The following is a 115343-nucleotide window of genomic DNA, read 5'->3' on the forward strand; positions in this document are numbered from 1 at the left end:
AGCTCGCCGAGGAGGGCAGGGTCGTCCGGGACCGGTGCCAGTCGCAGCACGCCCCGACGCTCGCCGCGCATGCTGACCGGGAGCCAGGCGGTGCCGTCGGCGAGCACCGGCGACTGATGGTCGAAGGCGCGCCAGGCGGGGTGTCCGGGACCCGTGATGGGGTCACCCTCGGTGAGGGGCAACAGCTTCGAGAGTCGGTAGTCGACCTGGTACAGCTCCGCCTCGGTGATCCCGTACGGCTGGGCCAGAACATCCCCGATGCCGACGACGAGTCGATCGGCGGGTGTCTCGTTCAGGGCGCGTCGTGCCCGATTGACCGTTTCGCTCATCACCACTCCCTTGATCAAAGCTCGACCACCAGTGGGTTCGGAGTAGTCTCGGGCCACCATGGCCGAACTGCACGGTCCGCCGGACCCCGAGACGAGTATGGCTGCCGCATTAGACGCGGCAGCGGCTGCCCTGCTGACCGTGTGGGAGTCCGCCCGGGAGAGGACGGCCAACCGGGTCTCCGGAGCCCAGCTACGGGCTGTGATGGTGGTGGAGCAATTCGACGGGATCAACCTTCGCCGGCTCGCCTCCCGACTCGACATGCTGCTCAGCTCCGCCAGTCGGCTCTGCGACCGGCTGGTCGCCGCCGGAATGCTGGAGCGCGAGCCGGGTCGGTTCGACCGGCGGGAGATCGCCCTGCACCTCACGCCGGAGGCCCAGCGGCTGCTCGCCGAGCTGCGGGCCAACCGGCAGGCACAGCTCGCCGCCGTGCTGAACGGGATGACACCGGCGGGACGCAACGCGCTGCTGCGGGGGATGCAGGAGTTCGATGAGACCGCCCGCCGGCAGCGGGGCCAGAACGTGCAGGCGCCGGGTGGGCCGGACGGCCCGGACCGGCCGACCGGGCCGACGGACTCGGTGGAGGATCCGGACGGGCCGACCCGGGCGGTGTGGCCGGGCGTCTCGGGTGGCCCGGAGCGGACCGTCGGCGCATCCCGGGAGCAGCCCACCGGTGAGCCCCCGGTGGCCCGGACCGCCTGACGCCCCGTCGGTCACGCCGGCGCTGACGCACGCACGGCCAGCATCGCGATGTCGTCGTGGGCCTGCCCGTCCAGCCATTCGTCGACCAACTGGCGCAGCCAGTCGACCAGCGCTGCCGGAGGCAGCCCGGCCGCCGAGGCGAGCGCGGCGCTCAGCCGGGCCTCGCCGAACATCTCCACGCCGCGCGGCCCGCCGCGCGCCTCGCGATGCTCGGGCGTCGAAGCTCTCAGTGTCGTCGGCGATCGCCCGGGCCAGTGGCGGCACCGGGCACCGGGACAGGTCGACGCCCGCGGTGATCTCCGGGAGCAGCTCCGTCGCAGTGGCGTTGACCAGGGTGACCCGCCCGCCCGCGTCGGTCGTCAGCACGGCCTCGGCGAGCCCGTCGAGCAGCTCCCGGGCCAACTGAGAGTCGGCCGGCAGCGGATGGCCGGTGGGCTGTCGGGTCGTGCTCACCGCCCGACGCCGGCCCGCGTCTGACGACCTCTGCACATGCTGTTCCTGGCTCCTTGCCCGGGGATCGTTGCTGGAGGGAAAGCGTACCGAGCCCCTCCGGCGGACGCCCAGAGCGGACGGCCCGGCTCAGCCGCAGCGGGCCAGCCAGCCGGCGGGCCGGGCGACGATCCGGCGGACCACCGAGCCGGCCGCGCCCACCGCGGCGGCTTCCGCGCCGAGCGTCGCCGGCCGGACCGTGACCGGTGACCAGGCGGCGGTGAGCACCCGGCTGGCGATCTCGGCGAGCACCGGCGGGCACAGCCAGGGCGCCAGCGGTGCGTATCCGCCGCCGAGCACCACGGTGTCCAGATCCAGCAGGTTGACCACGCCGGCCACCGCGACACCGAGCGCGGTCCCGGCGTCGTGCAGCGCCCGCAGCGCGGCGGCGTCGCCCGCCTCGGCCAGCTCGGCCAGGCGCGCGGTCGCGGTGTCCGCGGGGAGCTCCGCCCGGGCCAGCCCGGCGGCGGCCACGATGGCCTCCTGCCCGGCGTACTGCTCCAGGCAGCCCCGCCCGCCGCAGCGGCACGGAAGGCCCTGCGGGTGGACCGGGAGGTGCCCGATCTCGCCGCTCCACCCGCGGACGCCACGGAACAGCGCCCCGTCCAGCACGATCCCGGCGCCGATGCCGACCTCGCCGGAGATGTGCAGGAAGCTGGCCGGGCCGGGCGGCCGGGAGTGCAGCTCGCCGAGCGCCGCGAGGTTGGCCTCGTTGTCCACCACCAGTGCCGGCATGCCGGGCACCTGCTCGGTCAGCGGGGAATGCCTGGCGAGCAGTGCGGGCACCGGCACGTCCCGCCAGCCGAGGTTCGGTGCGAGCCGGACCATCCCGGCGTCGTCCACCAGGCCGGGCACGGCGAGCGCGGCCCCGGCCAGGGTCAGGCCCTGCCGGGCGGCGTCGGCGCGGGCCTGTCCGGCCAGCTCGACCAGTCGGGCCAGGGCGTCGGCGGGGTCGACCGGGCGCAGGTCGGCCCGGTGCACGGTCCGGTGCCGGACCTGACCGGCGAGGTCCACCACGCAGACCGCCAGATAGTCGACGTTGACCTCCAGGCCGAGCCCGGCCGGCCCCTGGTCGGCCAGCACCAGACCCCGGGCCGGGCGGCCGGCGCCGGCTCGGGGCGCCGGGTCGGCCTCGCTGACCAGTTGGCCGGCGAGCAGGTCCTCGACCACCGCGGAGACGGTGGCCCGGGTCAGGCCGGTCGCCGTGGCCAAATCGGCCCGGGACGGGGGTCGGTCGGCGGCGGCGATCCGGCCGAGCACCAGGGCGAGGTTGAGCTCGCGCAGGCTGCCCTGACGGACCGCACCGGCAGGGGCGTTGGTGGGGCTCACCCCTTGACAGTGCCATACGTCGCGCAAATAATTCAATCGTTGAACAAATAGTGGACGACACCACCCCACCACCCCCGGAGGTTCCTCATGGCACCCCGTCCCACCCCCGCTGACAAGTTCTCCTTCGGGCTCTGGACCGTGGGTTGGCAGGCCCGCGATCCGTTCGGTGACGCGACCCGTCCCGAGCTGGACCCGGTCGAGGCGGTGCACCGCCTCGCCGAGCTGGGCGCGTACGGGATCACCTTCCACGACGACGACCTGGTCCCGTTCGGGGCCGACGCCGCCACCCGTGACCAGCACATCGCCCGATTCCGCAAGGCTCTCGACGAGACCGGCCTGGTGGTGCCGATGGTCACCACCAACCTCTTCAACCACCCGGTCTTCAAGGACGGCGGCTTCACCAGCAACGACCGCGACGTCCGCCGCTACGCGCTGCGCAAGGTGCTGCGCAACGTCGACCTGGCCGCCGAGCTGGGTGCCAGCACCTTCGTGATGTGGGGCGGCCGGGAGGGCTCCGAGTACGACGTCGCCAAGGACGTCCGTGCCGCGCTGGACCGCTACCGCGAGGCGGTCGACCTGCTCACCCAGTACGTCATCGACCGGGGCTACAACCTGCGCTTCGCGCTGGAGCCCAAGCCCAACGAGCCGCGTGGTGACATCCTGCTGCCCACCATCGGGCACGCACTGGCCTTCATCTCCCAGCTGGCCCACCCGGAGCTGGTCGGCCTCAACCCCGAGGTCGGGCACGAGCAGATGGCCGGGCTCAACTACGCCCACGGCATCGCCCAGGCGCTCTGGCAGGGCAAGCTGTTCCACCTTGACCTCAACGGTCAGCGCGGCATCAAGTACGACCAGGACCTGGTCTTCGGCCACGGCGACCTGCTCAACGCGTTCGCCCTGGTGGATCTGCTGGAGAACGGCGGCCCGGACGGCGGTCCGACCTACGACGGGCCCCGGCACTTCGACTACAAGCCCTCCCGGACCGAGGACATGGCCGGGGTGTGGGCGTCGGCAGCGGCCAACATGAGCACGTACCTGCTGCTCAAGGAGCGGGCCGCGGCGTTCCGCGCGGACCCCGAGGTGGCCGAGGCGCTCGCCGTCAGCAAGGTCGCCGAGCTGACCACCCCGACGCTGAACCCCGGCGAGGGGTACGACGAGCTGCGCGCCGACCGGTCCGCCTTCGAGGAGTTCGACGCCGACGCGGTGGCCGCCCGGGGCTTCGGCTTCGTCCGGCTCAACCAGCTCGCCGTCGAGCACCTGCTCGGCGCCCGCTGAGGCCCGCCATGCCGCTGGTCGCAGGCGTTGACTCGTCCACCCAGTCCTGCAAGGTGGTGATCCGGGACGCGGAGACCGGTGCCCTGCTCCGGCAGGGCCGGGCGCCGCACCCGGACGGCACCGAGGTCGACCCGGAAGCCTGGTGGCACGCGCTGGGCAGCGCCGCCGACCAGGCCGGCGGGCTGGCCGACGTGGCGGCGGTCTCGGTCGCCGGCCAGCAGCACGGCATGGTCTGCCTCGACGAGGACGGCCGAGTGGTCCGCCCGGCACTGCTGTGGAACGACACCCGCTCTGCCGACGCCGCCGCCGAGCTGGTCGAGGAGGCCGGCGGCGACGCGGTCGGGCGCCGGTTCTGGGCCGAGGCCACCGGCAGCGTGCCGGTGGCCAGCTTCACCATCACCAAGCTGCGCTGGCTGGCCCGGCACGAGCCGGAGCTGGCGGCCCGGGTGGCCGCCGTCTGCCTGCCGCACGACTGGCTGACCTGGCGGCTGGCCGGCGCGCCAGGGCTGGCCGCGTTGCGTACCGACCGGGGTGACGCCAGCGGCACGGGTTACTGGTCCCCGGCCACCGGCGGCTACCGGCTGGACCTGCTGGAGCGGGCCTTCGGCCGGCGGCTGGCGGTGCCCGAGGTGCTCGGCCCGGCCGAGCCGGCCGGCACGCTGCCGGCCGGGACGCTGGGTGGGCCGGGCGGTGCGCTGCTCGGCGCGGGCACCGGGGACAACGCCGCCGCCGCGCTCGGCGTCGGTGCCGGCCCCGGCGACGTGGTCGTCTCGATCGGCACCTCCGGCACGGTGTTCAGCGTCGCCGACGTGGCGGCGGCCGACGAGAGTGGCGCGGTGGCCGGCTTCGCCGACGCGGCCGGACGATTCCTGCCGCTGGTCTGCACGCTGAACGCCGCCCGGGTGCTGGACGCCGCCGCCGCGATGCTCGGGGTCGGCTTGGACGAGCTGGCCGAGCTGGCGCTGTCCGCGCCGGCGGGGGCGGACGGGCTGGTGATGGTTCCCTACCTGGAGGGGGAGCGGACGCCGAACCGGCCGCTGGCCACCGGCGCGGTGCACGGCCTGACCCTGCGCACCTCGACTCCCGCGCATCTGGCTCGGGCCGCCGTGGAGGGCATGCTCTGCGCGCTCGCCGACGGCCTGGACGCGCTGAGGGCTCAGGGCGCCACCGTCCGCCGGGTTATCCTGGTCGGCGGCGGGGCACGGTCGGTCGCGGTGCGCCGGATCGCGCCGCAGGTCTTCGGCTGCCCGGTGGTCGTTCCGCCGGCCGGGGAGTACGTCGCCGACGGCGCCGCCCGGCAGGCCGCCTGGGTCGCCCTGGGCGGTCCGACGCCGCCCGCCTGGGCGGTCGAGGGCACCGAGGAGTACGGCGCCGAGCCCGTCCCCGCCGTCCGTGACCAGTACGCCGCCGCTCGGGGGTTGGTCCTCGACCGCCGCTGACCGGCGGCACCCACCCGCGTGACGCACCCGTCGGCGCGGTCTGGTTGGCTGCCGGTCATGACCGTGACCAGTGACGGGCCTCGGCGGGCCAGGGGCGGCAGCCGGGCGCACCGGCTGTACAGCGTCGTGGTGTTCGTGCTGCTCGCCTCGCTGGACAACGTGGCGATCGGGCTGGTCCCGCCGCTGTACGGGCCGATCTCCGACGCGTTCGCCGTCTCGGCGCGGTTGCTCGGCCTGGTCACCGCGGTCAGCTTCCTGGTCAGCGCGGTGGCCGCGGTCGGCTGGGCCTACGTCGGCGACCGGACCAACCGCAAACCCCTGCTCATGGTGGGCACGCTGCTCTGGGCGGCGGGCACCGGAGGCAGTGCGTTCGCCGGCGACTACCTGACGTTCCTGGCCGCGCAGATGGTCGCGGCGGTCGGTCTCGGTGCGGTCGGCTCGGTGGGCTTCTCGGTGGTCACCGACCTGATCTCACCGACCCGACGAGGGCTGGTGATGAGCTTCTGGGGGCTGTCCCAGGGCGTCGGCACACTGGCCGGCACGCTGGTCGGCGGGCTGCTCGGCGCGACCGACTGGCGGCGTCCGTTCCTGGTGCTGACCGGCGTGGGCCTGGCCGCCACCATGGCCTACCTGTTCACCTACGACATCCGGCGTGGCCAGAGCGAGCCGGAGCTGGCCGAGGCACTGGAGGCCGGAGCCGAGTACGACTACCGGATCAGCCGGGCCGACCTGCCGCGAATCCTGGCCCGGCGGACCAACCGGTGGCTGATCCTGCAGGGCCTGACCGCGCAGGCCGCGTTCGGTTCGCTGGTCTGGCTGCCGGTGCTCTTCGCCGAGCGGGCCGAGGACCAGGGCTACTCGGAGTCGACAGCGGTGGTGGTGGGCAGTGTCTTCGCCACGCTGTTCCAGCTCGGCGGGGTGCTCTCCATCGTCGGTGGGCTGATCGGCGACGCGGTGCAGCGGCGTACCCCGCGGGGCCGGGCACTGGTCGCCGCGGTCGGCATCCTCGCCGCGCTGCCGTTCTACCTGGTGCTGTTCTTCGTGCCGGTGACCATCGACGTGCCGGACGGCGGCAGCACCGGCGCGGTGGTCGGCGCAGTGCTGTCCAGTGTGTTCACCGAGCCGACGGTCGGGCTGAGCCTGCTGACCGCGGTGGTGGCGCTGGCGCTGACCTCGGCAAACTCGCCGAACTGGTTCGCGCTGATCGCCGACGTCAACCCGCCCGAGCACCGGGGCACCGTGTACAGCCTGGGAAACCTGGTCAACGGGGTCGGCCGGGCGGCCGGCAACGGGCTGGTCGGGGCGGCCTTCCAGGGCCTGCGTACGGCGTTCCCGCCGCCGCTGAACTACGCCGTCGGGCTGGCCGCGTTCCAGCTCTTCTTCATTCCCACCGGCATCATGTACTGGCTCGCCTCGCGGACCTCACCGGCGGACATCGACAACGTGCACGACCTGCTGCACACCCGCGCCGACCGTCTCTGACCCGACCCCGCCCGCCGCCCCCGGCCCTCGCCGGCCCATCCCGTCGGCCCGGTCAGGAGCAGGGGTCGACGGGACGGGCCGGTCGGGTTGAGGTCAGCCGCGCAGCCAGACCGTCACGTCGGTCGGGACCGCGCCGTCGTCGTGCAGCGGCGCGCTGGCGGCCAGCAACTCGGCACCGGCCGGAACCGGCACCGGGGCGTCACCGAAGTTGGTCAGCACGGTCAGCCCGCCATTGCGGAAGGTCAGCACCTCGTCGCCGGAGGACAACCACTCCAGCGTGCCGCGACCCAGCCCGTGGGCACGGCGCAACCGCAGGGCCGTGCGGTACAGCTCGTACGTCGAGCCGGGCACGTCGCGCTGCCGGTCCAGGGCGTACTCCGCGAACAGCGGTGGCTGCGGCAGCCAGCTGGCGTCGGTCGGGCCGAAGCCGTACGACGGCGCGTCGGCCTCCCACGGGATCGGCACCCGGCAGCCGTCGCGACCACGCTGGGTGTGCCCGCTACGCAGCCAGGTCGGGTCCTGCCGGGCCTCGTCGGGCATCGTGGTGTGCTCGGGCAGCCCCAGCTCCTCGCCCTGGTAGAGGTAGGCCGAGCCGGGCAGGGCCAGCATCAGCAGGGTGGCCGCCCGGGCCCGGCGCAGGCCGAGTGCGGCGTCCGGCTGCGGGTCGCCGATCCCGATGCCGTTGGGCCGGCCGGCGCCGATCGGCAGGCCGAGCCGGGAGGCGTGCCGCACCACGTCGTGGTTGGACAGCACCCAGGTGGTCGGCGCGCCGACCGAGTCGGTCGCCTCCAGCGAGCGGGTGATCACCGCGTACTGGGCCGGTGCGGTCCAGGAGGCGAGCAGGTACTCGAAGTTGAATGCCTGGTGCATCTCGTCCGGGCGGACGTAGCGGGCCAGCCGCTCGGCCGGCTCCACCCACGCCTCGGCGACCAGCACCCGCTCGCCGGGGTAGCTGTCCAGGACCTGCCGCCACTGCCGGTAGATCTCGTGCACGCCCTCCTGGTCCCACATCGGCGGGCGCGGCTTGTCCACCTCGTTGCCGGAGAGGATCTCCTGCGGCTCCTGCCAGTCGGCCAGGTCGGCCTGCTTGACCAGGCCGTGCGCCACGTCGACGCGGAAGCCGTCGACCCCACGGTCCAGCCAGAACCGCAGCACGTCCAGGAACTCCGCGTGCACCTCGGGGTTGTCCCAGTTCAGGTCGGGCTGGCCGGTGTCGAACAGGTGCAGGTACCACTGGCCGGGCCGCCCGTCCGGGTCGACCGTGCGAGTCCAGGCCGGGCCGCCGAAGACACTCTGCCAGTCGTTCGGCGGCTGGTCGCCGGCCGGGCCGAGGCCGTCGCGGAAGATGTACCGGGCCCGCTCCCGGCTGCCGGGTGCGGTGGGCAGCGCGGCCCGGAACCAGCGGTGCGCCGAGGAGGTGTGGTTCGGCACCAGGTCGACGATCACCCGCAGACCGCGGGAGCGGGCCTCGGCGATCAGCTTGTCCGCGTCCGAGAGGGTGCCGAACAGTGGATCGACGTCCCGGTAGTCGGCCACGTCGTAGCCGGCGTCGGCCTGCGGCGACGGGTAGAACGGGGAGAGCCACACCGCGTCCACGCCCAGCTCGACCAGGTGGTCGAGGCGGGCGGTGATGCCCGGCAGGTCGCCGACCCCGTCGCCGTCCGAGTCGGCGAACGAGCGGGGGTAGATCTGGTAGATGGCGGCTTCGGTCCACCAGCCGGTGATCGGGTCGCCGGAGGGGATCTGCTGCGTCGGGTCGGTGTTCAGGGTCGTCTCCCGTGTCGAGCTGTGGGTGGACTGCCGGGCGGTGCTGCTGCCGGCCACGTCGCCGCCAGCCGCCGGCCGGCGGCGGATGGGTCCGTTCAGTGTGCCCGGGGTGGTGCGGTCGAGTCCCGGACCACCAGCCGAGTGGGCAGGATCACCGGGGTCTCGCAGCCGGCGGTCCGCTGACCGACGATCGGGCCCACGCTCCGGGCCCCGAGCGGGTCGAGCAGCATCCGGGCGGCCAGCCGGCCCTGCTCGGCGGCGGGCTGGGCGATGGTGCTGAGCCCGAGCACGCCGGCCAGGTCGTGGTCGTCGATGCCGATCACGCTGACGTCCTGCGGTACGCGCAGCCCGGCGTCGCGCAGCGCGGTCATCGCGCCCATCGCCATCTCGTCGCAGGCCGCGAAGATCGCGGTCGGCGGCTCGCCCCGGGCCAGCAGTTCGGCGGCGGCCCGGTTGCCGCCGTCGATGGTGAACGTCGACTCGACGTCCAGGCTCGGGTCGGGTCGCAGGCCGGCGGCCCGCAGCTCCGCCTGGTAGCCCCGGCGTCGGTCCAGGTGGGTGGTGAAGGCCAGTTCGTCGTCGGGGTCACCGGAGATGTGCGCGATCCGGTGGTGACCGAGGTCGAGCAGGTGCCGGGTGGCGGTCCGGGCGGCGGCCACGTCGTCGATCCGCACGCACGGCCAGTTGGGCACCCTGGTCCCCGAGCTGATGGTCACACCGGGCAGGTCCAGGGTGGCCAGCGCGGTCAGGTCGGCCGGCCGCAGCGGCGTGGCGACCAGCATGATCGCGTCCACCCGCTTGTGCAGGTTGGCGGTGCGCAGCACCCGTTGGCGGACCTGTTCCCGGCCGCCCAGGTTGTACAGCAGCAGGTCGTAGCCGGACTGGTGGAGGAACTCCTCGACCGCCTCGACGATGGTGCTGAAGAACCAGCGGGTGATCCGGGGGACCACCACCGCGACCGTGCCGGTCCGGCCGCCAGCGAGCCGGGACGCACTCGGCGAGACCTCGTAGTCGAGCTGCTCGGCGGCGGCGAGCACCCGGCGTCGGGTGGCCGCCGAGACCGTCGGCAGCCCGCGCAGTGCCCGCGAAACGGTGGCTGTGGACACTCCGGCCAGCCGGGCGACATCATCAATCTTCGTCACGGTTCCCCCGCTCCCTACCCGCACGCCCGCCGCCGCCCGAGGGGCCAGGCGGCGGCGGGCATGCGGGTCAGCCCTTGACGCTGCCGGCGAGCAGACCTCGCACGAAGTAGCGCTGGAGGGACAGGAACACGATGAGCGGTACGACGATCGAGACGAACGCGCCGGCAGTCAGCCGCTGCCACTCGTTGCCCCGGGTGCCGGCCATCTCGGCCAGCCGGACGGTGAGCGGAGCTGTCTCGTTGCCACCGCCAGCGAAGATCAGCGCGACCAGCAGGTCGTTCCAGACCCAGAGGAACTGGAAGATGCCGAACGCGGCCAGCGCCGGCATGATCAGCGGCAGCACGATGCTGCGGAAGATCTTCGGGTGGCTGGCCCCGTCTACCCGGGCCGCCTCCATCAGGTCTCCCGGCAGTTGCGAGATGAAGTTGTGCAGCAGGAAGACGGCGAACGGGAGCGCGAAGCAGGTGTGCGCGAACCACACCTGGGCGAACTTCTGTTCGTCGACCAGATCCCAGGCCGGCATCAGGGTCACGCCGCCGAGGGTGACGCCGGTGGAGAAGAACTTCAGCAGCGGCACCAGGGCCATCTGCAACGGCACGATCTGCAACGCGAAGATCGCGATGTAGAGCCAGTCCCGGCCACGGAAGTTGATCCACGCCAGCGCGTACGCGGCCAGGGCCGCGAAGGCGAGCGGGAAGAGCACCGAGGGGATGGTGATCGCCAACGAGTTGACGAAGTAGCTCGCGAGCTGCCCGGATGACGACGACCGCCCGAACAGGACCTGCTGGTAGTTCTCCAGCGTGAACTGTGGGTTGGTGAAGGCGGTCCACCAGCCGGTGGTCTTGATCTCGTCCTCCGGCCGGAGGGAGGAGATGAACAGGCCGAAGGTCGGGATGGTCCAGACCACCGCGATGACGACCGAGACAAGGGTCGCGGTACGGCTGTTCAGCCGCTTGCGGACCCGCCCGGCGGTGGTGGGCGTGGTGCCGTCGGTCTTCTGGGTGCCGGCGGCCACGGTGGGCGTTGCGGTGGTCATCTCAGCCCTCCCGCTGCTGACGGAGGTTGCGGATCTGGTAGATCACGACCGGGATGACCAGGATGAAGAGGAAGACCGCGAGTGCGGAGCCCTGCCCGTTCTGGCCGTACCGGAACGCCTGGTTGTACATCTCGCTGGCGATCACGTTGGTGTCGTAGTTGCCGTTGGTCGAGGTCCGGACGATGTCGAAGACCTTGAGCGTGGCGATCGTGAGCGTCACCACCACGACGATCAGCGCCGGCCGGATGCTCGGCATGGTGATCCGCCAGAACATCTGCCACGGACTGACGCCGTCGAGGCGGGCGGCCTCCACGATGTCACCGGGGATGGACTTGATCGCGGCGGAGAGCACCACCATGGCGAAACCGGCCTGGATCCAGACCATGATGACGATCAGCAGCAGCGTGTTCAGCGGTGATTCGAGCAGCCACTGCTTGGGCTCACCGCCGAGGCTGACCACGATCTGGTTGAGCAGACCGATCTGGTCGCCGTCGCCGCGGTAGGCGTAGACGAACTTCCAGATGATGCTGGCGCCGACGAAGGAGATCGCCATCGGCAGGAAGATCAGTGATTTGGCCACCGCCTCGAAGCGGGCCTTGTCCACCAGGACGGCGTAGATCAGGCCGAACGCGGTCGCAACCAGCGGGACCAGGACCACCCAGACCAGGGTGTTGATCAGGACCCGGATGATCGAGCCGTCGGAGAACAGCCAGCCGTAGTTGCGCAGCCCGACCCAGTTGTTGCTGCCCGCGTCCATGAAGGACAGCAGTGTGGTGCGGATGGCCGGAACGACCAACCCGACCATGAGCAGCAGCAGCGTGGGCAGCAGGAAGAAGAGCGCGAAGAGTCCCTCCCCCTGCTTGCGCCGGCGGGGGAGCGGGGTGCCGCTGACGGACGCGGCGACCAACTGCGCCTCCCGCCGCCGAGCGAACCAGGCCGGCACCACGTCGAGAAGCAGGAGCAGACCGCCCACCACCGCGACGAAAGCGATCAGCCCGTACATCAGCATGAGGAACTTCGGCTGTTCCTCCGCGAAGTCGAACTCCATCGACCCTCCCAGGTCCGGATCCGCCGGTGGGCCGGCCCGCGGGTGCGGACCGGCCCACCGTTCAGATCACTTCCAGCTGCTCTCGATGCCCTGGAGCACCGGTGCGGTGTCCTTGCCGTTGATCCACTCGACCATGCCCTTCCAGAACGTCCCCGCGCCGACCGCGGCCGGCATCAGGTCGGATCCGTCGAAGCGGAAGACGCCGCTCTTGTCCTGCAGGATCTGGACGGAGAGCTTGTCGATCGGGCTGGCGACATTGGCGATGTCCAGCTTGTTGTTCGCCGTGACCCAGTTGCCCAGCTTCGCGCGGCTGTTGACGTACTCGCTGGAGGCGAGGTAGGTCTGCACCGCCTGGACCTCGGGGCGGTCGGCGTAGGCGACGACGAACTCGCCCGCGCCCAGCACCGGCTTGCCCTTGGCGGGGTCGATGGCCGGGAAGTAGAACGCGAAGGCGTCACCGTCCTCGGCCACCTTGGTGCCCTCGGGGAACTGGTTGGCGTAGAAGGACGCCTGCCGGTGCATGGCGCACTTGCCGGTGGTGACGGGCAGGCCGGCCTCACCGAAGGCGGTGGTGCCGATGCTCTTCACGCCGCCGAAGCCGCCGTTCATGTACTTCTCGTTCTTCAGGATGGTGCCGGCCCGGTTGACCGCGTCGACGATCCGCGGGTCGTTGAACGGGATGGCGTGGGTCGTCCACTGGTCGTAGACCTCGGGGGTCTGCGTCCGCAGCAGCACGTCCTCGATCCAGTCCGTGGCCGGCCAGCCGGTGGCGTCACCGGACTCGATGCCGGCGCACCACGGCTTGACGCCGCTCGCAGCGATCGTGTCGCTGAGCTTGATCATGTCGTCCCAGCTGGTCGGGACCGCCCAGCCCTTCTCCTTGAAGAGCTTCGGCGAGTACCAGACGAAGGACTTCACGTTGGCGCCGAGTGGCACGCCGTAGAGGGTGCCGTTGACGGTGCCGTACTTCAGCCAGTCGGCCGGCAGGTTCTGCTCGGCCATCGTCTTGGTGTCGGCACCGAGGGACTTCAGCTTGCCCGCGTCGGCGAACCGCTTGACCAGACCCGGCTGGGGCACGAACGCCAGGTCGGGCGCGTTGCCGCCGTCGACCCGGACCGGGAGCTGCGCCTCGAACTCGGCGTTGCCCTCGTAGTCGATCTCGATGCCGGTGCACTCGGTGAACTGCGACCACGACCGCTCCAGCAGGTCGGCCTCGGCGTCACGGATGGACGCGTAGATGGAGACCTTCTTGCCGTCGTGGCCCTCGTACTTGTCGTATGCGGCACACTCCGCGGAGCCCGCGTTGTCGCTCTTCTTGTCGTCGCCGGTACCGCAAGCGGTGGCGCTGAGCGCCAGCCCGAGTACACCGGCGATCGCGAAGGCCTGGCGTGGTCTGGTAAAGACCGCCATGCCGTCCTCCTTTCTAGCCGGCGCGGTCGTGCTCAAAGGCCCGGCGCCGGTCCCGATGGGCGTGCACACATGTAAGCGCTTGCATCGGGTTCGGTCCAGCCCCTGTCAGACACGAGCGAGTAACAATCCGGAAACCTCCGGGCTGCCTCGTGGGCGCGCTCCCGGGCCAGATCTTCGACTCTTTCGAAGGATGACGATATCTGTCAGGCTGAGTGCTACGCATCGAAGGTTTTCGACATAGGAGGAGCTGTATGCGTAAGCGGTGGATCAGCCTGCTGGTGACGGGTCTGCTCGTCGGGGGAGTCCTGGCCCCGGCGAGCCCGGCGCTGGCCGCGCCGACCTTCAAAGTGCCGTTCCCGTGCGGCCAGTCCTGGACCGGGCAGACCCGGACGAACCACAGCCCGGCGAACGCCGTCGACTTCAACCGCACCGACGACCTCGGTGACCCGGTGGTGGCCAGCGCGCCCGGCACCGTCGACCGGGTGACCGACCTCGGCGGCACCAGCTACGGCAAGTACGTCCGAATCAACCACGGTGGCGGTTACAGCACGTACTACGCCCACCTCAACGGCTTCAACGTCTCGGTCGGGCAGACGGTCGCCTACGGAAAGGTGCTCGGCTGGGTCGGCAGCACCGGCGGCTCGACCGGCCCGCACCTGCACTACGAGCAGCGCCTCAACGGCAGCGACATCCAGGTCCGATTCAACGGCACCCTCGCGCTCTACTGGGGCAGCAGGAGCTACACCAGCGACAACGGTTGCAGCTCGGGCGCCGGTTCCGGCACGGTCGACACCAGCGGCACCCCGCTGACCGTCCGCTCCGGCCCCGGCACCGGGTACGCCTCGGTGGGGACCGTCGCCGACGGCACCCGGGTGACCATCGCCTGCCAGACCAGCGGCACCACGGTCACCGGCACCTACGGCACCAGCTCGATCTGGGACCGGATCGGCAGTGGCCGCTACATCGCCGACGCGTACGTGTACACGGGTCACGACGGCTACATCCCGAACGTGCCCCGCTGCTGACCGGGGGAACGGCCACGGTCCCCGGCGGGCGCCGCCGCCGGGGACCGGTAGGTCAGGAGTTCAGCCGCCAGATCGACAGGTTCAGTGCGGCAGCGAAGGTGACCCAGGCCCAGTAGGGCAGCGACAGCGCCGCCGCGACCTGCGAGACCCGGGCGAACAACACCACCGTGAGCCCGATGGCCAGCCACATCGCCACGATCTCGGCGAACGCCAGCCCGTACTGCCCCGCGCCGAAGAACAGCGGGGTCCAGATCGCGTTGAGCACCAGTTGGGCGGTCCACGCCCAGAGCGGCGGGGAGAAGCCGACCCGGCGCCAGACCAGCCAGCCGGCCACCGCGATCAGCGCGTAGAGCAGCGACCAGGCCGGGCCGAACAGCCACGAGGGCGGCGCCCAGCTGGGTTGCCGCAGGCTCGCGTACTCCTCGGTGGTGCCCTGCACCCCCAGCCCGCCGATCGCGGCCGCGACGAAGACGGCCGCCACGAAGCCGACCAACGTCCAGCGCGACCGTCGGTTGGAGGTTGGACGCACGTCCTGCGATCTCTTCACGGTCAAGATGTTTCCGTCTGGTCGGCGGTCAAACGCTGCACCGGCCCAGGCAGGGCTCGCGCCCAGGTTGCCGCCGCCGGTGCCCGCGCCACCGCGGTCCTGTCGAGCTGCCCCAGATCTGGACCGGTCTGCGCCGCGACCGTACTCGTGCCGATACGCCCTCGTAGGCCGAACCGCTGTGCAGCCCCCATCGTGGCCGAACCGGTGGGCGCGGATGGCGTTGCGGCGCGGTCGTGGCTGAACCGGGGGTGGGGATGGTGTTGCGGCGCGGTCGTGGCTGAACCGGGGGTGGGGGTGGTGTTGGGGCGCGGTCGTGGCCGAACCGGTCGGTGTGGGTGGCGTTGCGGCGCGGTCGGGTGTTCGCGGGTGGGCGGGGACGCCGTCGTGGCCCGACTGGTGCGCTTCACGTCGTGGCGGCCAACTGGCGCGGACCGGCTGTAACCGGTGCTGGCTCCGGCGCCCCATATCTGGGGCAGCTCGACAGGGACTGAAGGGGGCACCCGGGCGGGGGCGGCCGGGCGGGACGCCTCCGCCTGGATGCTCAGACACTCGGACAGCACAGCGGCCTCGGACAGCACAACGCTCTCGGACAGCACAACGCCGGGGTCGCCGCGGGCGGTGCTCCTGTCGGGAGGACGGAGCTCCGGTCGCGGCGACCCCGGCGGGTCCCGGTGTTACGAGATACGAACGTCAATTGAAGATGCTGACACCACCCGGGCCGACCAACAGCCCGACGACGATGAGGACGATGCCCCACAGGATCTGCCGGCGGAACAGCGCGAGAATGCCGGCGACCACGAGTACGACTGCGAGAATCCAGAGAATCAGCTCCATGACCTCTGACTACCCGACCCGCCGATCGGGGAAACCTGGTCGGTGTCAAGTTGATCGCCCACGTGGAAGACGCTGTACGCCTGCTTGATCACCGGGTGCGCGACGTTGCGTACGCGTACTCCGCCGGGGGTGGTGCCGCGCTCGGTGCCGGCGTGCGCGTGCCCGTGCAGGGCGAGCGCGGTGGGGGCCGAGTCGATCGCCTGCCCCAGCTGGTACGAGCCGAGGAACGGGTAGATCTCCAGCGGCTCGCCGGCCAGCGTGTCCGGCACCGGTGAGTAGTGGGTGAGCGCGACCAGCATGTCGCAGTCCAGCTGGCGCAGTGCGTCACCGAGCCGGTCCGCGCTGTCGTTGGTGGTTTGGACGAACGCCTTCATCTCCGGCTCGCCGAAGTCGCTCGCACACCGACCGGCGAACCCGCCGCCGAATCCCTTGACGCCGGCGATGCCGAGTCGCCCGCCCGCGCAGTCCAGTACGACGCCGCTGCCCTCCAGCACGGTGATGCCCGCGTCCTCGAGCACCTTGACCACCTGCGGCACCTGGTCACACTGGTGGTCGTGGTTGCCCAGCACGGTCACCACCGGCACGGCCAACCCGCCGAACTCCTGCGCGACGCAGCGCGCCTCGGCCTCGGTGCCGTGCCGGGTCAGATCCCCGGCCAGCAGCAGCACGTCGGCGCACTCCGGCAGCTCCTCCAGCGCGGGGCGGAACCGGCCGACCACGTCCTCGTCCAGATGCACGTCGCCCACGGCGGCGATCCGGATCACCATGGAACCTCCCTCAGGGCAGTTGCTCGATCTCCGTGGGCGCCTGAACACGGATCACCCCGATGTCGCTGGTGATCGGCACGTCCGGGAAACGCTCGGCCACCCGGCGCAGGATCTCCTCGCGCCGGTGCGGGCTCTCCACCTCGCCGTAGAGCACGAGGGCGCGTTCCCGCCGCACCACGGTGATCCCCTGTTCGGCGACGGCCGGGTCCTCGGCCAGCAGCCGGTGGATCTCCGCCTCGACGTACTCGTCCGGCGGCCCGGCGCCGCTGTCGCGATGGTGGGTCACGGTGTCCCCTCTCCTGCCTGGGTGCCGGCTTCCGGCACCACCTCCAGCCGGTCCAGCAGCACCAGGAACGCCTCGGCGTACGGCGAGTGCTGCGTCTCCTTGCGTACCCGTTCCCAGTCGATCTGCTCCCGCAGCGACCGGGCCAGCGGTAGGCCGCGGGCGAAGTCGCAGTAGTGCTGGGAGAAGGCGAGCAGCTTGTGCACCATCAGCTGGGTGGCGGACAGAACCGGCATGTGAATCGCGTCGACCGGCCGGATGACCGTGTCGCCGAACGTCTCCTCGGTCACCGGCGTCTCGATCGGCCGGTGGATCAGGTCCACCATCCGCCCGTCGTCGAAGACCTTCACCAGCCAGTCCTCTGGGGGACGCTCGGCGACGAAGCCGGCGGCCACCAGGGCCTCCAGCGACCGTTCGACGTCGGCCTCCCGGATCAGGAAGTCGACGTCGTGGTCGCTGGAGTGGCCACCGTGGGCGTAGACGGCGAAGCTGCCGCCGAGCGCGAACGGGATCTCGGACTGCTTGAGCACGGCGGCGACCTTCTTGAGGGTGTGCACCAGACTCTCGTCCCCGCGCTCAGCCATCTGGTTCTCCCGTCGGTCAGGTCGGTGGACAGGCGGTTGGATTTGAATCTCCCGTACCCGGCATTCCGGTCGGCCACACCTGGTCCGGTCGCGGGCGGGTGCCAACCGGGATGAAGCACCATAAACCTCGCCGAGTCGGAGCGCGGGTCGGATAACCTGCTGAGGGTGGCCAGATCAACGGGGATGCGACGCAGCAGGGCCCGGTTGCGCACCGTCGCCCTGATCGGCATTGACGGTTCGGGCAAGACCACCCAGGCGCACCGGCTGGCCGACGCGTTGACCGCCGCTGGCCGCCCGGCCAAGTACCGGCGCAACGCGAGCGGGCGCCGCTGGCTCGGCCGGGTCGCCCACCGGTTCGGCCGCCCCGACGCCCAGCGGCTTGTCGGGCGCGACGGCATGCTGGCGGTGGAGTCCGTGCTGCGCTGGCTCGCCATCGCAGCCGCGCTGCTCAGCTGCCTGCTCACCGGCCGGACGGCGGTGATGGACCGGTACTCGGCCTGCCAGTACGCCAGCATCCGGGCCCATGGCGGGCACCGCTGGGAGCGGCTGGCCCGGGCCGGCTACCGGTGCTTCCCGACGCCCCAGGTGACCTTCCTCCTCGCCGTCGACCCGGCCGAGGCGTACCGACGGATCGAACAGCGCGGCACCGACCACGAGACGATGGGCTGGCTGACCGCGGCCGACACCGCCTACCGCGCCCTACCCGAGTACCCGACCTTCGTGTTGGTGGACGCGGGCCGCCCGGCCGAGGAGGTGACCGAGCAGATCCAGGCGCACCTGGCGACCTGGCTGCCGCCCGACGCCCGTCCCGACCCCGCCCGTCCGTCGGCCGTCCCGCCGCCGTCCGACGTGCCGCCTGAGCCGTCCGTGCCGGAGCCGTCGGCGTCGCCGCCACCCGTCGTGACCACGTCCGCCGAGCCGGCGGCGGGGGAGCAGAGCGGTCGCTATCCCGCCGGGCCGCTGGTGGCTCAGGCCCGCCCGTAGACCGGGACGGTGGCGCCGCTGGTCGGTGCGGACTCCGCCGACGCGAGGAAGTGGATCACCGGCGCGATCTCGGCCGGGGTCACCCAGCGGGAGTGGTCGGCGTCGGGCTGCGCGGCCCGGTTCGCCGGGGTGTCGATGACGCTGGGCAGAATGGTGTTGCATCGCACATTGCGGGACCGGTACTCCACGGCGACCGCGTTGGCGAAGGCGAGCACGGCCGCCTTGGCCGTGACATAGCCGGCCGCGCCGGGAAACGGGGCGACCGCCGCGCGGGCCGAGACGCAGACCACCGCGCCGCCGCCAGCCGACACCAGGTGCGGCAGCGCGGCCTGGGTGACCAGGTAGGTCGGCCGCAGGTTGGCGGTGAGCATCCGCTCGAACTCCTCGACCGGTGTCTCGTGCACCAGCCCGCCGCTGGCGTACCCCCCGACAAGGTTGACCACCGCCCGCAGTGGCGCCGCCGGCTCACCGGCGGCGGCCTCGACCGCCCGTGCCGCGCCGGCCGGGTCGGTCAGGTCCGCGACCAGCCGGACCGGCCCGTCCGCTGCCGGCTCCGACCCGGGCCGGGCTTCCCGCTCCGGTACGACCACCCGCCAGCCGGCCGTCAAGAAGGTGGCAACGACCGCTCCGCCGAGCCCGCCCGTACCTCCGGTCACCAGCACACTGCGATCTGCCATGCGCCCACGCTAGCGGCCACTCCGGCTGCGGGCCGGCTGCGGGCCGGCTGCAAGAGCGCTCTGCCGAGAGCAGAGCGGCTTGGTGAACAGCCCACCAGCGGCGCAGCATCAGCGGATGCGGATCCTCATTCTCGGTGGCACCCGGTTCCTCGGCCGGGCACTGGCCCAGCTCGCCGTCGCGCAGGGGCACGACGTGACCTGCGCCGCCCGGGGCGTCTCCGGTACTGCCCCGGCCGAGGCCCGGTTCGTGCCGGTCGACCGGGACGACCCGGACGGCCTGGCGCCGCTCGCCAGGGAGGGCTTCGACGCGGTGGTGGACGTGACCCGCCAGGTCAGTCATGCCCGGCACGCGCTGGCCGCGCTGGCCAACCAGGTCGGCCACTGGTCGTTCGTGTCGACGGTTTCGGTGTACGCCGACAACACCACCCCCGGCCAGAACGCGGCGGACGCGCCGGTGCTGGCACCCGCCCCGCCGGACGTGGACGGGCCGGTCGGCGCGGACAACCGCTGGTACGGCGAGTGCAAGGTGAGCATCGAGCGGCTGGTCCGGGAGCGGATGGGCGAGGACCGCTCGTTCATCTGCCGGGCGGGGCTGATCGTGGGGGCGGAGGACCCGAGCGACCGCTTTCCGTACTGGGTGCGGCGGCTGTCGGCCGGTGGGGAGGTGCTCGCGCCCGGACGCCCGACCGACCGCGTGCAGTTCGTGGACGTCGCCGATCTGGCGGCCTGGCTACTGCACGCCGCCGGCACCCGCCTCACCGGCACGTACGACGGCAGCGGCCCGGCGCTGTCCCGAGCTGAACTGTTGGCCGGGGTGGCCGCCGGGCTGGAGGTCGCCGATCCGGCCCTCACCTGGGTCGACCAGGATTTTCTGCTGGCCCGGGACGTACGCGAGTGGTCGGGGGAGCGGGCACTGCCGCTGTGGGTGCGGCTGCCGGAGTGGGGCGGCCTGATGGACCGGGACGTCCGACCGGCGCTCGACGCCGGACTGGCGGTCCGGCCGCTGTCCGACACCGTTCGGGCGACCGCGACCTGGATGGCCGCACAACCAGCCGCCGTCCGGCAGGGCGGACTGGACCCGGCGGATGAGGCGGCGCTCCTGGGGGAGTGGCACGCTGTGCAGGACGGGTGATCCCGATCGACGGTACTTTTCCCATCACGGCCAGTCATGGTTGACGCTCACGCCTCATGAAAGTAAGTTTCATCCGTGGCGAAGAGTCCGAAGATTTCCGCGAGTCACGAGCCCGGTGGGCTGATCGTCCACATCAGTGGCCTGCTTCCGTCGCTGTCGCCAGCCGAACAGCGGGTGGCCCGTCTGGTCGTGTCCGACCCGGCCGCCGCCGCCCGGCGGACCATCACCGACCTCGCCACCGCGGCCGAGACATCCGAGGCGACCGTCATCCGGTTCTGCCGGTCGGTCGGCATGGACGGCTACCCGCAGCTGCGCATCCGGCTCGCCGCGGAGGCCGCGCGCCGGATCGAGCCGCCGGACGCCCGGGTGGTCGGCGGTGACATCCCGCCCGGCGCCGACCTCGCCCAGATCATCGCCACCATCGCCTTCAACGACGCACGCGCGGTGGAGGAGACTGCCGAGCAACTCGACCCGGCCGTCTGTGAGCAGGTGGTCGAGGCGATCGCCAACGCCGGCCGGATCGACATCTACGGCGCCGGGGCCAGCGGGTTCGTCGCCTCCGACTTCCAACAGAAGCTGCACCGCATCGGCCGGATCGCCTTCTACTTCCCGGACGTGCACACCGCGCTGACCTCGGCGGCCCTGCTCGGTCGCGGCGACGTGGCGATCGGCATCTCGCACACCGGCACCACCTCCGACGTGATCGAGGTGCTGGAGCAGGCCCGGACGCGAGGCGCCGCCACCGTGGCACTGACCAACTTCCCGCGCTCGCCGATCACCGACGTGGCCGACTTCGTGTTGACCACCGCCGCCCGCGAGACCACCTACCGTTCCGGCGCGACGGCCAGCCGACTGGCCCAGCTCACGGTGGTCGACTGCCTCTTCGTGGGCGTGGCCGCCCGCAACCGCTCCAGGGCGCGTAAGGCCCTTGAGGCGACGGCGGAAGCGGTCCAGTCGCACCGGGTGGGCGCCAACCGGAGGCGGGGATGACGGCCGGCGTGGAGCCCGACGAGGACACGCCAGCACGCCCCGCCCGCCCGACGGTCCGGGTGGGTGCCCCGACCGAACGGCGCAACCCGCTGAGCGTCGACCTCGACCTGATGTCGACCCGCGACGTGCTCACCGTTATCAACGAGGCCGACCGACGGGTACCGGCGGCGGTCGCCGCGGTGCTCGACGAGATCGCCGCAACGGTCGATCTGGCAGTCGCGGCGCTACGTGGCGGCCATCGGGTGCACTACTTCGGGGCCGGCACCTCCGGCCGCCTGGGTGTGCTCGATGCGGCCGAGCTGGCACCGACCTTCAACTCGCCCCGGCACTGGTTCTGCTCCCACCTCGCCGGTGGGCCGGACGCGATGTGGCGGGCCGTGGAGGACGCCGAGGACGACGAGCGGGGCGGCGCGGTCGATGCGGCCGGGTGTGTGCACGCCGGCGACCTGGTGGTCGGTCTGGCCGCCAGCGGACGCACCCCGTACGTCCTCGGGGCGCTCGCCGCGTCCCGCGCCACGGGTGCCTCGACGGTGCTGCTCTGCGCCAATCCGGAGGCGGAGGCCGCCCGGTCGGTCGACGTGTTCATTGGGGTGGACACCGGACCGGAGGTGGTCACCGGGTCGACCCGGATGAAGGCGGGCACCGCGCAGAAGTTGGTGCTCAACACGTTCTCCACCGCCGTCATGGTGCGCCTGGGACGGGTCTACTCGAACCTCATGATCGACATGGTGGCCACCAACGCGAAACTCCGTGGGCGGATGATTTCGATCCTGGTCGAGGCCACCGGCTGCTCGGAGGAGATCTCCCGTCGGGCCCTCAACGAGGCCGACGGCGATCTGAAGACCGCGCTGGTCTCGCTGGTCTCCGGTGCCGAGGTCGCCGCCGCCCGGGCCGCGCTGGCCCGCTCTGCCGACCAGGTTCGCGGCGCGCTGGCCCTGCTCGCCTCCTAGCCCCCAAACCCCGTACCGACGGATGGGAAGCGAACGGGGCTCCGGATTGTTCATCTGGCCGGGGGGTAATACCACCTCCGTAGATGAACCGACCGGTCCACCGGTGCGTATCTGGCAGTGACCAGGATCGCAGCTCGGTGGTGACCCGGGTCGCTGTGCCCCCGCGGCGGGCGGTGTTGCCATAGTTGCGGGCGTTCGGCGATTCGTCGACCCGCCAACCCGTACGTGGTGCCCAGAGGCGAGCCACCCGGCGGGTGCTGACAGCAAACGTGGACCGTGCTCTCAGCTACTACTCAGGCATTCGTGACACTTTCGACTCAGGACATGGAATCCCTGACACGTCTCATCTGTTGTGTAGGTGTCAGCACCGGTGGGCACAACAGAAGGTTACCGGGGAAGGGCTGACGGACGTGGGGACGGCAAGGAACCGGGCAACCGGCGCGAGCGAGGGGACCGTGGGCAACGTGGACAAGAACATCGGCATGCGCACCGACGAGGTTGCCGAGGAGCGCGACCTGGTCGGCGTCTACCTGCACGAGATCTCCCGGACGCCACTGCTGGACGCCGCCAAGGAGGTCGATCTCTCCAAGGCGATCGAGACCGGCCTCTACGCTGAGCACCTGCTCGGCGAGGACCGCGTCCCCGCCGGTGTCGACCGGGCTGACCTGGAGTGGCTGGTCGTCGAGGGGGAGCGCGCGAAGGACCTCTTCATCCGCGCCAACCTGCGACTGGTCGTGTCAATCGCCCGCCGTTACGTGCGCTCGGGCATGCCCATGCTGGATCTGATCCAGGAGGGCAACACCGGCCTCGTCCGGGCGGTCGAGAAGTTCGACTACGAGCGCGGCTACAAGTTCTCCACCTACGCCACCTGGTGGATCCGCCAGGCCATCAGCCGGGCGATCGCCCAGCAGGAGCGCACGGTCCGTCTTCCGGTGCACCTCGTGGAGGACGTCAACCGGATGCGCAACGTGGCCCGGCAGCTCACCCGTGAGCTGGGTGGCGACCCGGAGCCGGACCAGATCGCGGCCGCCCTCGGCGTCACCGTCGAGCGGGTCAACGAGCTACGCCGCTGGTCGCAGGACACCGTCTCGCTGGACACCCCGGTGGGCGACGACGGCGACACGAACCTCGGTGACCTGGTCGCCGACAGTGACGCGCCGTCGCCGGAGGACATCGTCCTCAGCGGCCTGGAGCGGCAGCGCATCGAGGGGCTGCTGAACCACCTCGACGACCGGTCGGCCGGCATCATGCGGGCCCGGTACGGGCTTGAGGACGGCCGCGAGCACTCGCTCACCGAGGTCGCGTCCCGGTTCTCCCTGTCCCGCGAACGGATCCGGCAGCTGGAGATCCAGGCCCTCGGCCGGCTTCGTGAGCTGGCCCGGGCAGAGGGGCTGCAGGCAGCCTGACCTGCTAGTAATGACGGCGAACGGCCGGCGTCCGATAGGGGGACGCCGGCCGTTCGCCGTATCCGGTTCCGGCTAGCGGACCCGGCCGTAGCCCTGGATGGACATCATGTTCATGCCCCGCTTGAGCACGTTGCGGCCGGCGCTCGGTGCGTCGATCACCTGGCCGCCGCCGACGTAGAGGGCGACGTGCCCGAGCCCGCTGTAGAAGACCAGATCTCCCGGGCTTAGGTCGCCCCGACCGATGTGGGCGACCGCACCCCACTGCATCCGGGTGTTGTGCGGCAGCGACTTCCCAGCCGCCCGCCAGGCCGCCGAGGTCAGCCCGGAGCAGTCGTAGCCGTTCGGCCCGTCGGCCGCCCAGACGTACGGCTTGCCCAGCGCGCCGAAGGCGTAGCGCACGGCGACGCCGGCCGCACCGGCGACGGCGGGTACGTTCGCGGCCTGGGTGGCCGCCGCCCTGGGCGCGGGTTGCTCGGTGGCCGCCCCGTACGCCTGCCGGCGCAGCTCGTACAGGTTGGCCAGGTCCTTCTCGATCTGCTTCTTGGCCGCCGAGAGTTGGCGGGCCTGCGCGGCCTGCCGGGTCAGCGTGGCGTCCAGGCGGCTCTTCTCATCGAGCAGCCGTTGCTGGGTGGCGGTGAAGCCCGAGATGCGTTCCTGCCGTTGGCGGGTCAGTTGATCGAGCGCGCCGAGCCGGTCCAGCAGCGCCGCCGAGCCGCCGGGACGCAGCAGCGCGTCCGCGGTCCGCAGACCACCGCTCTTGTACGCGGTCGTGGCCAGCTCGGCGACGTCAGCCCGGCTCTGCTCGGCCTGCTGTTCGAGCGGGCCGATGCGGGCCTGTAATCGGGCCGCTGCCGTCTTGTTGGTCTTGATCTCCTCGCGGAGCTTGTTGTATGACTCGACGACCCGCTCCAGCTCGGCCGAGGACGTCTCGATCCGGCGGGTCAGGTCAGCGGGTGACGGCTCGGCGTATGCCGCCGCCGTCGGTGCGATCAGCGCGGCCGACATGCCGACCAGCGCCACGGTGCGCAGCAGGTTTCTCAGGGATGACAAGAGCGGAAGGCTCCTCTCCCACGGCCGCCGACGGGGCTGCTGATGCCCTCGGCGACACCGGCCGGGGCCACCCGGGCGGACGGCACTGGGCCGGACCGGCCCGCCCAACCTAACCCGGGACGGATGTCGCCCGCAGTTGAAGCAGGGGCGAATGTTGGCAAAGTGGCGGGAAGTAGCGCTGCGGCAGGTGGCTTTAGCGGGGCTGCTGACGCGCGACGAGCCTTCCGGCGCGATCCCTTTCTGGGTCGATTGACGGATATACGACCTTCGTCGTTCCGGGCGTATGACGCCGGATACCAGTGCGCCATAACCGATAAAACCTGAAATGGATGCTGTTTCGCGACGATGTCCCCCGGCCTGGCGAGCTGTCGGGAGGCCGTAACTTGCCCGGTGGGCTGGCGGCGCCACAACACAATGAAGGCCGGAGCCGGGAATCCCGTCGACAGGCAGCGATGCCTCACCCGCAGGCCAGCCCGGCGAACCGCCCCGCGGGAGGAACCGTGAATCGTGAAGGCGCAAAGACGCGACCGCCGCGAACGGTGCCGGGCGCAAGGTCGACCCTGCTGTACGCGCGACCCGGCATCATCGTGACCGTCGACCGGTTCACCGTCGGCCGGACGAGTTACCGGGTCGCCGACCTGACCCATCTGCGTACCACCCGGGGCCCCCACGACCGGATCGCCGTCCGGGCCGTCGCGATCACCGCCGCCATGATCGGCGGTGTCGGGCTGCTGCTCGGCTTCACCGGCGGCCTGCAGCGGCTGACCGCCGGGGCGTACCTCATCCTCGGTGCGGTGTTCCTGCTGCCGGCGGCGCTGGCCCTGGTCGGCGACCGCTGGCGGCCACCGCCGTACGAGTTGTGGGGGTGGCACCGGGGTGCCGAGGTGCTGCTGTTCAGCGCCGACGACGAGCGGCAGTTCGGCCAGGTCACCCGGGCGCTGCTGCGCGCCCGGGAGGTGAACCGGTACGGCGGCTGGGTGGACCCGCTCGCCTCGGCCGACCCGTGGCGGCCCAGCCGCTGATCCGGCGTAAGGCAGCCGCGTTTGACGCTTGCGTCAACTTGTCCCGATAGCGCCGGACAAAGGGTGGTGAAGAGGGAATCGAAGCGGGGCCCGGCATGACTGGCGACTTTCGCCTGATATGGCTGGGTTGTGGTCCGGATGGTTAGCTTCGTACGTAGCGCCAGGTGGACCGTCGTTTGAAGGGTGGCCGCGCGGCCCAAAGATTGTCGATCTTCCATATTGCTTCCGCTGTGTCGAGTCGATTACGTTGAGCGCGCAGCGCTGGCGGATCGATCAAGACGGGGGCTCGTGCATGGTCGGCTTTGGGTGTCCTGCGTCCTTTTTTAGGTTGCTGCGACGCAGCGGCGCGTCGCTGCTTGTGGTGATCATGTCGGCGTCAGTGCTCATGGCACCGGCGGCTTCGGCCCGCTCGGCATCGGCTGCGGCCAGCGGGAGTTGCGTCGACGTCCAGCCGGACGCCGCCCGCGCGCGGATGATGCTCGCCAAGTGTGGCCGCCCTGTGGAGATCCTGGCTGAGCGGACCGAGTACGCCCAGACGTTCCTCAACACCGATGGCTCCCGGACTCTGGAGCAGAGCATCGAACCGGTCCGGGTGCGCAAATCCGGTACGTGGGTTCCGATCGACACCACGCTCAAGGCCACCCGGGAAGGCTTGACGCCCCGTGCTTCGGTGCTGCCGACGGTCTTCTCGCCGGGTGGCGACAATGCGCCGTTGGCGAGGTTGCGCGATGGTGGTCGGGAGTTGGCGGTGTCGTGGTCCGGCACCCTGCCGGCCCCGGTGCTGGAGGGGTCCTCCGCCGTTTACCGGAACGTGCTGCCGGATGTCGACCTGCGGGTGACGGCAGGTGCCCTTGGCTTCTCCGAGGTGCTGGTGGTGCGCACGAGGCAGGCGGCGGCCAATCCGAGGCTCAAGTCCCTGCGTTTCGGCTTAGCGACCAAAGGCGTGACGGTCGGCCCGACGGCCGGCGGCGGTCTGGCCGCCCGGGACACCAGCGGTCGGGATGTTTTCGCCTCACCCGCACCGCTGATGTGGGACGCCACTGTCGGCGGCGCCGAGCCGGATGTCACCACGCCGGGCGCTGCGGCCGATCCGCAACAGGCCGGCAGATCGGCCGATGCGCCGGCCGGCACCGCCGGGGTGACCCGCCGAGCGGTGATGCCGGTTAGCGTCAGCCGCGATGCGTTGACCATCGTGCCGGATCCGGCGATGCTGGCCGACCCGCGTACCAAACTGCCGATCTACATCGACCCGTCGTGGACTGGCGGCATCGCCAGTAACGCCTGGACGTCGGTATGGAGCAAGCACAAGTCCAGCTCGTTCTGGCAGGACACGACGGCTCTGCAGCGAGCGTCGACGTACGGTGCCGCCGGGGCGGGTCGTACCGAGGACTGCGATGGCTGTGCCGACCACATCATCCGGTCCCTGTTCCGGATGAACACCAGCGCCGTCAAGGGCAAGACCATCACTAAGGCGCAGTTCCGGATCGAACAGTTGCACTCCTGGACGTGCAACCCCAAGTCGAACGCGAAGCTCTGGCTCACCGGCAAGATCTCAGCTTCGACGACCTGGAACAACCAGCCCACCTGGGACAGCAGCTACACCGCGCAGACGGCGGCGAACCGCAAGCTCGGTGCCGCCCACGGTTGCCTCGGCAGCGGGACCATCGAATTCGACGTGACTCGGATGGTGGACAGAGCCGCGAAGAGCAACTGGCCCGATCTGACCGTCGGACTGCGGGCCGTCGACGAGGGCACCAAGAACCAGTGGAAGCGGTTCAAGCACTCGACGCCGAAGCTCTCGATCACCTACAACACCAAGCCCAACATTCCGTCGGACCGTAAGTCGGATGGCAAGCCCTGCGCAGTGGGCAATTCCCGGCCGTACGTGCTTACCACCACGCCGACCCTGGCCGCCAAGCAGTCAGACCCGGACTCTGCCCAGCAGTCGCTGACCACCTGGTTCTACTGGTGGCCGGCCGGCGGCTCGCGCAACGAGACCAACAAGATCTCACAGGCTTCGGGTAACCCGTCGGCGGTCTCTAAGCAGATCCCGTCAGGCAAGCTCGCCGATGGCGCGACCTACGTCTGGCAGGCACGCACCTGGGATGGCACGGACTATGGCGACTGGTCGGCGACGTGCGAGTTCACCGTTGACGCGACGCCACCGGAGAAGCCCGGCGGGCTGAGCTCCAGCACCTATACGCAGGACGGCGTTCCGCATGGTGGTGTCGGGGTACCGGGCGTCTTCGCAGTCGCGCCGCCAACGCTGAGAGCGTCTGAGGTCAAGGAGTATGCCTACACGCTGGACCTGGGCGTACTCACGGCGGCGCCGACCGTACCGGCCCGGCCAAATGACTTCGGTGCCTCGATCAGTGTCGTCCCCCTGCACGACGGGGTGAACACGCTACGGGTCTGGTCGCGGGACCACTCCGGCCGCTACTCGACGGTCCCGGCGACGTACATCTTCAGCGTGCGAGCCGGATCCGGGCCGGCGGCGACGTGGACCTTCGAGGGGACCGGCAGTACCGCCGCCGACGACTCCGGTCACGGCAACACCCTCACCTTGTCCGCCCCCGCGACGCGTACCCCCGGACGGGCCGGTGTCGGCTCGGCGCTCGCGCTGAACGGCAGCGCGTCGGCCTCCCTGACCGGATCGGTGATGACGCCCAACCCGGATACCGGGGCTGCCACGCCGGTGCGCACGGACGGAAGCTTCACGGTGACGGCCCGGGCGCGCCTCGGCACTGTGCCGACCACCGGCTACCAGGCGGTTCTCAGCGCCAACGGCACCCAGATGCACGCCTACAGCTTGGGCTACTCCGGCACCGACCAGCGGTGGCGGTTCACCATGTCCGGATCGGACACGGCGAACGCACCGCTGCACCACGTCCTGTCGAACGGGGCGGCCACGGCGGGCAAATGGACCCACCTCGCGGCGACGTATGACGGTGCCACCAAGAAGATGACGCTCTACGTCAACGGGGTGGCCCAGACCGCGACGGCAACCTTGGTCGGTGGCTTCAACGCCACCGGCTCGGTCACCATCGGCAAGCGCAGGTGGAACGGCGCCGAGGACAGCTTCTTCACCGGTGCTGTCGATGACGTCCGCGTCTACAACCTGATCGAAACACCTGCCAAACTGGCCGAGCTGGCGCTGCCGTTGCAGCCTGCGATCTCGTTCCCTAACGGCACAGAGATGACTGCCGGTGGGCAGCTCCAGGTCACTTTCAGCGCCGGCGGCGACACCAACGTCACCAAGTTCCGGTACAGCGTCGGCGACACCAGCTTGTCCAACACGGTGAACGTGACCGCCGCGGGCGGGGCCTTCACCGTGACAATCAACGTGGGAACCACGGTAGGCGAACGCCCGATCTACGCGGTCGCCATGGACGACGGTGGTCGGACCGGCAGCATCGCCCAGGCGACGTTCACGGTCAAGGTGACCGCTCTCGTCTACGGCACCGTCATCGACGCCCGGACCTACCTTCCGGCAGCCTATGCCGTTGTCCGGCTCGAGCCCGGTGGGGTGCAGACCACTGCCGGTCCCGACGGATCATTCAGCTTGTCGGGCTTCGCGCCGGGGGTCTACACCCTCACCGGATCCGTTGGCGGGCGCTGCGGATCGTCCGACACCCAAGGTCCGTTCGAGATCGACGGCCAAGGGCTAGGCGTCGACCTGTACCTGGCACTGCACAGCGACAACGAGGGACACACGTGCAGCACGTCGGCCAAGCCGTTCGCGGCGGCCGAGACGGTGCTCGGGTTGACCGGTGACGACGCGGTCAACGAGGTTCCGCTGCCCTTCACGTTCCCCTTCTACGGCCACGCGTACCGCAGCGCCTGGGTCGACACCAACGGGGTCGTCTCCTTCACCGACCCGGGCGCCTCTCACCCCTACGCCGGGGTTACCCTGCCCGCGCCGACCGAGCCGAACGGCCTGGTCGCCCCGTTCTGGGACGACCTGGTCGTCGATTCCACGGCGAGCGTTCGCACGGGCACCGTGGGAACGGGCATGAACGAGCAATTCGTTATCGAGTGGCGAAACGTGCACCGGAAGGCGTCGCCCGCGCAGCGGCTCTCCTTCCAGGTGCTGCTGACCGCCGACGGCACCGTGACCACGAACTACGACCAGCTCGACAACGACGCTGAGCGCGGTGCCAACGCGGTGGTGGGCATGGAAGCCCCCAGCGGTGACGACGGGCTCGTCTATTCGGCCTCGACTCCGGCGCTGGCCACTGGCCAAGCCGTCACCTTCGCCCTACCGGAGACCGCTGAGCCGCTGGCCAAGTACAACCTTTCCGGTGCCTTACTAGATCCGGCCGGTGCGCCGGTGGCCGGTGCCATCGTCGCCCTCGACCCGAGCGGGCTGACCACCACCACCGACGCGGACGGAGCATGGAGCTTCACCGACCTGGTGGCTGACAGCTACACCATCTCGTCGGCACAGCACAACCGGTGCGGGCCTTCGGCCGAAAGTCAGGTCGACCTGACCGAGGACACTGTTCGCACTCTGCAGCTCACGGTCGACTACGGCTCACTCGGCTATGCCTGCACCGTCGGCGCCTCCGGTTACGTGACCGCGGACACGGTCCTGGCGCGGGACACCTGGGGCAATACGAAGGTGACCCTGCCGTTTCCCTTCGTTCTGCACGGAAAGACGTACACCACCGGTTGGGTGAACGAAAACGGATTGATCAGCTTTGACGAGGTTGCCCCGATCACCGTTCTCAACGAGGACATGCCATCGAGGGATGCCCCCAACGCGCTGGTGGCTCCGTTCTGGGACGAGCAACTGGCTTCCTCCCCCGACTCGGTCCGCACCAGGACCATCGGTACCGCGCCGAACCGGGCGTTCGTGATCGAGTGGTCCAATGTGACGTTATGGACCCTCACTTCTACTTACAGCCTGAGCTTCGAGGCGATGCTGCACGAGGATGGGAGAATCGGGTTCCACTACGGCACCCTGACCAGCTTGCCCCAGAAGGGCTCCGGTGCCACGATCGGCATTGAGAGCGCCACCGGAGAGGTTGCAAAGCTCTACTCCTTCATGGAACCGGCCGCGATCAGCAATGGATCCATCACCTTCACGCCAGCGCCCCCTGGGACGATCAGTGGCACCCTGACCATGACCGGAACCGGGGAGCCGGTGGCCGGCGCGACGGTCACGCTTGACCCGGGAGCACGCACCACGGTCACCGGGGCAGACGGTGGATACCAGTTCACCAACGTCCCGGTCGGCGAACACGCGGTCGCCGCAGTCGGCGCTGACAACCGGTGCGTAGGCCAGTACGCCCGGCAATTCGTCAATCACCCCGGCGGCGCTCAGGATCTCGACCTGTCGCTGATGGTCAATGGTGACGAGTTCGGTTACACCTGCGAGGCGGGACCAATCAGCTTCATCCCAGGTGACGTGGTAGAGACCTGGCGCGGTGACGACAAGGTGTGGCAGAAAAACCCGCCGTTCCCGATCACGCTCTACGGCGAGACGCACACGACGGCCTGGATCAGCTCCAACGGCCTGATCAGCTTCAGCAGCCTCGCGGACATCGAAACCGACAAGCCGACGCCGACACCGCTGCCGTACGACGAGGCGGGCGGGGCGATCGACAACGCTGTGTACGCGTTCTTTGACGACTGGGGCGTCGACGCATCGAGCGCGATCGCCACCAAGCTCAGCGGCAGCGCGCCGAATCGCCAGTGGGTGGTCGAGTGGCGGAACGTCTACCGCTACGGCGACAAGACGCACCGGGCGTCCTTCGAGGTCGTCTTCAGCGAGAACGGCGAGATAGCACTGGCCTACGCCGACATCGACCCGACCGACGACCGGGAGCGGGGCGGCACGGCGACGATCGGCATCGAGAACGCCGCCGGCAACCTCGCCTACCAGTACCTGCACCGGGAGGCGCGGTTGGCGAGCGGCCAGGGCGTGACCTTCCGGCCCAGCCCGATGGGGTCCGGCTCGCTGACTGGCACGGTCAGCTGCCAGGGAGCACCGGCGGCCGGAGTTGCGGTGGCGGTCGCTGGCCAGAGTGCTACCACCTCGGCTACGGGTACCTACCGGATCACAAACGTTCCCGGTGGCTCGTACGCGGTGATCGCTACCAGCGCGACCGGCACCTGCAACGGATCCGCGGTGCAGCAGGTTACGGTCGGTGTCGGCACGGAACGGACGGTCGACTTCGCGGTGGGAGCCACCCCGGCCGGCGTTGGCTACACCATCGCCGAGCAGCCAGTGACTTACACCCCTGCGGACGGCACCGTCCTGTCGCTCTCCGGTGACGACCGGGACACTCGGGTCGATCTGCCCTTCCCGGTCACCCTGTACGGTCAGCAGGTCAGCTTGGCCTGGGTGGACACCAATGGCCTGATGAGCTTCGCCAGGCCGGACGACCCGTCCCCGTCCCCGTACCCGATCCCATCGGCGGGCAGCCCAGCCAGCGGCGTCTACCCGTTCTGGCACGACTGGGTTGTCGATGCCTCGGCCAGTGTCCGGACCGCGGTGCGCGGTACGGCACCAAACCGCCAGTTCGTCGTGGAGTGGCGCAACGTCTACTCGTACGAGGACCCCAACACCCGAGTCACCTTCCAGGTGATCTTCGACGAGTCCGGGGGCTTCAGCTTCGCCTACGCCGATCTCGATGGCACGTTCCTGGAGCGCGGCGGCGCTGCCACGATCGGCATCGAGGGTGCCGACGGTACCGCCGCGCTCCAGTACACCCACCGGCAACCGGTGCTCCGCGCCGGTCTCGGCCTTCGAATTAGTCCGTCAACGTTCTGAATCCAACGATGCAGGCCCCGGACTGGATGCCTCGGTCCGGGGCCAGCAAATCAGATTTCGCTAGAGCACCTCGCAGGTAAGCACCTGTCCACCCTTGATCCACACGAATCCCGGAGGTTGCCCGGTGACGTCGCCATACCCCACTTCGACAGGCGCGCGTGGAACGGCGCGCCACCGCGCGGTGGGACGCTCGGCCGCCGCGGCCACCGTCACTGTCGTGCTTCTGGGTGGGATGCTGACCGTCCCCGCTCAGGCGGCCGTCCCGACCAGCGGGTATTCCAAGCCCTCGGCGAAGCCCGTCCCGACGGTTCCCGTGAATGCGGTCAAGACCAACCAGATACCCGAGATCAAGCGCCTTCCATCGGCCAGCGACAGGCCAGCTCCGAATTGGCCGTCGGCCGGGAGCGAGGTAGTCGATCTAACCGACACGCGGGGCCTCGACCAAGCTAAGCAAGCCGGGTCACTGCCGGTCCGAATCAAGGCGTCCGCTGCCACAGCTAAGGGTCAGGCGCCTTCTCCAGGGCGGGTGCGGGTCGAGGTTCTCGACCGCGCCGCAACTGTGCGGGCGCAGGTACAGGGGGTGCTGTTGCGGGCTGAGCGCACAGATGGCATCGCCTCTGCAGGTCCGACGGACGTCACAGTTGATTACCGACCCTTTGAGAATGCGTACGGTGCGGACTGGGCCAGCAGGCTCCGTCTGGTAGCCGTGCCGTCATGCGCCCTGACTGCTCCACACAAGAGCGAGTGCGCTCCGACCCCGTTGCCATCCAGGAACGACCTGGCGGCGCGATCCGTCTCCGCCACCGTCCCGGTGGGCCCGACCGCAACGCTATTCGCCGTCTCTGCAGCCTCGTCCGGCCCGACCGGCGACTACGCAGCAACCTCGCTTCAATCGTCCTCGACCTGGTCGGCCGGCGGCAACACCGGGGCGTTCACCTGGTCATACCCCATGCGAACGCCACCACCGCCGGGTGGAACGGCGCCTGTCGTGGCCTTGAGCTACTCCTCCCAGTCGGTGGATGGACGGCATGCCGCGACCAACAACCAACCCTCGTGGGTCGGTGAGGGCTTCGAGACGGTCGCGGGCGGGTTCATCGAGCGACGTTACCGGCCCTGCGCGCGCGACATGGACGACGACGGTCGAAACAACACTCGCAAGACCGGGGACCTGTGCTGGGAAACAGACAACGCGACGTTGTCGCTCAACGGAAACTCGGGCGAGCTGATCTACAACGCCGCCGAGGACAAGTGGCATTTGCGCAACGACGACGGCTCCCGCATCACCCGTCAGAAGGGGGCTGACAACGACGACGACGACGGCGAACACTGGGTTCTCACCACGACCGATGGCGTGCAGTACTGGTTTGGGCGCAATCATCTACCTGGTTGGGTGACCGGCAAGCCAGAGACGAACTCGACCTGGACGGCTCCCGTCTTTGGCAACGACTCGAACGAGCCCTGCCAGGCCACGGCATTTGCTGACTCTGACTGTATGCAGGCGTGGCGGTGGAACCTCGACTACGTCGTCGACCCATCCGGCAACTCCATCTCTTACTGGTACAAGAAGGAAGCCAACAAGTACAGCCGCAACCTGGATCCGGACGACGATGCCGGATACGACCGTGGTGGATGGCTCGACCGAATCGACTATGGCACCCGGCAGTCTGGCGGGGTGGACTCCGTTTTGACCACCGCCGCCCCCTACCGGATCGACTTCGCCGAAGGTGATCGTTGCCTGGACTCCTGCACGGTGCATGACGGCGTGCACTGGCCGGACACTCCCTGGGAGTCGGAATGCACCGGCTCCTCCTGCGGCGACAAGTACACGCCAACGTTCTGGTCGACGAAGCGCTTGCTCAGCGTGACCACACAGGTGCGCAGTGGCGGCAGCTACAACAACGTTGAGCAGTGGAACTTCACCCACCGGTTTCCCGATCCTGGCGACACCACCCGAGCCGGACTGTGGCTGGACAAGATTTCGCATCGCGGGCTCGTAGGCACCACCACCACCGTCCCCGACATCGAGTTCACCGAGGTCCAGCTCGCCAACCGTGTGGACACGGAAGACTTCGCCGCCGCGATGAACTGGTTGCGAATCACCAGGATCCGTAACGAGACAGGCGGAACGACCAGTATCAACTATTCGAAACAGGACTGCTCCGCGACCGGCCCCAAGCCCACACCACACGCCAACGCGAGTCGCTGCTACCCCGTTATCTGGGAGCCGGAGGGTTACTCGAACCCGGTCACCGACTGGTTCAACAAGTACGTCGTCGAGACAATCTACGAGAACGACAACACCGGCGGGGTTCCGCCTCAGGGAAGTCCTCGGATCGTCTACAAGTACGACTACCTCGATGGCGCGGCCTGGCATTACAGCGACGACGACGGCCTCATCGACAAGAAGTACAAGACCTGGTCCGACTACCGCGGCTACGGCCGGGTCAGCGTCACCGTGGGCGACCCGGGCGAGCAGACCTACACCGAGACCCGTTACTTCCGTGGCCTGTACGGGGACCGAGCATCAACGACTGCTGGCGATCTCCGGACCACGAAGGTTGACGGCATCAACGACGAAGACTGGTTCGCCGGCATGACCCGAGAGACCACGGTCTTCAACAGACCGGGTGGGCCGGTGGTCTCCAGGGAAGAGAGCGTCCCCTGGTCGTCCTCCGCGACCGCCTCCCGAAAGATCAACGGCGACACGGTGACCTCCCGCTTCACTCGAGTGGGTACGGTTCAAAAATTCAGCTCGCTTGACGCGGGCCGCGGCGAACGCTCCACGACGACGACCACCAGCTACGACGAATACGGGATGGCCGTCAGGATCGAGGATTCCGGCCGGGACGGCGTCGCCGGCGACGAGCGCTGCACCAAGAACGACTACACACCACGGAACACCGGAAAATGGCTGGTAGACCGGGTTCACCGGGTACAGCAGTACGCCGTGGCTTGCGGGGCAGCGGACGACACCGCCGAACTCGCCGATGCCGACGTCATGACCGAGGTGCGGACCTTCTACGACAACGCCACTGGCTTCGAGACCGCACCCACCCGGGGCTTGGTCACCCGAACCGAGGAGATGTCCGCCTGGAACGGCGGCCAGCCGACTTTCGCGGTGAAGGGGCGGGCCGCCTATGACGCCCACGGCCGAGCGACATCGGTGTGGGACCCGATGAACTTCGAAACGAAGACCTCCTTCACGCCGGTGACCGGCGGTCCTGTCACCGCAACGAAGGTCACCAACCCGATGCTGCACGAGACGAGCACCACTCTCGCCCCCGCCTGGGGACTGGCCACCGCGGTCGTCGATCCCAACCTCAAACGCACAGACCTGGCCTACGACGGGCTCGGTCGTCTAGTCGCAGTCTGGCTTCCCGGCAGAGACAGCACCAAGGTCACCGCGAACGTGACCTTTGAGTACCAGCTGAACACCGCCGCGGCGACTGCGGTCACGACCTCTCGCTTGAACGCCGCCGGCAGCTACATCAAGACCTATGAGCTGTACGACGGGCTGCTCCGAACCAGGCAGACGCAGGCGACGTCCCCCTCCGGTGGACGGGTGCTGACGGACACCTTCTACGACACGGTCGGACGCGAGATCAAGACGTTCAGTCCGTATCACGTGACAGGTGCGGCGGGAACGTCCCTAGATACCGCGACGGAACGTCAGTTCGTGCCCTCCCAGCAGCGGAAGCAGTATGACGGAGCCGGCCGGATCACCGCCACGATCTTCCAGCCGTATGACGTCGAACGGTGGCGCAACTCGACCTACTACGCCGGAGACCGGATCGACACCACGCCACCGGCCGGAGGCACTGCCACCTCAGCCGTCGTTGACGTCCAGGGCCGCACCAGCGAACTCAGGCAGTACCACGGGGCGATCCCGACCCCTGCCGCCGCGGGCAGCTGGGACGCGCTCTCGTACCGCTTCAATCGCAAGGGCCAACTGGACAGCGTCACCGACGCTGACAACAACCAGTGGACCTACGCCTACGACATCCGCGGACGGCAGATTGAGACGACCGACCCCGACAAGGGCAAGGTGAACTCCACCTACGACAACTCGGGTCGCGTGACCACCACAGATGCGGGCGGCAAGAAGCTCGCATACCAATACGACTCGCTCAACCGCAAAGTGGGGGTGTACGAGAACCAACTCAGCGGCACCCAGCGTGCCCAGTGGAGATACGACACCCTTGCCAAGGGCAAGCTGACGCAATCGACGCGCATGGTCGGGACGGCCACTTACCAAACAATTGTCATGGGCTACACCGACACGTACCAGCCGACCGGTACGCAGGTGATCATCCCTGCCTCCGAGACCGGGCTAGCGGGTACCTACAACTTCGACAACACCTGGAACGCAGCCGATGGTTCGCTGGCCTCTTCCAGCCTGCCGTCCACGAACAGTGATCTTCCAGCGGAGACACTGTTCTACGCGTACGACGCTTTGGGTCTGCCGACGACCCTGAAGACCCTGTACGGGAATTTGAGCAGCTCGTATGTCACCCGTACCGACTACAACGCCCTGGGCCTCGTAGATCAGATCGAGCTGTACGCCGGTGCTGGCGGCCGGGTGAAGCAGGCGTTCACGCGCGAATTGGAGACCGGCCGGCTGACCGGTATCCGCACCGATCGTGACTCCTCGAGCCCCAACATCCTCGCCGACGTGAGCTACGCGTTCGACCCGTCGGGCAATATCACCATGATCAAGGATGTCGCCCCGGACCCCGTTGACGACACCCAGTGCTTCACCTACGATCAACTTCGGCGCCTCCGGCACGCCTGGACACCCGAGTCTGGTGTCTGCGGCACCCCGGATGCTGATCATTTGGCTGGCCCTGCCCCCTACTGGCATGAGTGGACCTACGACAAGGTCGGCAACCGCCGCGAACAGATCGTGCACACCGCCTCCGGGGCCTCGACAACCACCTACAACTACCCCGCACCCGGGACCGCTCAGGCGCATACGCTCACGTCCACGAGTGGGGCTGTCAACGGTGCCTACACCTATGACGAGGTTGGCAACACCAAGACTCGACCCAGCGCGACCGGTACCCAGAGGCTGACCTGGGACTCCGAAGGACACCTCGAAACCAGCACGGACGACAGCGGCGAGACCCGCTACATCTACGACGCTGAAGGCAACCGACTGATCCGGCGGGATCCGACGGGCAGGACGCTCTATCTGCCCGGTCAGGAAATCCGGTACACCACCGCGACCAAGGCAACCACCTGCACCCGCTACTACAGCTACGGCGGCGCCCTGGTCGCCTCCCGGACCGCCACCGCCCTGACCTGGCTCACCTCAGACCCGCAGGGCACTGCTCAGGTAGCGGTCACCGCGATCAGCCAGGGAACCACGGTTCGCAGGCAGTTCCCGTTCGGCGCGCCGCGCGGTGACGACGCTCCCTGGGCGAACGACAAGGGCTTCGTCGGTGGTACCCGCGACAACACCGGCCTGACTCACCTTGGTGCCCGCGAGTACGATCCGCAGCTCGGCCGGTTCATCTCCGTCGACCCGATCATGGATCTCACGGATCCGCAGCAGATCCACGGCTACACCTACGCAAACAACAGCCCGATCACCCTCTCCGACCCCGACGGCCTCGACCCTGGGGGAGGCCAGGCCTGCGACAACGGTCTCTGCACCCCGAACTCCACCTGGGGACAGACCGGCGGCGGGTCAAGCGGCACTGGATCAGGATCAGGAAACGGATCTGGATCGAACGGCGGCGGCTCCGGGAACGGGGGCGGTTCCAGTGGCAGCACCGCCACTGCCGACCGCGACATAAGGGAAAGGGCGGAGCGCAACAAGCAGCTGTTCGTGCAGACGTTCAACGACGACAACTCGTTCTGCCAAGCGCCCGGCTACAAGTCGCGCTGCGACGAAGCCCGTAACGCGGTTGCGGGTGGTTACGACCCGTACAACGCCTGGGTCGAGCTCGTGTGCGGTAACGGGTGGGGCAACACCATCTGCATGAACGAGCTCGGCTACAAATGGAATTGCGGGGCTACGGCCTGCCCCGACGTGCTCACCCATGGCGGCGAGATCCTTGCCGGGGTGACCGGGGGCGTCGAGGTAATGGGTGGTAGGGGAGCGCTCGGTGGCTTCCGCTCAGCCGCTACCGACTCCGCTATTCTCGCGCGGCTGAGCAAGCTGGCAGGTCAGAATGCTGGCGGAAAACTCGAGGCAGCCAACTCTCTCGGTTACCGACTCGCAAACGGGTTCTGCAGTTTTAGCGGAGACACCCGTGTCTTGATGGCTGACGGCACGACCAAACCAATCAGCGAGATAGAACTTGGTGACGAAGTCCTGGCGACCGATCCGGAGACCGGCGAGGAGGGTCCCCGAGAGGTCACCCGCCTCTGGGTGCATGACGACGATGTCGTGGCGCTGGCTGTCAATGACGGAGTCCTCACCACCACCGAGGATCATCCGTTTTGGAATGAGACCGACCGTGAATGGCAGCGGGTTGACGCCCTCGATCCAGGCGACGCGCTTCTTTCCGCCGGCGGCCGTCACCTCGCGGTTGACGAGATGATCGATCTTGCCGAACGGCAGACCGTCTATAACCTTACTGTCGCGGCCATCCACACGTACTATGTGATGGCCGGTGCGACGCCGGTCCTGGTGCATAACGCGTCGTGTGGTCCGCTAACTGCGGCGCAGCAGACAGACATTGCCAAGTACCTCGGCTACAACAAACTCCGGGGTAACTATGGGAAGGCCAATGTGTTCGAGATCAAGAAGCCTGGACCGGGCCAGCCGCGGTACATCAGCCGTGATATCGATCAGCACAATGGCGGTGTTTTCAAGGGTGCAAACAAGATTGAAGACCTTTGGTCAAAGAGCAAACGGACTGGCACCTATGACGTCGATATTGTTGATGGTGAGGTACGTGGACTTCGGTGGATCGGTGAATGACGAATGAAAGATCGCCGTTGGTATCGTGTCACTCGTAGCATGGCTGACCCGGAAAACTTCGTCGGGGCGCTGGCGCGGGCGTTTCCTATGCTTTCCACGGAGGTCTTCGCCATTCGAAGCCCTGAGGTTCGCGTTCTCGGAGGACCATGGACGGCCAACACGTTTCATGACGGCAGCACTGTTCGCGGAAATGACACGTTGCGGCTTGTGGGCGATTTGCTGAAGGACCCCAGATTCTGGTGTGAACTGGAGTCGGACGGTCTTGAGGTCCATGTATCAGAAGACGCTGTCTACCTAGGGACTTCGCCAAATAGGGCGTCGGTGATGACGGCTCAAGCGGACCTTGACGTTGCTGTTGTCCCAGACTCTCCATACTCGCAGGACGACGTTGACGCCGTACGCTACAGGCCCGCTACCGCCGACTTCTGGGGTGATCTCGACGCTCTCCTCCAGAGCCGTGGTTCTCTGTTGCTGGTCAGCCAGTGGGCGGGCGGTCTCGGTGGAGAACAATGGTATCTTCTTCAAAGTTCGACTGATGTTCTGGCGGCCAGAGCTGGTGTCGTACCACGGTCGATCATTGCAGCCTTTGAACCGGAGCGCTATATCAGGATTGACGACAGCAGCCCTGTTGAAGTAGAAGGCTTCGTCGGGTCAGAAGCCGTCTACGGAAATCTGCGTTGGTTAACTCCTGATAGTGGTTCTAGGCTCGATGCATCCGTCGTGAATGACGAACTAGATCTTCGCGAGAAATGTAAGATACCGAAGGTAGGCGCCGTACTTTTCTGTTGGCCGGAAACGGATATGAGTGGATGCATTACCGCAGCTTGCCCGGACGTCGATGGGGTAGTGCGTACGTTGTTCAGGTTTGAGTAGCCGGTCGCCCACCGCTTTCGTTCTGTGCGTAAGTGTGCGCTGGTGCGCGTGGCGATTGATGTCAGGGCCGCTATCGCCAACTCCGCATACATCCCAATAGGGATTGTGGATCTAACGGTGTTTCCGGCCTGACCCGCTAGGCGTTGTGCCTGGTGAGGGGGGTGCCGTGACGACGCGACACTGAACGACGGGACCGGACGGAAGAAGCGGCCTGAGCTGTCGGCGGAGGCGAAGGCCGCGGCCGAGCTGGTCCGGGCGGCCAAGGAACAGGGGTTGTCGCTGACCGGCCCGGACGGGCTGCTGAAGCAGTTGACCAAGTCGGTCCTGGAGGCCGCGTTGAACGAGGAGATGACCGAGCAGCTCGGTTACGAAAAGCACGACACGCCGGGTCGGGCTCGGGCAACATCCGCAACGGAGCCCGGTTGAAGACGGTGCTGTCTGACGCGTTGGGGCCAGTGCAGATCGATGTGCCGCGGGATCGGGCCGGCACCTTCGAGCCGCAGATCGTGCGCAAGCGGCAGAGGCAGCGGCAGCTGTCGGGGTCGACGAGGTGGTGTTGTCGTTGTATGCCAAGGGGTTAACGACCGGGGAGATCAGCGCGCACTTCGCCGAGATCTACGGGGCGTCGGTGTCGAAGGAGACGATCCCCCGGATCACCGACAAGGTGATCGAGGAGATGACCGACTGGTCGCACCGTCCGTTGGACGAGATCTACGGGGCCGTGTTCATCGACGCCGTCGTGGTCAAGGTGAGGGATGGGTAGGTCGCGAACCGGCCGTTCTACGCCGCGATTGGGGTCACCATGGAGGGGGAGAAGGACATCCCCGGGTTGTGGGCCGGCTCCGGTGGTGAGGGCGCGAAGTTCTGGATGAGCGTGCTGACCGACCTGTGTAACCGGGGCGTCAGAGACGTGTTCTTCCTCGTCTGCGGCGGTCTCAAAGGCCGACCCGAGGTGGTCACGAACGTGTGGCCACGCACGGTGCTGCAGACCTGCATCATCCATCTGATCCGCAACACGTTCCGCCTGACGTCTCGCAACTACTGGGATGCGCTCAAACACGACATCAAGCCGATCTACACCGCCGTCAACCTGCAGGCGGCCCGGGCGGCGTTCGACGACCTGGCCGACAAGTGGGGCGACCGGTATCGCTGGAGTGCGCGAAGGTTCGTCAACGTCAGCCTGCATTGCCGTCACGGTTGCCGTCAACGAGAGCAGGAATTCGATGTGTATCGATAGAAGGGTATCGGGGTCGGCTCGGGCTCTTCGAGCTGTGGCGTTCCATGCAGTGAAGCGGCGATTACCGGAATGCTCGACCAGGCTTGGTGAGGGGTCGTCGCGGCCTGACCCTGCATCGGGTTTGGCATCTCGATGCGGGTTCGGCGTCGCTCGGCGTGCGCGCGGGGGCCGGAACGGCTGTAGCGCGTGGGCGCGGCCCGGCGTCAGCCGGGCCGTTCTTGATCCTGTAGAGCAGTTTTGAGCCAGCCGGATCTTGGCCCGGCTAGCTCATTGCTTGGGTTCCCGGAGGCCGCCGTGTGGCAGGTCGAAGGCGTCAGGGTGGACGCAGTTAGCCCGACTTCAGTGCCGGCTCCGGGGTGCGCTCTGCCGGGCGGTCGAGCCAGCCGCTGACCCGGCGCTCGGCGTAGAACGAGACGAACGGCACGGTGCCGGCCAGCATCACCAGAAGCATCCGCTTCAGCGGCCACTCGGCCCGACGGCTCAGGTCGAACGCGGCCAGCAGGTAGACCATGTAGAGGAAGCCGTGCGCCTGCCCCACCGTCTCGACCACGACCGGATTGTCGAACGCGTACTTCAGCGGCATGCCGATCACGACCAGCAGGATCAGTGCCACGCCCACGATCCAGGCGATCACGCGGTACCGGGTAAGGGCTGCGCCCACCTTCGTCCGTCCTTCCGAGCCCGGCTCAGCCGGGATAGTCACCGGGTCGAGCGCCCGGGTTGGCGTTCAACCATGACAGGTAGTGGTTGTAGGCGGCCAGGTCCGAGTCGTCGACGGCCTCGCCGCCGGCCGGCACCCGGGACACCCGCACCGGTCGGCGTACCGCCGGTCGGGACCCGGCGGTGACGGTCGGCTCAGGTTCGGCGGCCGGGTCAACCGGCGGCGCGTCGGCCGCTGCGGCGGCCCGGTGGGCCAGCCGCACCTCGCGCCACCAGACGTAGACCACGAAGCCGGCGAAGATCGGCCACTCGACCGCGTACCCCCAGCTGATGCTGTTGCCGGCGGTGGCCCGGCTGATCTGCCACCAGCCCAGCCCGAGGAAGCCCACGACCAGCACGACCATGGCCACGTGACGCGCGATCCACGCCGGGGTCCAGAGCCACCTCATGGCATCGAGGGTACCGGGCACGCTGCCGCTCTCCGACACCGTGTCGTAGTTGTCGCACGGCGGGGGATGGTTTGGCATTACCCGGTGTGGGCATCCGTCTAGACGCCAGCCCAAACGAGACCAGGGGGGCGATGATGACCGGATCGGTACGCGAGGACGGCTTTCCGTCCAGCGGTAACAGGGATATAAGCCCGGAGCAGCGGGTGCCCGAGTGGGGCGGTGACCACCTCGCCGACCCGACGGGCGACGGCCCGGATCCCGACGGCGACCTGCTCGGCGTCGACCCGACGGAGCTGACCGACGAGGATCTGATCCGCGAGATGCACAGCCTGCACCGCACCCGGCTGGACACCCTCCGACACGCGGCGGACTCCGCGCTCGCCAACCACCTGCGGCGTACGGCGGAGCTCGAAACCGAGTACCTGGCCCGCCACCCAGGCCGGGAGATCGACCCGAGCCGCCTGCGGGGCGTGTGATGCCGGCGCGTGCGGTGCGCGGCATGTCCGCGCCACCCGAGGTGGTCTTCAACACGGCCACCGACCCCGCCCGCGCGTCGGCGTGGTTGCCGGAGCCGCTGCGCGGCGACGGCAGCCCCGCAGCGGAGATCAGTGGGGAGGAACTGCGGGCCCGCTGGGGCGACGGCGACGACGCCGACTGGTCCGCCGAGATCCGGGTGGAGCCGGCGGACTCCGGCGGCGCCCGGATCCAGCTCGACCTGGTTGACAGGTCGGGCGGGCCGGAGCCGGACCAGCTGGCCGACGAGGCGCTGAGCAACCTGATCCGCGAGGTCGCCGACAACCTCCAGGCCGGCTGAGACCTCCGCCGGCCCGAACCCGGCCGGCGCCCCGGCAGCGGGCCTGCGATCCCCGACCAGCCGCGCGGGACGGCCAAGCCCGCACCACCACGACACGCGAGGAGACCGGGTGACCCCCACTGGCCTGCGACAGAAGGCGGCGCGACTGCGCCGGGCGTACGCGCCGCACGAGCACCGCCCGCTCGGCGGCTACCTGGTGGCGATGGGCACCTATGCCGGGGTCACCGGGGCGCTCGCCGGCCTGGTGAAGGCGACCGGGCGGCCGGTGCCCGAGCGTCCCGCCCCGGCCGACGTGGTGCTGCTCTCCATCGCCACGCACAAGCTCAGCCGGCTGCTGTCCAAGGACGCGGTGACCAGCCCGCTGCGGGCGCCGTTCACCCGGTACGACGGTCCGATCGGCAGCGGCGAGGTGATGGAGCAGGTCCGCGACTCGGGCAGCTCGACCCGGCACGCCATCGGGGAGCTGCTGAGCTGCCCGTTCTGCCTGGCGGTCTGGGTCGCCACCGGGCTGACCGGGGGCCTGGTGCTCGCGCCCCGGCTGACCCGGTTGGTGGCCACCGCGCTGACCGCGGTCGCCGCGTCCGACTTCCTCCAGATGGCGTACGCGACGGCGCAGCAGGCCGCCGAGGGCGGGCACGACGACGACTGATCCGTGACGAGCGCAGCGGGGGCCGGCGGTTGCCGGCCCCCGCTGTCGTGCGCGTCAGCGCTGCATGCCGGACCAGCCGTGCGGCGACTCCGGCTCCCGTTCGTCCTCGTCGGCCCCGGTGATGATGTCCCGGTCCACCGCCGTCTTGTCATGTTCGTTGGCGAAGTCCGGTTCGGGCGTGGTGTCCCTGCCCTTCGGCGGTTGGGCCAGCGCCGCCACCTTCTCGTCGTGGTCCTCGTGGTGCGTCATGTCGGTGTCCCTCCAGAGGTCGTCGGCGCGCTCGGGGTCGGGGTGCGAGGTGGCGGGCGCGCTCACCCGACGGAGCCGCCCAGCAGGTCGCTGACCTCGTCCACCGCGTACTCGCCCTCGGGCAGCGAGTCGATCCGGGCCAGCAGGTCCGGCGGGAGCTCGGCGGCCACCGCCCGGCGGTAGATCTCCGCCTGGGTGACCCGCTCCTGACCCCGGTAGATGTCGTCGAGCAGGTCGTCGAGGGCCTGGGTGTCCGGCTCGCCGGCCACGGATGCGTCGTCGGTCACGCCGATCAGCTACCCGGGCCGTAATCGGTCAAACGTCGCGCCGGGTGGCCCCGCGCTTGGCCGTGGCGGGCATACGACAGCGCCGCCCCCGGCCGGTGGGCCGGGGGCGGCGCTGGTGTCGGTGTGCAGGTCGCCTCTCGGCGAGTGGCACTACGCGGCTCCAGCCGGACGGTATTCCGCGAAGGCTATTTAGGTGAGGCCCGGGGACACTGGACACACCGACACCCCAGTCAACGAGCGGACCCCCACCGCTGTTCCGCCCTTTCCTGTGGTCGCCGTCACAGCGACCGGCAGGTCAGGCCGGGGTCGGCAGGGTGGCCCGCCGGGCCCGGACGGCGGTGGCCAGGTGATCGAGCACCTCGGCGGTGTCGTCCCAGCCGAGGCAGGCGTCGGTGACCGAGCGGCCGTACTCCAGCTCCCGGGTCGGGTCGAGGTCCTGGCGGCCGGGCAGCAGGAACGACTCCAGCATCACGCCGGTGATCCCTCGCTGGCCGGCGGCCAGTTGGGCGGCCACATCGGCGGCGACCAGCGGCTGGTTGCGGTGGTCCTTGCCGCTGTTGGCGTGGCTGGCGTCGATCACCAGCCGCTCCGGCAGGCCGGCGGCGCGGAGCAGGTCGAGCGCGCCGGCCACCGACTCCGCGTCGTAGTTGGGCCGGCCACCCCCGCCGCGCAGCACCAGGTGCCCGTCCGTGTTACCCCGGGTGTGCATGATCGCCGGGGTGCCGGAGAAGTCGATGCCGGGGAAGACGTGCGGGACTCCGGCGGCGCGGATCGCGTCCACGGCGGTGCCGATGCTGCCGTCCGGGCGGTTCTTCATGCCGATCGGCATGGAGAGGCCGGAGGCGAGCTGCCGGTGCACCTGGCTCTCCACCGTGCGCGCTCCGATCGCGCCCCAGGCCACCGTGTCCGCGATGTACTGCGGGGTGATCGGGTCGAGGAACTCGCAGCCCACCGGCAGGCCGAGGCGCAGCACGTCGAGCAGCAGTGCCCGTGCCCGCCGCAGGCCGGTGTTGACGTCCCCGCTGCCGTCCAGCCCCGGGTCGTTGATCAGGCCTTTCCAGCCCACCGTGGACCGTGGCTTCTCGAAGTAGACCCGCATGACGATCAGCAGGTCGTCGGCGACCCGGTCGGCGGCGACGCGCAGCCGCTGGGCGTAGTCGAGGGCGGCAACCGGGTCGTGCACCGAGCAGGGGCCGACCACCACCAGCAGGCGGTCGTCCTCGCGGTCCAGCACGCGACCCACCGCGCGTCGGCCGGTCAGCACGGCCGAGGCGAGCGGGGCGTCCAGGGGCAGCTCGTGGTGCAGCAGTGCAGGCGTGGTCAGCGGCACGACACGGTCGATCCGCTGATCGCTGACCCGATCGGTCTCCGGGGTCGTCACGGTGGGAATCCTTCCGCCGACCGTGCCCGGGGCCGGTGCCCGGGACGAGCCGGCTGCTCGTACGCAAAAGGGCAGGAACGATAGCTCCTGCCCAGCCGGCTCGGTCCGTGGTGACGTCAGATCATGGTGAAGTCACCGGCGTGCGAGCCGGCTGCCTAAACCATCGATACGAACGCGTCACGGGCCCAGCGTACCCGACCGGGCCGTGAAGCTGAGCGGGTCGTCCCAGAAGGCTGGACGATCACCGCGTGGCAGGGCCGAGGCGGGGGTAACAGGGGTGCCATGACAGACGAGCAGAGCGATCAGGACCGGGTCGAGTCCCGGGCGCACCTCCTACCCGAGGAGGCGGCGGTTGGCAGCGACGACGCGGAGGCGCAGGCGGAGGCCATCCTCACCGAGTCGGATATTCGCGAGGCGGACCAGAACGCGGCCCCGGACACGGTGCTGGAGCACCGCACCTCGGATCAGACGGTGGTCGCCGTCGAGCCGCCGGACTGATCGGCCGCCACGGCCCAGGCGGACGCGACCGCGAGCACCAGGCGCGGCGCGTCCGCGCCGAGCCGCGGTGGCGCGGTCGGCTCGCCGACCCACCTCGCGTCACCTTTCCGCCCGCGAGATCGGATAGCGTCGTGCCATGCCCGACAGCGGTTACCCCTGGCCCATCGAGACGTCCCGACTGGATAACGGCCTGCGCGTGGTGGTGAGCGAGGACCGCACCGCGCCGGCCGTGGCCGTCAACCTCTGGTACGACGTCGGCTCCCGGCACGAGCCGGAAGGGCAGACCGGCTTCGCCCACCTCTTCGAGCACCTGATGTTCGAGGGCTCGGTGAACGTGGCGAAGACCGAGCACATGAAGCTGATCCAGGGCTCGGGCGGCTCGCTCAACGCCACCACCAACCCGGACCGGACCAACTACTTCGAGACGGTCCCGGCCGAGCACCTGGAGCTGGCGCTCTGGTTGGAGGCCGACCGGATGGGCGGCCTGGTCCCCGCGCTCACCCAGGAAACCCTGGACAACCAGCGCGACGTGGTAAAGAACGAGCGCCGGCAGCGCTACGAGAACGTCCCGTACGGTGACGCGTGGCTGCGGCTGTTGCCGCTGCTCTACCCGCCGGGGCACCCGTACCACCACTCGACGATCGGCTCGATGGCCGACCTGAACGCCGCCGACCTCGCCACCTTCCAGGCGTTCCACGAGACGTACTACGCGCCCAACAACGCGGTGCTCACCGTGGTCGGCGACGCCGCGGCCGCCGAGGTGTTCGCGCTGGCCGGCAAGTACTTCGGCGCGCTGCCCGCCCGCGACGACATCCCGCCGGCCCCGGACGGCCGGAGCGTCCCGGCGACCGGGCGACCCGCCGCCGAGACGGTGACCACCGACGTGCCGGCCCCCCGGGTGTACGTGGCGCACCGCGGCTACCCGTTCGGCAGCCCGGGGTACGACGTGCTCACGGTGCTCGCCACCGTGCTCGGCAGCGGCCGGGGCAGCCGCCTCTACCAGCGGCTCGCCGACGGTGAGCGGATCGCCCAGCCGGACCTGGTCGGGGCGTACGGCGTGGACCTCGCGCACGCCCCGGCGCCGCTGATCGCCACCGCCACCGCCCGCCCCGGTGTGAGCGCCGAGCGGCTGGCCGAAGGGCTGGCCGAGGTCGTCGACGAACTGGCCACCGTGCCGGTCACCACCGCCGAGCTGGACCGGGCCAAGGCGTTGCTGAGCACCGCGTGGTGGCGGCAGATGTCGACGGTGGACGGCCGCGCCGACACGCTCGGCCGGTACGCCACCCAGTTCGGTGACCCGGCCCGGGCCGCCGACCGGCTGCCCAGCTGGCTCGCGGTGACCGCCGAGCAGATCGCCGAGGCCGCCGCCGAAGTGCTGGACGCCGCCAACCGGGTGACCCTGACCTACCTGCCCGAGGAGACTCCATGACGCTGATCGCCGTCCGTCCCGGCCCGGGTGCCGCTCGCCCGTACCGGTTCCCGCCGGTGGTCCGCCGCGCCGTGGCCGGCGGTCAGGTGGTCGCCGCGCACCTGCCCGGGCAGAACCTCGCCGTCGCGCTGCTGCTGCTCGACGCCGGCGCCGGCCGAGAACCGACCGGCAAGGAAGGGCTGGGCGGGGTGCTGGCCAAGGCGCTGGAGGAGGGCACCGCGCAGCGGGACGCCACCGCGTTCGCGCTGGCCATCGAGGCGCTCGGCACCGAGCTGGTGACCGGGCTGGACTGGGACTCGTTCCAGGTCAGCGTCCAGGTGCCGGTGGACCGGCTGACCGCCGCGGTGCAGCTGCTCGCCGAGGCCGTCCGGACGCCCCGCCTGGACCCGGCCGATGTCAGCCGGGTCCGTGACGACGAGGCGACCGCGCTGCGGATGGACTGGGCCAACCCCGGCCCGCGCGCCGACGCCGCGCTGCGCGCGGACCTGTTCGGCGCGGAGAACCGCTGGGGACGCCCGATGTACGGCGACCCGGAGTCGGTGGCCGGGCTGGACGTGGAGGACGTGACGGTCTTCCACTCCGAGTGGTTCCTGCGGCCGGGCACCCTGATCGTCGCTGGTGACCTGGACCGGATCGACCTGGACGCGCTGGCCGCCGCGGCGTTCGCCGGCACCGGTGGGGGCGCGGCCGACCGGGGCGGCCCGATCGACGTGCCGATGCACAGCGGTCGGCGGATCATCCTGGTGGACCGCCCCGGCTCGGTGCAGTCCACGCTGCGGCTCGGCCACCCGTCGCCGTACCGGGCGCACCCCGACCACGTGCCGATGACGCTCGCCGGCACGGTGCTCGGCGGGGCGTTCACCTCCCGGCTCAACCACCTGATCCGCGAGGTGCGCGGCTACACGTACGGCATTCGGGGCGACTTCGCCTCGTCGCGGCGGTTCGGCCGGTTCGCGGTCAGCTCCGGCGTGCAGACCGCAGTGACCACGCCGGCCCTGGTCGAGGCGGTCGGCGAGATCACCCGTACCCAGGTCGCCGGGGTGACCGAGGACGAGCTGGCGGTGGCCCGTTCCTGGCGGGCCGGTCAGCTCTCGGTCGAGTTGCAGAGCCCTCGGGCGATCGCCTCCGCGCTGACCACGCTGGTGGTCCACGACCTGCCGGACGACTACCACGCACGGCTGCGCGAGGCGCTGCTCGCCGCCGACGTGGACCAGGTCTCCGCGGCGGCGGCCACCCACCTGCACCCGGACGCGCTGACCCTGGTCGTCGAGGGCGACGCCGCCATCATCCGCGACGAGCTAACCGCCGCCAACCTCGGCGAACTGATCACCCACCCCTGATTCCGCGTTGATCATGGGGTTGACGGGGAGTTCGATCACCGAACACCCCGCCAACCCCATGATCACCGGAGCGGGCGGGGGAGGGCCGGGGGTCCGGGGGTCCGGGGGTCGGGTTGGGGTTGCAGTGTGATGCGGGACCCGGGGGGTGGGAAAGGGCTCCCGGTTGTGGGGGCGGGCTGGGTAGCCTCGCGGGCATGAGGATCGGCATTGTGGGGGCCACTGGCCAGGTCGGTGGCGTGATGCGGCAGGTGCTGGCGCAACGGGAGTTCCCGGCGGAGCAGGTGCGGTTGTTCGCCTCGGCGCGGTCTGCCGGGCGGACGCTGCCCTGGCGCGACGGCGAGGTGACCGTCGAGGACGCCGCGACCGCGGACTACTCCGGTCTGGACATCGTGCTCTTCTCGGCCGGTAAGGGGACGGCCCGGGAGTTGGCCCCCAGAGTCGCCGAGGCCGGTGCCGTGGTGATCGACAACTCCTCGGCGTTCCGGATGGACCCGCTGGTGCCGCTGGTGGTCGCAGAGGTCAACCCGCACGCCGTCACCGAGCGCCCCAAGGGCATCATCGCCAACCCCAACTGCACCACGATGGCCGCGATGCCGGTGCTGCGTCCACTGCACGCCGAGGCCGGCCTGGTCGGCCTGGTCGTCTCGACGTACCAGGCGGTCTCCGGCGCCGGGCTGGCCGGCGTCGCCGAGCTGGACGAGCAGGTCCGCAAGGTCGCCGAGCACGCCGCCGCGCTCGCCTTCGACGGATCGGCCGTGGAGTTCCCTGCGCCGCGCTCGTTCGCCGAACCGATCGCCTTCAACGTGCTCCCGCTGGCCGGCTCGATCGTCGACGACGGCTCGTTCGAGACCGACGAGGAGCAGAAGCTGCGCAACGAGAGCCGCAAGATCCTGGAGATCCCCGACCTGAAGGTCTCCGGCACCTGCGTCCGGGTGCCGGTCTTCACCGGCCACTCGCTCCAGATCAACGCCCGGTTCGCCCGGCCGCTCACCCCACAGCGTGCCCACGAACTGCTCGCCGACGCGCCGGGGGTGGCGCTGACCGACGTCCCGACGCCGTTGCAGGCGGCCGGGCAGGACCCGAGCTACGTGGGGCGGATCCGCGCGGACGAGACCGTCGAGTACGGGCTGGCCCTGTTCTGCTCCAACGACAACCTGCGCAAGGGCGCCGCGCTCAACGCGGTGCAGATCGCCGAGCTGGTCGCCGCCGAGCGTCGCTGACCGTCGCCGTCACCCGAGGCCCCCGTCGGCAACCGGCGGGGGCCTCGGCTCGTTCCAGGGGATGTCGCCGGTCGGCCATCGGGCGCGGCGGGCAGCCGGTCGTGCTTGGATGGACGAAGCTGACCGTGCCACCTGGAGGAAGCCGTGCCGGACGACCGCACCCAGCAGGCGTTGACCGACCTGATCGCCGGCCGCTCGATGGGCGTGCTGGCGACGCTCAAGCGGGACGGGCGGCCACAGTTGTCCACAGTGGTCTATTCGTTCGACCGGGAGGCGGGGCTGATCCGGGTCTCGGTCACCGACGGCCGCGCCAAGACCGCCAATCTCCGCCGGGACCCGCGGGCCAGCTTCCACGTCGGCAGCGAGGACGGCTGGGCGTACGCGGTGGTCGAGGGGCACGCCGAGCTGACCGCCCCGGCCAGCGAGCCCGGCGACGAGACCGTCGAGGAGTTGGTGGCGGTCTACCGGTCGCTGCGCGGCGAACACCCGGACTGGGACGAATACCGCGAAGCCATGGTCGCCGAGCGGCGGCTGGTGCTGCGCCTGCCCGTGGAGCGGATCTACGGCGCGCCGCCCCGAGGCTGACGCTCGCCCGTCGTCCTACGGTCGGCCGGCCACCCCGCGTTACCCCGCCCCGGGCGGCGGGTAGACGGGCCGTGCCGACACCGAGAGGGGAGCACCATGACAACGGTCGGAGAGTTCATGACGACCCGGTTGGTGACGATGGACGGCAACGACACGCTCATCGCAGCCGCGCAGGAGATGCGCGACAGCGCGATTGGTGATGTGGTGGTGACCGACGGCGACAGTGTGGTCGGCATCGTCACGGACCGGGACATCACGGTCCGGGGTGTCGCCGAGAACATGGACCCGGGCTCGACCCGGTTGAACCAGGTCACCACCCGAGATGTGGTGACCGTGAGCCAGTACGACGACGCGGTGGCCGCCGCGGACCTGATGCGCACCTACGCCGTACGCCGGCTGCCGGTGATCGACGACGGGCGCCTGGTCGGCCTGGTCTCGATGGGCGACCTCGCGGTCGAGCGCGAACCACAGTCGGTGCTGGCAGACATCAGCGCCGACGATCCGAACAACTGACCGTCCGCTGCGGGCGCGCCGGCTCTCCCCGCACGGGAGGGCCGGCGCTGCGCCGTTCCGGGCCGTCAGGTCGACTCGACCTGGACCCGCACGTCGGTGGCGGCGCGAGCGGCGGCCACCGTCGCGGCCTCGGCGTCGACCTCCCGTCGGACCCGGGCCGACAACGCCGACCACGGGCTGACCGTCAGCTCCAGCCGCCCCTTTCCGGCCTGCCGCGCCCGCCAGGTGCCGACCACCTCGCCGTCCACCAGCAGAGCACCGGGATTGCCGATCGCCCGCCACAGCTGCTGCTGGTGCTCCCGCTCCGGCACCAGCAGGTCACGGTCGCGGCCGGCGAGGAAGGGGTCGCCCGGCGGCAGCAGCCGCACCAGCCGTGACGCGGGAGCGCCGGTCAACGCGTCGAGCGCGTCGGCCGGCAGCCAGGCGGCCCGGCCGTCGACCCGTACCTCGGCCAGGCCCGCCGGCCAGACCCGGCGCAGCTCCGTCGCGGTGGAGCCCAGGAAGCCGGCCGCGTCGGCGGGGGTGGCCGGGCCGAGCAGCCGCAGGTAGGTCGTGATCAGCTCGGCCGTGTGCGCCGCCTCGGCGGGTGGGCCGGGCCAGTCGGGCAGCGGGGCGAGCCGGGCGGCCCGCCCAACGACCACCAGGCGCACCCCGCCGGCGAGCCCGACCTGCTGGAACACCGCCCCGGAGATGTGCCGCGCCTGGCACGTCCGGCAGTCGTAGGTCAACTCCGCGGGCACCCGGTCGGAGACCGCCCGGCTGACCACGCCGCGTTCCAACTCGGTGGTGACCACCGCCTGGAACGCCTCGGCGGTGGCCCGGAACGCGGCCAGCCCGAGCCGGGCGCCCGCGCCGATCTGCCCGGGGATCCGCCGGGTGGCGTCGGCGTCACTGAGCGGCCAGATGGCCGCGGCCAGCGTCGGCAGCTCGGCACGCCGGTGCAGATGCGGGGCGCCCCGCATCGACCAGACCAGCTCCAGCCGGTCGTCCGGCTCGGTTGCGCCGCGCGCCGCCAGCGCCTGCCGGGCCGAGCCGTAGGGCGTGTCCTGCACGCCGAGGGCCAGCACCGCCAGGTCGCCCGGACGCCGGCCGCCGGAGCGGTCGAGCTGCTGGGCCCCGACCCGGTAGGCGAGCACCTGCCGGCGGTCGACCTCTGGCGTCTGCACCGTCATCTGCCCCTCCGTCCCGGACGTCCCGTCGCGCCCACCCCGGTGCCCGGCACGCTACCCGGCCCGTCCGACACCGCCCGGCGGCTCACCCGATCCGGGCGAGGTTGACCGGAGGACCGGCGGGGACCCGTGCGGGGACGTGCGAAGCCGGCCGCGCGTGCGACGCGAGCACGCCGGGTGGGATCCCGGCCCGGCCAACTGGGGAGGAGTGGACCCGATGGTGGACGCGACCACGAGGTTCTTCGAGGACCTGGACCGGCGGGGGTACGAACCCCTGCTGGCGAAGGCATCCGGGACACTGCGCATCGACCTGCAGGAGGGGGCGCAGACCAGGCACTGGCTGCTGCGGATCGACCACGGCCGGGTGGACGTGAGCCAGGAGGACCGGGAGGCCGACACGGTCCTCGGGACCAGCCCGGCGCTCTTCGAGGACATCGCCGCGGGCCGCGAGCACGGACTGGCCGCACTGTTCCGGGGGGACATGACGGTGCTGGGTGACGCCCGGCTGGTGGTGCAGGTGGAGCGGGTCTTCCCGGGTTCCCCGGACGCCCGCGGGCCGCGCCGGCGCTTCGCGGGGGAGGTGCACTGATGGGCCAGAGCAACACGGTCCGGATCCTCGACGGCAACACGTTCGTGGTCTGCGAGGACACCGGTGACATCGAGGCGACGCCGAGCGAGCCGACCGGGCTGTTCTCCATCGACACCCGGTTTCTGTCCACCTGGGTGCTGACCGTGAACGGCGAGCGGCTCAACTCGCTCTCCTTCGACGACCTCCAGTACTTCGAGTCGCGCTTCTTCCTGGTGCCGGGGATGGCCACGCACTACATCGACGCCAAGTTGTCGATCATCCGGGAGCGTGCGGTCGGCGGGAGCTTCCGCGAGCAGCTCACCATCCTCAACCACGACGAGAAGCCGGTGGACCTGGAAATCCGAATGGACGCGGCGTCGGACTTCGCCGACCTGTTCCAGGTCAAGGACGAGATCCTGAACAAGAAGGGCGAGATCTACACCGAGGTCGAGGCGGACCGGCTGCGGTTGGGCTACCGCCGGGGCAACTTCAAACGGGAGACGGTCATCTCCTCGTCGGTGGCGGCCCGCTACGACAGCACGGGATTCGTGTACACCGTCCACCTGGAGCCCAATGAGCAGTGGGAAGCGGCGATCGACGTCCAGACCAACGCGGTCGGGCCCGGCGGCCGGGACCTGCGCTTCGGACTTCGGGTGCACGGCAACGAACGGCTCGCCCTCCAGCACGACCTGGAGAAGTGGATCGCGGACGCCCCCAAGGTCAACAGTGAGCACGGCCGGGTATCCAGCACGTACCAGCGCAGCCTGATCGACCTGGCGGCGCTGCGCTTCTCGCCGCTGTCGCTCGGCGGCGCCACCCTGCCGGCCGCCGGCCTGCCCTGGTTCATGACGATGTTCGGCCGGGACAGCATTCTCACCTGCCTGCAGACGCTGCCGTTCACCCCGCAACTGTCGAAGACCACGCTGCGCGTCCTGGCCTCCCTGCAGGGCAGCCGGTTCGACGACTTCCGGGACGAGGACCCCGGTCGGATCCTGCACGAGATGCGCTACGGCGAGACCGCCGCGTTCGAGGAGCAGCCGCACTCGCCGTACTACGGCTCGGTGGACGCCACACCGCTGTTCGTCGTGCTGCTCGACGAGTACGAGCGGTGGACCGGTGACGTGGCGCTGGTCAAGGAGTTGGAGCAGGAGTCCCGGGCGGCGCTGCGGTGGATCGACAACTACGCCGACCTGGTCGGCAACGGCTACATCTGGTACGAGCGGCGCAACACCGACACCGGCCTGGAGAACCAGTGCTGGAAGGACTCCTGGGACTCGATCTCCTACCGGGACGGCACGCTGCCGCCGTTCCCCCGGGCCACCTGCGAGGTGCAGGGGTACGCGTACGACGCGAAGATCCGGGCGGCCCGGATGGCCCGGCTGTTCTGGGGTGACCCGGAGTTCGCCGACCAGTTGGAGCGGGAGGCGGCAGAGCTGAAGGTGCGGTTCAACCGGGACTGGTGGGTGGACGACGGCGAGTACTTCGCCCTGGCCCTGGACCCGGACGGCCGCCAGTGCGACACCCTCAGCTCCAACATCGGCCACCTGCTGTGGAGCGGGATCGTCGATCCGGAGCGGGCCGAGAAGATCGCGCAGCACCTGGTGGGGCCGCGGCTCTTCACCGGGTGGGGGGTGCGGACGCTGGCCGAGGGGGAGGTCCGGTACAACCCGATCGGCTACCACAACGGCACGATCTGGCCGTTCGACAACTCCTTCATCGCCTGGGGCCTGCGCCGGTACGGCTTCGCCGAGGAGGCCGCCGCCATCGCCAGCGGCATCCTGGACGCCGCCACCTACTTCGACGGCCGGTTGCCGGAGGCGTTCGGCGGCTACCCGCGGGAGCTGACCAAGTTCCCGGTGGAGTATCCGACGGCGTGCAGCCCGCAGGCCTGGTCGACCGGTACGCCGCTGCTGCTGCTGCGCACCATGCTCGGCTTGGAGCCGCACGAGGGGCACCTCGCGGTCGAACCACGGCTGCCGGTGGGGATGGGCCGGATCGAGGTGCTGGACATTCCGGGCCGCTGGGGTCGGGTGGACGCGTTCGCCCGGGGCCGGCTGGACCTCCACAACCTCGCCGACTGACCCGACCGGCCGGCCGAGCCGGTGAACCGGCGGCGACGCGCAGCCCGGCGTCGCCGCCCGGTCTCCACCCAGGCGATCCACAGACGGGCAGGGTAGATTCTGCGAATGCCGGAGCTCGTGTACCCGCCCGTTATCGCCGCCGCCAAGACGATGTTCCGGGTCCTCGACCTGAAGATCACGATCGAGGGCGCCCATCACGTACCCCGCACCGGCGGGGCAGTGCTGGCCAGCAACCACGTCAGCTACCTCGACTTCATCTTCGCCGGCCTGGGTGCACACGCGTCGCACCGGCTGGTCCGGTTCATGGCCAAGCAGTCGGTCTTCGGGCACCGGATCGGCGGTCCGTTGATGCGCGGGATGAAGCACATCCCGGTGGACCGGCAGGCTGGCGCGGCCTCGTTCCGCACGGCCGTGGACGCGCTCAAGCGCGGCGAGGTGGTGGGCGTCTTCCCCGAGGCGACGATCAGCCGGTCGTTCACCGTCAAGGAGCTCAAGAGCGGCACGGTCCGGATGGCCCGCTCGGCGAAGGTGCCGGTGCTGCCGGTCGCGGTGTGGGGCACCCAGCGGCTCTGGACGAAGGGTCGCCCACGCACCCTCACCCGCCGGCACACCCCGATCACCATCCTGATCGGCGAGCCGATCGACCCGGCGGACTTTCCGGACGTGAACGTGCTGTCCGCAGAGTTGACCACCAGGCTCAGCGCGCTCGTCGACCGGGCGCAGCGGGAGTACCCGGACTCGCCGGCCGGCCCGGACGACACCTGGTGGCAGCCGGCGCACCTGGGCGGCAGCGCACCGACACTGGAGGAGGCCGCCGCCCTGGACGCCGCTGGTGAGCACCGCGCCCCCAGCGTGTGACCTGGCGGGGGTGACCGGATCGTTCCGCAACCGGGCATGATGGTGTCTGCCATCGCGGCCGCCATCCGGCCAGGATCAGAGACATGAGCAGAGCAGCACTCGTCGTTGTCGACGTCCAGGAGTCCTTCCGCCAGCGCCCGATCTGGGCGTACGGCTCCAACCCCGACCTGGTCCGGCAGGTCGACCGGCTGGTCGCCGCCGCCCGCCAGCGCGGCGACCTGGTGGTCTGGGTCCTGCACTCCGAGCCCGGCACGGGCGGGGTGTTCGACCCGGCCCTCGGGCACGTGCGGCTGATCGACGGTCTGGTCCCGGCCGAGGGTGAACCGACGCTGGTCAAGACCGCGCACAACGCGTTCAGCACCACCAACCTCCAGCAACTGCTCACCCTGGCCGGCATCCACGACCTCACCGTCTGCGGCATCCGGACCGAGCAGTGCGTCGAGACCACCACCCGGGTCGGCGCGGACCTCGGCTACCGGATGACGTTCGTCACCGACGCCACGCTGACCTTCCCCACCCCGCACCGGGACCTGCCGGAGACCGCCACCGTCGAGGAGATCCTCGCCGACCCGCGCACGCTCTCGGCCGACGAGATGGTCACCCGCACCGAGTACGCGCTGGCCGGCCGCTTCGCGACCATCCGCACGGTGGACGAGTTGACGGGTGCGACCCTGACCGGCGTACGGGGCTGACCAGGTGACCCGGGTCGTCTTCCTGCTGGTCCCGCAGCTGCACCTGCTGGACCTCGCCGGGCCGGCCCAGGTCTTCTCCAGCGCCGCCGACCTCGGGTACGACTACCGACTGCACTACGTCGCCGAGCGGGAGCAGGTGCCCAGCGTGCAGGGCGTACCCCTGGTCGCCGAGACCCGATGGCCCGAGCTGACCCCGGACGACCTGGTGCTGGTACCCGGTTGGCGACCGTCGGCGCACGGCCCGCAGGGACCGGTGTCGGCGACCGACCTGCGGCGGCTCGCCGAGCACCACGCGGCCGGAGGCACGGTGGCCAGCGTCTGCGCCGGTGCGTACGCCCTCGGTCGGGCCGGGTTGCTCGACGGCCGGCGCTGCACCACCCACCACGAGGTGCAGGACGACCTGGCCCGCCGGTACCCGGCGGCCCGGGTGGCCCGCGACGTGCTGTACGTGGTCGACGACCGGGTGGTCACCTCGGCCGGCATCGCCAGCGGCATCGACGTGGCGCTGCATCTGGTGGCCACCCGGCACGGCCCGGCGACCGCCGCCCGGATCGCCCGCACGCTGGTCGTCTACGCCCGGCGCAACGGGCACGAGCCGCAGGCCAGCGCGATGATGCGGCATCGCTCGCACCTGTCCGACGCGGTGCACCGGGTGCAGGACCTGATCGACGGCCGGTACGCCGAGCCGCTGCCGCTCGCCGACCTGGCCGCTGCCGGCGGAGTGGCGGAACGGACGCTGACCCGGCTGTTCCGCGCGACCACCGGGCTCACCCCGCTCGGCTACCAGCAGTTGCTACGGGTGGAACGCGCCGAGCACCTGATCGGGCACGGCGCGACGGTGGAGGCTGCCGCGCGGACGGTCGGCTTCACCGACGCCCGGATGCTGCGCCGCCTGCGAGCCCGCTCCACGAGGTCGGCTCCGGCACCGAACGGTAGTAGTCGTCCCGGGACCGGAACTCCACTGGCAGCGAGCCCGGCAGGGTGACCCGGGTGTTTCCGGCGAGCCACCCGGAACCGGCCCGCAGCAGCAGCACGTCCCGCTCCTGCGCGGAGAGGTCGACCAGTTGCGGGTGGATGAGCCGGAACGTGGCCACCGCCCGACGGACCTGCCGGGCCAGCGCGATGACCTCTACGGTCGACCCGCCGAGGGCCAGCGCCGGCTGCTGAATGGTGCGCAGTGCGTCGCAGACGATCAGCAGCTGCGCCACGCCGTCCGGGTCGGCCGGGGGCAGCTCCAACCGGGACGGCCACTGCCAGCGGATCTGACCGCTCATCAGGCCGGTCAGCCGACCCGCCGGCCGAAGGCCGGACGTGTCGTCGGCGACCAGGGAAAACTGCGAGCCGCTGCTCACCCAGCACATCCGCTGGTCGGTGACGGTCACCGACACCAGCCCGGGCAGCCGCCAGCCACGCTGCGACTCCGTCGGCCCGAGCAGGTAACCCGCGACCAGCAGCCGGTACCGGCCGAGCACCCGCTCGCCGGGCACCGGGCGCAGGTCGTAGCGGCGATCGAGGGTCGGCCTGACATCGTCGTCCGGCGCATCGAACCGGTGGGGGCCGATGAAGAACGGGGACGCGTCGGCGTGCATCGTCACGACCTCCCGGTCAGCTGGCTGTGGTGTGAAGCCTGGTGGATCAGCGAGCCGCTGTCATGACGCCCGTTAGGGGGTCGGCCGGTCGTGCGTCGCCTGTGACCGGTAGATGCCGATCTCCTCCGGGCGGACTAGGCCGTCCTCGATCGCCCGGGCGAGCAGCGCCGCCTTTGTGGCGGCCGGCCGCCCCGCCCGGGTGTACTTGATCCGCGCACGGTCGACATACTGCTTGACCGTGTGCTCGCTGATCCGCATCCGGCGAGCCACCGACGCCTTGGACATCGACTGGAACCAGAGCAGCAGCGCTTCGCGCTCCTTGTCGGACAGCATCGGCCGGTCCGGTCGCGGGTCGCCGACCATCGCGCCAGCCAGCGCCGGCGGCACGTACGCGCGGTCGCTCGCCGCGGCCAGCACGGTCGCCACACAGTGCTCCCGGCCCTCGTGCTTGGCCAGGAACGCCACCGCTCCGGCGTCCAACGCGGCGAGCATCGTCTCCGGGTCGGTGTGCTCCGAGTAGACCACCACCCGCCGCCCGGTGGCGCTCAGCTCGGCCAGCTTGTCCAGCACCATCCGACCGTGCAGGCGGAGGTCGAGCAGGACCACGTCGGCGTCCGGCGCCGCCCGCAGCACCTCGTCCGGGTCGTCGCCGGTGGCCAGCACGGTCAGCCTCGGCTCGGTGGCGAGCCAGGCGCGCACCCCGTCGACCACCACCGGGTGGTCGTCGACGATCGCCACCCCGACCGGCCGGTCGCCGGTCACTTCCGCCACCGGGTCTGCGCCCATCTGATATCCCCGTCCCGCTCGTAGAGGTGCTGTACCGGCCCGTCGTCGTGCTCCCCGAGCGGCGGGCCGGCCGCCGCAGGCCCCTCCCGGTCCGGCGTGACCAGGCTGATCACCACCTCGTCAGGACCGGAAACCACGGTCAGTCGGGCCCAGCCCCGCGCGTCGGCGAGGACGCCGGTGAGCGGGTCGGCCAGCCGGCGGCGGATCTCCACCGGCAGCGCCGGCGGACTGCCGATGGTGACCAGATCGATCGGCAGTCCGTTACGTTCGGCCAGGTCGGCGGCGGCCCGCAGCTCGTGCAGCAGCGGATCGGGCACGTCGTCGGATTCGGCGATGAGGCGGCGCAGCCGGGCCGCGGCCAGCATGCAGCGGCGCTGCACCTCCGGGTCGTCCGGATCGGCCTGCCCGGCGGCCAGGTCCCCGAGCACCCGCCCGGCCGCCGCGCCGACCAGGGCGAGGCGGTCGCGGCGTTCCCGAAGGGCCCGCTCGGCGGCGTCCCGCTCCGCAGCCATCGCGTGACCGGCGGCTGCGGTGGCTGCCCGGTCCCGGGCCAGGCCGACGATCGCCGCGCTGCCCATGAACACCGCCACCGGCAGCGAGAAGGTGCCGTAGACGTACATCACGTAGCGGGCCAGGTCGGCCGTGTCAGGGCCGTGCCAGAGCACGGCGGCCAACGCGATCAACGCGTGCGTGGCGAGCAGCGCGAGCAGCCCGGTGACCCGCCGGCCCCACATCGCCAGCAGGAAGAACCAGCCGAGCGTGCTCCACACCCAGTTGCCGGCGGTGAACAGCTGCCGTTCGCCGGCCGCGGCGAAGACCGCCGCGTCGACGGCGACCAGCAGCGCGGCGAGTGGCCATGGCGGCAGCTGCGCGCCGCGCAGCAGCCGTACCCCGGCCACCGCGCCGGCCACGGCGACCAGCGCCCAGCCGCCGAGCAGCACCGCCGGCGCGGCGAACTCCGTGCGGGCGCCCAGCACCGCCGGCAGCCCGATGGCGGCGTGCCAGGCCAGCGCGATGGCGACGGCGGCGATCCGGGCACCCCGGTCGGAGGCGTGTGCCACCGCCGCCGGCGCGGCGAGCACCATCGTCGGCGCCGGGTTTCTGGGCCCCGGAACGCTGGTCAGGCCGGGCTGGAGCGCCGGCCCCGGGGCGCGGAGGGTTGCCTCCGGTGCTCCAGGGCGCTCCGCCGGGGCACCGAGATCAGCCGACACCGGGCCACTCCAGCCGGATCACGGTGCCCGCGCCGGGCGCCGAGCGCACCTCGGCCCGCCCACCGATCGCCGCCATCCGGCCACGGACCGACTCGCGCAGCCCGTACCGGTGCGGTGGGACGCTGGCCGGGTCGAAGCCGGGGCCGTCGTCGGCCACCTCGACCACGACGGCGACCGCGTCTCGGGTCAACCGCAGCGTGGCCCGTGCGCCCGGCGCGTGCCGGACCACGTTGGACAGCGCGGCGTAGGCGCTGTCGGTGATCGCGTCGGCCACGCTGGCGGGCACCGCGCACGACGCCAGCTCCAGGCTCACCCGCAGCTCCGGCAGCCGGTCGGGCACCGTCCGCAGCCGCCCGTCCAGCGGCACCGGACCGTCGCCCGGCACCGGGCCGCCGTCGGTCAGCGCGACGAGGGCACGCAGGTCAGCGGCACACCGTTCGCTGAACACGGCCGACCGCCCGGGCACCGCGCCGAGCCCCACCATGGTCAGCGTGCCGAGCACCGTGTCGTGCAGGTCGCGGTTCTGCCGGCGTTCGGCCTCCCGGGCGGCCCGGGCGACCAACGCGTCCCGGGTCAGCCGCTGGTGCTCGGCGAACGCCTGGTCCGCCCGCCCGATCCGGCGGCGCATCACGGCCGTCATCATCGCCGTGCAGGCGGTCTGCACCAGCAGGGTGGCCGCGTGCGCCCGGGCCTCGGTGGGATTGCCGGCCCCCTGCGCCCCCGCCGCGTACGCGGCGGTGACCAGCAGCCCGGCCGGGATGGACCAGCGTGCCGGGGCGGTGGCCTGCGTGTTGATCACTGTGGTGCTGGCCAGCACCGCGATCCAGCTGCCCTCGCCGGGCAGCACCCCGGGCGCCACCAGGCGGGGGATGAGCAGGCAGGCCACCGCGGTGACCGCGACGTCACCGGCGACCAGGGCCGGGGTGATCCCGTGGCGCAGGGCGCGGGCGGCGTACCAGACGGACCAGCCGGTCAGTGCGGCCACGCCGGGCAGCAGCAGGGCCGGCTCGACCGGCGGGGTACGCACCGACAGCGCCACCACCGCGCCGACCAGCCCGCAGGTCAGCCGCAGCAGCGCCGGCAACGTGGTGAAGATGAGGCCGAACGCGCCGCCGGCCGGATTGTCCAGCGCGGGCGGCGGCGCGGTCGGAGTGGCAACGGCCGGCATCGGGAGGTGTCCTTCCGACAACGACCCGGTCCGGGTCCGCGCGGCAGAGATCGACATCGGAGAATAACATGACCGGTGACAGTCGATCACCCCCCATGCGCGGAGTGTCGCCGACGCGTCACCCTGTGCTGCGAGGCTGGAGCAGGTCCCACCGGTTGCCGTACAGGTCGGCGAAGACCGCGACCGAGCCGTACGCCTCGTGCCGCGGCTCCTCCAGGAACCGCACCCCGGCCGCGACCATCCGGGCATGGTCCCGGGCGAAGTCCTCGGTGTACAGGAACAGGCCGACGCGGCCGCCGGTCTGGTCGCCGATCCGGGCCTGCTGCTCCGCACTGCTCGGCCGGGCCAGCAGCAGCGCCGCCTCCCGGGCGCCCGGCGGGCGGACCACCACCCAGCGGGAGCCGTCCGGGCGGGCGGTGTCCTCCACCAACTCGAAGCCGAGGCCGCCGACGTAGAAGTCGATCGCCTCGTCGTACTCCCGTACCAGCAGCGCGACCAGTCCCAGATGTGCCATCCGGTCATCATGCCGGCGGTCGCGCCGGCCCCGGCCGGCAGTGTCCTCCCGCTCGGCGGGGTCGCGCAGCCGGTCAGCCGAGCGAAGCCGATCCTGGTCGACCGGACGCGTCACGCTCGACCGTTGGCCCCTGCTTTGTGGCACGATTTCGCAGGTGACCAGCAAACCCGACGCGGCGCAGCGCCTGAGCGACCTGGCGCGGCTGCGCCGTGTCCGCGACCGGATCGACCGGGAGTACGCACAGCCGCTGGACGTCGAGGCGCTCGCCCGCGGCGCGCACATGTCCGCCGGGCACCTCAGCCGCGAGTTCCGGCTCGCCTACGGCGAGTCGCCGTACAGCTATCTCATGACGCGGCGTATCGAGCGTGCGATGGCAATGTTGCGCCGTGGCGACCTCAGCGTCACCGAAGTCTGTTTCGCGGTCGGCTGCTCGTCACTGGGCACCTTCAGCACCCGCTTCACCGAGTTGGTCGGTGTGCCGCCCAGCACCTACCGGCGCGAGGCGGCGGCCGCGACGGCGGGGATGCCGTCCTGCGTGGCGAAACAGGTGACCAGACCGGTCAGGAATCGAGAAGCGCCGGCTCCCGGGCCGCGCCTAGCGTGACCGTCATGCAGATCACCATTCACTCGAGCTTCCTCCCGCACACCGACCCGGACGCCTCGCTGGCCTTCTACCGCGACACCCTCGGCTTCGAGGTTCGGAACGACGTCGGATACGAGGGGATGCGCTGGATCACCGTCGGCCCCGCCGACCAGCCCGACACGTCCATCGTCCTGCACCCGCCGACCGCCAGCCCCGGCATCACTGACGACGAGCGGCGCACCATCCTTGAGCTGATGGCCAAGGGCAGCTACTTCGGCGTCAACCTGGCCACCGCCGACCTCGACGCCACCTTCGCCAAGCTGGAGGCCAGCGACGCCGAGGTCGTCCAGGAGCCGACCGAGCAGCCGTACGGCGTCCGCGACTGCGCCTTCCGCGACCCCGCGGGCAACATGGTCCGCATCCAGGAACTGCGCTAGACCGACCGCCCGGCAGGAGTGGGTGACCGGTCGGTCCGACGCCCCTGCCGGCTGAGCCAGCGGACGCCGACGGAGACCGTGACGGCGGTCCCGCCCAACAGATGGAGACACGATGAGCAAGGCCACGGGGAAGGCCACGCAGTCGCCTGAGCTGCACGCTGCCGACCGCCACGATCTGATCCGCGTGCAGGGCGCCCGCGTGAACAACCTCAAGGACGTCAGCGTCGAGCTCCCGAAGCGCCGGTTGACGGTGTTCACCGGCGTCTCCGGCTCCGGCAAGAGCTCGCTGGTGTTCGGCACGATCGCCGCGGAGTCACAGCGGATGATCAACGAGACGTACAGCGCCTTCGTGCAGGGCTTCATGCCGACGCTGGCGCGGCCCGAGGTCGACGTGCTCGACGGGCTGACGACCGCGATCATCGTCGACCAGCAGCGGATGGGTGGCGACGCCCGGTCCACGGTCGGCACCGCCACCGACGCCAACGCGATGCTGCGCATCCTCTTCAGCCGGCTCGGGCAGCCGCACGTCGGCTCGCCCCAGGCCTTCTCCTTCAACGTCGCCTCGATCAGCGGGGCGGGTGCGGTCACCCTGGAGCGCGCCGGAAAGACCGTCAAGGAACGTCGCGAATTCAGCATCACCGGCGGTATGTGTCCGCGCTGCGAGGGCCGGGGCAACGTCTCCGACATCGACCTCACCCAGCTCTACGACGACTCCAAGTCGATCGCCGAGGGCGCGTTCACCATCCCGGGCTGGAAGTCGGACAGCTTCTGGACGGTGCGGACCTACGCCGAGTCGGGACTCCTCGACCCGAACAAGCCGATCCGCACGTTCACCAAGAAGGAGATGCACGACTTCCTGTACCGGGAGCCGACCAAGGTGAAGGTCGAGGGCGTGAACCTCACCTACGAGGGTCTGATCCCGAAGATCCAGAAGTCGTTCCTGTCCAAGGACGTCGACACGCTGCAGCCGCACATCCGCGCCTTCGTGGAGCGGGCGGTGACGTTCACCTCCTGCCCCGAGTGCGGCGGCAGCCGGCTCAGCGAGGCGGCTCGGTCGTCGAAGATCGACGGGGTCAACATCGCCGACGCGTGCGCCATGCAGATCAGCGACCTCGCCAAGTGGGTACGCGGTCTGGACAAGCCATCCGTCGCGCCCCTGCTGGCGAAGCTGCAACACACGCTCGACTCGTTCGTGGAGATCGGGCTGGGCTATCTCAGCCTCGACCGGTCGTCCGGGACCCTGTCGGGCGGCGAGGCCCAGCGGACCAAGATGATCCGCCACCTCGGGTCGTCGCTCACCGACGTCACCTACGTGTTCGACGAGCCGACGATCGGGCTGCACCCGCACGACATCCAGCGGATGAACGACCTGCTGCTGCGGCTGCGGGACAAGGGCAACACGGTGCTGGTCGTGGAGCACAAGCCGGAGGCGATCGCGATCGCCGACCACGTCGTCGACCTCGGCCCGGGCGCCGGCACCGAGGGCGGTGAGGTGGTGTTCGAGGGCACCGTCGAGGGGCTGCGGACCAGTGGCACCCGCACCGGGCAGCACCTGGACGACCGCGCCTCCCTGAAGTCGTCGGTGCGGACGCCGTCGGGGGCACTGGAGGTACGCGGCGCCAGCACCCACAACCTGCAGGACGTCAACGTCGACATCCCGCTCGGCGTCCTGGTCGTCCTCACCGGGGTGGCGGGCTCGGGCAAGAGTTCGCTGATCCACGGCTCGGTGTCGGGCCGGGACGGGGTGGTGTCGGTCGACCAGGCGGCGATCAAGGGCTCGCGGCGCAGCAACCCGGCGACGTACACCGGGCTGTTGGACCCGATCCGCAAGGCGTTCGCGAAGGCCAACGGTGTGAAGCCCGCGCTGTTCAGCGCCAACTCCGAGGGGGCCTGCCCCGCCTGCAACGGTGCCGGCGTCATCTACACCGATCTGGGGATCATGGCCGGCGTCGCCACCCTCTGCGAGGAGTGCGAGGGAAAGCGGTTCCAGGCATCGGTGCTGGAGTACCACCTCGGCGGCCGTGACATCAGCGAGGTGCTGGCGATGTCGGTGACCGAGGCCGAGAAGTTCTTCGGCTCCGGCGACGCGCACACGCCGGCCGCGCACGCCATCCTCGACCGGCTCGCCGACGTCGGGCTCGGCTACCTCAGCCTCGGCCAGCCGCTCACCACGCTGTCCGGCGGCGAGCGGCAGCGGCTCAAGCTGGCCACTCGGATGGCCGAGAAGGGCGGCGTCTACATCCTCGACGAGCCGACCACCGGTCTCCACCTCGCCGACGTCGAGCAGTTGCTCGGCCTGCTCGACCGGCTCGTCGACTCCGGCAAGTCGGTCATCGTCGTCGAGCACCACCAGGCGGTCATGGCGCACGCCGACTGGATCATCGACCTTGGCCCCGGCGCTGGACACGACGGCGGCCGGGTCGTCTTCGAGGGCACACCCGCCGACCTCGTCGCCGCCCGCTCCACCCTCACCGGCGAGCACCTCGCGGCCTACGTCGGCACCTGAGGGAACCGGGGGCGGTGACCGCCCGTCCCATTGCCTGGTGGAAAGGTGGTGAGCCGGGTGCGATCGGGCGGGACGGTACTGGCGGTGGCGCTGCTCGCCGTGGCGCTGGTCGGCTGTGCGGGCCGGAGCGCCGGGCCGGGGGTGGTGGAGGATCCCGGCCCGGCCCGGATCGTCGAGAAGTGGACCTCGTGCGCCGAGGCGGCCCCGCAGTCCGGTGAGCTGCCGGCGCCGGGCGGCGACGACCCGGCGATCGGGCGGATCGACCCGGCGTTCACCCCGGTCACCGCCGTGCTGTGCGGCCGAGAGGTCCGGCCACGCCCCGGCGGCGGTCGGGAGCAGGTGGCCACCGAACGGCGGGCCGAGGAGATCGGTCCGCTGATCGCCGCCCTGCGTCTCCCCGACCAGCAGGCGGACGGGGAGATCGCCTGCACCCTCGACATGGTCATCCCGCCTTGGTTGGCACTACTGGACGAGCGGGGCCGCTGGCTGCGGCCGTACCTGCCGGTGAACGAATGCCGCAAGCCTCGTCCCGAGGTACTGGCGGCCCTGGACGCGCTGCGACTGACCACGGTGGACACCCGTACCGTCGGGGAGGTCGAATCCGCGGCGGCGGAGGCCGCCGGCTGCGAGCAGCGGTGGGCGGACATGGTGTGGGTGGAGACGACGATCGGACGGCCCCGGCCGCCCGCACCGGCGGTCCCGGACGCGGAGCCGCTGCGCTTCTGCGTCTACCAGGTGCCCGCGTCGCAGCAGGGCGGCGGCAAACCGGCCGGTGACTTCGCGTACGGCGGGCCGCTGCCGCCCGACCGGCAGGCCGCCGTACTCGGCAAACTGGCCGCCGCTCGGCCGGCGACCGAGTGCGCCACCCCGGCGTCCCGCTTCGCCGTGCTGCGCCCGCTCGACGGCACCGGCGGACCCGATCGGTACGTGGAACTCGACGGCTGCCTGCGCTTCCTGGTCGTGGCACCGACCGGTGGGTCGCAGCTCGGGCAGGGCGACGTCGCGCTGGCCGAGCTGCTGGGGCGCCGCTGAGCCACCCCCGGTTCGCTCTTTCCGCGATCCCGCCCAGAGCGCCGTGGTGGTCTGCTGCACTGGGTGTCGGGGAGCGCGCCGGGCGGTGAGGAGCAACCATGGGACGGTTGACCTGGTCAACCTATGTCGCCCCGGCCAAGCCGGTCGTGTCGACGAACCTGCCGCCGGGCGAGAGCCGCGAGCTGTGGTCGCCCACCAGCTCGACGCTGATCTACGGCGATCACGACGCCGTCCTGGTCGACGCGTTACTGACCGTCGACGAGGGCCGGGCCCTGGCCGACTGGGTCGGGGCGAACGGCAGGAACCTCACGACGATCTACATCACGCACGGCCACGGCGACCACTTCTTCGGCGCGGCAGCCGTGCTGGAGCGCTTTCCTCAGGCGCGGATGGTGGCACCTCGCGGCGTGGTCGAGAAGATGCGCGTTCAGCTCGGGGAGCAGTGGCTCGACGGTGTCTGGCGCAAGGGTTTCCCCGACCAGCTCGCCGAGCATCCACCGATGGCGGAGCCGTTGGCCGATAACACGATCGATCTTGAGGGCGAGCAGTTGGTCGCCGTCGAGGCGGGCCACACCGACACCGACAGGACGACCGTGCTGCACGTACCGTCGCTCGGTCTCGTCGTCGCAGGCGACGTGGTCTACAACGACGTCCACCTGTACCTCGCCGAGGCGGGCAACGACGGCATTCAGAGCTGGTACGCGGCCCTCAAGATGGTCAACTCGTTGCGGCCGTGCGTGGTGATCGCCGGGCACAAACGTGACGGCGCGGACGACGATCTGACCACCGTCGAGGAGACCCGCCGCTACCTGGAGGAGGTCGAGGCCGCCGCGCAGCGTACGGGAAGTGCCGAGGAACTGTACGCGGCGATCATCGAGCGCTACCCGGACCGGATCAACCGTGCCGTGGCCTGGAAATCCGCCCAGGCGCTCAAGAGCTGACGAACCCGGCTCAGTTGACCGGCAACACCGCCGGGCCGCCGCCGGCGATGGACCGGGTGAGCTTGGGACCACCGGACCAGAAGTAGCAGCGCACCCCCCGGTCACCGCGCGCCCACAGCTCAGGCGAGGGGAAGCGGTACGAGGTGCCGGTGCGATAGCGCAGCTTGGCATCGACGGGCACCTTGGCGTAGCGGGCAACCGCGGTGCGGCAGGCCGAGTGCACCGAGTCCTCGTCCCGGCCGGCGTCCTCGTAGGAGCGGTCCGGGGCGGTCCAGATGCCGACGAACTCGTACTGGTGCGCGGTGGTGCAGCCCGCCGGGCGAAGTCGACCCCACTCATCCTCGTTCATGCAGCCGTACGTCAGCGGCGAGCGGCTACCCACCACGTTGCGCAGCGTGCCAGCCCGGTGGATCGCCCGTTCGCCGTCGCCGTTGGCGCCGTCCACCTCGTCCAGCTCGAAGATGTCGCACCGGTACCAGCGGCTGCCGCCCGTCCAACCGGCCGGTGAGGTGGGCGCGACCTGCACCGACAGTCGGGCCGTGCGCCAGTCGCCACCGACGAACTCCTTGGCCCGGGTGTCACAGTCGGTGAAGACGGCGCGCATGGCCGCCGACTCCACCTTGGGCGGGGCGGTCCGCGCCGCCAGGGCGCCGGTGAAGGTGCCGACGTGGAACGTCTCCACCAGGTGGGTCTTCGCGCAGTCCACCGGCGCGTAGCTGGCGAGGTACGCGGTCGGTTCGGGGATCACGTGGCACTCGCCGGCCTTCGGGCTGAACTGCTGCGCCTGGGCCATCGGCTTCCAGTCGTCGGACAGGTCACCGTCCGTGCCGGCCGGCGTGCCGCAGCCCGCCAGCGTCATCGTGATGAGCGCAGCCGTGACCGCTGCCCTGGTGTGGCGTCGCAAGTGTTTCTCCCCGTGGCCCCGTGCCGACGCGCGCAGCATATGGCACCGGTGGAAGGGCCTGACACCGCAATGTCAGCTTGTCGGCCTCTCCACGACATAGGTGCCGCGCTGCGGGAGCGTCACGACCAGACCGCGTTCGCGCAACAGCGCCACTGCCGCCCGGACGGTCCCGCGGCTGACGCCGTATTCCTGCCGTAGCTGGGTTTCGCTCGGCAGTGGCTGGCGTGGCTTGAGCTTGCCAACCTCGATGCGCTTCCCCAGGAGATCCGCGAGCTGTACGTACAGCGGCGTCGGCGACATCGAGTCGATCATGAGTCAAACGATATGGACGACTTGAACGGGCTGATCGTCGGGTACGTCCTGGACGTCCTGTACGAGTTGGACTACGGTCGGTGTGTATCGGAACCGGCGGGCGGGAGGCTCGGTGCGTCGCGTCACCTACGACGACTACATGTTTGCCACTGCGCTGACGCTCACTCGGCGGCACCGACCCGTGTGGAGTTGGACGTGTTGGCGGCGGGTCTGCCGGTGCGGCTCGGAGCTGCCCTGCCGTACCCGGCACCGCCTTCCGATCAGCCGGGGCCACTGGCCGTCGTGAGCGTTCCTGCCACGGGCGACGTCGTACTCATCGGTGCCGCCGCCAGCGTCCAGTTCGCCGGCGACCGTGCCCTCCGGCTCCGCATCTCCGCGGTGAACCTGGGTCCGACCTACCACGGTTGGATCTGGCTGACCGGCTACGTCCTCGACAAGCGCGGGCAGGCGGTCGACCGGCGTGAGATCTACGTGCAGGAGGCAGGCGTCGAGATCCTCAGCGCCGACGCCATTCCGGCGAGGCGCGCCTTGGGTGAAAGTCAGAGGTGCGGGCTACGGTCCCGGCATGGCAGCCAGCATTGACCTGACGCTTGACTCCACGGACGCCCAGGTGCTCGCGGCGTTCTGGAAGACGGCCCTGGGCTATGTCGACGAGCCGCCGCCCGCTCCCTTCGCCACGCGGGAGGAGTGGCTCGCGCAGTTCGACCTACCGGAGGACGATCTCCCGGAGCACGCTGCATGGCTGTGCGATCCCGATGGCGTCGGCCCCCGCCTCTCCATCCTCAACGTCCCCGAACCCAAGACGGCGAAGAACCGGCTGCACATCGACATCCGGGTGCCGGGCCACGGCAACCCCGACGAGCAGTGGGCACGGATCAGGGCAGAGTCGCAGCGCCTGGTGAAGGCAGGTGGGAGAGTCCTGGAGGAAGTCGACGAGCACCACGTGGTGATGGCCGACCCGGAGGGCAACGAGTTCTGCGTGGCCGCAACCTCAGCCTGAAAAAGCCGCAGCCCATCGGCGGGGTCTGGGTAGTGTCGGCCGCGTGGCTGACGCAGTCGTGATTCCCGGCCGTACGTTCGGATCAGGTGCGCCCCTGCTGATGTACGCGGGGGATGTCGCCGAGTCGCGCGGCGCGACGGTGCACCGGCACGAATGGTCCCAGCAGCCGCCGAGGCCGGACGAGCCGGAGATCGAAGGCTGGGTACGCGGTGAAATCGCCCCGCTGATCGACACTGTCGGCGGTGGCCCACTGCTGATCGCCAAGTCGCTCGGCACCAACGCGGCGGCGGTCGCCGCCGAGCGATCCCTCCCCGCGGTGTGGCTCACGCCGGTGCTCACCCTGCCGTGGGTGGTTGACGGGTTAGCCCGCGCGACCGCACCCTTCCTCCTTGTCGGTGGCACGGCCGACAAGCTGTGGAACGGTGACGCCGCCCGCCGGCTGTCACCCCATGTGCTGGAGGTGCCCGGAGCGGACCACGGGATGTACGTACCGGGTCCGCTGACGGAGTCGATCGCGGTGCTCAGCCGAGTCGTGGTCGCCGTGGGGGATTTCCTCGACGAGATCGGCTGGCCGAGCTGAGCCCAGCTCGGGCCGGGGCCGTCGCTATTTCCACTTGTCGTCCTTGAACCGGACGACCAACACGAGTAGGACGGTTCCGATCGCGGCGAAGAACAGTCCACCCGGAATCGTGGTCCACGACATCAGGAACGACAGCGAGCCGGAAGTGTGCCCGTTCTCCGCAACGAACTTCTCCGGGTCGGTCGGGTCGACCCAGACGGCCATCCTCGGTCCGGGAGTCTTGTGGCAGCCGGTTACACCGGCGCAGGGGATCCAGGTGCTGTACTGCCTCGACTCGTACAGGTAGGAGACCTCGATCCGGTCGATACCGCTGCCCCGACCGCCACCCCCGGCCCGGTCGGAGACATACGCGGTCACCGGTACGCCGTCAGACCGCAACCGATCCGCCTCCGAGGACACGTGCCAGCGGTAGGCCAGGGCACCGCCGGCCAGACCCAGGCCCGCCAGCAGGATGATCAGCCCCATTAGCAGCACCTTCCTGCGTGGACGAATGCCACTGGCAGGCGGTGCGAGCGAAACGCGCCGTTGCTTCTTCACCGGCTCACCCTCCCTGGAGGGGCACAAACCTATTGCCCGGCTGGGGATCGGACCATCGTCGAACTGGTCAGCCCGTGCGGCGTTTCAGTTGCGGGCGTACCTCGGTTGCGATTACAGGGCCCGGCAAAGCGCGATAACCGGCCTGCGCGTGCACCCGCCCACTGGCACTACTCCGCACTCACCTGACGACTATGCCGGGGCCCTGCCCAGGTCACACAGACGAATCTACGCGGCTTCGCAACAGGATTCGCGCCTCAGCAACGCCATCGGTGAGGTCGACCTTGGCGCCTAACCCATGCATGATGCGCAGAGCCCGTGCGTTGCCCGGTTCGATCCAGGCTGCCAGAGCCTGAATACTCAGAGAGCTTGCGATGGAGGCGAGGTGGTTGACTACCGCCGTTCCGATACCGAGGTTCTGCCAACGGTCTTCAATTAGTAGTGCTATCTCGGCCTCGGAATCCGGCAGATGCATCAGACTGGCGAAGCCTATGACACGCCCACGATCATTGTTCGCCCTGAGCAACACGGTCGAACCTCGTTCCGGATCGGTCAGCCTCCTCCATTCGGCGGGTCGGAGGCCATCGCGCGGGCCGTGATAACGGGCTCGCCGGGCTTCTCGCGAGCAGCGCTTGTGCAGGTCGTTGACGGCTGCCAAGTCGCAAAGACGGGCGGTTTGAACAAGTACCTGCACGTCCCACCGCCTGGCGATTCTCAGTGATCCTTCCGCCGCACATAAACTTGCAGCCAACTTGCCTCCCCCATTGTGGTCACGCATTCGGTGAAGCAGGGGCATCGGCATCGGCGGCCGGTCACTGAAGCTCTCCAGGCTGACCCAGCCTGCACGAATGCTGCCTTCGATGCTGACACCGGTGCGGCCATCGCTTCACCAATCCGATCAGTTGCGTGCCCACTAGCCCCAACGGATAGCTGTGCTCCTGGTTCAGTCGAACGTTCCCCGCTGAGTCCAAGCCCGGCAAAATCGTCAGGTGATGCCGATTAGTGCCAGTGGTGGGTGCACGCGCAGATCGGTGATTGCGTAGACAGTCTCGGTGGTGAGCCTTCTCCACTTCGGACGATCAACAAGGCGTAGGAACCTCGATGACTATCTGAACGGTCATGCCCACCTGCTACCACCAGCACGGGCACGTCTACACCAACCACATCAAGCCGGGCACCCCACGACTTCGCCGGGCATTGGTTGCGACTATGTGCGGCATGCGGGATCTCTCCGATCGTGTCGACTTGTATCTTATCTGCGGCACCCGCGCAACGGGCAGTTCAGAACAGTTCAGAACTGCTCAGAACTGCTCGGGTTGTTGGAGTCCACGGCTGTCGCCGGTCATCCGCAGGCGTACTTCCGCTCACCTGATGAACCACTGTGGGTCGACCGCTGGCAGATCCGCCGCACCGCCGAGGGTGGGCTCAACTACGCGGACTACGTGCGGACTGCGCTGGCCTCCGGCCGGGCAGACAACGGCGTGTTCGGCGCGAAGCTCATGTGGGGCACGTTGGACGAGGTGGTCGACAAGCTCGCGCGGGTCTACCCGGATCTTGCCGGCAACGACATCGCCCTGCTGAACAAGGCATTCGGCCGTACCCGCTTCGTCTTCGTGCGACGGGATGACGTACTGGCGCAAGCGGTGTCCTGGCTGCGCGCCGAGCAGACGGCCACGTGGTTCATCGGCGGCAACGGAGAAATCGGCGGCGACGCCGGCAACGGGCAGGCACCCCGCTTCGACGCGGACGGCATCACGCACCTCATCGAAACGATCAAAGAGCACAACGCGGCCTGGGAGTCGTGGTTCGCCTCGTGGGGGATCGAACCGCACGTCGTGCGTTACGAGGAACTCGACACGGACATGGTCGCCACCACGCACCGCGTTCTCGATTTCCCGGGCTCACCCTGCCGGCGGGGTGCACCATCGTGGCCCGCCATCAGCGCCAGGCCGACGAACTCGTGGCGGCGGCGCTCAAGAAGCGGGGCAGTAGGCCGATCGTTGTAGACGGGATCGGCTACCGCTGGTTCGTCCGCCGGAAGCCGACGTACAGCCAGGGCTTGACCTGGTCGCCGCTGAGCTTTGCTGTTGAGCGGGCGGACCCACCTGGCTGCGCCACCCTCATCGTCCGGCTGGCGTCCCCTCATCCTGACAACTGGATGAATGCTCCAGCCTCGCCGGTGCTGCCTTCCGCGGTCGCCAGCGCCATACGGCAAGCTCTTGACCGTGGCTGGCAGCCGGATCATCCCGGATCGCCGTTCATGCTGAACCTCGGTGACGAGGACCAACTCCCGTAGCTGGCGACGGTCTAGAGGTCGCACCGACTGTCAGCTTGGGGAATTGTCGATCTCCGGCCGTCTACTGGGTTGGCGGCCTGGTCCCGGCGGTCTCTCGTGGCCTCGGCCGGCCCTGCTGTCCTGGCCCAATGGCACGCCTCAGACTCCTGCCTGTGGGCCATGGATCGATAGGATCATGAAGCATGACCTCGGCAGATGAACTGCCTCTCCTTGAGGCGCTCCTCGATGCGTTCGACCGGCTATTCGACCGACAGACCACCGTGGTCGACGTGCATGCGCTGCTCTACGCCACGGCCAGGGCTCTGGCCGACTCGGCCTTCGGTAAGGACGTGGCAGCCGCCGAGTCGGCACTGGAGGAGATCATGAGATCAGATCGAGGGCCGGCTGAGGCTGTTGAGCAGGCAATCGACGCGGTGGACCCACTGAGGCGCCGCATCGCCGACCGGTTGTAGCTCGGACACATCGAGCGGACCTGGCACAAGATCCGGCTGCGGCCGACCTCGACTGGCTGCGCCTGCACGACCTGCGCCATGCCTGCGCCACGTTTCTGCTCGTCTCGGGGGGCCTCGCCGCAAACGGTGATGAAGGTGCTTGGCACAGCCAGATCGGGCTGACCATGAACACCTACGCCCATGTCCTGCCGGAGATCGAGCGGGCCGCCGTGGACGAGGCCGTGAGGCACCTCTTCGGCTGACTTGTCGGTACGAATGACTGTACGGGGGCCGTGGTTGATCGACCGGACCGGGACGCAGCGGCCACTGACGTGGGGTAAGGAATGTGCGCCCGGCAGGATTCGAACCTGCGGCCTTGGGATCAGAGAAGGGTTGCGGATTGCTGTCCAGGCTGTTGCAGCCGTGGTCAGGACGTCTGTTGTCGTCGGGCATCGCCGGCGTGAGGGGGTGGTCTTGGCTGTACGAATGGCTGTAGCCCCACCGACAGTCGACGCCTACGGTTCACGATCATGGAAGCCTCGATCGCAGGCGTTCTCTTCTACGGCCTGAGCCCGCCTTCTACATCCCGTTGCAGAGGCACCATTGCGCCAGTCAGTCATCGAGGCGCCATTCCGTCCCGGACGTGGAGGGCCAATGCCGCCGCACGAGGCGCAGCGACCGTTCATCGCGCTCGGCGCGATGCCGATGAGGGTGTTGCTGCAGGCGTATTCAGCGGCGGTGCGGCGCGGAGCGAGCAGCGTCGGCACCCTCGACCTGTTGTGCCGGGTGGCGCTTTACGCCAAGTCGGTCCCGCCGTGGCTGCTTGCGGGCTCAAACGGTGCGAACCTCATGCGGATGGTTGCTGATCCGCGCCGGATCCCAGCCGGGCGAACAGTCAGCGAACTGTTGTCCGAGTCGGTCAGCGAGTTCGACCAGGAGGTGCAAGCGATTCTGCGCGAGGTCGAGTGGAGAATCAACCGCCGGCCGGACAGGCGGCGCAGAAAGCCTGACGTGCAGGACACGCGCCCTCGCCCATCGTGGACGAATGGCGTTCGTACGGCCCTGGCCGGCGCGCTGCATGCCGCGCGCGACAACCGTGTACCGTTCGCCAACCTGTCTCATCTCGTGCTCGGCATGCTGCAGCTGCGCGGCTGCGACGGGACCCACTATGTATTCCCCTCTGAGTACGCGCGGCTGTCGGCCATTGACCGGTTGGGCGCCGAGCCGACGATGTGCAGGACCGACGAGCCCTATCCGGACCTCGACGACGAAAGGTTGGCGCTCTGGCCAGGCTCTGGGTCGCTGCTCGACCGACTCGCGGGACGGTTCTTCGCGCGCGCATCTCGACTCAGCCGCCTCGGCCCGATCCTGGTCGGAGTCGAGTTCGAGGCGAAACGCCAGGCAATCCGGCTCGACCATGACGTGATCGGCCCACTGCACATCCTGCTCGCGGTGCTCACACATGACGCCTCGCTCGAAGCGGCCCGAGTCCGGGTGCCCGCCCATCACTCCAGCCGCAACCGAGGTTCGGCCGTCCTGCGCATCCACGGTGTCGATGCCGACCGCCTGCGCCTGCTGGCCGCACGGCGCGGCGGGCCCGAGGAGCCGCCGGCCGAGGTGCTCACCAAGCAACTGAGCAGTCAGCGCCCAGGCGACCCGTTCACGGGCACCGACGTCGTCACCGCGATGGCACGAGCCATGGAGATCTCGCTTGCCTACCGGCACCCCGACACGGGTACCAGTCACCTCTTGCTTGCGCTGATCGAGGACGATGCCGGCGACGGCAGCGCTATTCTGCGTGACCTCAGCGTCGACCCGACGGCGCTACGAGCGCGCGTCGAGCAAGACCTTCGTGCCGCACCCGCCGCCTGGTAACCGCCGGCCGGCCAACAACCAGCCGTCGTTTCGTGAACGACACCGCCGAGGGACTACGGAAGGTTGACCAACTCAATACGGACTTCGGCGGCCGTAGTGATCGCTTCGACCGGGAGCGGAAAGCCGCTGACCTGGGGGTGATGCTGGTGCGCCCGGCAGGATTCGAACCTGCGGCCTTGGGATTAGAAGTCCCCTGCTCTATCCGCTGAGCTACGGGCGCGTGGCGTGGATGTCGCGCCAAGAGGGTACCGCCGCCCCGCCGGCCGGCGGGGAAAAGGGTGCCCGCGTCCACGTTGCCGAGCAGGGTCTCACGGAGGACGGGTGGCCGGCATCCGGGTTCCCACGGACCGACCAGCCGCTGGACCGTACCCTCGGCTGGTGCTGCTGGACTCCGAGGCCGAGAACGACGTCGCCTACGAGCTGTGCCAGATCGTCGGCCGCGCCATCCTGCCGTACCGGTCGTCGGACGACACCGATCATCGCTTCGGCACCGCGTTCTTTTTCCAGGGCACCGACGACCCGGTGGGGGAGTCGCTGCTGACGGCCGCCGACCTCGTCGGTACCCCGGGTGGGGAGTTGGGTCTGCGGCCGAGCGTGACCGAGCCGGCCGGGGTCGCCCCGGCCGCCGTCGTGGAGGGCGAGATCAGGCCCGGTTGGGCACGCTTCCCGAGCGACGGCGTCGCGGTGCTGCCGACCGGCGGGTTGCACCGGTACGCCGGCGACGGTGGCTGGTCGTGGCGGGTCCAACCGGTGCCCGCCGGGATCGCCGCCGGGCCCGAGGTGGTCGCCCGCCTCGGCGCCGACGCGAGCTCCGCCTTCGTGCTGGCCCACGGGGTACGCGAGGACGGGTCGCGGCCCCTGGAGGTGGCGATCGAGCGGGTGGTCCGCGACGGCGACACCGTGCGCATCACCACGGAGCTTCCACCGGGGTACGTCGGGGCGCCGGTCTTCGTCGTGCAGGCCGACGCCACCGGGGAGGTGTCGCTGTACTGCCTGGGCCTGGTGCTGCCCGGCGTCGGTGGTCACCCGGTGGCGACCTTCGACCGGATCCGGACCGTCCTCCCGCCCACGCCGGGCGACGCCTGAGGCGCGACCCGCGCCGACTCGCCGGCGGATGAGGCCGCCGCCAGCGAGCCGTTGCCCGGCTGGGTCAGCCGACGGCCGTCGCCGCACCTGCCGGATCGGACGCCGGACGCCGAGTTTCCGGCAGCAAGGCTCCGTCCCCGGTCGACGTGGTGTCGGGCGAGGCGGTGTCCGTTGGGGCGGCGCCGGGCGAAGCATCGTCGGTCAAGACGGTGTCAGCCGGGCCTGCAGGGGCGGTGGGGCCTGCGGCAAGGAACGCCTCGGCCCACCGGCCGACCTCGTCGAAGACCTTTCGGCGTACGGCGGGGCCGGAGAGCGTGAGGTCGTGCAGCCCGCCGTCGAAGCGGGCCAGGGTGACGTGGCGGCCGAGGCGGGGCGCGTACCGGACCATGTGCTCGACATCCAGCACGGCGTCGGCCAGGGTCGCGTTGTCGTGCCATTTGGTGCCCCGGAACGAGCGGGTCGAGCAGGCCATCAGCACCGGCACCTGGATGTCCAGCCCGGCGCGCAGTCGGCGTTGGCCGGTGCGGATCGCGTTCAGCCAGCCGGCCCGGACCGGGAACCCGCCCAGCGGCTTCCACGCCAGGTCATAGGTCCACTCGCCGCGGTGGTCGGCGTGGAGACTCTCGCCGTACACCTTGCCCAGCCCGAGCGGCAGGATGCGGTGCGGCGCCCTGCGGCCCAGCCGGGAGGCGGCGGCCGCGAGGGGTCGGCGCACCGCCCAGGGGGCGTTCAGGTCGAAGAAGGGGCTGTTGAGCACCAGGCCGTCGACGGTGCCGGCGTCGCGGCGGGCGTCCGCCCAGAGCGAGATGATCAGGCCGCCGGTGGAGTGGCCCATCGCCAGCAGGGTGTCGTGCCCGTCGTCCTTGCGGATGATCTCGGCGGCGGCGTCCAGCTCGGGGAAGTAGTCGCTGATGTCCTGGCAGAAGTTCGGGGTCTGGTGCGGGAGCAGGCTGCGACCGTACTTGCGCAGGTCCAGGGCGTAGAAGTCCCAGCCCCGCTCGGCGAAGAAGTCGGCCAGGTGGGTCTGGAAGAAGTAGTCGACGAAGCCGTGCACGTAGAGCACGGCCCGCCCGGTGGGGCGCTCGGCCCGCCGCCGGACCAGGGTCGCGACGACCGGTCCCTCGTCGTCGGTACCCAGGTCGATCGTCTGCCGCTCGTACGGCGGCCCCAACACGTCCGGTTCCACGTTTGCGACGCTACGCCGGCAACCTACTGAGCGGTAGCCCCGCGCCCCGCGTGCACCTCTCCGCCCCGCGATCTTGCACTTGTTGCTTCCGTGCGGAAGGCGCGAGACGTGCAAGATCGCGGGGCGGGGGGAGGTTAGGCCGTTTCCGCGTCGACGCGGCTCGGGTCGGCGGCCGGTAGGGCCTCCGGCTCCTCGGCGGGGTCGACCTGGCCCTGCGGCTGGCTGACGTCGCGCAGGTGCTTGTTGTGCCGGGGCTCCTGCCGGGTCTTGGCGTCGTTGAGTCGCCGACGCAGGTCGTCACGGACGTCGTTGAGCGCGGCGTGCAGGTCCTCCTCGGCGGACGTGGTGACGATCTTCTGGCGGCCGGCGACCCAGCACTCCAGCGTGACCTTCTGCCCCCGGACGTCCCGGTCCTTCACCGACACCTCCAGCTCGGTGGCGTCGGCGTGGAAGCTGGCCAGCCGGGCGTCGAGGGTGGCGAACTGCTCGGCGATCCAGGTGCGGTCGCCCTGCGAGAACCCGGTGCCAACCCGCAGGCATTCCGCCACGGTGGCCGGGTTCGCCACGGCGCTCATCGCCGCGCCTCGGAAGCGGTTGCGGAGCCGATGGTGGTGATCATCATGGCGCTGACCTCTCGTCGACGTGGAGCTGTCGGTGGTGCCTTGATCAAGTCCATACCCAGTTCGGCCGGACCCGGAACCGCCGTCCGCCGCCCGAGTGGGTTGGCCGTACCACACCGGGCCGTGATCAGGGCGTTGTCCACAGGTGGCTTCGTCATCCACAGGCCGGGGTGGGGGTGCTGGCGACGGCGGTCCAGACCGCTCAGGCTCGTGCCGAGTCGACTCGCGCTGGCAGGCCCCCGATCCCCTGGAGGGACGATGTTCGACACCTACGTAACAATTGTCGGTAATATTCTGACAACGCCCGAGTGGCGGCGTACCACCCAGAGCAACACCCTGGTGGCCAACTTCAAGGTCGCCTCCACCGCCCGCCGGCTGGACCGGGACACCGGCCGGTGGGTTGACGGCAACTCGCTGCGGGTCCGCGTCAACTGTTGGCGCAAGCTCGCCGAAGGGGTCGCGGCCTCGGTGATGGTCGGTGACCCGGTGGTGGTCTGCGGCCGGCTCTACACCCGCGACTGGACCGATGACGCCGGTAACCACCGCACGGTCTACGAGCTGGAGGCGGTCGCCGTCGGCCACGACCTGTCCCGGGGCCGGGCGCGGTTCCTGCGCAACCGGCCGAGCACGACCACCAGCACTGTCGAGGACGCGGACGCGGAGAGCCGCGTGCACGGCGAGCCCACCGAGCCGGTACCGGCCGGGCAGGCGCCCGTCCTGCCCGACGACCGTCCGCTGGACGACGACTTCGAGCTGTCCGACTTCGGCGCGCCGCACACCAGCCCGTTCGCCGACACCAGCCCGTTCGCCGATGCCGGCCCGGTCGACCACGGCGCTCCCGTCGGCGGCGGCGGCGTGCAGGGCGGGGCCGACGACGACGAACTGGCCCTCCCGCCCAGAACGGACGACGACGACCTGGACGACGAGCGGGATGACGAGTTGGGCCCGGTGCCGGACGAGGTGGAGCCCGCGCCGTCCGGCCGGGGCCGGCGTGGCCGGGGGCGGCTCCCGCAGCCGGCGTGACCTTCGGCTCGACCGTCCCAGCCTGTCGTTGACGGTGGCCGGGACGGGGTCCATCCCGGGCTGTCGCGGACGGTGGCTGGGACGGGGTCCATTCCGGGCTGTCCCGGACGGTGGCCGGGATGCGGTTCCACCGGTGCGAGAGAGCCGCGTCGGTGGGCTAGTGGTTCGCAGGCACGTCACGACGGGGGCGGGGTGGCGACGCGACCGGCGTCGTCACCCCGCGTGACCGCAAGGGCGGGGCCTCGTCCGCGTCGGCCGGGGCGGTTCACGGGCGTGCTGGGCCGGCTCGTGGGCGCGGCGGCCCGCATTGGGGGCGCGCCTGCCGATGGGCTCGTGGAATGCGGCGGGCCGGGTTGGTTCACGGGGTGCTCGTCTAGGCTGGCCGGCCGGAGGTGGTGCGCGTGCGACGGACAGCGCCGGTGGCGAACGCGGTGGGGCTGCTGGCCGGGTACGCGCTGGACAGGCTGCTCGGCGACCCACGCCGGTGGCACCCGGTGGCCGGCTTCGGGCAGGCCGCCGGTGCGCTGGAGCGTCGCCTCTACCGGCCGGACCGGACGGCCGGTGCGGCGTTCACCGCGCTGGCGGTGGGCGGGCCGGTGCTGCTCGGTGCGATCGCCGCGGCAGCCACCCGGAATCGGCCGGTCACCCGGGCAGTGCTCGTCGCTGCCGGCACCTGGACCGTGCTGGGCGGTCGCACGCTACGACAGGAGGCCACCGTCATGGGGCAGACGCTGCGTGACGGCGACCTGCCCGCCGCCCGGGGACGCCTCGGTAACCTCTGCGGCCGGGACCCGTCGACCCTCGGTGAGTCGGAGCTGGCCCGGGCCACCGTCGAGTCGGTGGCGGAGAACACCTCCGACGCGGTGGTCGCCCCGCTGGTCTGGGGTGCGGTTGCCGGCCTGCCCGGGCTGCTGGGCTACCGCGCGGCGAACACCCTCGACGCGATGGTCGGGCACCGGTCGGCGCGCTACGCCCGGTTCGGCACCCCGGCAGCTCGCCTGGACGACGTGCTCAACCTGGTGCCGTCCCGGCTGACCGGGCTGCTCACCATCGCCGTCTCGCCGGTCGCGAACGGCAACCGGGAGCAGGCCTGGCGCGTGTGGCAGCGTGACCGCAACGATCACCCGAGCCCCAACGCCGGTCAGTGCGAGGCGGCGATGGCCGGCGCTCTCGGCGTCCGCCTCGGCGGCCGCAACGTCTACTTCGGACGCTCCGAGGTGCGCCCGTTCCTGGGTGACGGCCCCCGCCCCGAGGCGCGCCACCTGAAGCGGGCCGCCCAGATCTCCGGCGCCGTCGGCCTGGCCGCCCTCGGGCTGGCCGCCGCGTACCCGCTGACCGTTGGGCGCCTGGCCGGCGCCATCGGTCGACGCGGCCTGGTTGCCGCCCTTGGCCGGCGCGGGCCGGTTGACGCCCTTGGCCGGCGCGGGCCGGTTGACGGCGTTGGCCGGCGTGGCTCGGGCGGCGGCGGTGGGCGCGGGCTGTTCGCCGCCATTGGTGGGCACGGATCGGGCGGTGCCGGTGCGCGGCCGCGCGGTTGGCGAGCCGTCGCGGCGAGGCAGGGGAGCGGGCGGTGAGCGGCGGGCTGCTGGTTGCCGGCACCACCTCCGACGCCGGCAAGAGCGTCCTCACCGCCGGCATCTGCCGCTGGCTGCACCGGCAGGGCGTGAAGGTGGCGCCGTTCAAGGCACAGAACATGTCGAACAACTCGGCGGTGGTGGTCGGGCCGGACGGGCGCGGCGGCGAGATCGGCCGGGCCCAGGCCATGCAGGCAGCCGCCTGCGGGCTCGCCCCGGACCTGCGGTTCAACCCAGTGCTGCTCAAGCCGGGCAGCGACCTGGCCAGCCAGGTGGTGCTGCTCGGCGAGGCGGTCGACACGATCACGGCCGGCACCTTCCGGCAGCTGCGTCCCCGGCTGGCGGAGACCGCGTACGCGGCGCTGGCCGAGTTGCGTGCCGCGTACGACGTGGTGATCTGTGAGGGTGCCGGCAGCCCCGCGGAGATCAACCTGCGGGCCGGTGACTACGTCAACATGGGGCTGGCCCGGCACGCCAACCTGCCCACCATCGTGGTCGGCGACATCGACCGGGGCGGCGTGTTCGCCTCGATGTTCGGCACCGTGGCCCTGCTCGACCCTGCCGACCAGGCGCTGATCGCCGGCTTCGTGATCAACAAGTTCCGGGGTGACCTCGGCCTGCTCCAGCCGGGGCTGGAGATGCTGCGGCAGGTGACCGGCCGCCCCACGTACGGGGTGCTGCCCTGGGCGCTCGACCTGTGGCTTGACGCCGAGGATTCGCTCGCCTACGGGCGGGTGCTCGGTCGACCGGCCGCCCCGCACGGGACCGAGTGGCTGGACGTTGCCGTCGTCCGGCTGCCCAGGATCAGCAACGCCACCGACGTGGAGGCGCTGGCCACCGAGCCGGGCGTCCGGGTACGCCTCACCGTCGAACCGGCCGAGCTGGCCGCCGCTGACCTGGTTGTCCTGCCCGGTTCCAAGTCGACCGTGGCGGACCTCGCCTGGCTCCGCGAGACCGGCCTCGCCGACGCGATCGCCACCCATGCGGCGGCCGGCAAGCCGCTGCTCGGCATCTGCGGTGGCTTCCAGATGCTCGGCCGGGCGATCCACGACACGGTGGAGAGCCGCCAGGGCAGCGTCCCGGGCCTCGGCCTGCTGCCCATCGAGATCACCTTCGACCCGCGCAAGACCGTCCGGCAGTCGGTGGGCACCGCCGGCGACGACCTGCCGGTGCGCGGCTACGAGATCCACCACGGGTACGTCTCCCACGCCGACCCCGCCCTGACCCCGCTACTGACCGTGGCCGACGGCACCGGCGAGGGTGCGGTGCTCGGCGCCCTGCACGGCACGCACTGGCACGGCACGTTCGAATCCGACGGGTTCCGCCGCCGATTCCTCACCGAGGCGGCCCGGCTGGCCGGACGCACCGGATTCCGGGTCGCTCCGGACAGCAGTTTCGCCGCCGCCCGGGAACGCTCGCTCGACCTGCTCGGTGACCTGGTTGAGGAGTACCTGGACACCGACGCCCTCTGGCGCCTCATCGAGACCGGGGCACCCCCCGGCCTCCCCTTCATCCCACCCGGGCCGCCACCGGCCTGAACCGGGCCGGGCGTGCCTTGGCCTGACCGGGCGGGGCGTGCCTTGGCCTGACCGGGCCGGGCGTGCCTTGGCCTGCTGGTTGGGCGGTCTGGAGGGCCGCCGACGGCGACAGCAACGTCAGTGGCGGATGTCGGCCGGGCGGTCGGTGGTGGGAAGGCCGGCGGCGAGCCACGCGTCGACGCCACCGATCATGTCGGTGGCCCGGCGCAGCCCGAGGGTCTGCAGGCTGGCGGCAGCCAGGCTGGAGCTGTAACCCTGCCGGCACACCAGCACGATCTCCCGGTCGTAGGCGGTGGCCTCCGGGATGCGCCAGGCGCTGGCCGGATCGAGCCGCCACTCCAGCACCGTCCGGTCGATGACGACCGCCCCGGGCAGGTCGCCCTGCTCGCGGCGCTGCATCTCGGTACGGGTGTCGACCAGCAGCGCGCCGCCGCGGACCGCCTCGACGGTCTGCTGCGGAGTCAGTCGGTGCAGCCCGGCGCGGGCCTGTTCGAGCAGGGCGTCGATGCCGGGGCTCATCACGTCTCGGAGCACCACCCGATCATGCCGATTCGGGTGCCACCCCGGGCGGCGAACGGTCGCGGCGTCACCCGTCGCCGCCCCAATTCCCCCGGACGTGACGGTGCCCGGCCATGGCCGTCAGCCGGACGTGTCAGGCCGGCCCACGCTGGCCGCTGATTCCGCGTGATCGACTCGGTTTCCCCGACATCGCGGTATCCCTCACGGCGGATACCGCGATGTCAGCGATCTGGAGTCGATCACCCTGACCTGCGGCGGCGGCGGCATACTTCGGTCGTGTACGAACTCGCCAGCCGAGGCCCGCTCGTCGACGGCATCCACCATCCCGCCCTGAGGCGGCCGGAACACGCGAGGCCGCGCTGACCTCCGAAACCGGCCGGCCGGCACCAGGCCACGAGGCCGGGGACGTCGGAGGAATGGCCGATGGGGCCGGGGACGTCGGGGGAATGGCTGATGGGGCCGGGGACGTCGAGGGAATGGCTGATGGGGCCGAGGACATCGAGGAGGCATCGGGCCACTTGACCGGCAGGTCGGCCGTGGTGGTCGTCGAGGCGTACGCCGAGTTGGCCCGCCGGGTGCTCGCGAGCCCGGCGCGGTTGGGGCGGACCCGGTTGGTGGCGGTCGACGGGCCGAGCGGCGCGGGCAAGAGCCGGTTCGCCGCGCACCTCGCGGACGCCCTGGCGGTGCTGGCCGGTGGTGATCGGCCGCCGGTGGTGCACACCGACGACCTGCTGGACGGCTGGGACGACCAGCTCACCTTCTGGCCGCGCCTGGACGAGCAGGTGCTGGCCCCGCTGCGCGCCGGGAGGCCCGGTGCCTACCGGCGCTACAGCTGGGTCCGGCGCTGCTTCCTGCCCCGCCCGGTCCCGGTGCCGGCCGCACCGGTGCTGGTCCTGGAAGGGGTCAGCGCCGCGCGCGCCCTCGTCCGGCCGGAGCTGACCCTGGCCGTCTTCGTGACCGCGCCCGCGCCGTTGCGGCTGGCTCGCGCGGTCGCCCGGGACGGGCCGGAGATCCTGCCCGAGCTGCGCCGCTGGCACGCCGGGGAGCGGGCGCACTTCGAGGCCGACGACACGGTCACCCGGGTCGACCTGGTGGTCGACGGTGCGCCGAGGCTGCCGCACGACGCTGAGCGGTACTACGTGCGCACCCGTTGACCCGAGTGGGGCATGGACGCCGGCCACCGGCTGGGGCACGATGCGGGAAAGGTCGGGCACGGCGAACGGGGAGCCAGATGTCGGCAACGGACACGCCCGCACGGCGTCGGATCACCCTGACCGGCATCAGCTCACGGGCCTGGGAGCATCCGGCCGACCGCGGCGCCCTGGTCGCGTTGCGGGAGCTGCGCGGGTTCGACGACGTGCTGCGGGCGTTCTTCGGCATGTGGAACGAACGCGGCTTCCGGCTCTCCGTGCTGGCCTCCGGCATCCGGGTCGACCACCGGCAGTACCCGGCGGTGTGGCAGCGCTACACGGAGGCCGCCGCGGCGCTCGACGTGGCGGAGCTGCCCGAGCTGTACGTGACCCAGTCGCCCTGGCTGGGGGCCGAGGCGGTCGGCCTGGACCGGCCGTTCATCGTGCTCAACTCCGCCTGCGTCCAGCAGTTCGACGAGGACGAGCTGCGCTGTCTGCTCGGCCACGAGTTGGGGCACGTCGGCAGCGGGCACGCGGTCTACAAGACGATGCTGATGATCCTCACCCGGTGGGCGGCCAACCTGAGTTGGTTGCCGGTCGGCGCGTTCGCGCTGCGGGCGATCATCGCGGCGATGCTGGAGTGGTGGCGCAAGGCGGAGCTGTCCGCCGACCGGGCTGGTCTGCTCGCCGGGCAGGACCCGGCCGCCGCGCTGCGGCTGCTGATGAAGCTCGCCGGCGGCGGTGACCTGTCCCAGATCGACACCACCGCCTTCCTGGAACAGGCCGCCGAATACTCCGGTGGCGGCGACCTGCGGGACAGCCTGCACAAGATCCGGATGACGGCCTGGAGCACCCATCCGGCGCCGGTGGCACGGGCCGCCCAGTTGCGGCAGTGGATCGACTCCGGGGCGTACGGGCGGGTGCTGGCCGGGGACTACCCGCGCCGCGACGACGACGGCTCGACCAACGTCTCGGAGGAGATCAAGGCGGCTGCCGAGTCGTACCGGGAGGAGTTCAGCCGGTCCACCGACCCGCTGGTCGGGTTGCTGCGTCGGCTCGGTGACGGCGCCAGCGACGTCGGCGAGTGGGTGGGCGGCACCGCCGGTCGGGCCCGCTCCTGGATGGATGCCGCCACCGAGGCCGCCGGCCGCGCGCAGCGCGCCGGTCGGGCCGCGCCGGGCGCTCCGGCGGGTGCCGGCTCGCCGGGTGGCGGTGAGGGTACGGGCTCGGCCGGCACGTCGGGGTAAGGCCGGCATACGATGCCGGTCATGACCACACCGATCATGTCCGAGTCCGAGGTGCGGGCCGCCGTCGAGCGGGAGATGCCCGGTGTCCGGGCCGACCTGGAACGCCTCGTCCGTATCCCCGGCATCGCCTTCGAGGGCTTCGACCACTCGCACGTGGAGCGCTCCGCCGAGGCGGTCGCCGAGCTGCTGCGCGGCTGTGGCCTGGACGTCAACATCGTGCGTTCCGGCGGGCAGCCCGCAGTGATCGGCCGTCGGGCCGCCCCGCCCGGCGCGCCCACCGTGCTGCTCTACGCCCACCACGACGTGCAGCCGGTCGGCGACCGGTCGCTGTGGGAGTCCGACCCGTTCGAGCCGGTGGAGCGGGACGGCCGGCTCTACGGGCGGGGCGCGGCCGACGACAAGGCCGGCATCATGGCGCACATCGCGGCGCTGCGCGCGTACGGGGACGCACTGCCGGTCGGCGTGGTGCTCTTCATCGAGGGCGAGGAGGAGTACGGCTCCGACTCGCTGGAGCGGCTGCTGGCCGAGCACCGCGACGAGATCGCCTCGGACGTCATCGTGATCGCCGACTCCGGCAACTGGGACATCGGCGTACCGGCGTTGACCACCTCGCTGCGCGGCATCGTCAACTGCTTCGTCGAGGTCCGCACGCTGGACCACGCGGTGCACAGCGGTATGTTCGGCGGTGCCGTCCCGGACGCGCTCACCGCGCTGGTCCGGCTGCTGGCCACCCTGCACGACGACGCTGGTGACGTGGCGGTGGACGGGCTGGTGGGCCGCGAGGGCGCCGTCGTCGACTACCCCGAGGACCGGGTTCGGGCCGAGGCCGGGCTGGCCGAGGGCGTGCAGTTCATCGGCACCGGCCGGATCACCGACCGGCTCTGGACCAAGCCCGCGCTGGCGGTGCTCGGCATCGACGCCCCGTCGACCGGCGAGGCACCGAACGCCCTGGTCCCGTCGGCGAAGGCGAAGCTGAGCATCCGGCTCGCTCCGGGCGACGAACCCAAGCGGGCGTACGCGGCGGTGCGCGCGCACCTGGAGAAGCACGCGCCGTGGGGTGCCCAGGTGACGGTCAGCTTCGAGCACGACGGCGACCCGTGCGTGATCGACGCGTCCGGGCCGATGTTCGACGCCGCCCGCTCGGCGTTCCGGACCGCCTGGGACGGCACCGATCCGGTGGACATGGGCGTCGGCGGCTCGATCCCGTTCATCGCCACCTTCCAGGAGATGTTCCCGAAGGCCGCGATCCTGGTGACCGGTGTGGAGGACCCGCACGCCCGCGCGCACGGGCCGAACGAGAGCCTGCACCTCGGAGAATTCGCCCGGGTCTGCCTCGCCGAGGCGCTGCTGCTGGGCAAGGTGGCCGCAGCGGGCACGAACGGGAGCTAGGTGTCGGAACCGTAACTTCCGGTCTGATCTGGGAGTTTGCGGTGTGTCGGGCGCGGGGCTGTTATAGCCTTTCGAACATGAGTACGAACGAGGTGATGGCCCGGTTGGGGGCCGCCGTCAGCGCGCTGGGGGACGTCGACGTCTCCGCGTGGTCCGAGGACACGCTCAACGAACAGCTCGGTGAGCTCTCCGCCGCCCTGGTCGCCCTCGACTCGGTGCTCTCCCGGGTCGCCGGCGAGGTCCGCGCCCGGGGGCTGCGCATCGAGGAACCCGTCTCCGCCTGATCCGCCACCCAGCAGGGTGGCGGCACCCTGCCGACACCGCCCGGGCACGGCAATGCCCGGGCGGTGTCGGAGGTGGCTGGCAGGATGAGGTCCGTGCGGTTCATCGACCTGGCGGCCACCTCCGCCGCCGTGGGCGCCACCAGCGGCCGGCGGGCCAAGGTGGAGCTGCTCGCTGACGCGCTGCGTCGGCTCGACGCGGCCGAGGTGGAGCCCGGCGCCGGCTATCTCGCCGGTGAGCTGCGCCAGCGACAGACCGGGGTGGGCTACGCGAGCCTGCGTGACCTGCCACCGCCGGCCGCCGAGCCGACGTTGACCGTGGCCGCCGTCGACGCGGCCATCGAGCAGATCGCCGCCGTGCAGGGCGCGGGCTCGCAGGCCCGGCGCCGGGCGCTGCTCGGCGCCCTCTTCGCGGCGGCGACCGCCGACGAGCAACGGCTGCTCACCAATCTGTTCAGCGGCGAGCTGCGCCAGGGCGCCCAGGCTGGGCTGCTCGCCGACGCGGTGGCCCGGGCCGCCGAGGTGCCGGTCGCGGTGGTCCGTCGGGCCCTGCTGCTCGCCGGTGACCTGCGCGCGGTGGCGGTCGCCGCGCTGGCCGGGGGCGCCGCCGAGCTGGCCGGGTTCGGCCTGCGGGTCGGCCGGCCGCTGGCGCCGATGCTCGCCCAGAGTGCCCCCTCGGTCGACGAGGCGTTGGCCGCGACCGGCACGCCGGCCGTGGTCGACGTGAAGCTCGACGGCATCCGCATCCAGGTGCACCGCTCCGGCAGCGACATCGCCGTCTTCACCCGCAGCCTCGACGAGATCACCTCCCGGGTGCCCGAGGTGGTCGCCGCCGTCCGTGCCCTGCCCGGTCGAGAGTTGGTGCTCGACGGCGAGGCGATCGGCCTGGACGAGACCGGCCGCCCGCTGCCGTTCCAGCAGACCTCCAGCCGGGCCGCCCGGCGCACCACGCCCAGCATCACCGGGCGCACACCGGTCGCTCCGGCGGTGCTCGCGGCCGCCGCCAGCACCGGCCAGGCCGTGCTGACTCCGTACTTCTTCGACCTGCTGCACCTCGACGGTGACGATCTGATCGACCTGCCCGGCCGGGAGCGGTGGGCCGCGCTCGCCGGCGCGGTCGACGCGTCGCTGCTGGTCGGCCGGCTGGAGGTCGACGGTCCGGAGCAGGCCGGGGCCGCGTTCGCCGCCGCCCTCGACGCCGGCCAGGAGGGCGTCGTGGTCAAGGCGCCGGACGCCCCGTACGACGCAGGCCGGCGCGGCGCGGCCTGGGTCAAGGTCAAGCCCCGGCACACCCTCGACCTGGTGGTGCTCGCCGTGGAGTGGGGCAACGGCCGACGGCAGGGCTGGCTGTCCAACCTGCATCTCGGCGCCCGCGACCCGCGTACCGGTGACTTCGTGATGCTCGGCAAGACGTTCAAGGGGCTCACCGACGAGCTGCTGCGCTGGCAGACCGAACGCTTCCTCGACCTCGCCGTCGAGCGCGGCGACTGGGTGGTCCGGGTCCGTCCCGAGCAGGTGGTGGAGATCGCCTTCGACGGGGTGCAGACGAGTTCGCGCTATCCGGGCGGCATGGCGCTCCGGTTCGCCCGGGTGGTGCGGTATCGCGACGACAAGTCCGCCGCCGAGGCGGACACCATCGACGCCGTCCGCGCCATCCACGCCGGCCGGGCCACCGGCTGACCGGCGGTCAGGCGGAGGGGCTCGGCGTCGGCGTCGGCTCGGCGGCCCGGTCCAGCGGGGCCGGGGTGATGCCGGCGGCGCGGCGGGCCTCCCGGCGGGCCACCCAGCCGTAACCGAACAGGGACATCACGGCGAAGAGCCACCACTGCACGACGTAGCCGAGGTTCTGCCAGTTGTTGGCGTGCCCGACCGGCACCGCCTTGAACATGGGGTCGGCGGCCGGGGTCTGCTCGTCCAGCAGCACGTAACCGCCGTACACCGGGTAGGGCAGCTCGCGGGCCAGCCGCGTCACGCCGACCCGTCGGGTCTCCAGCCGACCGTCGCGCCGGTCCACAGCGCCGGCGCCGCTCTCGGTCTCGTGCACCCGGCCGACCACCGTCACGTCGCCGGTCGGTGCGGCGGGCACCTGCGGCTGGGCGTTCGCCCCACCCGGCGCCGGCGGGATCCAACCACGGTCCACGAGTAGCGCGGTGCCGTCGGCGAGCACCAGCGGGGTGAGCACCTCGAAGCCGACCCGGCTGTCCACCGTCCGGCCGCGGACCAGGACGGTGTTCGTCGGGTCGTACCGGCCGGTGGCGGTGATCCGGGTCCAGACCCTGTCCTCGGCGGGGGCCGGGCCGGCCGTTCCCGCACCGCCGGTGGGGGCGCGCAGCGCGTCGGTCAGCGGCACCGGGGCCATCCGCAGGCCGGCGTCGATCCGCTCGTTGATCTCGGTGCGCCCTTGGTAGCGGTCCATCTGCCAGTTGCCGAGCAGCACCATGACCGCTGCGGCGACCAGGGTCAGCGCGAACGCGCCCAGCCAACGTGGGCTCAGCAGGAACCGGTACACGGCACCGAGGCTACCCGTATGACCGGGGCCACTGACCTCGGCCGGGTCGGAACGGTCGAGCCGGCCCCGGTTGGCGGTGCTCGCGCGTCGGGCCGGGCGGGTATCGTCACGCGGACGGACCGGCCCCCCGGTCGGCCGTCGCGCGAATCCGCCGCCCCCGCGAGGAGTCGATGATGACCGTCGTGCCGCGTCTGGTGCTCAGCGCGCCGTCCTCCGGGCACGGCAAGAACGCGCTGGCGATCGGGCTGCTCGCCGCCCTGGCCGAGCGGGGTGTCGACGTCGCCGGGTTCAAGCTCGGCCCGGACCACGTCGACGCCGCCTATCTCGGCCTCGCCGCCGGTCGGCCCGGTCGGGTGATCGATCCCCGGTTGGTCGGCGTCGATCGGCTCGCCCCGCTGGTCGCGCACGGCGCCGCGGGCGCCGGGCTCGCCGTGGTGCAGGGCAGCATGGGGCTGTACGACTCGGTCGGTGGCCGCCCGGAGCAGGAGTCCACGGCCGCCGCGGCCGCCGCGCTGCGCAGCCCGGTGGTGCTGGTGGTCGACGTGGCCGCGATGGGGCAGTCGGTTGCCGCCTTGGTGCACGGTTTCCGCTCGTACGACGAGCAGCTCTGGCTCGGCGGGGTGATCCTCAACCGGGTGGCGTCCTCGCGGCACGAGGGCATGCTGCGCGAGGCGCTGGACGACGTGGGCGTGCCGGTCTACGGCGCACTGCGCAGGCAGGACCTGCCGGCGGTGCTGCCGTCGCGTCGGCACGGTGTGGCGCCGGTCGTCGACGGGTCCGCCGATGCCGCTCGCGCGGTCCGCCGGCTGGGCGAGGCGGTCGCCGCCACGGTCGACCTGGAACGGCTGCTCGGGCTGGCCCGCTCCGCCCCGCCGCTGCCCGCCGAGGCATGGTCACCGGAGGAGGCGCTCGGTTCGGTGCCGGTCCTGGCGGACCGCCCGCTGGTGGCGCTGGCCGGTGGGCCGGGCGGCAGCTTCAGCCACCCGGAGACCGCCGAGCTGCTGCGGGCCGCCGGCGCCGAGGTGGTCACGATCGATCCGCTGCGCGACGAGGCGCTGCCGGCCGGCACCCGTGCGCTGGTCGTCGGCGGCGGGCTGCCCGAGGCGTACGCCGAGCAGTTGTCGGCCAACCGGCGGCTCTGCATCGCCGTGGCCGAGTTGGCGCGTACCGGGCGTCCGGTGGTCGCCGAGGGCGCCGGTCTGCTCTGGCTGGCCCGGGAGATGGACGGGCTGCCGATGTGCGGGGTGCTGGACGCGGTCGGTGTCAGCCGGGACGGCCTGGTGGCTGGCTACCGGCAGGCGACCGCCCAGACCGACAGCGTGGTCGCCGCGACCGGCACGATCCTGATCGGGCACAAGGAGCATCGCGCGGTGCTCACCCCGCGTGCCGGTCAGCGGCCGGCGTGGAGCTGGGACGGTGGCGCGCCGGAGGGCTTCGTCTGGCGCAACGTGCACGCCTCCCAGCTCGCCCTGCACTGGGCCGCCCACCCGGCGACCGCCGCCCGGCTGGTCGCCGCAGCGGCGACCGACCCGGCGACCGAGGGCGTGCCCGCGCAGCCCGGCGGGGTGCCGGCGTGATCGGTCAGGTGGCGGTGCGCCGCTTCCCGGCGTTGACCGTCTCCACCCCGCGCACCGAGGTGCGGCGGCTCACCGCTGCGGATGCGTCGGCGGCCGGGGAGATCTTCGCCGACAAGCTGACCCGGCGCTGGCTGCCGCTGGCCGACGACTCCGGCCCGATCGACGGGCACGCCTGGTGCACCGATCTGGCCCGGCAGCGCCGCGACAGTGGCGAGGGGGACCACTACGCGGTGCTGCGTCGTGAGGATGACCAGGTGGTGGGCTCGCTGTGGACGCGGCGCACCGACTGGGGCGCACGGCTCACCGAGGTCTCCTACGCGATGGCCCCGCACGCGCGCGGCTTCGGCCTGGCCGCCGAGGCGGTGGACGCGGTGGCCATCGCGTTGATCCTGGAGCACGACTTCCAGCGGGTCGAGCTGCGGGTGGCTCCCGGCAACCTGGCCTCCCGCCGGGTCGCCGAGAAGGCCGGCTTCAGCTATGAAGGGTTGCTGCGCAACGCCGGTTTCGTCCGCGGCGGCCGGGTCGATCTTGAGCTGTGGTCGTTCGTGGCGGCCGACCTGCGCTGACCCTTCCTGGGCCGGTCACCCGACGATGGCGTCCGACGGTGGGGTGAACTGGCGGGTGGGTTGGCCCTTCAGGCCGTCGCGCAGGGTCTCCGCGACCGCCGCGATCGGGATCTGGGACTGCCCGTCACCCACCGCGTTGAACGGGTTGTCCGGGTCGGAGATGAAGCTGGCCGCGGCCAACTCCGGGGTGTAGGCGACGAACCAGGCGGACCGCGTGCTGTCGGTGGTACCGGTCTTACCGGCCACCGGGCGGCCGACCGTACCCCGGACGCTGTCGGCGGTGGACCAGCCGCCGCAGCCTCCGCGCGCCGGGGTGTCCCCGGTCGGGCAGCGGGCGGCGTCGGTGGCCGCCCGGGCGGCGTCCGCGCTGACCACCTGCCGGCAGCGCGGCTTGGCCACCTCACGGTGGAGGCCGCCGGGGGTGACGGACGTGGCCGGCGTGCCGTCCCGGTTCATGATCGCCGACACCGGGATCGCCTCGCAGTAGCGGCCGTCGGCCGCGACGGCGGCGTAGGCGTTCGCCATCTCCAGTGGGGTGGCGTCGGAGACGCCCAGCGTGAACGCGCCCCACTTCTTCACCTTCGTCGGGGACGCCTGTTCCCGGTCGACGTCGGTGCGCCAGCGCAACCCGAGTTGTTCGGCCAGCCGCACCGCCCGGTCCGCGCCGACCCTCTCCTCCAGCCACACGAAGTACGTGTTGACCGACTTGCCGAAGCCGGACCACATGGTCTGCTGCCCGGTCATGGCGCCGCTGGCGTTGGACGGCGCCCAGCCGTCGTAGACCGCTGACTTGTACCGGTACGGCGCGTTGAACGAGGTGGAGAGCGTCATCCCGGAGTCCAGGGCGGCCAGCATCGGGAACATCTTGAACGTCGATCCGGCCTGGTAGCCCGGCAGGTCACCGCCGCCGAGCAGTGGCGCCACCGTGTTCGGGTAGTTGGCCTTCACCTTCGGCCCGGCCTCGGGGTTGGAGCTCTGTGGGTTCTCGCTGAGGTCGAGCGAGTACGTCCGGTTCACCGCCATCGCCTTCACCCGCCCGGTGCCCGGCTCGGCGACCACGATGCCGTTGGCGAACGGGCTGCCGGTGCCCTCCTTGGCGCCGACGTTCTTCTCGGCCGCCTCCTGGATCTTCGGATCGATGCTGAGCACGATCCGGTAGCCGCCCCGGCGCAGCTTGTCCATCCGTTCCAGCCGGTTCTCCCCGAACGCGGGCTGCGCACTCCACCAGTTCTTCAGGTAGTCGCAGGCGAAGCCCCAGCTGTTGTACTTGTCCGGCACCGCCGCGCAGTCGTTCGGCGGGTTGGTCAGCTTCAGCCGGATCGGCTCGGACTTCGCGGCGGCGGCCGAGTCGGGGGAGAGGTAGCCGAGTTGGCTCATCCGGTCCAGCACGTAGTTGCGCCGCCCGGTGGCCTCCTTCTGGTCGGAGTCGGCCGGGTCGTACTCCGACGGCGACTTGACCAGCCCGGCCAGGGTGGCCGCCTCGACCGGGGTGAGGTCCTTGGGGGTCTTGGAGAAGAAGATCTCGCTGGCCGCGTAGATGCCGTACGCCCGGTGCCCGAAGTACGCCGAGTTCAGGTAGCGCTCCATGATCTGTTCCTTGCTCATCTCCTTCTCCAGGTCCAGCGCCATCCGCATCTCCTTGACCTTGCGCAGGCTGGTCTGCTGGGTGGCTTCCTGGACCTCCTTGGGCGTGGTCGCGCTGTCCCGCAGGGCCATCCGGACGTACTGCATGGTCAGCGTCGAGGCGCCCTGCGAGACCCCGTTGGAGCGGGCGTTGGAGACGAAGGCTCGGGCCACGCCCTTCGGGTCGACGCCGTGGTGCTGGTAGAAGCGGGAGTCCTCGGCCGCGACGATCGCCTGCTGGATGTTCGGCGACATGTCCGACAGCTTGGTGTACTGCCGGTACTCCTCGTAGAACATGGTCAGCACGGTCTTGCCGTCCGGGGCGTAGAGGTACGAGGTCTCGGCGGGCAGGGCGGTGGTCAGCAGCTTGGTCTTGTGCTCCACGGCGTGCGCGGTGGCCTTCGCGCCGAGCCCGGTGAGGGCGACCAGCGGGTACGCGGCGGCGGCGATCACGATGCCGGCGATCAGCCCGGCGCGGAGTAGAGGAACGAGTCGACCAGCGGCAGCAAGGGGTCGGTTGCTCACATGGCCAAGTTATGACATTTCCGATTCGAACATGAGAAGAACTCATAAACCGCCGGGTGGTGATGCGGCTTACGTCGAGATCGGCTGTCCCACCGGCCGCCTTCCCGGCAGGATCGCGGACATGTGTGATCAGCCGAGCGTGCTGGCACCGGCCGCCGGGGCCGGGGCCAGGGCTGCCCCCGAGCCGGACCTGGCGCACCACGGCGACGCGGAGGCGAGCGCCGGTCTGGTCGACCTCGCCGTCAACGTCCGCCGGGCACCGCTACCGGACTGGCTGGCCGGCCCGATCGCCGCCACCCTCACCGACCTGGCCCGCTATCCGGACCCGGCGTCGGCCCGTGCGGCGGTCGCCGCCCGGCACCGGCGTCACCCGGACGAGGTACTGCTCACCGCCGGCGCTGCCGAGGGGTTCGTGCTGATCGCCCAGGCGCTGCGCGGCATCCGCCGCCCGGTGGTGGTGCACCCCCAGTTCACCGAGCCGGAGGCGGCGCTGCGGGCCGCCGGCCACCCGGTCGAGCGGGTGCTGCTGGACCCCGCCGAGGACTTCCGGCTCGACCCGGACCGGGTGCCCGCCGATTCCGACCTGGTGATGATCGGCAACCCGACGAACCCCACCTCGGTGCTGCACCCGGCGCGGACCCTGGCCGCGCTGGCCCGCCCGGGCCGGGTACTGGTGGTCGACGAGGCGTTCGCCGACACCACCGCCGTCCCCGGGCGGCCCGGCGAGCCGGAGTCGCTGGCCGAGCGGCGTGATCTGCCCGGGCTGCTCGTGCTGCGCAGCCTCACCAAGACCTGGGGCCTGGCCGGCCTGCGGATCGGCTACCTGCTCGGCGCGCCGGAGCTGCTGTCCCGGCTGGCCGCCGTCCAGCCGCTCTGGGCCGTCTCCACCCCCGCGCTGGCCGCCGCGTCGGCCTGCGCCACCCCCGTCGCGGTCCAGGCCGAACGCGTGATCGCCGCCGAGCTCGCCGCCGACCGCGACCACCTGGTCGCCCGCCTGGCCGACCTGCCCGGGGTACGCGTCGTCGGCCGCCCGGCCAGCGCGTTCGTGCTGCTGCATTTGCCGGGCGCGACCCGGGTCCGGGAGGCTCTGCGCGATCGGGGTTGGGCGGTACGCCGGGGCGACACCTTCCCCGGCCTCGGCCCAGACTGGCTGCGGGTGGCCGTGCGCGACCGATCCACCACCGACGCGTTCGTCGCGGTGCTGCGCGAGACCATGGAGGCATGATGCTGGAGACCACGATCGCGGCGATCCGGCCGCTGGACGAGTCGGCCATGGCCGACGCCCGCGAGCTGCACGGCCGGCTGACCAAGCCGGCGGGGTCGCTGGGCGCGCTGGAGGACCTGTCGGTACGCCTCGCCGGCCTCGCCGCGGCCTGCCCGCCACCGGTGCCCGAGCCGGCCGCGGTGGCGATCTTCGCCGGTGACCACGGAGTGCACGCTCAGGGGGTGACCCCGTGGCCGCAGGAGGTCACCGGGCAGATGATCGGCAACTTCCTGGCCGGCGGGGCCGTGGTCAACGCGTTCGCCCGGCAGGCCGGTGCCTCGGTCACCGTGGTCGACGTCGGCGTGGCCACCCCGCTACCCGCCCAGCCCGCCGCTGAGGCGTCCGGCCCGGCCATCCTCGACCCGTCCGTGCCCCGGTTCGTCAGCGCGACCGTGCGCCGGGGCACCCGGGACCTCGCGGTGACCGCCGCGCTCACCCGGGACGAGGCGCGGGCGGCGGTGCAGACCGGCATCCGGATCGCCGACGAGCTGATCGACGCCGGGGCCGGCATCCTGCTCACCGGGGACATGGGCATCGGCAACACCACCCCGGCCGCCACGCTGATCGCCGCGTTCACCGGTGCCGACCCGCTCGACGCCACCGGCCGGGGCACCGGGGTCGACGACCCGACGTACGCCCGCAAGGTGGCGGTGGTGCGGGCCGCGCTGGCCCGGCACGCCCCCGACCCGGCCGACCCGCTGGGCGTGCTGGCCGCCGTTGGCGGGCTGGAGCACGCCGCGCTGGCCGGGCTGATCCTGGGCGCTGCGGCCCGCCGCACGCCGGTGCTGCTGGACGGCGTGATCGCGGTCTCCGCCGCGCTCGCCGCCGCGGCGTTCGCCCCGGACGCGGTCGGCGCCATGGTCGCCGGCCACCGCTCGACCGAGCCGGGCGCGACGGTGGCGCTGCGCCACCTCGGCCTCGACCCGCTGATCGACCTGGGCCTGCGCCTCGGGGAGGGCACCGGCGCGCTGCTGGCGCTGCCGGTGGTCACCGGCGCGGTCCGGGTGCTGCACGAGGTGGCCACCTTCGACTCGGCCGGCGTGGCTGAGAAGTGAGCGAGCGCAGCGGGCGAGCCATCCGGCGCGACAGCGCGGCCGCGACGTGAGCACCAACCCGTACCCTCTCGGCCTGCGGCTGGACGGGCGGCGGGTGGTCGTGGTGGGCGGTGGTGCGGTCGCCACCCGACGGGTGCCGGCGTTGCTGGACGCCGGTGCGGACGTGCTGCTGGTGGCACCGGAGCTGACCCCGGCGCTGCGTGCGCGGGCGGACGCGGGCCGGCTGCGCTGGCTGCCGCGCCGGTTCGCGCCCGACGACCTGGACGGGGCGTGGCTGGTCCAGGTGGCGATCGACGACCCGATCGCGGCGGAGTCGGTGAGCGTCGCCGCCGCCGAGCGGCGGATCTTCTGCGTCCGGGCCGACGACCGCACCGCCGCCACGGCCTGGACCCCAGCGGTGACCCGGCACGGGCCGGTCACCGTCGCGGTGCTCGGCGGCGGCGACCCGCGCCGCGCGATGACCGTCCGCGACGCCATCCGCGACCTCCTCGGTGCGAGCAAGGGCGCCCTGTCGACGCCTGCGGTGGAGCAGGGGTCTCTTGCTGCGGCAGTCGGCGGGCGGGTGGCTCTGGTCGGGGCGGGGCCGGGTGACCCGGAGCTGATCACCGTGCGGGGCTGGCGGCTGCTCACCGAGGCGGACGTGGTGGTCGCCGACCGGCTGGTGCCCGGGCTGCTCCTGGACGAGCTGCGCCCCGACGTGGAGCTGGTGGACGCCTCGAAGATCCCGTACGGCCCGTCCCGCGCCCAGGAGGAGATCAACCGGATCCTGGTGGACCGGGCACTGGCCGGCGCGCTGGTGGTCCGGCTCAAGGGCGGTGACCCGTACGTCTTCGGCCGGGGCGGCGAGGAACTGCTGGCCTGCACGGCGGCCGGTGTTCCGGTGACCGTGGTCCCCGGGGTCACCAGCTCGATCGCCGCCCCGGCCGCGGCCGGCATCCCGGTCACCCACCGGGCGGTGGCGCACGAGTTCACCGTGGTCTCCGGGCACCTAGCGCCCGACTCGCCGGCCTCGCTGGTGCGCTGGGAGGCGCTCGCCGGGCTACGCGGCACCCTGGTGATCCTGATGGGGCTGAAGAACCTCGGCGCCATCACGGCGACCCTGATCGCGCACGGCCGGTCGCCGCAGACACCGGCCGCCGTCGTCCAGGAAGCCACCACGGGCGCCCAGCGGGCGCTGCGGTCCACCCTCGGCGCGGTGGCCGCCGACGTGCTGGCGGCCGATCTGCGCCCGCCCGCGGTCGTCGTGGTGGGCGACGTGGTGCACGCGCTGGACGCCTGACGGCAGCGGGCCGGAGACGACGTCTCCGGCCCGCTGCGGGTGTCAGATCACTGCTTGAGCATGTTGTCCAGCAGCAGGGCACAGCGGATCAGACCGAGGTGGCTGTACGCCTGCGGGTGGTTGCCCAGCCCGCGCTCGGCGAGCGGGTCGTACTGCTCGGGGAGCAGGCCGGTCGGGCCGGCGGTGAGCACCATCTGCGCGAACAGCTCCTCGGCGTCGGTGCGGCGGCCGGTGCGCAGGTACGCCTCGATCAGCCACGCCGTGCAGATGTGGAAGCCGCCCTCGCGGCCGGGCAGGCCGTCGTCCCAGTGGTAGCGGTAGACGACCGGGCCGCTGCGCAGGTCCGCCTCGATCCGGAGCACGGTGGACAGGAAGCGCGGGTCATCGCCCGGAAGCAGGCCCGAGAGCCCGATCCAGAGCGACGAGGCGTCCATGTCCTCGTCGCCGTACGCGACGCTGTACGCCTCGACCTCCTCGTGCCAGCCGTGCTCCAGCACGTTGGCGCCGATCCGGTCGCGCAGCTCCACCCACTGGGGGCGGTCCTCGCCGCCGTGCTGGCGCATCACGTGCAGGGCCCGGTCGACGGTCATCCAGCACATCACCTTGGAGAAGATGTGGTGCCGGGGTGGCAGCCGGGCCTCCCAGATGCCGTGGTCGGGCTCGTGCCAACGGCGGCGAACCGCCTCGACCATGTTGTCCAGTACCCGCCACTCGTCGTCGCGGACCGAGCCGCGGGCGTCGGCGACGGCCGCGATCAGGTCGGCGATCGGGCCGAAGACGTCCAGCTGGAGCTGGTGGTTGGCGAGGTTGCCGACCCGGACGGGCCGGGAGCCGGCGTACCCGGGCAGGGTGTCGATGACCGCCTCGGCGCCCAGCTCGTAGCCGTCGATGGTGTAGAGCGGGTGCAGCCGCTCCGGGTGCCCGCCGGTGCGCTCGATGCAGCCGTCCACCCAGCGCAGAAAGCCCTCGGCCTCTTCGAGGGAACCCAGGTCGACCAGCGCGCGGGCGGTCAGTGCGGCGTCGCGGAGCCAGCAGTAGCGGTAGTCCCAGTTGCGGACGCCGCCCAGTTCCTCCGGGAGCGAGGTGGTGGCCGCGGCCAGGATCGAGCCGGTGGCCTCGTGGCAGAGCCCGCGCAGGGTGAGCGCGCTGCGGGTGACCAGGTCGCGGGAGGTGGACGGCAGCTTCAGCGAGGCGACCCAGTCCTTCCACGGCTGCTCGGCCGCGGCCTGCCGGTCGTGGATCGGCACCCGGTGGTGCTCCAGGCTGTGCGTGCCGAAGCGCAGCTCCAGCAGGACCTGCCCGCCGGCGGCGGAGAGGTCGACGACCGCCTTGGCGGTCTGGTAGCCGCCGTCGTTGCTGACTTGCCACTCCACACCGGGGGAGTAGAGCGCGACCGGCTCGTTGGAGCCGAGCACCAGCAGGCCGTCGCCGAGCGGCTGCATCTGCACGGCGACCTGACCGAACTCGGGTCGTGGCGCGAACTCCAGCCGGGCCCGGCCGCTGCCGGTGAGCACCCGGATCAGGGTCGAGTCGCCGGTGACCACCGCCGGGCCGTCCGGGGTGGTCTCCCGGGCCGGCTTGTCCAGCCAGTCGGTGACGGTGAGGCCGGACCACCGGGTCTCCACGGTCATCGTGCCGGAGCGGTAGCGCTGGCCCAGCGGGATGCCCCCGCGTTCCGGTGCGACGCTGAAGTGACCGGCCGGGCTGCCGCCAACCAGGTCGGCGAAGATCGCCGCCGAATCCGGCTTGGGGTGGCAGAGCCAGCTGACCTTGGCCTCGGGGGTGAGCAGCGCGACGGTGCGGCCGTTGGACAGCATCGAGTGCCGCTCGATCGGCACCGCCCGCTCACCGAAGAGCCAGTGCCGCCGGGTCTCCAGTAGCAGCCCGAGTGCGCGGGCCGCCTCGAGCGGATCGGCCACCCGGTAGTCGGCCTGGGTGTCCCCTGGGCCGATCTTGATGCCGAGGTCCGGCCCGTGCAGGTTGCCGAACGCGTTCTCGTCGGTCACGTCGTCGCCGATGAAGAGCACGGCGCTGGCCGAAAGCTGGGTCCGCAGCTGGTCGACCGCAGTGCCCTTGTGGGTGGCCACCACGGAGAGTTCGAAAACCTCCTTGCCCTGGGTGACCGTGACGCCGTCCCAGGTGGCCGGGCCGTTGCGGACCGCCTCGATGGCCGCGGCGGCGATCTGCGGGTCTACCCCACGGGTGTGCACCGCGACGCTGGCCGGCTTGCGTTCCAAGCGGATGCCGGGGTGTTCGGCGGCGATCTCGCGCAGCGCGTCCCGCACCCGGGTGCGCACCGCGACCAGCTCGGGGGAGAGCCGCTCGACGAAGCCGATGTCGAACTCGGAGCCGTGGCTGCCGACGAGGTGCACCTCGCTGGGCAGTCGGGAGAGCGCGGCCAGGTCGCGCAGCGCCCGGCCGGAGACCACCGCCACGGTGGTCTGCGGCAGCGCGGCGAGCGCGCGGACCGCGGCCACCGACTCGGGCAGCGGTACGGCCGTGCTCGGGTCCTCCACGATCGGCGCCAGTGTGCCGTCGTAGTCGCAGGCGATCAGGAGCTGGGGGACCCGGGCGATCCGGCCGATGGCGGAGCGCAGCTCGGGGTCCATCACCCCGGTGGCGATCGCCGCTCCGTCGTTGACGGACGTGTTCACGCGGCCTCCGCCTCGGAGACTCCAAGCTCGGAGAGGAAAGACTTGGCCCAGTGCCCCACGTCGTGGGTGCGCAGGTGACGTTGCATTGTCCGCATCCGGCGGCGCGCCTCGGTTTTCTCCACGTGCACGGCCCGGAGCAGGGCGTCCTTGACCGCGTCCGGGTCGTGCGGGTTACACAAAAAGGCCTGGCGCAGCTCGGTGGCGGCGCCGGCGAATTCACTGAGCACGAGCGCGCCACCCTGGTCGGCGCGCGATGCGACGTACTCCTTGGCCACCAGATTCATTCCGTCTCGCAGCGGGGTCACCATCATCACGTCGGCAGCGACGTACATCGCGGCCAGTTCACTGCGACTGTACGACTGATGCAGGTAGTGCACCGCAGGCACGCCGACCCTGCCGAATTCCCCATTAATCCGACCAACTTCGCGCTCCACCTTGACCCGAAGTGCCTGGTAGTGCTCGACGCGCTCCCGGCTTGGCGTGGCCACCTGCACCATAACCGCGTCCGGAACTGTCAACTTTCCGTCAGCCAGTAGCTCGCGGAAGGCCTTGAGGCGCAATTCGATGCCCTTGGTGTAATCCAGCCGGTCCACGCCCAGGATTATCGTCTTCGGATCGCCCAGTTCGGCGCGGATCTGCTTCGCCCGGGCCTGGATCGCCGGGTCGGCGGCCATCCGCTCCATCTCCTGGGTGTCGATCGAGATGGGGAAGGCGCCCGCCTTCACCTGCCGCCCGTCGACCTGGATCATCTGCCCCTCGTAGCGCAGCCCGAGCAGGTGCCGGGCCAGCCGGACGAAGTTCTGCGCGGCCAGCCGCTGCTGGAAGCCGACCAGGTCGGCGCCGAGCAGGCCGCGCAGGATCTCGGTACGGAACGGCATCTGCATGAACAGCTCGATCGGCGGGAACGGGATGTGCAGGAAGAAGCCGATCCGCAGGTCCGGCCGCAGCTCCCGGAGCATCGCCGGGACCAACTGGAGCTGGTAGTCCTGCACCCAGACCGTCGCGCCCTCGGCCGCCACGTCCGCGGCGGCCTCGGCGAACCGCGCGTTGACCAGGCGGTACGCCTCCCGCCAGCGACGCTTGTAGGCCGGTGTCTCCACCGCGTCGTGATAGAGCGGCCAGATCGTCGCGTTGGACTGGCCCTCGTAGTACCGCTCCAGCTCCTCGGCGCTCAGCGGCACCGGGTGCAGTCGGATCCCCTCAAGGTCGAACGGCTCCGGGGCGGCGCCGGTCCCGCCGGCCCAGCCGACCCAGGTCCCCTGGTGTTCGGCGAGCACGGGATGCAGCGCGGTGACCAGCCCGCCGGGGCTGCGTCGCCACTGCCGCCCTTCGGGGGTGCTCACCTCGTCGACCGGCAGGCGGTTCGCCACTACGACAAAGGAGCTACGGACGGTCACGATCGGCCACCTCCGGGTACTGACGGGTCCACCGCGATGAGCGTACTGAGCGTAGCTGCGGCGTCTGGTGCCCCGTGCCTGAGTTCCCTACCCGCCCCGCAGGGGCTGAATCTGGATGGTGATCTTGTCAACAACATGGGTCCTCCGACGGCACGACGTACTCCTGGGGCGGGGTGATGTGGGCGAAGCGGGCCGAACCTGTCAGGATTGACGATGGCGTGCGCGCGGCCGGCCCCCGGCCGGTGCCGCGGGCGGAGGTCGCAGCCCGCGCCGCGCCGCCCATCATGCGACAGCAACCGACGGAGGTAGCCCGCACCGTGGCCCAGTACATCTACGTCCTGGAAAAGGCGCGCAAGGCGCACGGCGACAAGGTCGTGCTCGACAATGTGACGCTGAGCTTCCTGCCGGGGGCCAAGATCGGTGTGGTCGGCCCGAACGGCGCCGGTAAGTCCAGCCTCCTCAAGATCATGGCAGGGCTGGACAGGCCGAGCAACGGCGAGGCCCGGCTGATGCCCGGCTACACCGTCGGCATGCTCGCCCAGGAGCCCCCGCTCAACGACGCCAAGACCGTGCTCGGCAACGTCGAGGAGGCGGTCGCCGAGACCAAGGCCAAGCTGGAGCGGTTCAACAAGATCGCCGAGCAGATGGCCACCGACTACTCCGACGAGCTGATGGAGGAGATGGGCAAGCTCCAGGAGGAGCTGGACCACGCCGACGCGTGGGACATCGACTCCAAGCTCGAACTGGCCATGGACGCGCTGCGCTGCCCGCCGCCGGACGCCGACGTGACCCAGCTCTCCGGTGGTGAGCGCCGCCGGGTCGCGCTCTGCAAGCTGCTGCTGGAGGCGCCCGACCTTCTGTTGCTCGACGAGCCGACGAACCACCTCGACGCGGAGAGCGTCTCCTGGCTGGAGCAGCACCTGGCCAAGTACGCCGGCACCGTCATGGCGATCACGCACGACCGGTACTTCCTGGACAAGGTGGCCGGCTGGATCCTGGAGCTGGACCGCGGCCGGGCGATCGGCTACGAGGGCAACTACTCCACCTACCTGGAGAAGAAGGCCGCCCGGCTGGCCGTCGAGGGCCGCCGCGACGCCAAGATGAAGAAGCGCCTCACCGAGGAGCTGGAGTGGGTCCGCTCCAACGCCAAGGCCCGGCAGACCAAGTCCAAGGCCCGCCTGGACCGGTACGACGAGATGGCCACCGAGGCGGAGAAGACCCGCAAGCTGGACTTCGAGGAGATCCAGATCCCGCCGGGCCCGCGCCTGGGCAGCACGGTGATCGAGGCGCAGAGCCTGAGCAAGGGCTTCGGCGACCGGCTGTTGATCGACAACCTGTCGTTCTCGCTGCCGCGTAACGGCATCGTCGGCATCATCGGGCCCAACGGCGTCGGCAAGACCACGCTGTTCAAGACCATCGTCGGGCTGGAGCAGCCGACCGACGGCTCGGTCCGGGTCGGCGAAACCGTCTCCCTGTCGTACGTCGACCAGAACCGCCAGGGCCTCGACGGCGACAAGACCGTCTGGGAGGTCGTCTCCGACGGTCTGGACTACCTGATGGTGGGCAAGGTCGAGATGCCGTCCCGGGCGTACATCGCCGCGTTCGGCTTCAAGGGGCCGGACCAGCAGAAGCCGACCAAGGTGCTCTCCGGCGGCGAGCGCAACCGGCTCAACCTGGCGCTGACGCTGAAGATCGGCGGCAACGTCATCCTGCTCGACGAGCCGACCAACGACCTGGACGTGGAGACCCTCTCCAGCCTGGAGAACGCGCTGCTGGAGTTCCCCGGCTGCGCCGTGGTCATCTCGCACGACCGGATGTTCCTGGACCGGGTGTCCACGCACATCCTGGCGTGGGAGGGCGACGACCAGGACCCGGCCAAGTGGTTCTGGTTCGAGGGCAACTTCGAGGCGTACGAGAAGAACAAGATCGACCGCCTCGGCGCGGAGGCCGCCCGGCCACACCGGGTGACCTACCGCAAGCTGACCCGCGACTGACCGGGCCGACAAGGTGTCTGACCGGTTCGTCTACCACTGCACACTGCGCTGGTCCGACCTGGACGCGTACGGCCACGTCAACAACTCGCGCTTCCTCACCCTGTACGAGGAGGCGCGGGTGGCGTTGATGTTCGCTGGCGGCCGGGCCTGGGGGGTCGGCTCGTTCGCCGACGGGGTGGTGATCCGCCGGCACGAGGTGGACTACCTGCGCCCGGTCGACTACGCGCTGGGCCGGGCCACCGCAGAGGCCGCGCCCACCGTCCGGATCGAGCTGTGGGTGGAGGAGATCCGGGCCTCCCGGTTCACCGTCGCCTACGAGTTGTACGACGGCGAGGTGCTGGCCAGCCGGGCCCGCTCGGTGCTGGTGCCGTTCGACCTGACCCGCCAGGTGCCCCGGCGGATCACCGCAGAGGAGCGGGATTTCCTGCTCACCTACGCTCCGCAGGGCGGCGCGGCGTGACTCGGCCGGGGTGGACGGGGTGACGGCGACGGCGGCCGGACACGGCGTCACCGGGGTGGCCGACGCGGGTGCCTTCCTGGCCCGGCTGGTCCGGCTGGATCCGGGCGCGCCGGTCCGGCTGCGGCCGGCCGGCGCCGCCGGTCGGGTCGCCCTCTGGGCACGGCTGCCGTGGCAGGTGCTGGTGGTCCGGACGGTCGCGGGCGGCCCGGCCGACGGCACCCCCGAGGACGTCACGGTGGCCGCCGCGGAGTTGCTGGCGGAGCTGGAGCGCGGCGGCGCGGCATTGCCGGCGCGTCGGGACGCGCAGTGGCGGTGGCCGCTGCCGCCGGCCCGCAGCCGGCCGGTGGAGGCGCTGCCCGCCGCCGAGCTGCGGCGGATCGCGGACGCGGCGGCGGGCACCCTGCGTACGGCGAGCGAGCACGGCGTGGCCGGCCGCGCGGTGGGTCAGCGGATGCTGCGCGACGCGCTGCTCGACCACGTGGCCGTGCTGGTCAGTCCGGACGGTCCGCCCGGCCCGCCGGTGGAGGTGCCGCAGCGACTGGTTCAGGGGCTGGTCCGGATGGGCTTCCTCGGGCCGGTTGACGGCCCGGCCGGTGCCCCTGCCGAGGCTGCCGTCCAGGTGCGGGTGGCCGGCCGTTGGGTTGGCCTGGTGGGACCATACGGAGCGGCCTGGTTGCAGAAGGCCACCGATCTCGCCGTGACGCCCCTGGCTACTCGTCCGAACGGATGACCCCTACTCATTCTTCTAGTCTGGGGCGGTCGTTGGGGGGGTGCTTCAACTCGGCTGTCCGGGTACCGTCCATCCTCGGATCCAACGCACCGTAGGCGACTGGATCCGCTGGGGAGTGAGGTGCGCGAGCGATGCCGTGGTGGTCATGGCGCCCCGGTCCCGCCGACGGCGGCGATCCGGAAACCCGAAGCGGGATCACAGTGGAGAGCGCGGTCCGGGTCGGACCGCCCAACCCTCGCCAGCCGGGGGACGACTGCCCGTCCAACGAGCGGCCCGTGCTGACCGAGATGCCGGCCACCATCGAGCCGGTGAGCCTGCGCCGGGTCTGTGACGCACTCGACCTGCTCGACGTGCGATATTTGGCCGACGGTGACGGCAACCTGCTGGCCATGTGGGAGCGGCACGCCGTGCTGGTCACCCTGGAGGGGCCGGAGGACGAGATCCTGGTGATGCGGGCACGTCCGCACGCCACAGTGCCGCCGGACTGGGCCGACCGTGCGTACCGGGTGGTCAACGAGTGGAACCACACCCGTCGGTTCTGCAAGGCGTACATCGGCGACCCGACCGAGCGCGGGCAGCTACCGATCTACGCCGAGCTTCAGGTGCCGCTCGGCGCCGGCACCCACGACGCGCTGCTGGTCGAGATGCTCGACTGCGGCGCCGCAGTGGCCACCAGCTTCGTGGACTGGCTGCACGACGAGGGCGCGCTGCTCTGACCCTGCCGCGACCCGGGTGCCCGGGCCGGGCCGTCAGGCGCGGTCAGGCCGGGTCCTCCGTGGCGTTGATCATGAAGTGCGCCGCCCGCTCCAGGTAGTCCCAGAGTGTGCTGGCGACCTCCGGCTCCAGGTCGAGCCGGTCCACGGCGCGGCGCATGTGCCGCAGCCAGGCGTCCCGCTCGGCCACGCCGATCCGGAACGGGGCGTGCCGCATCCGCAGCCGCGGGTGCCCCCGCTGGGCGGAGTACGTGTTCGGCCCGCCCCAGTACTGCATCAGGAACAGCGTCATCCGGTCCGCCGCCGGGGCCAGGTCGTCCGGGTACATCGGCCGCAGCAGGGGATCGGTGGCGACGCCGGCGTAGAACTCGTCCACCAGCTTGCGGAAGGTGGGCTCGCCGCCGACCGCCTCGAAGAGGGTCGTCGACGCACCAGGACGGTCGGAGTCACCTGCGGGAGTCACCGTTCCATCCTGCCAGGCGTGCTCAGTGCCGGCCCGACCCGGACGCCGTGCGTCGGGTCACGCCGGGCCCGCGTTCGTGTCAGGGCCGTTCGTGTCAGGGCCGCTCGTGTCGGATCAGCTCAGCTGACCGCGTGCCGACGGCGGTCGTCACCGGCTCGCGGCTCGGGGGGCCCTGCCGGGGTGCCGCCGGGCGTCGGGTTGGCCGGCGACCCGGCGTTGGCCGCGGAGGCCGTCGCGATGGCGCCGTCCACCGTCTGCTGGTCCGGCCAGCGCAGCGACGCCACCACCATCAGCACCACGCCGGCCGCGCTCCACACGCCGACCACCAGCGGAATGGAGAACCGCTCGGCGAGCAGGCCGGTGACGAGCACCGCCATGCCCTGGATGACCTGCACGCCGGTGGCCATCACACCGAAGGCGCGGGCCCGGAACTCGCCGGGCAGCGCCTGGACGAACAGCCCGTTGGCCATCGGCAGCATGCCGGCGACCGCGAACCCGCAGAGAGCCGCGAGCAGCGCCACCACGATCGGCGGTGGGTCGAACAGTGCCGGCACCAGCGCCAGCGGGGCGAACACCGCCAGCGGTCGCATCAGGGCCAACCGACGGGCCGGGCCGAACAGTCGGCTCACCAGCAGCCCGCCGAGGATGAACCCGAGCGGGTTGGCCATCATGATCACCGCCTGAGCCAGGCCGGCGTCCAGGTCGCCGTTGTCGTCCCGGTTGGCCCAGCCGGCGGCCAACCCCTCGGGGACGATCGAGAAGAGCATCGCGCTGAACACCAACACCGCGATGGCCCGCAGCACCGGGGTGCCGAAGACGATCTGGAACCCCTGGCCGGTCTCCCGGAGCAGGTGGCTGCGCTGCGCGGTGGTCATCATCGGGGCCCGGTCGCGGACGCCGAGACGGACCAGCAGCGCCGAGACGGCGAAGGTGACCGCGTTGATCAGCAGCGCGAGGGCCGGGTCGATCGCGGCCACGGCGGCGCCGAGCAGGTAGCCGACGACCTGGGCGGCCTGCCCCACGCTGCTGTTCAGCGACAACCCGACCACCAGCCGGTCCCCGGCCAGGATCTGCGGCATCAGCGCGGATTTCGCCGCCTGGCTCGGCGGGTTGGCCAGCGTGGCGGCGAAGATGAGCACCAGGACGGCTTGGACAGGCAGGTCCGGGAGGGCGATGAGCAGCATCAGCGCCGTCCGGATCACGTCACACGCCACCATCACCCGTCGGTACGGGTACCGCTCGGCCAGTGCGGCGAGCACGGGGCCGCCGAGCAGCCAGGGCAGGTAGCTGACGGCGAACGCGGCGGCGGAGAGTGCGACGGACTTGGTCTGCTGGTAGACGAGCAGGGTGACCGCGGCCTTCGCGACATAGTCGCCGACCCAGGAGAGCGCGCCGGCCGCGAAGACGGCCCGGAACTCGCGTTGGGCGAACACCTCGCGGAATGTCGCCGGGCCTTCCGCGGAAGGTCGCTCGTCGGGCACCGTCGCCTCCATCGGCTCCCGGGACGGCCGCTCGTGACAGCCGGGGCCGGAAACACTCGTCAGATCTACGGATCAGCGAGGATGTGGATCACGCTCCGGCGGGAACGCGTGCTCCGGATTCTGCCCGATCGTCTGACAACTAGCTAGGGCGAACGGTTCGTTCGTCGCATCCCCGACTGAACGAACGGACGATACCTGAGGGGCCGGGCGGCTCGCGACCCCTCGATGGCCGGACAGCGTCGTCCGGGTCAGGTCGGGCCGCCCTGACCTGTCTCGCCGTCGGCCAGCGGCCGGATCGGGACGCCGGGATAGCTGCGGGAGGCGGCGATCTGGGCGGTGATCCCCGAGTTCTCCAGTGCCTCCGCCAGCCGCCGGCGCAACTCCCGGCCCACCGCGAACTGCCCGTCGGCAGTCGTCTTGACCACCGTCCGGATCACCGCCCCCTCCACCGTCATCTGCTCGACGCCCAGCACCTCCGGCGCCTCCACGATCTCCGGCGACAGCTCCGGGTCCACCGCCATCGAGGCTGCCGCGGTCCGCAGCACGGCCGTGGCCTCCTCGGTGCCGCTGAAGCCGATCGGCAGGTCCACCACGACCAGTGCCCAGCCCTGGCTCTTGTTGCCCACCCGGACGACCTCGCCGTTGCGGATGTACCAGAGCACGCCCCGCCCGTCGCGCACGGTGGTGACACGTAGCCCGACCGACTCCACCACACCGGTCGCCTCGCCGAGGTCGACGTTGTCGCCCACGCCGTACTGGTCCTCGATCAGCATGAACAGACCGGCTATCAGGTCCTTGACCAGGCTCTGCGCGCCGAAGCCCAGCGCGACGCCGGCGATCCCGGCGCTGGCGAGCAGCGGGGCCAGGTCGAAACTGAACTCGCGCAGGATCATCAGCAGCGCGATGCCGAAGACGAACGCGGTGGTGAGGCTGCGCAGCACCGAGCCGATCGCCTCGGCCCGTTGCCGACGTCGCTCCGGCACGAACTCCGTCGGGTCGACCGCAGCGGTGGGCACCCGCTCGCGCAGCGGCCGCAGCATCGTCGGCACCGCACCGTTGGTGGTGGTCCGGACCAGCCGGTTGATCGTCCGGTGCACCGCCCAGCGGGCGATCATCGCCACCGCCACGATCACCAGCACCCGCAGTGGCTTGAGCAGGATCCAGTAGCTGCCCTCGGCGAACCAGGCCGACTTGGTCAGGTCGTACAGCCATTCGCAGGAGGTGCTGCCCTGACAGTCCGGCGGGGCGGCGGTGGACAGGGCAAGCGGTATCAGGCTGGCGGCACTCACCCTGTCTTCGTACCGCAACGAGCCGGCGAGCCCGTCGCCGACCCACCGGCCGGGTGACCTGCCGCCGAGGGCGGGGTCGGACCGGGGCGAACCGGCCATCGTGACAGGTGCGGGAAAGAGCTTCATGTCGGACCCCGGATTAGTACGTGCAATCCGGGGTCCGATCAGGGACTATTGGCGCAACGGACGTCGGTGAGCGGACCGGCGTCGACCGTGTGGGCCGTCGTGCCCGGCCCCGGTCGGCGGCGGTACCGCAGCAGCCGCTGAACCGGGAGGGTGAGCGCGATGCCTGACATACGACCCACGGTGGGCTCCGGCGCGCTGGTCCTCAACGCCACCTACGAGCCGCTGTGTGTCGTGTCGGTGCGCCGAGCCGCCATCCTCGTCCTCTCCGCAAAGGCTGTCTGCGTCGCCGACGGTGACGGCATCCTGCACAGCGCCCGGGACGCCCTCCCGGTGCCGTCGGTGGTCCGGTTGACCCGCTTCGTCCGGGTGCCCTACCGCACCCACGTCGGGCTGTCCCGGCGGGCGATCTTCGCCCGGGACGGGTGGCGGTGCGCCTACTGCCGAGGCCCGGCCGAGACCATCGACCACGTCTTTCCGCGCAGCCGGGGTGGCCGGCACGCCTGGGAGAACGTGGTCGCCGCGTGCGCCCGGTGCAACCACACCAAGGGTGACAAGACCCCGGCCGAGCTGGGCTGGCGGCTGCACGCGCTGCCGGCCGCACCGAAGGGCACCGCCTGGCGGGTGCTCGGGCACCGCGCCCCCGATCCGCGCTGGGCCGACTGGCTCGACCTGCGTGAGCCCGAAGCGGCCGCCTGATCCTGGTCCCGCAGACCCCGACCTCACGCAGAACGAGCCTTCACCAGCGACGCGAAGACCACCACGTTGTCCGCGTAGCCGGTCTCGCCCCCGACCCATCGGCCGCCGCAGGTGATCAGCCGCAGGCTCGGGCGGCTGAAGTCGCCGTACACCTCGTCCACCGGCAGTTGCGCCTTGTCGAACCGCTCCACCGAGTCCACCTCGAAGACCGCCACGCTCCGGTCGGAGCGGGTGACCTCGATCTGATCGCCGGAACTCAGGTCCCGCAGCTTGTGGAAGACGGCCGGTCCGCTGGTGGTGTCCACGTGTCCGACGATCACCGCCGGGCCGTACTGCCCGGGCGTGGGTCCCTGGTCGTACCAGCCGGCCTCCTGGGCGCGGGCCGCGTCCGGCACGGCGATGGTGCCGTCCGGTGCGATGCCCACGCCGTGCACCGGAGCCTGCAGGTCCAGCGTGTGGATGGCGAGACCCACCGGGCGGCTGGCCGGCAGCACCGGGAACTTCTTCGGCGGAGGCCGCAGGCCGGCGGTGATCCGGTCCGGCAACAGGCTGACCCCGGTCACCTGCTCGATGCCGAGCATCGCCACGATCAACACCATCAGCGCGGCGACGGCCAGTACCGGCACTCCCGGGTTGGTAGTGAACCGACGTCGGAGCAGCGGCGAGCCGGCCGGGCGGCTCGGCGGCAACGGGCGGGCGGCCGGATCGGTGGTGGCGACGCTGGCCGACACGGCCTGCCCGGCGACCCTGCGCAGCCGGCCGGAGGCCCGGGCGACCAGCCGGCCGGAGGCGCGCAGCGCCGCCCCGGACCGGGCCCGGGCACCGCGGTCCGGCCGCGCACGCGCGGAGGATCGGGTCATGGCGTGTCCTGCTCAGGAGCCCGCCCCGGTACGCCGCCGGCCGCCGGCCATGCCGAGCGCGACGGCGGTGGCCACCAGCGCCACGCCGCCGAGCACCAGCAGCGATCCGGTGCCCCGGCCGCCAGCGGTGCCGCCGCCCCCGGTCGCCGGCCCCTTGCTGGGCGAGGCCATGTTCAGCACGGTCAGAGTGGTCGTGGCCGTCTGACCGTTGTCGCAGCGCAGGTCGACCGGGTACTCGCCGGGCTGCTTGTCGCCCGGGATGGTGACCGACCCGGTCAGGAAACCCCTGTCCGGTCTGAGCATCAGTTGCCCGAACGCGTCGGACTGCACGGTGGCCTGGCGATTGTTGTCGTTGTCGCAGCTCGCCCGGACCTGGACCCGGCCTCCGGCCTGGACGCTGCTGGGCGTCACCTCGACGAAGGTGTTCTCACCGGCACTCGCCGGTGAGACCGACAACAGGACGAATGCCCCGACCAGCCCCATCAGTGTCAGGGCGGCCGAGAGTGCGCGGTTGATCGTGCGAAGACCCTGCATGATTTCCCCCTACCGGCGACAACCGCCGGAACCCTCCCCTGGGCACACGCGCTGTTTTCCCGCTGGCCGGGGGGCAAACCCGCAGGCGGGCAGGGTGGGGTCGGTCAGCGGCGGCGGGGCGTGGTGCCGCCGGAGGGGAGCGGCGTGATCGGCTGCCAGCCCAGCGGGGAGGACAGGACCATCGTGCTCGACGGCTGGCCGTACGGGGCGAGCCGGTCGATGACCGCCTCGAACTCGCCGATCGAGCCGGCCGCCACCTTGAGCATGCTGCACGCGTCCCCGGTGATCCGGTGGATCTCCAGGATCTCCGGCCAGCCGGCCACCGCCGGGTCGTGCAGGATGCACCGCGCGCCGTAGCAGGACATCCGGATGAGCGCGACCACGGTGCGGCCGGCCCGGGTCAGGTCGACCTGGGCGTGGTAGCCGGTGATCACCCCGGCCTCCTCGAGCCGACGGACCCGCTCGGCCACGGCGGGTGGCGAGAGGTGGACCCGCCGGGACAACTCGCTGAAGGACAGGCGGGCGTCAGCCTGCAACTCGCGCAGCAGCGCCCAGTCCATGTCGTCCACGCTCAGACCTTACTTTCGTGAACCGGATTCGCCCAGATGCCTTTGGCTTGCCGGCTGAGCGCGGGAAGCGCCGTTGATCCGGCATTCCGCAGGCCATCCGACCGCGAGATCATGACGTCGACCAGTCCGGGGGAGGGAGACGAATGGTGGATCAGACGGAGCGGCGGGCGCCGAACCGCGCCGCCACGGTGCGACCGGTGACCCCACGGCAGCGGGCCGCCCGCGCCGCACGCAACGGCGGCGAGCCGACGTTGGAGTTCGCCGAGCTGGTGCCCTACGACGCGTACGTGCAGGCCAGCGCCCTGCACCAGTTGCAGCATCCGCTCAGCAGCGACCCGGGCGAGATGTCCTTCCTGATGGTCAGCCAGATCATGGAGCTGTACTTCGGGCTGACCTGCCACGAGCTGCGGGAGACCCAGCGGCTGCTGCGCGACGACCGGGTCTGGGACGCGCTGGCCCCGCTGCGCCGCGCCGCGCTGCACCTGGAGGGCCTCAATGCCGCCTGGCAGGGCCTGCGCTGGATGACCCCGGCCGACTTCAACCGGTTCCGCAACCTGCTCGGCGAGGGCTCCGGCTTCCAGTCGGCGATGTACCGGCACCTGGAATTCCTGCTCGGGCTGCGCGACCCGGCGCTGATCCGGCCGTTCCGCCGGCAGGCCGAGGTGCACGCCGCGCTGACCGCGGCGCTGGCCGCCCCGAGCCTCTGGGACGACGTGCTCGCGCTGCTCGCCCGGCGCGGCTTCGACCTCCCCGCCGACCTGCTGAACCGGGACGTGGCGGTCGAGCACGACCCGCAGCCGTCGGTCGAGGCGGCCTGGGTACGGATCTACGCCGACACCGGGCCGGACAACCACCTGCGGCTGCTCGGCGAGGCGCTGAGCGGGGTCGCCGAGGAGTTCGGCGACTGGCGGTGGAACCACGTCAAGGCGGTGCAGCGGACAATGGGCGCCAAGGTAGGCAGCGGCGGTTCCGCCGGACTGGCGTGGTTGCAGCGCAGCATGGCCCGGGTGGTCTTCCCGGAGCTGTGGTCGGCCCGCACCGCGATGTGACCGGAGAGCGAGACACCCCTGTGCACACCCCTGAAACCGAGCCTCTGGGCCTCGCCGCTGGCGAAGCGCAGGCCCGCCGCCTCGACGAGGCCGATCCGGGCCACCGGCACCTGTTCCACGTCCCGCCGGCGGACGGCGGCAGCCACCCCGAGTCGGCGTACCTCGCCGGCAACTCGCTCGGCCTGCAACCCCGGGCCACCCGCGACGAACTCCTCGCGGACCTGGACTCCTGGCAGCGGCTCGGCGTCGAGGGGCACCTGGAGGCGGAGCGCGCCTGGCTGCCGTACCACGAGTTGTTGACGGCGCCGGCCGCCCGACTGGTCGGCGCCCGGCCCGCGGAGACCGTCGTGATGAACTCCCTCACGGTCAACCTGCACCTGCTGATGGTCAGCTTCTACCGCCCGGCCGGCGCCCGCACCCGCATCGTCATCGAGGATTCCGCGTTCCCCTCGGACAGCTACGCGGTGCGCAGCCAGGCCCGGTTCCATGGCCTGGACCCGGACGACACCGTGGTCCGGTTGCGTCCGCGTCCCGGCGAGGATGCCCTGCGCACCGAGGACGTGACCGGCTATCTGGCCGCCGAGGGCGACCGGGTGGCGTTGGTGCTGCTCGGCGGGGTCAACTACCTCACCGGCGAGTTGCTCGACATCCCGGCGATCACCGCCGCCGGCCGGGCGGCCGGTGCCGTGGTCGGCTGGGACCTGGCGCACGCGGTCGGCAACGTGCCGCTGGCCCTGCACGACTGGGACGTCGACTTCGCCGCCTGGTGCTCCTACAAGTACCTGAACTCCGGGCCGGGCGCGCTGGCCGGCGTCTTCGTGCACGAGCGGCATCTCGGCGACCCCGACCTGCCCCGCTTCGAGGGCTGGTGGAGCACCGCGGCGGCCACCCGGTTCGAGATGACGCCGGTGTCCCGGCCACCGGCCACAGTGGAGGCCTGGCAGATCTCCAACCCGCCGATCTTCGCGATGGGCCCGGTGCGTACCTCGCTGGAGCTGTTCGACGCGGTCGGCATGCCGGCGCTGCGCGCGCGCAGCCTGCGGCTCACCGGCTGGCTGGAGCGGCTGCTCGACGAGGTCACCGCCGATCGCCCGCTGCGCGTGGTCACCCCGCGCGACCCGGCCCGGCGGGGCTGTCAGCTCTCGGTGCGGATCGGCGCCGGCAACGCCGCCGAGCTGACCAAGCGGCTGCGGCACGAACACGGCGTGATCGCCGACGCCCGCGAACCGGACGTCGTCCGGTTCGCCCCGGTGCCGCTCTACTCCACGTACCACGACTGTTGGCGAGCCGCCGCCGCGCTCGCCGCGACGGTAGGGCAGGTGTCCCGATGACCGCCCGGCGTGACGAGATCGCGATCATCGGTGCCGGGTTGGCCGGCTGCCTGGCCGCCTGCTTCCTGGCCAGGCGCGGTTACCCGGTGGCCCTCTACGAGCGCCGGCCCGACCCGCGCGCCGGCACGGCCGAGCGGGGCCGCTCGATCAACCTGGCGCTCTCCGAGCGCGGCCTGGACGCCCTGCGCCGGATCGGCCTGGCCGAGCAGGTGATGGCCGACGCGCTGCCGATGCGCGGCCGGATGATCCACCCGGTGGACGGGGAGCCGCAGTTCCAGTCGTACAGCGCGGCCGGCGACCGGGCGATCAACTCGATCAGCCGGGGCGCACTGAACAACGCCCTCCTGGACGCGGCAGCCGCGCTGCCCGGGGTACGGATCGTCTTCGACCACCGGCTGGTCGGGCTCGACCCGACCGACGGCGGCCTGAGCTTCGACACCCCGCAGGGTCCGGTCAGTGCCAAGGCGTCGGTGGTGCTGGGCGCCGACGGCGCCGGTTCCGCCGTGCGTGGCCAGTTGCTGGCACACGGGCTGCTGCGCGAGAGCGTGGACTTCCTCGACTACGGCTACAAGGAGCTGACGATCCCGCCGCTGGGCGGGGACTTCGCGCTGGACCCGGACGCGCTGCACATCTGGCCGCGCGGCACCTCGATGATGATCGCGCTGCCGAACCCGGACCGCTCCTTCACCTGCACGCTGTTCTGGCCCAACCAGGGTGCCGGGAGCTTCGCCTCGCTGGACAGCCCGGCGGCCATCGAGCGGCACTTCGTCCAGCACTACCCGGACGTGGTCCCGCTGGCGGCGAACCTGGTGGACGACTACCAGCACAACCCGGTGGGCGTGCTCGGCACGGTCCGCTGCACCCCCTGGCAGGTCAACGGGACTGTCGGCCTGCTCGGCGACGCGGCGCACGCCATCGTGCCCTTCTACGGCCAGGGCGCCAACTGTGCCTTCGAGGACGTGGTGGAGCTGGACCGCTGTCTGGACGAGTGCGCCGACGACTGGTTGGCGGCGTTGCCGCTGTTCCAGCGGCGGCGGCAGGAGAACGCCGAGGCCATCGCGAGGATGGCGCTGACCAACTTCGTGGAGATGCGGGACAAGGTCGCCTCCCCGGTCTTCCAGCTCGGCCGCCGGGTGGAGCACGCGCTGGAACGGGCCCTGCCCGGCCGGTACGTTTCCCAGTACGAGTTGGTGTCCTTCTCCACCACCCCGTACGCCGAGGTTCGCCGCCGGGTCCGCCGACAGCACCGGGTGCTCGGCGCGTTCGCCGGCGGCGCCGCGCTGCTGCTGGTCGGCGCGATCGGCGCCGCGCTCAGCCGAGGGAGGCGCGCATGACCGGCAACTGGGATC

The 115343-nt window shown here is 71.1% G+C and carries 102 protein-coding genes, 1 tRNA gene and 3 pseudogenes (1 of these 106 running past the window's edge); 62 read left to right on the plus strand and 44 right to left on the minus strand.

Going from position 1 to position 115343, the window contains the following annotated elements; genetic code table 11:
- Positions 1-329: the 5' end (the start) of a PP2C family protein-serine/threonine phosphatase gene (locus OG990_RS35430; protein ID WP_406078463.1), read on the minus strand. The gene continues 802 nt to the left of window position 1, outside the view; the window shows 329 of its 1131 coding nt (coding positions 1-329); it begins with the start codon at positions 327-329; its stop codon lies off the left edge, out of view.
- A gap of 58 nt (positions 330-387) precedes the next feature.
- On the opposite strand from OG990_RS35430, the gene OG990_RS35435 reads away from it, so the two are divergent.
- Positions 388-1029: a MarR family winged helix-turn-helix transcriptional regulator gene (locus tag OG990_RS35435; RefSeq protein ID WP_406078464.1), complete on the plus strand. Its 642-nt coding sequence runs from the start codon at positions 388-390 to the stop codon at positions 1027-1029.
- Between the two features lie 11 nt (positions 1030-1040).
- On the opposite strand, the gene OG990_RS35440 is transcribed toward OG990_RS35435, so the two are convergent.
- Both OG990_RS35440 and OG990_RS35445 read right to left on the minus strand, forming a co-directional pair.
- Complete coding sequence (locus OG990_RS35440) at positions 1041-1349, minus strand: SpoIIE family protein phosphatase (RefSeq protein WP_406081977.1); 309 nt, start codon at positions 1347-1349, stop codon at positions 1041-1043.
- Between the two features lie 259 nt (positions 1350-1608).
- Entirely contained in the window at positions 1609-2847 is a 1239-nt protein-coding gene (locus OG990_RS35445; protein WP_406078465.1) for an ROK family protein, read from the minus strand.
- 87 nt (positions 2848-2934) lie between these two features.
- Here OG990_RS35445 and xylA point away from each other — a divergent pair, with 87 nt between their 5' ends.
- The 3 genes from xylA to OG990_RS35460 are packed head-to-tail and all read left to right on the plus strand — an operon-like array spanning position 2935 to position 7043.
- Positions 2935-4122: a xylose isomerase gene (gene xylA, locus OG990_RS35450; RefSeq protein ID WP_406078466.1), complete on the plus strand. Its 1188-nt coding sequence runs from the start codon at positions 2935-2937 to the stop codon at positions 4120-4122.
- A gap of 8 nt (positions 4123-4130) precedes the next feature.
- Positions 4131-5561: a xylulokinase gene (gene xylB, locus OG990_RS35455; protein ID WP_406078467.1), complete on the plus strand. Its 1431-nt coding sequence runs from the start codon at positions 4131-4133 to the stop codon at positions 5559-5561.
- Between the two features lie 57 nt (positions 5562-5618).
- Positions 5619-7043: an MFS transporter gene (locus OG990_RS35460; protein ID WP_406078468.1), complete on the plus strand. Its 1425-nt coding sequence runs from the start codon at positions 5619-5621 to the stop codon at positions 7041-7043.
- A 93-nt stretch (positions 7044-7136) separates the two neighbouring features.
- Here OG990_RS35460 and OG990_RS35465 read toward each other — a convergent pair whose 3' ends face one another.
- The 5 genes from OG990_RS35465 to OG990_RS35485 all read right to left on the minus strand — a co-directional run bounded on the left by OG990_RS35465 (position 7137) and on the right by OG990_RS35485 (position 13446).
- On the minus strand, positions 7137-8810 hold the full coding sequence (locus OG990_RS35465; RefSeq protein WP_406081978.1) for a glycoside hydrolase family 13 protein: 1674 nt from the start codon (positions 8808-8810) through the stop codon (positions 7137-7139).
- Between the two features lie 95 nt (positions 8811-8905).
- The gene (locus OG990_RS35470; protein ID WP_328419713.1) at positions 8906-9952 is read right to left on the minus strand and encodes a LacI family DNA-binding transcriptional regulator; all 1047 of its coding nucleotides are present in this window, start codon (positions 9950-9952) and stop codon (positions 8906-8908) included.
- 67 nt (positions 9953-10019) lie between these two features.
- Positions 10020-10988 (minus strand): carbohydrate ABC transporter permease, encoded by a 969-nt coding sequence (locus OG990_RS35475; RefSeq protein ID WP_355609339.1) that lies wholly within the window; start codon positions 10986-10988, stop codon positions 10020-10022.
- A 1-nt stretch (position 10989) separates the two neighbouring features.
- A complete protein-coding gene (locus OG990_RS35480; RefSeq protein WP_355609336.1) occupies positions 10990-12036 on the minus strand; it encodes a sugar ABC transporter permease in 1047 nt (348 codons plus the stop codon).
- Positions 12037-12102: 66 nt separating this feature from the next.
- Positions 12103-13446, minus strand: a complete 1344-nt coding sequence (locus tag OG990_RS35485; protein ID WP_355609333.1) for an ABC transporter substrate-binding protein — start codon at positions 13444-13446, stop codon at positions 12103-12105.
- Between the two features lie 251 nt (positions 13447-13697).
- On the opposite strand from OG990_RS35485, the gene OG990_RS35490 reads away from it, so the two are divergent.
- Positions 13698-14471, plus strand: a complete 774-nt coding sequence (locus OG990_RS35490; protein WP_328419705.1) for a peptidoglycan DD-metalloendopeptidase family protein — start codon at positions 13698-13700, stop codon at positions 14469-14471.
- 52 nt (positions 14472-14523) lie between these two features.
- Here OG990_RS35490 and OG990_RS35495 read toward each other — a convergent pair whose 3' ends face one another.
- The 5 genes from OG990_RS35495 to OG990_RS35515 form a co-directional block, all read right to left on the minus strand.
- Positions 14524-15018 carry a TspO/MBR family protein gene (locus OG990_RS35495; protein WP_406078469.1) on the minus strand — a complete coding sequence of 165 codons (495 nt, stop codon included), beginning with the start codon at positions 15016-15018 and terminating at the stop codon, positions 14524-14526.
- Between the two features lie 690 nt (positions 15019-15708).
- The gene (locus OG990_RS35500; protein WP_007464364.1) at positions 15709-15852 is read right to left on the minus strand and encodes a GPGG-motif small membrane protein; all 144 of its coding nucleotides are present in this window, start codon (positions 15850-15852) and stop codon (positions 15709-15711) included.
- Positions 15843-16619 (minus strand): metallophosphoesterase, encoded by a 777-nt coding sequence (locus tag OG990_RS35505; RefSeq protein ID WP_406078470.1) that lies wholly within the window; start codon positions 16617-16619, stop codon positions 15843-15845. Before OG990_RS35505 ends, OG990_RS35500 begins: the two co-directional genes overlap by 10 nt.
- A 10-nt stretch (positions 16620-16629) precedes the next feature.
- Positions 16630-16905 carry a hypothetical protein gene (locus OG990_RS35510; RefSeq protein WP_328419699.1) on the minus strand — a complete coding sequence of 92 codons (276 nt, stop codon included), beginning with the start codon at positions 16903-16905 and terminating at the stop codon, positions 16630-16632.
- Positions 16902-17528: a nucleotidyltransferase family protein gene (locus OG990_RS35515; RefSeq protein WP_406081979.1), complete on the minus strand. Its 627-nt coding sequence runs from the start codon at positions 17526-17528 to the stop codon at positions 16902-16904. Before OG990_RS35515 ends, OG990_RS35510 begins: the two co-directional genes overlap by 4 nt.
- A 141-nt stretch (positions 17529-17669) precedes the next feature.
- Here OG990_RS35515 and OG990_RS35520 point away from each other — a divergent pair, with 141 nt between their 5' ends.
- Complete coding sequence (locus OG990_RS35520; RefSeq protein ID WP_328426053.1) at positions 17670-18470, plus strand: dTMP kinase; 801 nt, start codon at positions 17670-17672, stop codon at positions 18468-18470.
- Here the strand turns inward: OG990_RS35520 and OG990_RS35525 are convergent.
- A complete protein-coding gene (locus tag OG990_RS35525) occupies positions 18455-19147 on the minus strand; it encodes an SDR family NAD(P)-dependent oxidoreductase (protein WP_406078471.1) in 693 nt (230 codons plus the stop codon). The genes OG990_RS35520 and OG990_RS35525 overlap by 16 nt on opposite strands.
- A gap of 115 nt (positions 19148-19262) precedes the next feature.
- On the opposite strand from OG990_RS35525, the gene OG990_RS35530 reads away from it, so the two are divergent.
- The 4 genes from OG990_RS35530 to OG990_RS35545 all read left to right on the plus strand — a co-directional run bounded on the left by OG990_RS35530 (position 19263) and on the right by OG990_RS35545 (position 23625).
- On the plus strand, positions 19263-20279 hold the full coding sequence (locus OG990_RS35530) for an NAD-dependent epimerase/dehydratase family protein (RefSeq protein ID WP_406078472.1): 1017 nt from the start codon (positions 19263-19265) through the stop codon (positions 20277-20279).
- A gap of 75 nt (positions 20280-20354) precedes the next feature.
- Positions 20355-21269 carry a MurR/RpiR family transcriptional regulator gene (locus tag OG990_RS35535; RefSeq protein WP_252419657.1) on the plus strand — a complete coding sequence of 305 codons (915 nt, stop codon included), beginning with the start codon at positions 20355-20357 and terminating at the stop codon, positions 21267-21269.
- On the plus strand, positions 21266-22219 hold the full coding sequence (gene murQ / locus OG990_RS35540; protein ID WP_328419691.1) for an N-acetylmuramic acid 6-phosphate etherase: 954 nt from the start codon (positions 21266-21268) through the stop codon (positions 22217-22219). Before OG990_RS35535 ends, murQ begins: the two co-directional genes overlap by 4 nt.
- Positions 22220-22674: 455 nt before the next feature.
- On the plus strand, positions 22675-23625 hold the full coding sequence (locus OG990_RS35545; protein ID WP_328419689.1) for a sigma-70 family RNA polymerase sigma factor: 951 nt from the start codon (positions 22675-22677) through the stop codon (positions 23623-23625).
- A 72-nt stretch (positions 23626-23697) separates the two neighbouring features.
- On the opposite strand, the gene OG990_RS35550 is transcribed toward OG990_RS35545, so the two are convergent.
- Positions 23698-24675: an NlpC/P60 family protein gene (locus OG990_RS35550; protein WP_406078473.1), complete on the minus strand. Its 978-nt coding sequence runs from the start codon at positions 24673-24675 to the stop codon at positions 23698-23700.
- Positions 24676-25214: 539 nt separating this feature from the next.
- On the opposite strand from OG990_RS35550, the gene OG990_RS35555 reads away from it, so the two are divergent.
- The 5 genes and pseudogenes from OG990_RS35555 to OG990_RS35575 all read left to right on the plus strand — a co-directional run.
- Positions 25215-25697, plus strand: a complete 483-nt coding sequence (locus OG990_RS35555; protein ID WP_328419685.1) for a DUF6232 family protein — start codon at positions 25215-25217, stop codon at positions 25695-25697.
- Between the two features lie 328 nt (positions 25698-26025).
- Positions 26026-32475: a carboxypeptidase regulatory-like domain-containing protein gene (locus tag OG990_RS35560; RefSeq protein ID WP_406078475.1), complete on the plus strand. Its 6450-nt coding sequence runs from the start codon at positions 26026-26028 to the stop codon at positions 32473-32475.
- Between the two features lie 988 nt (positions 32476-33463).
- Complete coding sequence (locus OG990_RS35565) at positions 33464-39406, plus strand: polymorphic toxin-type HINT domain-containing protein (protein ID WP_406078476.1); 5943 nt, start codon at positions 33464-33466, stop codon at positions 39404-39406.
- A gap of 39 nt (positions 39407-39445) precedes the next feature.
- Positions 39446-40279 (plus strand): hypothetical protein, encoded by an 834-nt coding sequence (locus tag OG990_RS35570; protein ID WP_406078477.1) that lies wholly within the window; start codon positions 39446-39448, stop codon positions 40277-40279.
- Positions 40280-40459: 180 nt separating this feature from the next.
- A pseudogene (locus OG990_RS35575) lies at positions 40460-41453 on the plus strand (IS256 family transposase); the annotation flags it as partial.
- A 391-nt stretch (positions 41454-41844) separates the two neighbouring features.
- Here the strand turns inward: OG990_RS35575 and OG990_RS35580 are convergent.
- Positions 41845-42177, minus strand: a complete 333-nt coding sequence (locus tag OG990_RS35580; protein ID WP_406078478.1) for a DUF3817 domain-containing protein — start codon at positions 42175-42177, stop codon at positions 41845-41847.
- Between the two features lie 25 nt (positions 42178-42202).
- A complete protein-coding gene (locus OG990_RS35585) occupies positions 42203-42625 on the minus strand; it encodes a hypothetical protein (protein WP_328419677.1) in 423 nt (140 codons plus the stop codon).
- 131 nt (positions 42626-42756) lie between these two features.
- Between OG990_RS35585 and OG990_RS35590 the strand changes: the two genes are divergently transcribed.
- From OG990_RS35590 to OG990_RS35600, 3 genes are all read left to right on the plus strand, one after another.
- The gene (locus OG990_RS35590; RefSeq protein ID WP_406078479.1) at positions 42757-43101 is read left to right on the plus strand and encodes a DUF6158 family protein; all 345 of its coding nucleotides are present in this window, start codon (positions 42757-42759) and stop codon (positions 43099-43101) included.
- On the plus strand, positions 43101-43439 hold the full coding sequence (locus tag OG990_RS35595) for an SRPBCC family protein (RefSeq protein ID WP_355609301.1): 339 nt from the start codon (positions 43101-43103) through the stop codon (positions 43437-43439). The genes OG990_RS35590 and OG990_RS35595 overlap by 1 nt, the downstream gene beginning before the upstream one ends.
- Positions 43440-43548: 109 nt before the next feature.
- Positions 43549-44088 (plus strand): DUF1360 domain-containing protein, encoded by a 540-nt coding sequence (locus tag OG990_RS35600; RefSeq protein WP_406078480.1) that lies wholly within the window; start codon positions 43549-43551, stop codon positions 44086-44088.
- A 54-nt stretch (positions 44089-44142) separates the two neighbouring features.
- Here OG990_RS35600 and OG990_RS35605 read toward each other — a convergent pair whose 3' ends face one another.
- The 3 genes from OG990_RS35605 to OG990_RS35615 form a co-directional block, all read right to left on the minus strand.
- A complete protein-coding gene (locus tag OG990_RS35605) occupies positions 44143-44337 on the minus strand; it encodes a hypothetical protein (RefSeq protein ID WP_328426051.1) in 195 nt (64 codons plus the stop codon).
- A 62-nt stretch (positions 44338-44399) separates the two neighbouring features.
- Positions 44400-44633, minus strand: a complete 234-nt coding sequence (locus OG990_RS35610) for a hypothetical protein (protein WP_386988444.1) — start codon at positions 44631-44633, stop codon at positions 44400-44402.
- A gap of 286 nt (positions 44634-44919) precedes the next feature.
- Entirely contained in the window at positions 44920-46014 is a 1095-nt protein-coding gene (locus OG990_RS35615; protein WP_328426049.1) for a 3-deoxy-7-phosphoheptulonate synthase, read from the minus strand.
- Positions 46015-46287: 273 nt separating this feature from the next.
- Here OG990_RS35615 and OG990_RS35620 point away from each other — a divergent pair, with 273 nt between their 5' ends.
- From OG990_RS35620 to OG990_RS35645, 6 genes are all read left to right on the plus strand, one after another.
- A complete protein-coding gene (locus tag OG990_RS35620; protein ID WP_386987021.1) occupies positions 46288-46503 on the plus strand; it encodes a hypothetical protein in 216 nt (71 codons plus the stop codon).
- A 136-nt stretch (positions 46504-46639) separates the two neighbouring features.
- Positions 46640-47932, plus strand: a complete 1293-nt coding sequence (locus tag OG990_RS35625) for a M16 family metallopeptidase (RefSeq protein WP_406078481.1) — start codon at positions 46640-46642, stop codon at positions 47930-47932.
- Positions 47929-49272 carry a M16 family metallopeptidase gene (locus OG990_RS35630; protein WP_406078482.1) on the plus strand — a complete coding sequence of 448 codons (1344 nt, stop codon included), beginning with the start codon at positions 47929-47931 and terminating at the stop codon, positions 49270-49272. Before OG990_RS35625 ends, OG990_RS35630 begins: the two co-directional genes overlap by 4 nt.
- Before the next feature lie 194 nt (positions 49273-49466).
- Positions 49467-50492, plus strand: a complete 1026-nt coding sequence (locus OG990_RS35635) for an aspartate-semialdehyde dehydrogenase (protein WP_406078483.1) — start codon at positions 49467-49469, stop codon at positions 50490-50492.
- A gap of 144 nt (positions 50493-50636) precedes the next feature.
- Positions 50637-51077: a PPOX class F420-dependent oxidoreductase gene (locus tag OG990_RS35640; protein WP_328419659.1), complete on the plus strand. Its 441-nt coding sequence runs from the start codon at positions 50637-50639 to the stop codon at positions 51075-51077.
- Positions 51078-51173: 96 nt separating this feature from the next.
- Positions 51174-51590, plus strand: a complete 417-nt coding sequence (locus OG990_RS35645) for a CBS domain-containing protein (RefSeq protein ID WP_328419657.1) — start codon at positions 51174-51176, stop codon at positions 51588-51590.
- 65 nt (positions 51591-51655) lie between these two features.
- Here OG990_RS35645 and OG990_RS35650 read toward each other — a convergent pair whose 3' ends face one another.
- Positions 51656-52762 (minus strand): DNA glycosylase AlkZ-like family protein, encoded by a 1107-nt coding sequence (locus OG990_RS35650; RefSeq protein ID WP_406078484.1) that lies wholly within the window; start codon positions 52760-52762, stop codon positions 51656-51658.
- Between the two features lie 214 nt (positions 52763-52976).
- Here OG990_RS35650 and OG990_RS35655 point away from each other — a divergent pair, with 214 nt between their 5' ends.
- The 5 genes from OG990_RS35655 to OG990_RS35675 all read left to right on the plus strand — a co-directional run bounded on the left by OG990_RS35655 (position 52977) and on the right by OG990_RS35675 (position 57943).
- The gene (locus OG990_RS35655) at positions 52977-53348 is read left to right on the plus strand and encodes an SCP2 sterol-binding domain-containing protein (RefSeq protein ID WP_355609452.1); all 372 of its coding nucleotides are present in this window, start codon (positions 52977-52979) and stop codon (positions 53346-53348) included.
- The gene (locus OG990_RS35660) at positions 53348-55408 is read left to right on the plus strand and encodes a glycogen debranching N-terminal domain-containing protein (protein WP_328419653.1); all 2061 of its coding nucleotides are present in this window, start codon (positions 53348-53350) and stop codon (positions 55406-55408) included. The genes OG990_RS35655 and OG990_RS35660 overlap by 1 nt, the downstream gene beginning before the upstream one ends.
- A gap of 105 nt (positions 55409-55513) precedes the next feature.
- Entirely contained in the window at positions 55514-56266 is a 753-nt protein-coding gene (locus tag OG990_RS35665) for a lysophospholipid acyltransferase family protein (protein ID WP_328419651.1), read from the plus strand.
- 83 nt (positions 56267-56349) lie between these two features.
- A complete protein-coding gene (locus OG990_RS35670) occupies positions 56350-56958 on the plus strand; it encodes an isochorismatase family protein (protein WP_386987003.1) in 609 nt (202 codons plus the stop codon).
- 4 nt (positions 56959-56962) lie between these two features.
- Positions 56963-57943 (plus strand): DJ-1/PfpI family protein, encoded by a 981-nt coding sequence (locus OG990_RS35675; RefSeq protein WP_355609271.1) that lies wholly within the window; start codon positions 56963-56965, stop codon positions 57941-57943.
- On the opposite strand, the gene OG990_RS35680 is transcribed toward OG990_RS35675, so the two are convergent.
- The 5 genes from OG990_RS35680 to OG990_RS35700 form a co-directional block, all read right to left on the minus strand.
- On the minus strand, positions 57825-58547 hold the full coding sequence (locus OG990_RS35680; RefSeq protein WP_406078485.1) for a hypothetical protein: 723 nt from the start codon (positions 58545-58547) through the stop codon (positions 57825-57827). The two genes, OG990_RS35675 and OG990_RS35680, sit on opposite strands and share 119 nt — an antisense overlap.
- A gap of 72 nt (positions 58548-58619) precedes the next feature.
- A complete protein-coding gene (locus tag OG990_RS35685) occupies positions 58620-59333 on the minus strand; it encodes a response regulator transcription factor (RefSeq protein WP_355609268.1) in 714 nt (237 codons plus the stop codon).
- Complete coding sequence (locus tag OG990_RS35690; protein WP_406081981.1) at positions 59306-60418, minus strand: hypothetical protein; 1113 nt, start codon at positions 60416-60418, stop codon at positions 59306-59308. Before OG990_RS35690 ends, OG990_RS35685 begins: the two co-directional genes overlap by 28 nt.
- A gap of 115 nt (positions 60419-60533) precedes the next feature.
- A complete protein-coding gene (locus OG990_RS35695) occupies positions 60534-61712 on the minus strand; it encodes a sensor histidine kinase (RefSeq protein ID WP_406078486.1) in 1179 nt (392 codons plus the stop codon).
- Positions 61713-61830: 118 nt separating this feature from the next.
- Complete coding sequence (locus OG990_RS35700) at positions 61831-62226, minus strand: VOC family protein (protein WP_406078487.1); 396 nt, start codon at positions 62224-62226, stop codon at positions 61831-61833.
- Between the two features lie 154 nt (positions 62227-62380).
- On the opposite strand from OG990_RS35700, the gene OG990_RS35705 reads away from it, so the two are divergent.
- The 5 genes from OG990_RS35705 (at position 62381) to OG990_RS35725 (ending at position 67725) form a co-directional block, all read left to right on the plus strand.
- Positions 62381-62830 carry a helix-turn-helix transcriptional regulator gene (locus OG990_RS35705; RefSeq protein ID WP_328419637.1) on the plus strand — a complete coding sequence of 150 codons (450 nt, stop codon included), beginning with the start codon at positions 62381-62383 and terminating at the stop codon, positions 62828-62830.
- A gap of 5 nt (positions 62831-62835) precedes the next feature.
- Positions 62836-63246, plus strand: a complete 411-nt coding sequence (locus tag OG990_RS35710) for a VOC family protein (RefSeq protein WP_328419636.1) — start codon at positions 62836-62838, stop codon at positions 63244-63246.
- Between the two features lie 112 nt (positions 63247-63358).
- Positions 63359-65752 (plus strand): ATP-binding cassette domain-containing protein, encoded by a 2394-nt coding sequence (locus OG990_RS35715; RefSeq protein ID WP_386986985.1) that lies wholly within the window; start codon positions 63359-63361, stop codon positions 65750-65752.
- A gap of 48 nt (positions 65753-65800) precedes the next feature.
- Positions 65801-66784: a hypothetical protein gene (locus tag OG990_RS35720; RefSeq protein WP_406078488.1), complete on the plus strand. Its 984-nt coding sequence runs from the start codon at positions 65801-65803 to the stop codon at positions 66782-66784.
- A gap of 98 nt (positions 66785-66882) precedes the next feature.
- The gene (locus OG990_RS35725; protein WP_406078489.1) at positions 66883-67725 is read left to right on the plus strand and encodes an MBL fold metallo-hydrolase; all 843 of its coding nucleotides are present in this window, start codon (positions 66883-66885) and stop codon (positions 67723-67725) included.
- A 10-nt stretch (positions 67726-67735) separates the two neighbouring features.
- Here the strand turns inward: OG990_RS35725 and OG990_RS35730 are convergent, their stop codons facing one another.
- Together OG990_RS35730 and OG990_RS35735 are read right to left on the minus strand one after the other, a co-directional pair.
- Positions 67736-68584, minus strand: a complete 849-nt coding sequence (locus tag OG990_RS35730; RefSeq protein ID WP_406078491.1) for a septum formation family protein — start codon at positions 68582-68584, stop codon at positions 67736-67738.
- Positions 68585-68701: 117 nt separating this feature from the next.
- Positions 68702-68941, minus strand: coding sequence for a GntR family transcriptional regulator (locus tag OG990_RS35735; RefSeq protein WP_406078492.1), 240 nt, complete (start codon positions 68939-68941; stop codon positions 68702-68704).
- A gap of 282 nt (positions 68942-69223) precedes the next feature.
- Between OG990_RS35735 and OG990_RS35740 the strand changes: the two genes are divergently transcribed.
- From OG990_RS35740 to OG990_RS35750, 3 genes are read left to right on the plus strand one after another with little or no spacing between them, the layout of a single operon-like run.
- Positions 69224-69523 (plus strand): hypothetical protein, encoded by a 300-nt coding sequence (locus tag OG990_RS35740; RefSeq protein ID WP_406078493.1) that lies wholly within the window; start codon positions 69224-69226, stop codon positions 69521-69523.
- A complete protein-coding gene (locus OG990_RS35745; RefSeq protein WP_406078494.1) occupies positions 69507-69941 on the plus strand; it encodes a VOC family protein in 435 nt (144 codons plus the stop codon). The genes OG990_RS35740 and OG990_RS35745 overlap by 17 nt, the downstream gene beginning before the upstream one ends.
- 43 nt (positions 69942-69984) lie before the next feature.
- Positions 69985-70521 carry an alpha/beta hydrolase gene (locus OG990_RS35750; RefSeq protein ID WP_406078495.1) on the plus strand — a complete coding sequence of 179 codons (537 nt, stop codon included), beginning with the start codon at positions 69985-69987 and terminating at the stop codon, positions 70519-70521.
- 24 nt (positions 70522-70545) lie between these two features.
- Here the strand turns inward: OG990_RS35750 and OG990_RS35755 are convergent, their stop codons facing one another.
- Positions 70546-70986 carry a DUF3592 domain-containing protein gene (locus OG990_RS35755; RefSeq protein WP_406078496.1) on the minus strand — a complete coding sequence of 147 codons (441 nt, stop codon included), beginning with the start codon at positions 70984-70986 and terminating at the stop codon, positions 70546-70548.
- A 283-nt stretch (positions 70987-71269) separates the two neighbouring features.
- Positions 71270-71749, minus strand: a complete 480-nt coding sequence (locus OG990_RS35760; RefSeq protein ID WP_406078497.1) for a GNAT family N-acetyltransferase — start codon at positions 71747-71749, stop codon at positions 71270-71272.
- Positions 71750-72266: 517 nt separating this feature from the next.
- On the opposite strand from OG990_RS35760, the gene OG990_RS35765 reads away from it, so the two are divergent.
- The 3 genes from OG990_RS35765 (at position 72267) to OG990_RS35775 (ending at position 75657) form a co-directional block, all read left to right on the plus strand.
- Positions 72267-73061, plus strand: coding sequence for a Stf0 family sulfotransferase (locus tag OG990_RS35765; protein ID WP_406078499.1), 795 nt, complete (start codon positions 72267-72269; stop codon positions 73059-73061).
- Between the two features lie 472 nt (positions 73062-73533).
- Positions 73534-73803, plus strand: a complete 270-nt coding sequence (locus tag OG990_RS35770) for a hypothetical protein (protein ID WP_386986962.1) — start codon at positions 73534-73536, stop codon at positions 73801-73803.
- Positions 73804-74436: 633 nt separating this feature from the next.
- Positions 74437-75657 (plus strand): Clp protease N-terminal domain-containing protein, encoded by a 1221-nt coding sequence (locus OG990_RS35775; RefSeq protein WP_406078500.1) that lies wholly within the window; start codon positions 74437-74439, stop codon positions 75655-75657.
- A 144-nt stretch (positions 75658-75801) separates the two neighbouring features.
- Here the strand turns inward: OG990_RS35775 and OG990_RS35780 are convergent.
- A tRNA-Arg gene (locus OG990_RS35780) sits at positions 75802-75877 on the minus strand.
- A gap of 158 nt (positions 75878-76035) precedes the next feature.
- Here OG990_RS35780 and OG990_RS35785 point away from each other — a divergent pair.
- Positions 76036-76743 (plus strand): hypothetical protein, encoded by a 708-nt coding sequence (locus OG990_RS35785; RefSeq protein ID WP_406078502.1) that lies wholly within the window; start codon positions 76036-76038, stop codon positions 76741-76743.
- A 199-nt stretch (positions 76744-76942) separates the two neighbouring features.
- On the opposite strand, the pseudogene OG990_RS35790 reads toward OG990_RS35785, so the two are convergent.
- Both OG990_RS35790 and OG990_RS35795 read right to left on the minus strand, forming a co-directional pair.
- A pseudogene (locus OG990_RS35790) lies at positions 76943-77929 on the minus strand (alpha/beta hydrolase); the annotation flags it as partial.
- A gap of 134 nt (positions 77930-78063) precedes the next feature.
- Entirely contained in the window at positions 78064-78504 is a 441-nt protein-coding gene (locus tag OG990_RS35795; protein ID WP_406078503.1) for an HPF/RaiA family ribosome-associated protein, read from the minus strand.
- A 303-nt stretch (positions 78505-78807) separates the two neighbouring features.
- Here OG990_RS35795 and ssb point away from each other — a divergent pair, with 303 nt between their 5' ends.
- The 3 genes and pseudogenes from ssb (at position 78808) to OG990_RS35810 (ending at position 82684) form a co-directional block, all read left to right on the plus strand.
- The gene (gene ssb, locus OG990_RS35800; RefSeq protein ID WP_406078504.1) at positions 78808-79572 is read left to right on the plus strand and encodes a single-stranded DNA-binding protein; all 765 of its coding nucleotides are present in this window, start codon (positions 78808-78810) and stop codon (positions 79570-79572) included.
- A 419-nt stretch (positions 79573-79991) separates the two neighbouring features.
- Positions 79992-80966: pseudogene (locus tag OG990_RS35805) on the plus strand (cobalamin biosynthesis protein); the annotation flags it as partial.
- Between the two features lie 176 nt (positions 80967-81142).
- Positions 81143-82684, plus strand: a complete 1542-nt coding sequence (locus OG990_RS35810) for a cobyric acid synthase (RefSeq protein WP_406078505.1) — start codon at positions 81143-81145, stop codon at positions 82682-82684.
- 117 nt (positions 82685-82801) lie between these two features.
- On the opposite strand, the gene OG990_RS35815 is transcribed toward OG990_RS35810, so the two are convergent.
- Positions 82802-83203, minus strand: coding sequence for a rhodanese-like domain-containing protein (locus tag OG990_RS35815; protein ID WP_328426043.1), 402 nt, complete (start codon positions 83201-83203; stop codon positions 82802-82804).
- A 476-nt stretch (positions 83204-83679) separates the two neighbouring features.
- Here OG990_RS35815 and OG990_RS35820 point away from each other — a divergent pair, with 476 nt between their 5' ends.
- The 5 genes from OG990_RS35820 (at position 83680) to OG990_RS35840 (ending at position 88930) form a co-directional block, all read left to right on the plus strand.
- The gene (locus OG990_RS35820; RefSeq protein WP_406078506.1) at positions 83680-84357 is read left to right on the plus strand and encodes a uridine kinase; all 678 of its coding nucleotides are present in this window, start codon (positions 83680-83682) and stop codon (positions 84355-84357) included.
- Positions 84358-84434: 77 nt separating this feature from the next.
- Positions 84435-85580: a M48 family metallopeptidase gene (locus tag OG990_RS35825; RefSeq protein WP_406078507.1), complete on the plus strand. Its 1146-nt coding sequence runs from the start codon at positions 84435-84437 to the stop codon at positions 85578-85580.
- 36 nt (positions 85581-85616) lie between these two features.
- On the plus strand, positions 85617-86969 hold the full coding sequence (locus OG990_RS35830; RefSeq protein ID WP_386988434.1) for a dipeptidase: 1353 nt from the start codon (positions 85617-85619) through the stop codon (positions 86967-86969).
- Positions 86970-87046: 77 nt separating this feature from the next.
- The gene (locus OG990_RS35835) at positions 87047-87253 is read left to right on the plus strand and encodes a hypothetical protein (protein WP_030333429.1); all 207 of its coding nucleotides are present in this window, start codon (positions 87047-87049) and stop codon (positions 87251-87253) included.
- Between the two features lie 84 nt (positions 87254-87337).
- On the plus strand, positions 87338-88930 hold the full coding sequence (locus tag OG990_RS35840) for an ATP-dependent DNA ligase (protein ID WP_406078508.1): 1593 nt from the start codon (positions 87338-87340) through the stop codon (positions 88928-88930).
- A 7-nt stretch (positions 88931-88937) separates the two neighbouring features.
- On the opposite strand, the gene OG990_RS35845 is transcribed toward OG990_RS35840, so the two are convergent.
- Complete coding sequence (locus OG990_RS35845; RefSeq protein ID WP_406078509.1) at positions 88938-89759, minus strand: SURF1 family protein; 822 nt, start codon at positions 89757-89759, stop codon at positions 88938-88940.
- A gap of 173 nt (positions 89760-89932) precedes the next feature.
- Between OG990_RS35845 and OG990_RS35850 the strand changes: the two genes are divergently transcribed.
- Positions 89933-91336, plus strand: coding sequence for a cobyrinate a,c-diamide synthase (locus OG990_RS35850; RefSeq protein WP_406078510.1), 1404 nt, complete (start codon positions 89933-89935; stop codon positions 91334-91336).
- Complete coding sequence (locus OG990_RS35855) at positions 91333-91902, plus strand: GNAT family protein (RefSeq protein ID WP_328419565.1); 570 nt, start codon at positions 91333-91335, stop codon at positions 91900-91902. Before OG990_RS35850 ends, OG990_RS35855 begins: the two co-directional genes overlap by 4 nt.
- A gap of 15 nt (positions 91903-91917) precedes the next feature.
- Here the strand turns inward: OG990_RS35855 and OG990_RS35860 are convergent, their stop codons facing one another.
- Entirely contained in the window at positions 91918-94050 is a 2133-nt protein-coding gene (locus OG990_RS35860) for a transglycosylase domain-containing protein (protein WP_406078511.1), read from the minus strand.
- Between the two features lie 121 nt (positions 94051-94171).
- Between OG990_RS35860 and cobC the strand changes: the two genes are divergently transcribed.
- The 3 genes from cobC to cobA are packed head-to-tail and all read left to right on the plus strand — an operon-like array spanning position 94172 to position 97648.
- Positions 94172-95275, plus strand: coding sequence for an Rv2231c family pyridoxal phosphate-dependent protein CobC (cobC, locus tag OG990_RS35865; RefSeq protein WP_406078512.1), 1104 nt, complete (start codon positions 94172-94174; stop codon positions 95273-95275).
- Positions 95275-96369 (plus strand): nicotinate-nucleotide--dimethylbenzimidazole phosphoribosyltransferase, encoded by a 1095-nt coding sequence (gene cobT / locus OG990_RS35870; RefSeq protein WP_328426039.1) that lies wholly within the window; start codon positions 95275-95277, stop codon positions 96367-96369. Before cobC ends, cobT begins: the two co-directional genes overlap by 1 nt.
- 46 nt (positions 96370-96415) lie before the next feature.
- Positions 96416-97648 carry a uroporphyrinogen-III C-methyltransferase gene (gene cobA, locus OG990_RS35875; RefSeq protein WP_406078513.1) on the plus strand — a complete coding sequence of 411 codons (1233 nt, stop codon included), beginning with the start codon at positions 96416-96418 and terminating at the stop codon, positions 97646-97648.
- 47 nt (positions 97649-97695) lie between these two features.
- Here cobA and otsB read toward each other — a convergent pair whose 3' ends face one another.
- Together otsB and OG990_RS35885 are read right to left on the minus strand one after the other, a co-directional pair.
- A complete protein-coding gene (gene otsB, locus OG990_RS35880; protein WP_328426037.1) occupies positions 97696-100257 on the minus strand; it encodes a trehalose-phosphatase in 2562 nt (853 codons plus the stop codon).
- Between the two features lie 41 nt (positions 100258-100298).
- Positions 100299-101699, minus strand: coding sequence for a trehalose-6-phosphate synthase (locus OG990_RS35885; RefSeq protein ID WP_328419557.1), 1401 nt, complete (start codon positions 101697-101699; stop codon positions 100299-100301).
- Positions 101700-102016: 317 nt separating this feature from the next.
- Here OG990_RS35885 and ettA point away from each other — a divergent pair, with 317 nt between their 5' ends.
- The 4 genes from ettA (at position 102017) to OG990_RS35905 (ending at position 105599) form a co-directional block, all read left to right on the plus strand.
- Positions 102017-103693: an energy-dependent translational throttle protein EttA gene (gene ettA, locus OG990_RS35890; RefSeq protein WP_328419555.1), complete on the plus strand. Its 1677-nt coding sequence runs from the start codon at positions 102017-102019 to the stop codon at positions 103691-103693.
- A gap of 13 nt (positions 103694-103706) precedes the next feature.
- A complete protein-coding gene (locus OG990_RS35895; protein WP_328419553.1) occupies positions 103707-104153 on the plus strand; it encodes a thioesterase family protein in 447 nt (148 codons plus the stop codon).
- A 10-nt stretch (positions 104154-104163) separates the two neighbouring features.
- On the plus strand, positions 104164-104883 hold the full coding sequence (locus tag OG990_RS35900) for a hypothetical protein (RefSeq protein WP_355610109.1): 720 nt from the start codon (positions 104164-104166) through the stop codon (positions 104881-104883).
- Positions 104884-105014: 131 nt separating this feature from the next.
- Positions 105015-105599: a YbjN domain-containing protein gene (locus OG990_RS35905; protein WP_109817147.1), complete on the plus strand. Its 585-nt coding sequence runs from the start codon at positions 105015-105017 to the stop codon at positions 105597-105599.
- Positions 105600-105642: 43 nt separating this feature from the next.
- On the opposite strand, the gene OG990_RS35910 is transcribed toward OG990_RS35905, so the two are convergent.
- The 3 genes from OG990_RS35910 to OG990_RS35920 all read right to left on the minus strand — a co-directional run bounded on the left by OG990_RS35910 (position 105643) and on the right by OG990_RS35920 (position 108955).
- Positions 105643-106059 carry a globin gene (locus tag OG990_RS35910; protein WP_328419547.1) on the minus strand — a complete coding sequence of 139 codons (417 nt, stop codon included), beginning with the start codon at positions 106057-106059 and terminating at the stop codon, positions 105643-105645.
- Positions 106060-106178: 119 nt separating this feature from the next.
- Positions 106179-107552 (minus strand): MFS transporter, encoded by a 1374-nt coding sequence (locus tag OG990_RS35915; RefSeq protein ID WP_355610107.1) that lies wholly within the window; start codon positions 107550-107552, stop codon positions 106179-106181.
- Between the two features lie 236 nt (positions 107553-107788).
- Complete coding sequence (locus tag OG990_RS35920; protein WP_406078515.1) at positions 107789-108955, minus strand: mechanosensitive ion channel family protein; 1167 nt, start codon at positions 108953-108955, stop codon at positions 107789-107791.
- A 159-nt stretch (positions 108956-109114) separates the two neighbouring features.
- Here OG990_RS35920 and OG990_RS35925 point away from each other — a divergent pair, with 159 nt between their 5' ends.
- Complete coding sequence (locus OG990_RS35925) at positions 109115-109651, plus strand: HNH endonuclease (protein ID WP_074313833.1); 537 nt, start codon at positions 109115-109117, stop codon at positions 109649-109651.
- Between the two features lie 23 nt (positions 109652-109674).
- On the opposite strand, the gene OG990_RS35930 is transcribed toward OG990_RS35925, so the two are convergent.
- The 3 genes from OG990_RS35930 to OG990_RS35940 form a co-directional block, all read right to left on the minus strand.
- Positions 109675-110511 (minus strand): class F sortase, encoded by an 837-nt coding sequence (locus OG990_RS35930; RefSeq protein ID WP_406078516.1) that lies wholly within the window; start codon positions 110509-110511, stop codon positions 109675-109677.
- 12 nt (positions 110512-110523) lie between these two features.
- Positions 110524-111045, minus strand: a complete 522-nt coding sequence (locus OG990_RS35935; RefSeq protein ID WP_328419541.1) for a hypothetical protein — start codon at positions 111043-111045, stop codon at positions 110524-110526.
- A gap of 104 nt (positions 111046-111149) precedes the next feature.
- Positions 111150-111614: an Lrp/AsnC family transcriptional regulator gene (locus OG990_RS35940; RefSeq protein ID WP_355610069.1), complete on the minus strand. Its 465-nt coding sequence runs from the start codon at positions 111612-111614 to the stop codon at positions 111150-111152.
- A gap of 146 nt (positions 111615-111760) precedes the next feature.
- Here OG990_RS35940 and OG990_RS35945 point away from each other — a divergent pair, with 146 nt between their 5' ends.
- From OG990_RS35945 to OG990_RS35955, 3 genes are read left to right on the plus strand one after another with little or no spacing between them, the layout of a single operon-like run.
- Entirely contained in the window at positions 111761-112663 is a 903-nt protein-coding gene (locus OG990_RS35945; RefSeq protein ID WP_406081983.1) for a tryptophan 2,3-dioxygenase, read from the plus strand.
- 20 nt (positions 112664-112683) lie between these two features.
- Positions 112684-113994, plus strand: coding sequence for a kynureninase (kynU, locus tag OG990_RS35950; RefSeq protein WP_328419537.1), 1311 nt, complete (start codon positions 112684-112686; stop codon positions 113992-113994).
- Positions 113991-115328, plus strand: coding sequence for an NAD(P)/FAD-dependent oxidoreductase (locus OG990_RS35955; protein WP_328419535.1), 1338 nt, complete (start codon positions 113991-113993; stop codon positions 115326-115328). Before kynU ends, OG990_RS35955 begins: the two co-directional genes overlap by 4 nt.
- Positions 115329-115343 lie beyond the last annotated feature (15 nt).

The sequence above is a fragment of the Micromonospora sp. NBC_00858 genome, assembly GCF_045207365.1.
Classification (GTDB): domain Bacteria; phylum Actinomycetota; class Actinomycetes; order Mycobacteriales; family Micromonosporaceae; genus Micromonospora.

Excerpts from the sequence above, each read along its gene's own strand:
- OG990_RS35435 (WP_406078464.1), top strand. The coding sequence starts at position 388 with ATGGCCGAACTGCACGGTCCGCCGGACCCCGAGACGAGTATGGCTGCC.
- xylA (WP_406078466.1), top strand. The coding sequence starts at position 2,935 with ATGGCACCCCGTCCCACCCCCGCTGACAAGTTCTCCTTCGGGCTCTGG.
- xylB (WP_406078467.1), top strand. The coding sequence starts at position 4,131 with ATGCCGCTGGTCGCAGGCGTTGACTCGTCCACCCAGTCCTGCAAGGTG.
- OG990_RS35460 (WP_406078468.1), top strand. The coding sequence starts at position 5,619 with ATGACCGTGACCAGTGACGGGCCTCGGCGGGCCAGGGGCGGCAGCCGG.
- OG990_RS35475 (WP_355609339.1), bottom strand. The coding sequence starts at position 10,988 with ATGACCACCGCAACGCCCACCGTGGCCGCCGGCACCCAGAAGACCGAC.
- OG990_RS35480 (WP_355609336.1), bottom strand. The coding sequence starts at position 12,036 with ATGGAGTTCGACTTCGCGGAGGAACAGCCGAAGTTCCTCATGCTGATG.
- OG990_RS35485 (WP_355609333.1), bottom strand. The coding sequence starts at position 13,446 with ATGGCGGTCTTTACCAGACCACGCCAGGCCTTCGCGATCGCCGGTGTA.
- OG990_RS35490 (WP_328419705.1), top strand. The coding sequence starts at position 13,698 with ATGCGTAAGCGGTGGATCAGCCTGCTGGTGACGGGTCTGCTCGTCGGG.
- OG990_RS35500 (WP_007464364.1), bottom strand. The coding sequence starts at position 15,852 with ATGGAGCTGATTCTCTGGATTCTCGCAGTCGTACTCGTGGTCGCCGGC.
- OG990_RS35505 (WP_406078470.1), bottom strand. The coding sequence starts at position 16,619 with ATGGTGATCCGGATCGCCGCCGTGGGCGACGTGCATCTGGACGAGGAC.
- OG990_RS35520 (WP_328426053.1), top strand. The coding sequence starts at position 17,670 with ATGCGACGCAGCAGGGCCCGGTTGCGCACCGTCGCCCTGATCGGCATT.
- OG990_RS35525 (WP_406078471.1), bottom strand. The coding sequence starts at position 19,147 with ATGGCAGATCGCAGTGTGCTGGTGACCGGAGGTACGGGCGGGCTCGGC.
- OG990_RS35530 (WP_406078472.1), top strand. The coding sequence starts at position 19,263 with ATGCGGATCCTCATTCTCGGTGGCACCCGGTTCCTCGGCCGGGCACTG.
- murQ (WP_328419691.1), top strand. The coding sequence starts at position 21,266 with ATGACGGCCGGCGTGGAGCCCGACGAGGACACGCCAGCACGCCCCGCC.
- OG990_RS35570 (WP_406078477.1), top strand. The coding sequence starts at position 39,446 with ATGGCTGACCCGGAAAACTTCGTCGGGGCGCTGGCGCGGGCGTTTCCT.
- OG990_RS35585 (WP_328419677.1), bottom strand. The coding sequence starts at position 42,625 with ATGAGGTGGCTCTGGACCCCGGCGTGGATCGCGCGTCACGTGGCCATG.
- OG990_RS35590 (WP_406078479.1), top strand. The coding sequence starts at position 42,757 with ATGATGACCGGATCGGTACGCGAGGACGGCTTTCCGTCCAGCGGTAAC.
- OG990_RS35595 (WP_355609301.1), top strand. The coding sequence starts at position 43,101 with ATGCCGGCGCGTGCGGTGCGCGGCATGTCCGCGCCACCCGAGGTGGTC.
- OG990_RS35605 (WP_328426051.1), bottom strand. The coding sequence starts at position 44,337 with ATGACGCACCACGAGGACCACGACGAGAAGGTGGCGGCGCTGGCCCAA.
- OG990_RS35620 (WP_386987021.1), top strand. The coding sequence starts at position 46,288 with ATGACAGACGAGCAGAGCGATCAGGACCGGGTCGAGTCCCGGGCGCAC.
- OG990_RS35625 (WP_406078481.1), top strand. The coding sequence starts at position 46,640 with ATGCCCGACAGCGGTTACCCCTGGCCCATCGAGACGTCCCGACTGGAT.
- OG990_RS35630 (WP_406078482.1), top strand. The coding sequence starts at position 47,929 with ATGACGCTGATCGCCGTCCGTCCCGGCCCGGGTGCCGCTCGCCCGTAC.
- OG990_RS35635 (WP_406078483.1), top strand. The coding sequence starts at position 49,467 with ATGAGGATCGGCATTGTGGGGGCCACTGGCCAGGTCGGTGGCGTGATG.
- OG990_RS35645 (WP_328419657.1), top strand. The coding sequence starts at position 51,174 with ATGACAACGGTCGGAGAGTTCATGACGACCCGGTTGGTGACGATGGAC.
- OG990_RS35650 (WP_406078484.1), bottom strand. The coding sequence starts at position 52,762 with ATGACGGTGCAGACGCCAGAGGTCGACCGCCGGCAGGTGCTCGCCTAC.
- OG990_RS35655 (WP_355609452.1), top strand. The coding sequence starts at position 52,977 with ATGGTGGACGCGACCACGAGGTTCTTCGAGGACCTGGACCGGCGGGGG.
- OG990_RS35660 (WP_328419653.1), top strand. The coding sequence starts at position 53,348 with ATGGGCCAGAGCAACACGGTCCGGATCCTCGACGGCAACACGTTCGTG.
- OG990_RS35665 (WP_328419651.1), top strand. The coding sequence starts at position 55,514 with ATGCCGGAGCTCGTGTACCCGCCCGTTATCGCCGCCGCCAAGACGATG.
- OG990_RS35670 (WP_386987003.1), top strand. The coding sequence starts at position 56,350 with ATGAGCAGAGCAGCACTCGTCGTTGTCGACGTCCAGGAGTCCTTCCGC.
- OG990_RS35680 (WP_406078485.1), bottom strand. The coding sequence starts at position 58,547 with ATGCACGCCGACGCGTCCCCGTTCTTCATCGGCCCCCACCGGTTCGAT.
- OG990_RS35685 (WP_355609268.1), bottom strand. The coding sequence starts at position 59,333 with ATGGGCGCAGACCCGGTGGCGGAAGTGACCGGCGACCGGCCGGTCGGG.
- OG990_RS35690 (WP_406081981.1), bottom strand. The coding sequence starts at position 60,418 with ATGGTGCTCGCCGCGCCGGCGGCGGTGGCACACGCCTCCGACCGGGGT.
- OG990_RS35695 (WP_406078486.1), bottom strand. The coding sequence starts at position 61,712 with ATGCCGGCCGTTGCCACTCCGACCGCGCCGCCGCCCGCGCTGGACAAT.
- OG990_RS35700 (WP_406078487.1), bottom strand. The coding sequence starts at position 62,226 with ATGGCACATCTGGGACTGGTCGCGCTGCTGGTACGGGAGTACGACGAG.
- OG990_RS35710 (WP_328419636.1), top strand. The coding sequence starts at position 62,836 with ATGCAGATCACCATTCACTCGAGCTTCCTCCCGCACACCGACCCGGAC.
- OG990_RS35715 (WP_386986985.1), top strand. The coding sequence starts at position 63,359 with ATGAGCAAGGCCACGGGGAAGGCCACGCAGTCGCCTGAGCTGCACGCT.
- OG990_RS35725 (WP_406078489.1), top strand. The coding sequence starts at position 66,883 with ATGGGACGGTTGACCTGGTCAACCTATGTCGCCCCGGCCAAGCCGGTC.
- OG990_RS35730 (WP_406078491.1), bottom strand. The coding sequence starts at position 68,584 with ATGACGCTGGCGGGCTGCGGCACGCCGGCCGGCACGGACGGTGACCTG.
- OG990_RS35735 (WP_406078492.1), bottom strand. The coding sequence starts at position 68,941 with ATGATCGACTCGATGTCGCCGACGCCGCTGTACGTACAGCTCGCGGAT.
- OG990_RS35745 (WP_406078494.1), top strand. The coding sequence starts at position 69,507 with ATGGCAGCCAGCATTGACCTGACGCTTGACTCCACGGACGCCCAGGTG.
- OG990_RS35755 (WP_406078496.1), bottom strand. The coding sequence starts at position 70,986 with ATGGGGCTGATCATCCTGCTGGCGGGCCTGGGTCTGGCCGGCGGTGCC.
- OG990_RS35770 (WP_386986962.1), top strand. The coding sequence starts at position 73,534 with ATGACCTCGGCAGATGAACTGCCTCTCCTTGAGGCGCTCCTCGATGCG.
- OG990_RS35775 (WP_406078500.1), top strand. The coding sequence starts at position 74,437 with ATGCCGCCGCACGAGGCGCAGCGACCGTTCATCGCGCTCGGCGCGATG.
- OG990_RS35795 (WP_406078503.1), bottom strand. The coding sequence starts at position 78,504 with ATGAGCGCCGTGGCGAACCCGGCCACCGTGGCGGAATGCCTGCGGGTT.
- ssb (WP_406078504.1), top strand. The coding sequence starts at position 78,808 with ATGTTCGACACCTACGTAACAATTGTCGGTAATATTCTGACAACGCCC.
- OG990_RS35815 (WP_328426043.1), bottom strand. The coding sequence starts at position 83,203 with ATGAGCCCCGGCATCGACGCCCTGCTCGAACAGGCCCGCGCCGGGCTG.
- OG990_RS35820 (WP_406078506.1), top strand. The coding sequence starts at position 83,680 with ATGGCTGATGGGGCCGAGGACATCGAGGAGGCATCGGGCCACTTGACC.
- OG990_RS35825 (WP_406078507.1), top strand. The coding sequence starts at position 84,435 with ATGTCGGCAACGGACACGCCCGCACGGCGTCGGATCACCCTGACCGGC.
- OG990_RS35830 (WP_386988434.1), top strand. The coding sequence starts at position 85,617 with ATGTCCGAGTCCGAGGTGCGGGCCGCCGTCGAGCGGGAGATGCCCGGT.
- OG990_RS35835 (WP_030333429.1), top strand. The coding sequence starts at position 87,047 with ATGAGTACGAACGAGGTGATGGCCCGGTTGGGGGCCGCCGTCAGCGCG.
- OG990_RS35840 (WP_406078508.1), top strand. The coding sequence starts at position 87,338 with ATGAGGTCCGTGCGGTTCATCGACCTGGCGGCCACCTCCGCCGCCGTG.
- OG990_RS35850 (WP_406078510.1), top strand. The coding sequence starts at position 89,933 with ATGACCGTCGTGCCGCGTCTGGTGCTCAGCGCGCCGTCCTCCGGGCAC.
- cobC (WP_406078512.1), top strand. The coding sequence starts at position 94,172 with ATGTGTGATCAGCCGAGCGTGCTGGCACCGGCCGCCGGGGCCGGGGCC.
- cobT (WP_328426039.1), top strand. The coding sequence starts at position 95,275 with ATGCTGGAGACCACGATCGCGGCGATCCGGCCGCTGGACGAGTCGGCC.
- otsB (WP_328426037.1), bottom strand. The coding sequence starts at position 100,257 with ATGGACCCCGAGCTGCGCTCCGCCATCGGCCGGATCGCCCGGGTCCCC.
- OG990_RS35905 (WP_109817147.1), top strand. The coding sequence starts at position 105,015 with ATGCCGTGGTGGTCATGGCGCCCCGGTCCCGCCGACGGCGGCGATCCG.
- OG990_RS35915 (WP_355610107.1), bottom strand. The coding sequence starts at position 107,552 with ATGGAGGCGACGGTGCCCGACGAGCGACCTTCCGCGGAAGGCCCGGCG.
- OG990_RS35920 (WP_406078515.1), bottom strand. The coding sequence starts at position 108,955 with ATGAAGCTCTTTCCCGCACCTGTCACGATGGCCGGTTCGCCCCGGTCC.
- OG990_RS35925 (WP_074313833.1), top strand. The coding sequence starts at position 109,115 with ATGCCTGACATACGACCCACGGTGGGCTCCGGCGCGCTGGTCCTCAAC.
- OG990_RS35930 (WP_406078516.1), bottom strand. The coding sequence starts at position 110,511 with ATGACCCGATCCTCCGCGCGTGCGCGGCCGGACCGCGGTGCCCGGGCC.
- OG990_RS35935 (WP_328419541.1), bottom strand. The coding sequence starts at position 111,045 with ATGCAGGGTCTTCGCACGATCAACCGCGCACTCTCGGCCGCCCTGACA.
- OG990_RS35955 (WP_328419535.1), top strand. The coding sequence starts at position 113,991 with ATGACCGCCCGGCGTGACGAGATCGCGATCATCGGTGCCGGGTTGGCC.